Annotated in this window: 89 protein-coding genes and 2 pseudogenes (1 of these 91 running past the window's edge); 37 read left to right on the top strand and 54 right to left on the bottom strand. The window is 67.7% G+C overall.

The features are described 5' to 3' along the window. Positions 1-167: 167 nt before the first annotated feature. Entirely contained in the window at positions 168-1,121 is a 954-nt protein-coding gene (locus ACFVWG_RS27665) for an alpha/beta hydrolase (protein WP_391546333.1), read from the bottom strand. Positions 1,122-1,190: 69 nt separating this feature from the next. After that, on the bottom strand, positions 1,191-2,084 hold the full coding sequence (locus tag ACFVWG_RS27660; protein WP_391546332.1) for an SIS domain-containing protein: 894 nt from the start codon (positions 2,082-2,084) through the stop codon (positions 1,191-1,193). Positions 2,085-2,185: 101 nt separating this feature from the next. Here ACFVWG_RS27660 and ACFVWG_RS27655 point away from each other — a divergent pair, with 101 nt between their 5' ends. Together ACFVWG_RS27655 and ACFVWG_RS27650 are read left to right on the top strand one after the other, a co-directional pair. After that, positions 2,186-2,968: a DeoR/GlpR family DNA-binding transcription regulator gene (locus tag ACFVWG_RS27655; protein ID WP_391546331.1), complete on the top strand. Its 783-nt coding sequence runs from the start codon at positions 2,186-2,188 to the stop codon at positions 2,966-2,968. A 152-nt stretch (positions 2,969-3,120) separates the two neighbouring features. After that, the gene (locus ACFVWG_RS27650; protein ID WP_391546330.1) at positions 3,121-3,810 is read left to right on the top strand and encodes an O-methyltransferase; all 690 of its coding nucleotides are present in this window, start codon (positions 3,121-3,123) and stop codon (positions 3,808-3,810) included. 76 nt (positions 3,811-3,886) lie between these two features. Here the strand turns inward: ACFVWG_RS27650 and ACFVWG_RS27645 are convergent, their stop codons facing one another. From ACFVWG_RS27645 to glgC, 8 genes are read right to left on the bottom strand one after another with little or no spacing between them, the layout of a single operon-like run. Further along, positions 3,887-4,609, bottom strand: a complete 723-nt coding sequence (locus ACFVWG_RS27645) for an alpha/beta hydrolase family protein (protein ID WP_391546329.1) — start codon at positions 4,607-4,609, stop codon at positions 3,887-3,889. Further along, the gene (locus ACFVWG_RS27640; RefSeq protein WP_391546328.1) at positions 4,606-5,601 is read right to left on the bottom strand and encodes an amidohydrolase family protein; all 996 of its coding nucleotides are present in this window, start codon (positions 5,599-5,601) and stop codon (positions 4,606-4,608) included. Before ACFVWG_RS27640 ends, ACFVWG_RS27645 begins: the two co-directional genes overlap by 4 nt. Beyond that, positions 5,602-6,120, bottom strand: a complete 519-nt coding sequence (locus ACFVWG_RS27635) for a 3-hydroxyanthranilate 3,4-dioxygenase (protein WP_391546327.1) — start codon at positions 6,118-6,120, stop codon at positions 5,602-5,604. A 3-nt stretch (positions 6,121-6,123) separates the two neighbouring features. Then, complete coding sequence (locus tag ACFVWG_RS27630; RefSeq protein WP_391546326.1) at positions 6,124-6,549, bottom strand: RidA family protein; 426 nt, start codon at positions 6,547-6,549, stop codon at positions 6,124-6,126. Continuing rightward, a complete protein-coding gene (locus tag ACFVWG_RS27625; protein ID WP_391546325.1) occupies positions 6,546-8,048 on the bottom strand; it encodes a 2-hydroxymuconic semialdehyde dehydrogenase in 1,503 nt (500 codons plus the stop codon). The genes ACFVWG_RS27630 and ACFVWG_RS27625 overlap by 4 nt, the downstream gene beginning before the upstream one ends. Continuing rightward, on the bottom strand, positions 8,045-9,340 hold the full coding sequence (locus ACFVWG_RS27620) for an FAD-dependent oxidoreductase (RefSeq protein ID WP_391546324.1): 1,296 nt from the start codon (positions 9,338-9,340) through the stop codon (positions 8,045-8,047). Before ACFVWG_RS27620 ends, ACFVWG_RS27625 begins: the two co-directional genes overlap by 4 nt. Then, positions 9,337-10,578, bottom strand: a complete 1,242-nt coding sequence (gene kynU, locus ACFVWG_RS27615; RefSeq protein ID WP_391546323.1) for a kynureninase — start codon at positions 10,576-10,578, stop codon at positions 9,337-9,339. The genes ACFVWG_RS27620 and kynU overlap by 4 nt, the downstream gene beginning before the upstream one ends. Next, the gene (gene glgC, locus ACFVWG_RS27610; protein WP_391546322.1) at positions 10,575-11,843 is read right to left on the bottom strand and encodes a glucose-1-phosphate adenylyltransferase; all 1,269 of its coding nucleotides are present in this window, start codon (positions 11,841-11,843) and stop codon (positions 10,575-10,577) included. The genes kynU and glgC overlap by 4 nt, the downstream gene beginning before the upstream one ends. Positions 11,844-11,907: 64 nt before the next feature. Here glgC and ACFVWG_RS27605 point away from each other — a divergent pair, with 64 nt between their 5' ends. The 4 genes from ACFVWG_RS27605 to ACFVWG_RS27590 all read left to right on the top strand — a co-directional run bounded on the left by ACFVWG_RS27605 (position 11,908) and on the right by ACFVWG_RS27590 (position 15,495). Further along, entirely contained in the window at positions 11,908-12,450 is a 543-nt protein-coding gene (locus ACFVWG_RS27605; RefSeq protein ID WP_391546321.1) for a GNAT family N-acetyltransferase, read from the top strand. A gap of 10 nt (positions 12,451-12,460) precedes the next feature. Beyond that, positions 12,461-13,009, top strand: coding sequence for a GNAT family N-acetyltransferase (locus ACFVWG_RS27600; RefSeq protein ID WP_391546320.1), 549 nt, complete (start codon positions 12,461-12,463; stop codon positions 13,007-13,009). A gap of 19 nt (positions 13,010-13,028) precedes the next feature. Further along, a complete protein-coding gene (glgA, locus tag ACFVWG_RS27595) occupies positions 13,029-14,186 on the top strand; it encodes a glycogen synthase (protein ID WP_391546319.1) in 1,158 nt (385 codons plus the stop codon). A gap of 70 nt (positions 14,187-14,256) precedes the next feature. Next, on the top strand, positions 14,257-15,495 hold the full coding sequence (locus ACFVWG_RS27590) for an alpha/beta hydrolase family protein (RefSeq protein ID WP_391546318.1): 1,239 nt from the start codon (positions 14,257-14,259) through the stop codon (positions 15,493-15,495). Between the two features lie 243 nt (positions 15,496-15,738). On the opposite strand, the gene ACFVWG_RS27585 is transcribed toward ACFVWG_RS27590, so the two are convergent. The 3 genes from ACFVWG_RS27585 to ACFVWG_RS27575 form a co-directional block, all read right to left on the bottom strand. Continuing rightward, entirely contained in the window at positions 15,739-16,686 is a 948-nt protein-coding gene (locus ACFVWG_RS27585; RefSeq protein ID WP_391546317.1) for a type IV toxin-antitoxin system AbiEi family antitoxin domain-containing protein, read from the bottom strand. Between the two features lie 233 nt (positions 16,687-16,919). Beyond that, positions 16,920-18,452: a leucyl aminopeptidase family protein gene (locus ACFVWG_RS27580; protein WP_391546316.1), complete on the bottom strand. Its 1,533-nt coding sequence runs from the start codon at positions 18,450-18,452 to the stop codon at positions 16,920-16,922. Between the two features lie 121 nt (positions 18,453-18,573). After that, on the bottom strand, positions 18,574-18,741 hold the full coding sequence (locus tag ACFVWG_RS27575; protein WP_132174389.1) for a DUF3117 domain-containing protein: 168 nt from the start codon (positions 18,739-18,741) through the stop codon (positions 18,574-18,576). 164 nt (positions 18,742-18,905) lie between these two features. On the opposite strand from ACFVWG_RS27575, the gene ACFVWG_RS27570 reads away from it, so the two are divergent. Both ACFVWG_RS27570 and ACFVWG_RS27565 read left to right on the top strand, forming a co-directional pair. Beyond that, complete coding sequence (locus ACFVWG_RS27570) at positions 18,906-19,712, top strand: PaaX family transcriptional regulator C-terminal domain-containing protein (protein WP_391546315.1); 807 nt, start codon at positions 18,906-18,908, stop codon at positions 19,710-19,712. Positions 19,713-19,745: 33 nt separating this feature from the next. Then, a complete protein-coding gene (locus ACFVWG_RS27565) occupies positions 19,746-20,537 on the top strand; it encodes an enoyl-CoA hydratase/isomerase family protein (protein WP_391546314.1) in 792 nt (263 codons plus the stop codon). A 214-nt stretch (positions 20,538-20,751) separates the two neighbouring features. Here the strand turns inward: ACFVWG_RS27565 and ACFVWG_RS27560 are convergent, their stop codons facing one another. The 6 genes from ACFVWG_RS27560 to ACFVWG_RS27535 all read right to left on the bottom strand — a co-directional run bounded on the left by ACFVWG_RS27560 (position 20,752) and on the right by ACFVWG_RS27535 (position 25,680). Further along, entirely contained in the window at positions 20,752-21,312 is a 561-nt protein-coding gene (locus ACFVWG_RS27560; RefSeq protein WP_391546313.1) for a DNA-3-methyladenine glycosylase I, read from the bottom strand. Further along, entirely contained in the window at positions 21,309-21,764 is a 456-nt protein-coding gene (locus ACFVWG_RS27555; RefSeq protein WP_391546312.1) for an SRPBCC family protein, read from the bottom strand. Before ACFVWG_RS27555 ends, ACFVWG_RS27560 begins: the two co-directional genes overlap by 4 nt. After that, entirely contained in the window at positions 21,764-22,969 is a 1,206-nt protein-coding gene (locus ACFVWG_RS27550; RefSeq protein ID WP_391546338.1) for a DivIVA domain-containing protein, read from the bottom strand. The genes ACFVWG_RS27555 and ACFVWG_RS27550 overlap by 1 nt, the downstream gene beginning before the upstream one ends. Positions 22,970-23,035: 66 nt before the next feature. Next, positions 23,036-23,908, bottom strand: coding sequence for a TIGR00730 family Rossman fold protein (locus ACFVWG_RS27545; protein WP_391546311.1), 873 nt, complete (start codon positions 23,906-23,908; stop codon positions 23,036-23,038). Positions 23,909-23,945: 37 nt separating this feature from the next. After that, positions 23,946-25,010, bottom strand: coding sequence for a succinyl-diaminopimelate desuccinylase (gene dapE / locus ACFVWG_RS27540; RefSeq protein ID WP_391546310.1), 1,065 nt, complete (start codon positions 25,008-25,010; stop codon positions 23,946-23,948). A 4-nt stretch (positions 25,011-25,014) separates the two neighbouring features. Beyond that, positions 25,015-25,680: a VOC family protein gene (locus ACFVWG_RS27535; protein WP_391546309.1), complete on the bottom strand. Its 666-nt coding sequence runs from the start codon at positions 25,678-25,680 to the stop codon at positions 25,015-25,017. A gap of 121 nt (positions 25,681-25,801) precedes the next feature. On the opposite strand from ACFVWG_RS27535, the gene ACFVWG_RS27530 reads away from it, so the two are divergent. The 3 genes from ACFVWG_RS27530 to ACFVWG_RS27520 are packed head-to-tail and all read left to right on the top strand — an operon-like array spanning position 25,802 to position 28,790. After that, positions 25,802-26,452, top strand: a complete 651-nt coding sequence (locus tag ACFVWG_RS27530; protein WP_391546308.1) for a pyridoxal 5'-phosphate synthase — start codon at positions 25,802-25,804, stop codon at positions 26,450-26,452. Beyond that, complete coding sequence (locus tag ACFVWG_RS27525) at positions 26,443-27,111, top strand: maleylpyruvate isomerase family mycothiol-dependent enzyme (RefSeq protein WP_391546307.1); 669 nt, start codon at positions 26,443-26,445, stop codon at positions 27,109-27,111. The genes ACFVWG_RS27530 and ACFVWG_RS27525 overlap by 10 nt, the downstream gene beginning before the upstream one ends. A gap of 38 nt (positions 27,112-27,149) precedes the next feature. Further along, entirely contained in the window at positions 27,150-28,790 is a 1,641-nt protein-coding gene (locus ACFVWG_RS27520; protein WP_391546306.1) for a DUF4091 domain-containing protein, read from the top strand. Here ACFVWG_RS27520 and ACFVWG_RS27515 read toward each other — a convergent pair. The 4 genes from ACFVWG_RS27515 to ACFVWG_RS27500 form a co-directional block, all read right to left on the bottom strand. Then, the gene (locus ACFVWG_RS27515; RefSeq protein WP_391546305.1) at positions 28,763-30,778 is read right to left on the bottom strand and encodes a DUF4185 domain-containing protein; all 2,016 of its coding nucleotides are present in this window, start codon (positions 30,776-30,778) and stop codon (positions 28,763-28,765) included. The two genes, ACFVWG_RS27520 and ACFVWG_RS27515, sit on opposite strands and share 28 nt — an antisense overlap. 10 nt (positions 30,779-30,788) lie before the next feature. After that, a complete protein-coding gene (locus tag ACFVWG_RS27510) occupies positions 30,789-31,586 on the bottom strand; it encodes a carbohydrate ABC transporter permease (RefSeq protein WP_391546304.1) in 798 nt (265 codons plus the stop codon). Then, on the bottom strand, positions 31,576-32,463 hold the full coding sequence (locus tag ACFVWG_RS27505; RefSeq protein ID WP_391546303.1) for a carbohydrate ABC transporter permease: 888 nt from the start codon (positions 32,461-32,463) through the stop codon (positions 31,576-31,578). The genes ACFVWG_RS27510 and ACFVWG_RS27505 overlap by 11 nt, the downstream gene beginning before the upstream one ends. A 65-nt stretch (positions 32,464-32,528) precedes the next feature. Further along, the gene (locus ACFVWG_RS27500; protein WP_391546302.1) at positions 32,529-33,872 is read right to left on the bottom strand and encodes an ABC transporter substrate-binding protein; all 1,344 of its coding nucleotides are present in this window, start codon (positions 33,870-33,872) and stop codon (positions 32,529-32,531) included. Between the two features lie 259 nt (positions 33,873-34,131). On the opposite strand from ACFVWG_RS27500, the gene ACFVWG_RS27495 reads away from it, so the two are divergent. The 5 genes from ACFVWG_RS27495 (at position 34,132) to ACFVWG_RS27475 (ending at position 38,496) form a co-directional block, all read left to right on the top strand. Continuing rightward, entirely contained in the window at positions 34,132-34,782 is a 651-nt protein-coding gene (locus ACFVWG_RS27495; protein ID WP_391546301.1) for an SIS domain-containing protein, read from the top strand. Beyond that, a complete protein-coding gene (locus ACFVWG_RS27490; protein ID WP_391546300.1) occupies positions 34,779-35,714 on the top strand; it encodes a ribokinase in 936 nt (311 codons plus the stop codon). The genes ACFVWG_RS27495 and ACFVWG_RS27490 overlap by 4 nt, the downstream gene beginning before the upstream one ends. A gap of 69 nt (positions 35,715-35,783) precedes the next feature. Then, positions 35,784-36,782 carry a LacI family DNA-binding transcriptional regulator gene (locus tag ACFVWG_RS27485; RefSeq protein ID WP_391546299.1) on the top strand — a complete coding sequence of 333 codons (999 nt, stop codon included), beginning with the start codon at positions 35,784-35,786 and terminating at the stop codon, positions 36,780-36,782. A 95-nt stretch (positions 36,783-36,877) separates the two neighbouring features. Next, positions 36,878-37,978, top strand: coding sequence for a helix-turn-helix domain-containing protein (locus tag ACFVWG_RS27480; RefSeq protein WP_391546298.1), 1,101 nt, complete (start codon positions 36,878-36,880; stop codon positions 37,976-37,978). Beyond that, positions 37,975-38,496, top strand: coding sequence for a hypothetical protein (locus ACFVWG_RS27475; protein WP_391546297.1), 522 nt, complete (start codon positions 37,975-37,977; stop codon positions 38,494-38,496). Before ACFVWG_RS27480 ends, ACFVWG_RS27475 begins: the two co-directional genes overlap by 4 nt. 3 nt (positions 38,497-38,499) lie before the next feature. On the opposite strand, the gene map is transcribed toward ACFVWG_RS27475, so the two are convergent. Further along, a complete protein-coding gene (gene map / locus ACFVWG_RS27470) occupies positions 38,500-39,273 on the bottom strand; it encodes a type I methionyl aminopeptidase (protein ID WP_391546296.1) in 774 nt (257 codons plus the stop codon). A 76-nt stretch (positions 39,274-39,349) separates the two neighbouring features. Here map and ACFVWG_RS27465 point away from each other — a divergent pair, with 76 nt between their 5' ends. Further along, complete coding sequence (locus ACFVWG_RS27465; RefSeq protein ID WP_391546295.1) at positions 39,350-39,637, top strand: helix-turn-helix domain-containing protein; 288 nt, start codon at positions 39,350-39,352, stop codon at positions 39,635-39,637. A gap of 236 nt (positions 39,638-39,873) precedes the next feature. Continuing rightward, positions 39,874-40,545, top strand: a complete 672-nt coding sequence (locus ACFVWG_RS27460) for a hypothetical protein (RefSeq protein WP_391546294.1) — start codon at positions 39,874-39,876, stop codon at positions 40,543-40,545. A 97-nt stretch (positions 40,546-40,642) separates the two neighbouring features. Here the strand turns inward: ACFVWG_RS27460 and ACFVWG_RS27455 are convergent, their stop codons facing one another. The 6 genes from ACFVWG_RS27455 to ACFVWG_RS27430 form a co-directional block, all read right to left on the bottom strand. Then, positions 40,643-43,747, bottom strand: coding sequence for a GH92 family glycosyl hydrolase (locus ACFVWG_RS27455; protein WP_391546293.1), 3,105 nt, complete (start codon positions 43,745-43,747; stop codon positions 40,643-40,645). Between the two features lie 20 nt (positions 43,748-43,767). Beyond that, positions 43,768-44,637: an NAD-dependent dehydratase gene (locus ACFVWG_RS27450; protein ID WP_391546292.1), complete on the bottom strand. Its 870-nt coding sequence runs from the start codon at positions 44,635-44,637 to the stop codon at positions 43,768-43,770. Then, the gene (locus tag ACFVWG_RS27445) at positions 44,634-45,461 is read right to left on the bottom strand and encodes a phosphotransferase (protein ID WP_391546291.1); all 828 of its coding nucleotides are present in this window, start codon (positions 45,459-45,461) and stop codon (positions 44,634-44,636) included. The genes ACFVWG_RS27450 and ACFVWG_RS27445 overlap by 4 nt, the downstream gene beginning before the upstream one ends. 41 nt (positions 45,462-45,502) lie before the next feature. Then, positions 45,503-46,279, bottom strand: a complete 777-nt coding sequence (locus tag ACFVWG_RS27440; RefSeq protein WP_391546290.1) for a hypothetical protein — start codon at positions 46,277-46,279, stop codon at positions 45,503-45,505. A gap of 63 nt (positions 46,280-46,342) precedes the next feature. Then, complete coding sequence (locus tag ACFVWG_RS27435; RefSeq protein WP_391546289.1) at positions 46,343-47,365, bottom strand: hypothetical protein; 1,023 nt, start codon at positions 47,363-47,365, stop codon at positions 46,343-46,345. Positions 47,366-47,376: 11 nt separating this feature from the next. Then, entirely contained in the window at positions 47,377-48,354 is a 978-nt protein-coding gene (locus ACFVWG_RS27430) for a LacI family DNA-binding transcriptional regulator (RefSeq protein ID WP_391546288.1), read from the bottom strand. A gap of 628 nt (positions 48,355-48,982) precedes the next feature. Here ACFVWG_RS27430 and dapD point away from each other — a divergent pair. From dapD to ACFVWG_RS27415, 3 genes are all read left to right on the top strand, one after another. Continuing rightward, positions 48,983-49,918 carry a 2,3,4,5-tetrahydropyridine-2,6-dicarboxylate N-succinyltransferase gene (dapD, locus tag ACFVWG_RS27425; RefSeq protein ID WP_391546287.1) on the top strand — a complete coding sequence of 312 codons (936 nt, stop codon included), beginning with the start codon at positions 48,983-48,985 and terminating at the stop codon, positions 49,916-49,918. Between the two features lie 206 nt (positions 49,919-50,124). After that, a complete protein-coding gene (locus tag ACFVWG_RS27420; RefSeq protein ID WP_391546286.1) occupies positions 50,125-51,102 on the top strand; it encodes a hypothetical protein in 978 nt (325 codons plus the stop codon). A 39-nt stretch (positions 51,103-51,141) separates the two neighbouring features. Further along, positions 51,142-51,645, top strand: a complete 504-nt coding sequence (locus ACFVWG_RS27415) for a hypothetical protein (RefSeq protein ID WP_391546285.1) — start codon at positions 51,142-51,144, stop codon at positions 51,643-51,645. Positions 51,646-51,685: 40 nt separating this feature from the next. Here the strand turns inward: ACFVWG_RS27415 and fdxA are convergent, their stop codons facing one another. Next, positions 51,686-52,015 carry a ferredoxin gene (fdxA, locus tag ACFVWG_RS27410; protein ID WP_391546284.1) on the bottom strand — a complete coding sequence of 110 codons (330 nt, stop codon included), beginning with the start codon at positions 52,013-52,015 and terminating at the stop codon, positions 51,686-51,688. A gap of 284 nt (positions 52,016-52,299) precedes the next feature. On the opposite strand from fdxA, the gene ACFVWG_RS27405 reads away from it, so the two are divergent. Then, a complete protein-coding gene (locus ACFVWG_RS27405) occupies positions 52,300-53,232 on the top strand; it encodes a GNAT family N-acetyltransferase (RefSeq protein WP_391546283.1) in 933 nt (310 codons plus the stop codon). A gap of 11 nt (positions 53,233-53,243) precedes the next feature. Continuing rightward, entirely contained in the window at positions 53,244-53,681 is a 438-nt protein-coding gene (locus ACFVWG_RS27400) for a type II toxin-antitoxin system PemK/MazF family toxin (protein WP_391546282.1), read from the top strand. A gap of 10 nt (positions 53,682-53,691) precedes the next feature. Here the strand turns inward: ACFVWG_RS27400 and ACFVWG_RS27395 are convergent, their stop codons facing one another. The 5 genes from ACFVWG_RS27395 to ACFVWG_RS27375 form a co-directional block, all read right to left on the bottom strand. Beyond that, on the bottom strand, positions 53,692-55,461 hold the full coding sequence (locus ACFVWG_RS27395; RefSeq protein WP_391546281.1) for a VanW family protein: 1,770 nt from the start codon (positions 55,459-55,461) through the stop codon (positions 53,692-53,694). Between the two features lie 147 nt (positions 55,462-55,608). Next, a complete protein-coding gene (locus ACFVWG_RS27390; protein WP_391546280.1) occupies positions 55,609-56,127 on the bottom strand; it encodes a flavin reductase family protein in 519 nt (172 codons plus the stop codon). A 56-nt stretch (positions 56,128-56,183) separates the two neighbouring features. Further along, entirely contained in the window at positions 56,184-57,113 is a 930-nt protein-coding gene (gene mshB / locus ACFVWG_RS27385) for an N-acetyl-1-D-myo-inositol-2-amino-2-deoxy-alpha-D-glucopyranoside deacetylase (RefSeq protein ID WP_391546279.1), read from the bottom strand. 107 nt (positions 57,114-57,220) lie between these two features. Further along, positions 57,221-57,517, bottom strand: a complete 297-nt coding sequence (locus tag ACFVWG_RS27380) for a LuxR C-terminal-related transcriptional regulator (RefSeq protein WP_391546278.1) — start codon at positions 57,515-57,517, stop codon at positions 57,221-57,223. 166 nt (positions 57,518-57,683) lie between these two features. Next, on the bottom strand, positions 57,684-58,052 hold the full coding sequence (locus tag ACFVWG_RS27375) for a (deoxy)nucleoside triphosphate pyrophosphohydrolase (RefSeq protein ID WP_391546277.1): 369 nt from the start codon (positions 58,050-58,052) through the stop codon (positions 57,684-57,686). A 62-nt stretch (positions 58,053-58,114) separates the two neighbouring features. Between ACFVWG_RS27375 and ACFVWG_RS27370 the strand changes: the two genes are divergently transcribed. From ACFVWG_RS27370 to ACFVWG_RS27335, 8 genes are all read left to right on the top strand, one after another. Next, the gene (locus ACFVWG_RS27370; protein WP_391546276.1) at positions 58,115-58,741 is read left to right on the top strand and encodes a hypothetical protein; all 627 of its coding nucleotides are present in this window, start codon (positions 58,115-58,117) and stop codon (positions 58,739-58,741) included. Between the two features lie 107 nt (positions 58,742-58,848). Further along, positions 58,849-59,157: a hypothetical protein gene (locus ACFVWG_RS27365; protein ID WP_391546275.1), complete on the top strand. Its 309-nt coding sequence runs from the start codon at positions 58,849-58,851 to the stop codon at positions 59,155-59,157. Continuing rightward, positions 59,157-59,957, top strand: coding sequence for a hypothetical protein (locus tag ACFVWG_RS27360; protein WP_391546274.1), 801 nt, complete (start codon positions 59,157-59,159; stop codon positions 59,955-59,957). Before ACFVWG_RS27365 ends, ACFVWG_RS27360 begins: the two co-directional genes overlap by 1 nt. Before the next feature lie 13 nt (positions 59,958-59,970). Then, positions 59,971-61,854, top strand: a complete 1,884-nt coding sequence (locus tag ACFVWG_RS27355) for a fumarate reductase/succinate dehydrogenase flavoprotein subunit (RefSeq protein WP_391546273.1) — start codon at positions 59,971-59,973, stop codon at positions 61,852-61,854. Positions 61,855-61,923: 69 nt separating this feature from the next. After that, positions 61,924-62,673 (top strand): succinate dehydrogenase/fumarate reductase iron-sulfur subunit, encoded by a 750-nt coding sequence (locus ACFVWG_RS27350; RefSeq protein ID WP_391546272.1) that lies wholly within the window; start codon positions 61,924-61,926, stop codon positions 62,671-62,673. Between the two features lie 753 nt (positions 62,674-63,426). Beyond that, complete coding sequence (locus tag ACFVWG_RS27345) at positions 63,427-65,397, top strand: ABC1 kinase family protein (protein ID WP_391546271.1); 1,971 nt, start codon at positions 63,427-63,429, stop codon at positions 65,395-65,397. A gap of 33 nt (positions 65,398-65,430) precedes the next feature. Continuing rightward, on the top strand, positions 65,431-66,822 hold the full coding sequence (locus ACFVWG_RS27340) for an MFS transporter (protein ID WP_391546270.1): 1,392 nt from the start codon (positions 65,431-65,433) through the stop codon (positions 66,820-66,822). Between the two features lie 5 nt (positions 66,823-66,827). Then, positions 66,828-67,115, top strand: coding sequence for a 4a-hydroxytetrahydrobiopterin dehydratase (locus ACFVWG_RS27335; RefSeq protein WP_132172203.1), 288 nt, complete (start codon positions 66,828-66,830; stop codon positions 67,113-67,115). Positions 67,116-67,118: 3 nt separating this feature from the next. Here the strand turns inward: ACFVWG_RS27335 and ACFVWG_RS27330 are convergent, their stop codons facing one another. Together ACFVWG_RS27330 and ACFVWG_RS27325 are read right to left on the bottom strand one after the other, a co-directional pair. Next, positions 67,119-67,466, bottom strand: a complete 348-nt coding sequence (locus ACFVWG_RS27330) for a VOC family protein (protein WP_391546269.1) — start codon at positions 67,464-67,466, stop codon at positions 67,119-67,121. A gap of 34 nt (positions 67,467-67,500) precedes the next feature. Then, complete coding sequence (locus ACFVWG_RS27325; protein ID WP_391546268.1) at positions 67,501-68,334, bottom strand: helix-turn-helix domain-containing protein; 834 nt, start codon at positions 68,332-68,334, stop codon at positions 67,501-67,503. A 56-nt stretch (positions 68,335-68,390) separates the two neighbouring features. Here ACFVWG_RS27325 and ACFVWG_RS27320 point away from each other — a divergent pair, with 56 nt between their 5' ends. Next, positions 68,391-69,215, top strand: a complete 825-nt coding sequence (locus tag ACFVWG_RS27320; protein ID WP_391546267.1) for an acyltransferase domain-containing protein — start codon at positions 68,391-68,393, stop codon at positions 69,213-69,215. On the opposite strand, the gene ACFVWG_RS27315 is transcribed toward ACFVWG_RS27320, so the two are convergent. The 3 genes from ACFVWG_RS27315 to ACFVWG_RS27305 form a co-directional block, all read right to left on the bottom strand. Then, complete coding sequence (locus tag ACFVWG_RS27315) at positions 69,212-70,399, bottom strand: hypothetical protein (RefSeq protein ID WP_391546266.1); 1,188 nt, start codon at positions 70,397-70,399, stop codon at positions 69,212-69,214. The two genes, ACFVWG_RS27320 and ACFVWG_RS27315, sit on opposite strands and share 4 nt — an antisense overlap. Positions 70,400-70,477: 78 nt before the next feature. Continuing rightward, entirely contained in the window at positions 70,478-71,107 is a 630-nt protein-coding gene (locus ACFVWG_RS27310) for a DedA family protein (RefSeq protein ID WP_391546264.1), read from the bottom strand. Positions 71,108-71,205: 98 nt separating this feature from the next. After that, the gene (locus ACFVWG_RS27305; RefSeq protein ID WP_391546263.1) at positions 71,206-72,387 is read right to left on the bottom strand and encodes a cytochrome P450; all 1,182 of its coding nucleotides are present in this window, start codon (positions 72,385-72,387) and stop codon (positions 71,206-71,208) included. Positions 72,388-72,441: 54 nt separating this feature from the next. Here ACFVWG_RS27305 and ACFVWG_RS27300 point away from each other — a divergent pair, with 54 nt between their 5' ends. The 3 genes and pseudogenes from ACFVWG_RS27300 to ACFVWG_RS27290 all read left to right on the top strand — a co-directional run bounded on the left by ACFVWG_RS27300 (position 72,442) and on the right by ACFVWG_RS27290 (position 74,557). Next, positions 72,442-72,759, top strand: coding sequence for an ArsR/SmtB family transcription factor (locus tag ACFVWG_RS27300; RefSeq protein WP_391546262.1), 318 nt, complete (start codon positions 72,442-72,444; stop codon positions 72,757-72,759). Then, positions 72,749-73,177 carry an SRPBCC domain-containing protein gene (locus tag ACFVWG_RS27295; protein WP_391546261.1) on the top strand — a complete coding sequence of 143 codons (429 nt, stop codon included), beginning with the start codon at positions 72,749-72,751 and terminating at the stop codon, positions 73,175-73,177. The genes ACFVWG_RS27300 and ACFVWG_RS27295 overlap by 11 nt, the downstream gene beginning before the upstream one ends. Before the next feature lie 320 nt (positions 73,178-73,497). Next, positions 73,498-74,557: pseudogene (locus ACFVWG_RS27290) on the top strand (IS110 family transposase). Between the two features lie 131 nt (positions 74,558-74,688). Here the strand turns inward: ACFVWG_RS27290 and ACFVWG_RS27285 are convergent. The 9 genes from ACFVWG_RS27285 to ACFVWG_RS27245 all read right to left on the bottom strand — a co-directional run bounded on the left by ACFVWG_RS27285 (position 74,689) and on the right by ACFVWG_RS27245 (position 81,573). Next, on the bottom strand, positions 74,689-75,486 hold the full coding sequence (locus ACFVWG_RS27285; protein ID WP_391546260.1) for an ABC transporter permease: 798 nt from the start codon (positions 75,484-75,486) through the stop codon (positions 74,689-74,691). Beyond that, positions 75,470-76,285: a 2-aminoethylphosphonate ABC transporter permease subunit gene (locus ACFVWG_RS27280; protein WP_391546259.1), complete on the bottom strand. Its 816-nt coding sequence runs from the start codon at positions 76,283-76,285 to the stop codon at positions 75,470-75,472. The genes ACFVWG_RS27285 and ACFVWG_RS27280 overlap by 17 nt, the downstream gene beginning before the upstream one ends. Continuing rightward, positions 76,285-77,319, bottom strand: coding sequence for an ABC transporter ATP-binding protein (locus ACFVWG_RS27275; protein ID WP_391546258.1), 1,035 nt, complete (start codon positions 77,317-77,319; stop codon positions 76,285-76,287). Before ACFVWG_RS27275 ends, ACFVWG_RS27280 begins: the two co-directional genes overlap by 1 nt. After that, a complete protein-coding gene (locus ACFVWG_RS27270; protein WP_391546257.1) occupies positions 77,316-78,344 on the bottom strand; it encodes a 2-aminoethylphosphonate ABC transporter substrate-binding protein in 1,029 nt (342 codons plus the stop codon). The genes ACFVWG_RS27275 and ACFVWG_RS27270 overlap by 4 nt, the downstream gene beginning before the upstream one ends. 26 nt (positions 78,345-78,370) lie before the next feature. After that, a complete protein-coding gene (locus ACFVWG_RS27265) occupies positions 78,371-79,039 on the bottom strand; it encodes a phosphonatase-like hydrolase (RefSeq protein WP_391546256.1) in 669 nt (222 codons plus the stop codon). Beyond that, positions 79,036-80,139 carry a TIGR03364 family FAD-dependent oxidoreductase gene (locus tag ACFVWG_RS27260; protein ID WP_391546255.1) on the bottom strand — a complete coding sequence of 368 codons (1,104 nt, stop codon included), beginning with the start codon at positions 80,137-80,139 and terminating at the stop codon, positions 79,036-79,038. Before ACFVWG_RS27260 ends, ACFVWG_RS27265 begins: the two co-directional genes overlap by 4 nt. Before the next feature lie 226 nt (positions 80,140-80,365). Beyond that, on the bottom strand, positions 80,366-81,067 hold the full coding sequence (locus ACFVWG_RS27255; protein ID WP_391546254.1) for a GntR family transcriptional regulator: 702 nt from the start codon (positions 81,065-81,067) through the stop codon (positions 80,366-80,368). 81 nt (positions 81,068-81,148) lie between these two features. Continuing rightward, on the bottom strand, positions 81,149-81,325 hold the full coding sequence (locus ACFVWG_RS27250) for a DUF5302 domain-containing protein (protein WP_391546253.1): 177 nt from the start codon (positions 81,323-81,325) through the stop codon (positions 81,149-81,151). Positions 81,326-81,399: 74 nt separating this feature from the next. After that, the gene (locus tag ACFVWG_RS27245) at positions 81,400-81,573 is read right to left on the bottom strand and encodes a hypothetical protein (RefSeq protein WP_391546252.1); all 174 of its coding nucleotides are present in this window, start codon (positions 81,571-81,573) and stop codon (positions 81,400-81,402) included. 88 nt (positions 81,574-81,661) lie between these two features. Here ACFVWG_RS27245 and ACFVWG_RS27240 point away from each other — a divergent pair, with 88 nt between their 5' ends. Then, complete coding sequence (locus ACFVWG_RS27240; protein WP_391546251.1) at positions 81,662-82,312, top strand: LysE family translocator; 651 nt, start codon at positions 81,662-81,664, stop codon at positions 82,310-82,312. Further along, positions 82,312-83,076, top strand: a pseudogene (locus tag ACFVWG_RS27235) (aminoglycoside phosphotransferase family protein); the annotation flags it as partial. The gene ACFVWG_RS27240 and the pseudogene ACFVWG_RS27235, both read left to right, overlap by 1 nt. An 89-nt stretch (positions 83,077-83,165) precedes the next feature. On the opposite strand, the gene ACFVWG_RS27230 reads toward ACFVWG_RS27235, so the two are convergent. The 4 genes in view from ACFVWG_RS27230 to ACFVWG_RS27215 are tightly spaced (at most 22 nt apart) and all read right to left on the bottom strand, a layout consistent with a single transcriptional unit that may run on beyond the window. Next, positions 83,166-83,900, bottom strand: coding sequence for a class I SAM-dependent methyltransferase (locus ACFVWG_RS27230; RefSeq protein WP_391546250.1), 735 nt, complete (start codon positions 83,898-83,900; stop codon positions 83,166-83,168). Positions 83,901-83,922: 22 nt separating this feature from the next. Further along, positions 83,923-84,708: an ABC transporter permease gene (locus tag ACFVWG_RS27225; protein WP_391546249.1), complete on the bottom strand. Its 786-nt coding sequence runs from the start codon at positions 84,706-84,708 to the stop codon at positions 83,923-83,925. Beyond that, on the bottom strand, positions 84,705-85,460 hold the full coding sequence (locus ACFVWG_RS27220) for an ABC-2 family transporter protein (RefSeq protein ID WP_391546248.1): 756 nt from the start codon (positions 85,458-85,460) through the stop codon (positions 84,705-84,707). The genes ACFVWG_RS27225 and ACFVWG_RS27220 overlap by 4 nt, the downstream gene beginning before the upstream one ends. Continuing rightward, positions 85,460-85,567: the 3' end of an ATP-binding cassette domain-containing protein gene (locus ACFVWG_RS27215; RefSeq protein ID WP_391546247.1), read on the bottom strand. The gene runs 813 nt beyond the window's last position; only the last 108 of its 921 coding nucleotides appear in the window; its start codon lies beyond the right edge, outside the window; the stop codon is at positions 85,460-85,462. Before ACFVWG_RS27215 ends, ACFVWG_RS27220 begins: the two co-directional genes overlap by 1 nt.

Raw genomic sequence — 85,567 nt, 5'->3', positions numbered from 1 at the left:
GGCCCTCGCCATCGTCGTAGAGGACTGACCCGAACCGGGGGCGACCGCCCCGCGCCCCCGCCGCGGCAGTAGCGGGGGCCTTGAACAGGTCGTGGGGGGGGTGGAAAGAAAAGACCCCGTTTTCTCCCCCCCCCCCCCTTTTCCCCCCCCCCCCCCCCCGACTCAGCTCAGAACGGGCAGCTCGATCGGTATTCCTCGACAGTTGTGCTCGCACCCGGTCCGGGGCAGATGAACTGCTCGTAGCGGGTGTCGTCGTCGATGAAGCGCTTCAGCCAGGAAATGCTGTACTTCGCGATCGTCGTGTTCGGCGAGGTCGGCGCGGAGTGGGTGGCGTTGTTCAGCTCCAGGTACGCCTTGTCGAGGGTGGCCGGCAGACTGGTGTAGAACGGTTCGGAGTGGCTGCTGACCGGGGCGACGGTGTCGTTCTCGGCGCCCACGACCAGGGTCGGCACGGAGACCTGTGACCAGTTCTTCGTGGTGTTGTAGGCGGTCAGCGGGACGATGGCCTGGAGGGCGGGCCGGTCCTTGGCGGCCTCGAGCGAGCCTCCGCCGCCCATCGAGTGCCCCATCGCACCGAGCCGGCTCACGTCGATCCGCGCCCGGACCGAACTGCTGGTGGTGAGGTAGTCCAGCGCTGCCAGCAGTTGGTCACCACGGCTGGCCGGTGAGTCGTAGCGGGACAGGGTGTCGATCGTGATGATCACGAAGCCCTGCGAGGCCAGCCGCGGCCCGAGCCAGGCAACGCTCGACTGAGTCGCGGTGAAACCGGGTGAGATGGCCACCGCCCCGAAGGTGCCTTCGCTGGTGCTGGTCGGGTAGTAGATGGTGCCGCCACCGAAACCGGGCGCCCCGGAGGCCGGGACGGTCACCGTCGCGGTGGCGAAGGCACCTTGCGGTGCTTCGATACTGGCGTTCGTCGGTGCCGGACCGCGCTCGTACGGATTGGCGGCCACCGAGGTGGCTTGGCCGGTGGCTGGGGTCAGCACGGTGGCGGCGAACAGCGTTGCGAGGACGATCTGCAGCGGACGTCGGCGGAAAGCGCGCACGGCTACTCCTTCGGTGGAACGGGCGGGGCGAACCGTCTGTCCACCACCGGCCTGCTCGGTGGTCCGGCGGTCCACGGCGCCAAGGTAATCACTTGATTACCGAGCGTCAACGCCGAACCAGGAAGCAGGCCGATCCGTGCGGGTTCAGGGCAGGATGACCGAGCGGGTCAGGCTGCGCGGCTGGTCCGGGTTCAGGCCGAGGGCGAGCGCCTTGGCGACGGCGACACGCTGGGCGACGACCAGTGAGGCCAGCGGGTCCAGCTCGGCGTGGTGCACGATCGTGGCGCCGGTGGCGGCGACGTCGTCGAGCAGTCCGACCGGCGGCTCGCCGAAGATCCACACGCCGCGGCCGGGCTGCGCGATCGCGATCGGACCGTGCCGGTAGTCCATGGCCGGGTAGGCCTCGGTCCACGCCGACGCGGCTTCGCGCTGCTTCAGGGCCGCCTCGTGGGCCAGACCGACGGTCCACCGGGTACCGACGTACGTGACCTGCTCCAGCTTGGCGAGCTCGTCCACGTCGATGCTCAAAGCGGTCTGCGCATCCGCGGCCGCCTGCTCGAGATCTTGACCGAGCGATGCGCGCAGGAGCGCCAGCACGGTCGTCGCGAAGCGGGTTTGCACAACGGACTGCTCATCGGCGAAGTCGAGCATGATCGTCTGATCGGCGAGCTCGACGATCGGCGAGCCCGGCGTCGCGGTGATCGCCACGGTCGGTACGTCGGTCGACCGGATCAGGTCGAGCACCTCGGTCGTCGTACCGGACCGGCTGATCACGACGATGACGTCGTACGCGCGGTCCTTGGGGAACTCCGAGCCGGCGAAGGCGTCGGTCTCGCCCTGGCCGAGGTCCTCGCGCAGGGCCGCGTAGGCCATCGCCATGAACCACGAAGTGCCGCATCCGACGGCTGCAACACGCTGGCCGGCGGTGGGCAATGCGTCACCGTACTGCGCGAAACTGCCGCCGACCTGACGCCAGAGTTCCGGCTGGGTGGCGATCTCCGCGGTCACGAATGGGGTCTCATCGGGCGTCTGAGTCATGTCGTCTCCGGACTTCTCATGGTCGAAACTGCTCGAACGTGATCGAATGGTGCCAACCGGCCGCCATCCGGCTGACCGATTGTGTGAAGGAGGAGCCCCGGGTGAAGCGTTATGAACGCCTCAACACCTTGCTCGAGTCGCTCGCCGAGAAGGGCGCCATCGACGTCGACGAACTCGCCGAGCAGTTGCATGTGTCCGCGGCGACGATTCGGCGCGACCTGGATCACCTCGGCAAGCAGCAGCTCCTCACCCGGACCCGGGGTGGCGCCGTCGCCAACGCGGTGTCGTACGACCTGCCGCTGCGCTACAAGACTGCGCGTTTCGCCTCCGAGAAGCAGCGGATCGCGCAAGCCGCAGCCACGCTGGTCCGGCGCGGCATGGTGATCGGGATGAACGGCGGCACCACGATCTCCGAGGTGGCGCGCACGCTGGCGACGCGGCCGGAGCTGTCGGCCGAGCACGGCGAGCCCGCGTTCACGCTCGTCACCAACGCGCTGAACATCGCCAACGAGCTGATCGTCCGGCCGCACGTGAAAATGGTGCTCACCGGCGGGGTGGCGCGGCCGCAGTCCTACGAGATGATCGGGCCGCTGTCGCACCGGATCCTGGCCGACCTGTCGCTGGACATCGCCTTCATCGGTGTCGACGGGATCGACGAGACCGGCGCCACCGCTCATCACGAGGGCGAGGCGAACATCAACCAGCTGATCGTCAGCCGGGCCGCCAAGGTGGTCGTGGTCGCCGACTCCTCGAAACTCGGCCAGCGTGCCTTCGCCCGGATCTGCGAACTGAGCGAGATCGACACCCTCGTCACCGACGCGCAGGCCGAAGAAGGTCAGCTGACCATCTTCAAGGAAGCCGGCATCGACGTCATCCGCGCTTAGCCGCATCTCGCCGTACCTCCTGTCCCTGGGAGAGCTCCGTCCGTGTACGACGATCATATCTGATCGCGGGCTGGTTGTAATGAGCAGGTTTGCGCAATCTCCGCGCGGGAGGCAGGGAAACAAGACTCAGTGCCGCTAGGCTTCTCGGCAGCATGAGCAGCGCAGCCGCAGAGAACCCTGCAGACCTACGGGAGGGCATCATCGCCACCGGCATCGACCCGACCTCCTGGGCGTACGCCGAGGACTACGTCGGTGAGGACGAAGTCGTCACCGGTGCTCGGGCGACCGCCGACGACTTCGGCGTCGCCGCGATCGGGCCCGGCGCGGCCGCCGCGCTCAGCCTGCTGGCCGCCACCGTCGGCGCCAAGGCCGTCGTCGAGATCGGTACCGGCACCGGCGTCTCCGGCCTGGCCCTGCTCCGCGGCATGCGCACCGACGGCACCCTGACCACGGTCGACCTGGACGCCGAGAACCAGCGCCTGGCCCGCAAGACCTACCTGGACGCCGGTGTCACCTCGAACCGCTTCCGCCTGATCGCCGGTGCCGCCCTCGACGTCGTCACCCGTCTCACCGACGGCCACTACGACCTGGTCTTCTGCGACGCCGACCGCCGCGAGAACACGGCGTACCTGCACGAGGCCCTCCGCCTCCTGCGTCCCGGCGGCATCGTCGTCTTCGCCGGCATCCTCACCGGCGCCCGGGTCGCCGACCCGGCCCACCGGGACCCCGACACCACCGCCCTGCGCGATCTCCTCCGCGCGGTCCGCGAGGACGACGACCTCGTCTCAGCCCTCCTCCCCACCTCCGACGGCCTCCTAGCCGCCACCAAACGCCTCAACTAACAAACGCGCCGCCCGGTGGGCGACGGGCCAACTCTTCGAGGCGGCTCGAAGGTGGGCTTCGGGGTGGGCCGAGGAGCTAGGTGGTGAGGCGGGCCAGTTCGGTGGCGAGGTCGTTGAAGGGGTCGGTGAGTGGGTCGATCAGCTCGTAGTGACCACAGTCGGGGACCCGGTGGAGCCGGGCAGTGGGGTGAGCGGCGAAGTAGGATTCGCTGAGCCGGATCGGTACGCGGGTGTCGTTGACGCCGTGCAGAATCGACACCGACGCGATCGGGGCGGGGAGGTGCACAGGGTCCAGGTCGTTGCGGACACCGCTGCCGATGAAGGCTTGTACGGCGCTGTCGTCGAGCATCAGCTGATCAGCGAGCAGGAGGTCGGCGACCGGAGCCAGCGCGACCACGCCGCGGAGGCGCACCGGGTTGAGCGTCGCAGCGGCCCACAGCGCGAGCTGCCCGCCCGCAGAGTGGCCGACCAGCACATACCCGTCCTGTACGTCGACCAGGTCGGGGAGCGCATCGAGCGCCGTACGGATGTCTCCTGTGGTGACGTCTGGTTCACCAGGCACGCGGCGGTACTCAAGCGAGGCAACCGGCCAGCCGAGGTCGGCGAGCGCGGCTCCGAGCGGGCGGGCGTGCACGCGGTCGTACTCCGGGCGCCAGAAGCCACCGTGGACGTAGACGACCAGCGGCCGTGGGTTCTTCGCGTGCCAGTGGTCGATCACGTGGTCCGCGTGCTCGCCGTACCGGAGCTGCTCATCGGGCTCACGCGCCGAGCGGGTCAGTACCGATCGGTCCTCGCTCATTCAGACCTCCCGAGATAGGTCATCGCGTTCGTGGACAACAACTTCTGCTGCTGTTCCGCGGTCAGGAAGCCGGCTTTCCGCACCACCTCCCCGACCGGTCGCTCACCCAGTGGATAGGGATAGTCACTGCCGACCAGTACCCGGTCTTCTCCCAAGGTATCGACAAGTAACCGTAAAGGCGCTGATTCGAACACCACTGTGTCGACGAAGAACCGATCCAGATAGTGCGCGGGTGGATGCTCCGAGCAACCACGCACGATGTCACCCCGCCGGTGCCAGGCGTTCTCCAGCCGCCCGAGCCAGAACGCGAAACTCCCACCACCGTGGGCGAAACAGATCCGCAGCGACTCCGGCAGTACGTCGAACGCTCCGCCGAGGATCATCGCGATGATGGACAGATGGGTCTCGGCCGGCATTCCGGTCAGCCAGCGCGCCATCCAGCGGTCCAGCCGTGGTCCGCCCGGCATGTCCCACGGGTGCACGAGAACCGGCGTACCGGTCTCTGCGCAGTGCTTGAGGAAGGCAACGATCCCGGCGTCGTCGAGATCCTTGTCGCCGACATGGTTGCCGATCTCAACACCCACATGACCGTTGGCCAGGCAACGATCCAGCTCGGCACAGGCCGCATCCGGATCCTGCAGCGGCACCTGGCAGAACGGCACGAACCGCTCGTCGCCGGCCAGCGTCTCGAGCGTGCGGTCGTTGAAGATCTTCGCCAGCTTGACCGCCTGATCAGCCGGCCGGTCGTACCCGAAGAACACCGGCGTCGGCGACACCACCTGCAGATCGATGCCATCGGCATCCATGTCTTCCCGCCGTACGGCGGTGTCCCACGCCTGCGGCCCGACCGGGCGGAACTCGGTCTCGCCGACCATGATCATCGCGGCCCGCTCGGAGTCCACCCGCAACCACGGCCACCCCTCGCCCCCACAGGCGGCCGCGAGATCCGGCCAGCCCTTGGGGACCAGGTGGGTGTGGACGTCTACCGCCACTCAGGCCTTGCCTGGGTGGACGGTGCCGCACTCGGGGCAGGTGCGGGCCTCCTCGCTCTCGTAGAACGCGGCGAAGACCGGCGGCAGGTCGGCGACGATGTCGGTCACCTGGAGCTCGACCTCGTGCACGATCGCGCTGCACTCACCGCAGTACCAGCGGAACTTCTCCAGCGTGCCCGGCTCCCGGACTCGCTCGATCACCAGGCCGATCGAGTCCGGACCGCGCTGCGGCGAGTGCGGCATGTTCCGCGGCAGCACCCACATCTCCCCCGCGTTCACCTCGACGGTGGCCGGCCCGTCCTCGGTCATCACGTTCACCCGGAGCTCACCTTTGATCTGGTAGAAGAACTCCTCGTACGGGTCGACATGGAAGTCGGTGCGCTGATTGGGGCCGCCGACAACCATCGTGATGAAGTCGTCCCCGGTCGGGAACATCTGCTTGTTGCCGACCGGCGGCTTCAGCAGATGTTTGTTCTCCTCGATCCACTCCGGAAAGTTCGTGGACTCCAGGTTCGTCATCATTCACTCCTTGGCAGGGCTGTGTCTTTGAGAGATGGCCGCTACGGCCTGAATCTCTATCAATAGCTGAGGATGCGGTAACTGATGCACGGCAACGGTCGTCCGCGAAGGGCCGTTCTCGTCGAAGAACTCGCCGTAGACCTCGTTGTACCCACCGAAGTCGTTCATCGACACCAGGTACGTCGTCACACTCACCAGGTCGGTCAGGTCCGCGCCGACCGCCTGGAGGATGTCGCGGATGTTGTCCAGTACGGCGCGAGTCTGCTCCCGAATGTCGAGCGTCGTCGTGCCGAGCTCATCGACCGACGCACCCGCGATCGTGTTGTCCGGCCGTCGGCTCGACGTACCGGACACGAACGCAAAGCCGTTGCTGACCTTCACATGGGGAAACCGGCCGCGTGGTTTCGCCTTACCTGGAACGACTGTCACGTGATCTCCACACAGACGTTGGTCGGCTCGGAGTAGAAGTCGAACGAGTGCCGACCGCCTTCACGCCCCACGCCGGACAGTTTCATCCCACCGAACGGCGTGCGCAGATCGCGGACGAACCAGGTGTTGACCCAGACGAGGCCCACGTCGAGAGCAGCGCCGGCGCGGTGCGCCCGACCGACGTCCCGCGTCCAGACCGTTGCCGCGAGCCCGTAATCGCTGTCGTTGGCCAAGGCAAACGCTTCGTCCTCGGTGTCGAACGGCGCGATGTGGCAGATCGGTCCAAACACTTCCTCGCGGTTGGTCCGGGCATCCGCAGGCAACCCCGTCACGACCGTCGGTTGCACATAGCAACCACCGTCGCGGGCATCACCGAACGACGGTACGCCGCCGCCCGCCAGCACCTCGGCACCCTCGGTTCGCGCCAGGTCGTAGTACGAGAGCACCTTGTCGCGGTGCTGTTGGGAGATCAGCGGCATGTTCACCGTCGCCTCGTCGGCGGGCCAGCCGTAGGTGAGTTCGCCGGCCCGGGTCGCCAGTCGGGCGCAGAACTCGTCGTACACGGGACGCTCGACGTACAGGCGTTCGGTGCAGAGGCAGACCTGGCCGCCGTTCGTGAAGGTCGAGCGGACCGAACCCTCGACGGCCGCGTCCAGATCGGCGTCGGCGAAGATCACCCCGGCGTTCTTGCCGCCGAGCTCGAACGAGACCGACTTCACCCGCTCCGCGGCCACCTTGGCGATCGCCGTACCGGTCGCGGACTCACCGGTGAAGGTGATCGCGTCGATGCCCGGGTGGCGGGTCAGGAACTCGCCTGCCGACGACGGGCCGAGGCCGTGCACGAGGTTGAAGACCCCGTCCGGTACGCCGGCCGCAGCCATCACCTCGGCTAGTACGGTCGCCGAGGACGGCGTCTCCTCGGACGGCTTCACGATCACCGCGTTGCCGCAGGCAAGCGCCGGAGCGACCTTCCAGGTCAGCAGGAGCAGCGGGAGGTTCCACGGTACGACGATCGCCACGACACCGACCGGTTTGCGGACCGCGTAGTTGAGCGCCCGGCGGCCGTCCGCGAGCGTGGTCGTGTAGGACTCGGTCGGTGTGGTGGTCGCGAAGTCCGCGAAGGTGCGGAAGTTGGCCGCACCGCGCGGGATGTCTAGTGTGCGCGCCTGGCTGATCGACTTGCCGGTGTCGCCCACCTCAGCCGCCACCAGGTCGTCGAACCGGCGCTCCAGCTCGTCCGCGACCCGCCGTAGAACGTTGGCTCGCTCCTGCTCTCCCATGCGGCCCCACGGACCCTTCAGGGCTGCGCGGGCTGCGGCGACGGCCGCATCCACTGTGGACTCGTCCGCCTCACACACCTCGAAGATCTGCTCCCCCGTCACCGGACTGACCTTGGCGAACCGGCCAGGGCTGTCGACGAAAGTGCCCCCGACGAAGTGCTGCAACAGCCCGACGTCCTTTGGTTGACCCGTGAGCAGCTCCGGCGTCCACAGCGTCATCGGAGTCTCCTCAACAACCTCAGTGCGATCAGTGCGAGGCCGGCCGCCGCGAGACCGACGTACCGGTGTTGGCGTTGAACCCTGCGCTGGACCTCGGCGTACGGGGTGGAGCTGAACGAGACAAGCTCGTAGCGGGAGACATACCGGCCGGGGAGGAAGCGTTCCAGCGCGTGCTCCACCTGCTTGGTCAGACGGAAGACTGGTGACGCCACCTTGTCGCGCATCTCGATGAAGTTGGTCAGCGCCATGTCGGCGATGGCTTCGGTGTTCTCGCGTCGGCGGGCCTCGAAGAGCGGCAGTGCGCGGGCCCACGAACCACCTGTGTCGTCCAGGCACCGGTCCAGCTCTACAACGTCCTCGAACGCGCAGTTGGCGCCCTGGCCGTAGAACGGGACTATGGCGTGCGCAGCGTCGCCAATCAGGGCAGTCCGGCCATGGGCCTGCCAGGGCAGCGTGTGGACGGTGCCAAGCACGCCGACCGGGTTGTGCAGGTAGTCGTCGACCAGATTCGGTGCCAGCGGCAACACGTCCGGATAGTGCGCACTGAAGTACGCCGTGATCGCGTCTGCCGTCGTGAGCGCGTCGAACGATCCAGCAGGCCAGAACAGCGTGCACGTGAACGAGCGGTCCGGATTCGGCAGGGCGATCATCATCGACGTCCCGCGCGGCCAGATGTGCAGTGCGCCCGGGTCGAGCGCGAACTCCCCGTCGACGGCCGGAATCGAGAGCTCCTTGTACCCGTAGTCCAGGAAGTCGACGTCCTCGGCAACGATGCCCTCAGCAAGCAACTGCTCCCGTACGGCGGACCCTGCGCCGTCCGCGCCGAGAATCACATCAGCCGTCGCTGTCGTTCTGCCTGCCGGGGTCTGGAACACCAGCCGGCCGGCTGCTGAGTCCAGCTCGCACAACCGGTGCTCGAACTCCACCGATACGCCCTTGGCGGCCGAGGCCGCTGTGAGCAGTGCATTGTTCAGCGTGCCCCGGCTGATCGAGTTGATCGCCCGGTCGCCTCTGGCCGAGTACTGGTGGAAGTCGAGCGCGCCGGCGACCGGATGGATCATCCGGCCCTTCATCGGCAGCGCATCGGCCATCACCGTCGCGTCCAGCCCGATCCGCCGCAGGGCATCCAGACCGCGCTCGGAGATCGCCAGGTTGATCGACCGGCCCCGGTCCGCCGTACCGACGCGAGGGTCCGGGCGACGCTCGTACAGGGTCACTGTCAGCCCACGCCGGGCGAGGTAACACGCCAGCAGACTGCCGGTCAGCCCGGCTCCGACGATTGCAACCTTCATCCAGCGATCACCTCGGCCAGCGCTGCCGCTGCGCGCCAGCAGTCGTGGTACGTCGAATACAGCGGCACCGGCGCCAGCCGCAGCACATCTGGTTCACGTGCGTCCGCGATCACGCCGTACTCGAACCGTAGCCGCTTGGCGAGCTCACCGGCGGTCAGCGCTCCGCCGATCCGCAGGGAGAGCTGGGCACCCCGCCGTACCGGATCGGTCGGTGTGATCACCTCCACCGGCACCTCTGCCAAGAGCTTCTCCAGGTACGCCGTCAGCCGCAGACTGCGCTCCCGCAGGACGCCGATGCCGATGCGGTCGAAGATCTCGAGTGACGTCCGCACCGGGCTCATCGAGAAGATCGGTGGGTTCGACACCTGCCAGGCATCCGCCGAAGCGGGCGGCCGGGACTCCGCAGCCATCTCGAACCGCGTGGCTGCGTCAGTGCTCCACCAGCCCTCGAACCGCGGCAGCTGACCGCCCAGGTGCCGCTCGTGCACGAAGGCGGCGGCCAACGAGCCCGGTCCGGCGTTGAGGTACTTGTAGGAGCACCAGGCGGCGAAGTCCACGCCCCACTCGTGCAGCTCCAGCGGTACGTTCCCCGCTGCGTGCGCCAGGTCCCAGCCGACCACTGCACCCGCTGCCTGCCCAGCTGTAGTGATCGCGGGGATGTCCATCAGCTCACCGGTCAGGTAGTTCACTCCGCCGAGCAGCACCAGTGCCACGTCGTCCCCGAGCCGGTCGAGCACATCCGCCGTACGGAGGCAGTCCTCGCCCGGTCTGGGCTTCAGACGGACGACAGCGTCGTCGTACCCGTGGAAACGTGCCTGCGACTGGACGGCGTAGCTGTCCGACGGAAAGGCCGAGTCCTCGATGAGGATCCGGTACCGCGAGGCCGTCGGACGGTAGAACGACACCATCAGCAGGTGCAGGTTGACCGTGAGCGAGTTCATCACCACGGTCTCGCTGGGTAGCGCACCGACGAGTCGAGCCGCCGGTCCGGTCAGCAGCTCGTGGTACGGCAGCCAGGGCCGCTCACCCTCGAGATGGCCCTCCACCCCGAGAGCAGCCCAGGAGTCGAGGTCCGCGAGCAACTCGCCCCGGGTCGCCTTCGGGCGCAGTCCGAGCGAGTTCCCGGCGAAGTACGCGACCTCCCGATAGCGACCCTCGGTCGCCGTCGGGATGTCGAACAGCTCGCGGTGGCCCGGGTCGCTGGCGTCCAGTGCGCGTGCCTCCGCCTCCGGGCTCATGCCTCGGCGACCTCCGGCTCCACGACGGCCTTGGCCACCGGCGGCTCCACCACCTGGCCCTTGCCGAGCACCGTGACACCTCCCTTGGACACGGTGAAGCCACGCTGCCGGTCGAAGTCGGGGTCGATCCCGATCTCGGCACCCGGCGGGATGACCACGTTCTTGTCCAGGATGACGTTCTTCAGCACCGCACCGGCGCCGATCGTGCAGTTGTCCATGATCACGGCCCGCTCGACCAGCGCACCGGCGCCGACCTTCACGTTGGAGCCGAGCACCGAGTGGTCGACGGTCGCACCGGACACGATCGAGCCCTGGCAGATGATCGACTCGCTCACCGTGGCGTTGTCGGTGAACTTTGCACCGGGCAACTGCGGGTGGGACGTGAAGATCGGCCAGTCCGAGTTGTAGAGGTTGAACACGGGCTGGATCGAGACCAGGTCCATGTGCGCCTCGTGGTACGAGTCCAGCGAGCCGACGTCGCGCCAGTACGAGCGGTCCCGGTCGAGCGCGCCGGGCACGTCGTTGTCCTTGAAGTCGTAGACGCCGGCCTTGCCCTCGGCAACCAGCATCGGGACGATGTCGCCACCCATGTCGTGCCGGGACGCCGGGTTGGCGGCATCCTTGCGCAGCGCCTCCACCAGGACATCGGCGCTGAACACGTAGTTGCCCATCGACGCGAACGTCTCGTCCGGCGAGTCCGGCAGCCCCGGCGGGTCGGCCGGCTTCTCCAAGAATTCCGCGATCGTGTGGCCGTCGTCCGCGGTCTTGATGACGCCGAACTCCGACGCCTCGGCCCGCGGGACGCGGATGCCGGCCACGGTGACACCGTTGCCCCGGGCGATGTGGTCGGCCACCATCTGGGAGGCATCCATCCGGTACACGTGGTCCGCGCCGAACACCACGATGATGTCGGGTTTGGCGTCGTTGATCAGGTTCATCGACTGGTAGATCGCGTCCGCACTGCCCTGGTACCACTGCGGGCCGAGCCGCTGCTGGGCCGGCACACAGGTGACGTAGTTGCCGAGGAAGGTCGACATCCGCCACGTGATCGTGACGTGCCGGTCCAGGGAGTGCGACTTGTACTGCGTCAGCACACACAGACTGCGGATCCCGGCATTCACCAGGTTGGACAGCACGAAGTCGATCAACCGGTAGCTACCGCCGAAGGGCACAGCCGGTTTGGCCCGGTCCGCCGTCAGCGGCATCAGCCGCTTCCCCTCACCACCGGCCAGGACAATTCCGAGAATCTTGGGCGCCTTTGCCATGTCCGCACCTTAGTCTCCTCAGGTCGGCGGCATAAGCAGTTGCGAGTGTCGCGAGACTGGAAGCATGCCGACGCTCACCACGCCGACCGTTGACGTTCACCAGTCGTTCCTGGCCGCTTGGGACGAGTTCGGCCCGGACAGCCGCTGGATGGGAGCCCGGTCGGTGGTGGCCGGCGTACCGGCGTGGACGCGGGAGCAGGCAGCTGACCCGTCGGAGTTCGCTGCCATGGTGGCGGCGGTCGCGAGCGAGGCTACTCCTGGGACCGCGCTCGGTCCGGAGATGCTGCCGCAGACAGTGCTCTGGTACGTCGACGGTGCGGAGTGGCTCGGTCGCCTCTCGATTCGGCACCAGCTCGGCCCCGCCTTCGCCGAGAGCGCCGGACACATCACGTACGGCGTGCGTCCGTCGTACCGGCGTCGTGGGTACGCAACGGCGATGCTGCGCGAGTCACTGCCGGTCGCTGCGGCGCTCGGCATCGACCCTGCCCGGGTCACCTGCCTGGTGGACAACGTGGGGTCGCGGAAGGCCATTGAGGCGGCTGGTGGCGTGCTGCAGGACGAGTACGAGGGCAAACTGCGCTACTGGGTGGCTACCGGCCGTGCGTAAGACTGGGAGGATGCCAACCCTCGTCGAGCCCACTGTCGCCGTCCACCAGTCCTACCTGGCTGCCTGGGACGAGCTGAAGCCGGAAGAGGAGCGGTGGATGGGCGCCGAGACGTTCGTCGGCGGCGAAGAGGAGAACTGGACCCGCGAGCAGGCGGCCGACCCGGCCGAGTTCTCACGACTCGTCGACGGCATCCGCGGCGCTGCTGACCCCGACGCCGTCCTGATGGAGGGCATCGTGCCCTACACGATCCTCTGGTTCGTCGACGGCGTGGAGTGGCTCGGCCGACTCTCCATCCGGCACGAGCTGAGCCCACAGCTCCTGGAGATCGGCGGGCACATCGGGTACTGCGTCCGGCCCTCGGCCCGCCGCCGGGGCTACGCGACCGAGATGCTCGTCCAGTCCCTGCCCTTCGCCGCCGACCTCGGAATCGACCCGGCACTGGTCACCTGCGACGCGGACAACGTGGCGTCCCGGAAGGTGATCCAGGCGGCCGGTGGCGAGCTGGAGGACGAGCGACACGGGAAGCTACGGTTCTGGGTCGCGACTCACACGTCCTGATGACTTATCGTCGGAGCTTATGAAGGTCGCCATTCTGACGCGTGAGTTTCCTCCGGACGTGTACGGCGGGGCGGGGGTGCATGTCGACTTCCTGGTGCGCGAGTTGCGCCGGTTGCTCGATGTCGATGTGCACTGCATGGGTGAGCCGCGTCTGGGCGCCACTGCCCACTCGGAGGACGACCCGCGGATCCCTGGTGCGAACGCGGCGCTGCGGATCCTCTCCACCGATCTGACCATGACTGCGGCCGTCGGCGACGCACAGCTCGTGCACTCGCACACCTGGTACGCGAACATGGCAGGCCACTGGGCCAAGCTCCTGTACGGCGTTCCGCACGTGGTGACCGCTCACTCGCTGGAACCGCGCCGGCCGTGGAAGGCCGAGCAGCTCGGCGGTGGCTACCGACTGTCGAGCTGGGCCGAGCAAACGTCGTACGAGGCCGCGGACGCGGTGGTCGCAGTCAGCCGCGGGATGCGGGACGACGTACTGGACTGCTACCCGTCGATCGACCCGGCCAAGGTGCACGTCATCTCGAACGGGATCGACGCGGACTTCTACCACCCGGACCCGGCGACCCACGTGCTGGAGCGACTCGGGGTCGACCTGAGCCGGCCGTACGTGACGTTCGTGGGCCGCATCACCCGGCAGAAGGGTGTTCCGCACCTGCTCCGCGCAGGACTGCAGCTGGACCCGTCGGTGCAGCTGGTGCTGCTCGCCGGAGCGGCTGACACGGTCGAGCTCAAGGCCGAGACCGACGCCCTCGTCGACGAGCTTCGCGCATCTCGTGACGGCGTCTTCGTCGTATCGGAGATGCTGCCGCGCGAAGAGGTCCGGCAGGTCCTGACGCACGCGCTGGCGTTCTGCTGTCCGTCGATCTACGAGCCGCTCGGCATCGTCAACCTCGAGGCGATGGCGTGCGAGACAGCCGTCGTCGCGAGCGCGGTCGGCGGCATCCCGGAGGTCGTCGACGACGGCGTCACCGGGACCCTCGTCCGGTACGACGAGAACGACACCGACACGTTCGAGCGCGAACTTGCCGAAGGCATCAACGAGCTCGTCGCCAACCCGGCCAAGGCCGAGGCGATGGGCAAGGCCGGCCGCTTGAGAGCAGTGTCGGAGTTCGGCTGGGACGCGGTCGCCGAGCGCACGGTCCAGCTCTACAACAGCCTTACTGGGTAGGGATAACCCCACCCCTGGTTCGGGGGCGAGCACCAATGTGTCGTGCTCGTCCAACCGGTTTGCTGGACGCATGACATCCCGTGCGTTTCGGATCATCCCCGCCACCATCGCGATCGGCGCACTGGTCGCCGCGCCGCTGTCCGCGTTCGCCGTCACCCAACCCTCGCTGGCCCAGGCCGCCGTAGCCTCGGCCGTGCAGTCCCCGCGCGGCTCGATCGTCTCAGCTGTCCAGATAGCCAAGCTGTCGGCCGCCGACCTGGACACGGCCGCTGCCGACGCCGGCTTCGTCGGCGTGCCGAAGTCCCGGTACGACGTCACGGTGTACCGGCTGATCTACCGAACCATCGATCCCGACGGCCGACCGACAACCGCCAGCGGCATCGTCGTCCTCCCCGACGGCCGCCACGGCGCGCTGACCGTCGCCGAGTACCTGCACGGCACGAGCGCCACCAAGGCGTACGCCGCCTCCGTCTCGGCCGACTCGACCGACCGCCTGGTCACCGCGCTGTTCGCCGGCTCCGGCCTCGCCGCCGTCGCGCCCGACTACCTCGGGCTTGGCCTCGGCCCCGGCAAGCACCCCTACATCGACACCAAGACCGAGACCAGCGCCTCGATCGACTTGTTGCTCGCGGCCCGTACCTTCGCCGCCCGGCACGACGTCACCCTCAACCGCGACGTACTCGTCACCGGCTTCTCCCAAGGCGGCCGCGCCACCCTCGGCGTCGGCCGGGCTCTCACCCGCGGCGAAGCCGGCCCCTTCCGCCTAGGCGACCTCCGTGGCGTAGCCGGCCCCTACGACCTGCTCGGCACCGAGCTCCCCGCCGTCTTCGACGGCCAGGTCGAACCCCACGTAGCCACGATGTACCTCGCCTACTTCACCACGGCGTGGGACCGCACCGTCGGCCTCTACGACAGCCCCCGCGACGCGTTCCGCCCGCCGTACGCCAAAACCGTCGAAGGCCTGGTCGACGGCACCCACACCGAGGAAGAGATCGTCGCCGGCCTCCCCGACTCCCCGGCGAAGCTCTTCACCAACCAGTTCCTGGCCAAGCTCAAGCACCCCACCGGCCGCTTCCGCCAAGCCCTCCGCGAAGCCGACCAGATCTGCCACAACTGGACCCCACCAGTGCCGCTGCACTTCTACAGCGGCACCAAGGACACCGACGTCGTCGCCGCCAACTCAACCTCCTGCGCCACCGCCCTCCGCACCCGCGGCGCCACCGTAACCGTCCACTCCCTCGGCGCAGTCGACCACTTCGGCACCGCCATGACGGCGTACCCAGAAATCATCCGCACCTGGACCCCCTAACCCGCATCCGCGCCCTCCCCCCATCCCCCCCATCCCCCGCCCTCGTCCGTGACCCCACCGCCGCCCAGCGCCAATCGCCGTACCGCCATCTCATGGGTTCCCCCATCAGCTTGTGGGTTCTGCACTCGCATGAGGGTCCAGAACCCGCCATCTCATGGGTCAACCCATCGGCTGCCAGTACGGCGGGCGCGGGCCCGGCGGGGCGCGGGCCCGGCGGGCGCGGGCCCGGCGGGCGTGGGCAGGTCAGGCGCTGGTACGGCGGGCGCGGGCGAACGCGCGTCGGATACTGGCCGCCACCTGCGCAGGGTCATCGAGGTCCGACCAGATGATCCGGACGACCTCGAGGCCAAGGGCGCGCAGGCGGTCCTCGCGGAGCTTCTCCCGGATAAGTGCTTCCCGTGAGCCATCGCCGTACTTCATCAGACCATCGAATTCGACGATCGTGTTGAACTCGGGGAAGAAGAAGTCGACGCGGCCGATGAACCCCTCAGCGTCAGTGAACTCCACCTGGAGCTGCGGTGGCGGCAAGTCCTCGTTGCGCATCACCACCCGCAACCGCGACTCACCGGCGGACTCGGCCAGGCGGTCGGCGAAGGCGAGCGTCCTGCGGATCATCGGGCTCCCGGGCCAGTGCTCGGTGGCCTCCGCCAATCGCCACAGATCCGCGGTACTCATCTCCGGATGCCGCAGGGCCGCGTCGGCGCTGATGACGGCCGCTGCGAAGGTCGCCGTACTCGCGATCTCGACCAGCGCTCGAGCGACCGAGGTCGCCGGCAGATCATCGACCGTTGTCACGTCCTCCGGTGGCAGCCGCGCCTGATGATGCCTGACACCGGCCGTGACGCCGGCCCGCGCATTCGCCCGGGTCAGCTGCACCTCCGTCAGATCCGCCTGCCACACGGGGATGCCGTGCAGGATCAACGCCGAATGATGGCTCACCACCGCCGAGCCAGACTTCATCGAGTTCATCGCGGCGTGGGTCAGGAGTCGATGCCGGTACGCCGGTCGATCCCACCGAGCGAGTCCCGACCCGTCGGTCCGTTCGGCGTACTGGCCGTACCGAAGTCGCTCCCACCTGCCCTGCGCAAGTCGCTCACGCATCTCCGCGGGCGTGTACCCCGCGTCTCTCGCCTGGCGTCGGCTGAACACGCCGCCCTGCCGGCCGGCGACCCGCTTCAACTCCGGATTCATTCCCCAAGCATCAACCGAAACCACCGGCCCGCGCTGCCACTTCTCCTCTCCCTGTGGATAACTCCCGCACCCCGCTCACCGCCATCTCATGGGTTCCCCCATCAGCTTGTGGGTTCTGCACCCGCATGAGGGTCCAGAACCCACAACCTCATGGGTTAACCCATCAGATTGCGGTGGCCGGGGCCGGGATGAGCGGAGCGGTAGGGGAAGGCGAGTGGGGGTGGCCGGGTGGGTCAGGCGATGCCGGCGGTGGGGGTTTCGGAGGTTAGCCAGGTGGTGAGGAGGCGGGCGCCGGCGCCGGTGGCGCCGGCGGAGTATTCGTGGCGGTCGGCGGGGGACTCGGCGATCGAGGAGAGGTCGAGGTGGGCCCAGGGGGTGGTACCGGTGAAGGCTTTGAGGAAGAGGGCGGCGGTGATGGAGCCGGGGCCTTTGGAGGAGTTGACGGCGTCGGCGATGGGGGTGGAGATGAGGTCCTGGTACTGCTCGGCCAGGGGCATCCGCCAGAGCTCTTCGCCGGAGACGCGGCCGGCGTCGGTGAGGTTGTCGGCGAGGGCGTCGTCGGTGGCGAAGAGGCCGCCGTACAGCATGGCGCCGAGGGAGACCTTGATCGCGCCGGTGAGGGTGGAGATGTCGACGACGACGTCGGGCTTCAGGTCCTGGACGGCGTACGCGAGGCCGTCGGCCATCACCAGGCGGCCTTCGGCGTCGGTGTTCTTGACCTCGGTCGTGCGGCCGCCGTAGTGACGGATGACGTCGTCAGGCCGGTATGCCGAACCGGACGGCATGTTCTCGGCCGAGCAGATCAGGCCGGTGACCTTCACCTTCGCGCCCAGCTCGCGCAGGGCCGACATGGTCGCGATCACCGAACCGCCGCCGGTCATGTCGCGCTTCATCGACACCATGCCTTCGCGGGGCTTCAGCGACAGGCCGCCGGTGTCGTAGGTGATGCCCTTGCCGACCAGGACGACGTACGGCGTCTTGTCCGTGGCATCCTCCGGGACGTAGTCCATCCGGATCAGCCGCGGCGGGCGGGTCGATCCCTGGCCGACCGCGAGGATGCCGCCGAAGCCATCGGCGGCGAGCTGCTTCTCGTCCCAGACCGTCACCTCGAGGCCGGTGGACGCGGCCAGCTCGGTGGCGCGGGCGGCCAGCCAGGCCGGGTCCTTCTCGTTCGAGGGCGTGATCGCGAACTGCCGGGCGAGCCAGCCGGTCCGTCCGATCACGATGCCGCGGTCGATCACGGCCTGCCGCTCGGCGGCGGAGCCGTCAGTCACTGTCACGCGACCGGCCACCGGCTTGCCCTTGTCGACCGTCTTCAGGGTGTAGCTGAACGAGCCGAGTACGACGCCCTCGGCAAAGGCCTGCAGCGCCTGGTCGTCGATGCCCTCGGCAACAACGGTGGTGAGCTCGTCCTTGCCGCGACCGAACCGGGCGATCGCCGCGCCGGCGTGGCGCAGCTCCTTCGCCGTCGCGTCACCGGCGCCGACCAGCAGCACCTCGCTGACCTCACCCGACAGCAGCGGGTAGGCCACCGTCGTACCGGCCGACGCGCTGAACCCGGCCTCCTGCTGCACCTCGAGCAGCCGGCCCAGATCAACGCCCAGCCGCTGCCCGGCCTCCTTCGCCGCGGCCGGTAAGCCGCCCGACCCCACGACGATCACCCAGGTGGATGAGCCGTGCACCGGCAACCCGGGCTGCCAGGCCACGGCCGGAATCGTCGGGTACGCGAAGGTGCTGATGCGGCGAGCCACTAGAGGGGTCCTCACTGGTCAAGTGTCAAAGAGAAACTGCTGCCAACCGTAACGACCCCGGTCGGTACCGGAAAAGGCACCCACCGGGGTCGAAGGAATGACAAAGGAGTGCGGAAGAGGCACCCCGGAGAGTCGGTCAGCCGACGACGGCCTTCAGTGCATTACCGAGATCGGTCGCCTCGTCGGCGTTGAGCTCGACCACGAGCCGGCCCCCGCCCTCGAGCGGAACCCGCATCACGATTCCGCGGCCCTCCTTGGTGACCTCGAGCGGACCATCGCCCGTCCGCGGCTTCATCGCCGCCATGCGCGCACCCCTTCCCAGTTCGGTGTTGAGCGACGACACCACGCGGCCGACCGTCGCCGGCGCCGGGTGGTGATGCGCCGTCGGCGCGTATCGCAGTGTGTATCCGGACCCATTATCCCCGATCACAGGCCGAAGGCGCGCACCATACGGCAGACTCGGGTTTTGTGCACGCCCGTTCAGCCCTTTTCGACCTGTACGGCGACCACCTGCGCGCGCGTGGAGCGCGAGCACCGGTGGCCGCCCTCGTACGCCTGCTCGCACCCCTCGGCGTCCATCCACCGGCCGTCCGGACCGCCGTGTCGCGGATGGTCCGGCAGGCCTGGCTGGAGCCGGTCCGGATCGACGGGCAGCCCGGATACGCGTTGTCGGCCCGGGCGCGCCGCCGGCTCGACGACGCGGCCGCCCGGATCTACCGGACCGGGGCCGACGGCACCGATCCGGACGGGGTTCCGGGCTGGGACCGGCACTGGCATCTGGGCATCCTGCACGAGGTCCCGAACGCCCGCCGCCGCGAGCAGCTGGCGAGCCAACTCGCCTTCCTGGGTTGGGCTCCGCTGTCCGACGGCGCCTGGGTCGGGCTGCGCAACGACGCCGAGGTCGACCAGATTCTCGAGGTCGAGGGAATCACCGCGGACCGCTTCCGGGCGCCCGTCGACGACGGCGCGATCGAGTTCGCCCGGCGGGTCTGGAAACTCGACGACCTGGGTGCCTCGTACGACGCCTGGCTGATCGAGGCCAAGGCCCTGGTCGACGCCGCCGGGGACGGGACCACCGACGAGCAGGCGTTCGCCGTCCGCTCCGAACTGGTGCACGAGTGGCGCAAGTTCCTCTTCCTCGATCCCGGGTTGCCGGCCGAACTGCTGCCGTCGGACTGGGCCGGGACGCGGGCCGCCGCATACTTCGATTTCCACGCGGAACGACTGGGCCCCGCGGCCGGGCGTTTCGTCGACGACTGCCTGACACTGCACTGAATTTCCTCACCCACTGTCAAGGAGCTGACCACGATGAGTGACTCCGTCACGTACGACGTGTCCGAAGGTGTCGCCACCATCACCCTGAACCGGCCGGACGCGATGAACGCGCTCGACATCGCCACCAAGGTGCTGCTGCGCGACACGATCCAGGCCGCGGCCGAGGACGACGCCGTACGGGTCGTGGTGCTGACAGGGACCGGGCGCGCGTTCTGCGTCGGTCAGGATCTGAAGGAGCACATCGGACTGCTGCAGGCCAACGACACCGAGGCCCTCTGGAGCACGGTTCCGGATCACTACGCGCCGATCGCGCTGGCATTGGCTGAGATGCCGAAGCCGGTGATCGCCGCGGTGAACGGGGTCGCGGCCGGGGCCGGCGCGTCGATGGCGTTCGCGTGCGACTTCCGGATCCTGTCGGAGACGGCCGGGTTCAACTTCGCGTTCACCGGGATCGCGCTGTCGTGCGACACCGGGATCTCCTGGACACTGCCGCGGCTGATCGGTCAGGCCCGGGCGATCGAGCTGCTGTACTTCCCGCGGACCATCAAGTCGGCCGAGGCACTCGAGCTCGGGCTGGCGTCGTCCGTCGTACCGGCTGAGGGGCTCGAGGCGGCCGTTACGGACCTTGCCGCAAAGCTCGCGGCCGGACCGACGGTCGCCTATGCGTCGGTGCGCCAGTCGGTCGCGTACGCCGCGTCGCACACGTTGGCCGAGTCGCTCGCCTTCGAGGCGTCGAAGATGCAGCTGACCGGCGGTACCGAGGACCACAAGAACGCTGTCGCGTCGTTCGTGGCCAAGGAGAAGCCGACCTTCACCGGGCGGTGAAGGTCGGCTCTCATCACGTTGGTGGACTCCCCGGCCGCTTTCCGGTCGGGCGAGTCACGACCGGACAACCACCTGACAGACGGGGAGTCCGCTGAACACCACATCACGTTCTGTAGGGCTAACACAACTCGTTCAGCCGTTTGTCTTTCAGTCAACGCGAATTGCACGATTTCGTGCGTTATGCACGTGCATCTGACCTCTGCATTCGCCTTGTTCAGCGGGCGATACAGGTCGCGAGATGGTCGTTCACGATGCCCGTGGCCTGCATCAACGCGTAGGCCGTGGTCGGGCCGACGAAGACGAATCCGCTCTTCTTGAGAGCCTTCGACATCGCCACCGATTCCGGGGTCGTCGCCGGGACGTCGCCCAGTGTTTTCGGGGCCTTCTGCTTGCTCGGCTGGAAGCTCCACAGCAGGTCGGTGAGCGCGCCGTCGTCGAGCTCGAGGAGAGCGCGGGCGTTCGAGATCGTGGCGTTGATCTTGAGCCGGTTCCGCACGATGCCGGGATCGGCCATCAGCCGGTCGAAGTCGTCGCTGCCGAACTTCGCGATCACCTCGGGATCGAAGTGCGCGAACGCGGTCCGGAAGTTCTCCCGCTTGCGCAGGATCGTGATCCACGACAGTCCGGACTGAAACGCTTCCAGCGTCAGCCGCTCGAACAGTCCGCGGTCGTCGCGGATCTCCTTGCCCCACTCGTTGTCGTGGTACGCGATGTACTCCGGCGCCGAAGTCGCCCACCCGCAGCGCGGCTGCCCGTCGTCCCCGATGACGGTCACGCGGCAACCTCCTTGACCAGCCGCCGCAACGAAGTCTTCATCATCAGTTCGAACACGGGCCGAACGACGGGCCACGCCAACCGGCCGAGCGGCCCCAGCGGCGGGATCACATCCTCGGACCAGGTGAACACACTGCCGGGCTTCGATCCGGTCGAGGTGACGGCGAACGTGCCGGTGCCCCGGACGATCTTCCCGAGGTGTTTCACGGTGCACTCGTTCGGCGGATCCCAGTTCGTGATGACCATGTCGTCAGTGAACCCGATGCCACCGACAGAAGTTCGCGCCGCGACTCCCCCGCCGACACCGACGCCGTCCTGCTCGGTCGCCCACACCCGCGTGAACAACATCCACCGCGATTGTCCCGACCAATCCACCACCACATCCCACGCGTCCTGCAGGTCCAGCTCCAGTTCGACCGAAGCCTCTGCGTGGCACGTGCCGCTGGAAGTCATCAGCTAGGACGCCGGTACGCCGGCTGCTCGGGCGGCGCGCTGTGCCGTCCCTGAGCCCCAGGATCGCCCGAGGGCGGTTCCCACGCCTCCGGCGGCGCCTCGGCACCCCCATTTGCCTGCTCCGGGGCCACCTGCGGCTGCACCCAATGCGGCACCGGCGCAGGCTGTTGCTGAGGCGCCTGCGCAGGCTGCTGGTACGGCGTGGGCTGGCTCGGGGGCTGCTGGTACGGCGAGGGTTGGGCCGGGGGCTGCTGGTACGGCGAGGGTTGGGCCGGGGACTGCTGTGTCGGCTGCGGGTAGGCAGCGCCGGACTGGTCCTGGCCTTGGAACTGCTGAGGAGCCGGCGGGGCGGGCTGCTCCTGGAACCAGGAGTCGGCCGGTGGCTGGGCCGCCGGGGTGGCTCGCGCGTCGGGGGCCTGCGGAGGCGCGGCCGGGGTGGCTGGCTTGTCCGTGGTGCGGATGGTGGGGAGGCTGCCGGTGGTGGCTTCGAGCAGGGCACGGGCCTCGGCCTGGAGGCGCTCGTACTCGTTCGCGGCCGTAGCAGGCGACGACTCCGCAGTAGGCGCCTGTTCGGCAACCGCCTGGGGCTGCGGTGCGGCTTCAGCGGCGGGCTCGTCTACCGCAGGGGCAGAGTCGGCTGGCGGCTGAGGCTCAGCGGGCGACTGAGCAACCGGGACAGCGACCGCCGGAAGCGCAACTCCCGGCGCCGCAGCGACAGGAGCCGGGGCAGGAGCCGTGGCAGGAGCCGTGGCCGGGGCAGGCGTCAGGGCGGGAGCTGCGGGCGGCTCTTCGATGGCGGTGGGCTGCTCGGCCGGCGGGAAGTCGCCACCGACGAGGATCGGCTCCTGGGAGCCGGTGTCGTCGAAGTCGGCGGCCGTGTACCGGTTGCGGGACGCGAACCCGTCCCCGTCGGGCGAATCAAGAATGGGGGCGACAGCCCGCTCGAGGTCGGCGATCCGGCGGTCGCGTTCGGCGACCTCCCGGGCGACGCGTTCGAGCAGCGTGTCGACCTCGTCCATCCGGTAGCCGCGCAGGCCGACGGCGAACCGGACCGACTCGATCTCGGTCGAGGTCAGCGCCTGCCGCGCGGGGACAGTCATGTCGGGGCGGTCGTCGTACGCGGGGCTCATGGCACCCCAACGTCCCGAGGCCACGACAGCCACAGCCCCGATCAACAGCACCACGATCAACCCGAAGAACCACATCACGGGACCGATCGTGCCATGCCGATCCAGTCACCCGCACAATCGGCGGGTCTTCGAGCCGAAAACCTAGCTCCCGTCGGAGCCCAGGCGGCGGTCTTCGCGACGCTCCCGGGCGGCCGGATTCTCCGTCTGAGCGACCTGTTCGGCAGCGGTCGACGCCGCCTCTTCGGCCGCCGCGTCGGCCAGTTCGGCGGACTTGACGATGTAGCTCACGGCCTCGTCCACGGAGTCGGTGATCGTGAACATGTCGAGGTCGGCCGCCGAGATCTTGCCGTCGACGAGCATCGTCTCGCGCAGCCAGTCGGCCAGCCCGCCCCAGTACGACGTACCGAAGAGCACCACCGGGAACGACGTCACCTTGCGCGTCTGCGCGAGCGTGAGCGCCTCGAACAGCTCGTCCAGCGTGCCGAACCCACCCGGCATCACCACGAACCCCTGCGCGTACTTCACGAACATCGTCTTGCGCGTGAAGAAGTACCGGAAGTTCATCCCGATGTCGACCCATTCGTTCAGGCCGTTCTCGAAGGGCAGCTCGATCCCGAGCCCGACCGAGACCCCACCGGCCTCGGAGGCACCCTTGTTCGCCGCCTCCATCACGCCCGGCCCGCCACCGGTGATCACCGCGTACCCGGCGTCCACCAGCTTCCGCGCGAGCTCCTCGGCAGCGCCGTACATGGGGTCTTCCGGCTTGGTCCGCGCCGACCCGAACACGCTGATCGCCGGGCCCAGCTCGGCGAGCATGCCGAACCCCTCGATGAACTCCGACTGGATCCGCAGCACCCGCCACGGGTCGGTGTGCACCCAGTCGGAGGGCCCGCGGCTGTCCAGCAACCGCTGCTCGGACGTGGACTGCTGCACCTGCTTGCGCCGCATCACGACCGGTCCGCGTTGCTGGTGGCCGACTGGACGGTCGGGGTGGATCGAGGGTTGTTCTGCCATGCCCCCAGGTTAGGACCTATCCCGACACCGCATCGGCTCACGCGGGCGCGGTCAACCAACTCCTCAACCGCTGTTCACACAGCTCGATCTCGGCCTCCGGCACGAATTCATCCTGTTTGTGCGCATACAGGGGGTCGCCGGGCCCGTAGTTCACCGCCGGTACGCCGAGCAGCGTGAACCGTGCCACGTCGGTCCACCCGAACTTCGGCTTGGGCTCACCGCCCACCACCTGCAGGAACGCCGCAGCAGCCGGCCGCTCGAGACCCGGCAGTCCACCCGGTGCAGAGTCCGTCACCTCGATGTCGTAGCCGTCGAAGACCTCGCGCAGGTGCGCCTCGGCCTCCGCCTCGGACCGGCTCGGCGCGAACCGGTAGTTGATCTCCACCGTGCACAGGTCCGGTACGACGTTCCCCGCGACCCCACCGGTGATTCCGAGCGCGTTCAGCCCCTCGCGGTACTCCAGGCCGTCGATCGGCACCCGCCGCGGCTCGTACGCCGCCAGCCGGGCCAGCACGTCTCCGGCCGCGTGAATCGCGTTCCGGCCCATCCACGACCGCGCGGAGTGCGCCCGCTCGCCCCGGGTGGTGACCTCGATCCGCATGGTCCCCTGGCAGCCCGCCTCGACCACAGCGTTCGACGGCTCCATCACGACCGCGAACACGCCCTCGAGCAGCTCCGGGTTCGACTGGGTCAGCTTGAACAGCCCGTTGCGCTCGGACTCGACCTCTTCGCAGTCATAGAAGACGTAGGTGATGTCCCGGTTCGGCTCGGTCAGCGTGGCCGCCAGCCGGAGCCCGACGGCGACCCCGCCCTTCATGTCGCAGGCTCCGAGCCCGTGGATCAGCCCGTCCGCGCGCCGCGCCGGCAGGTTGTCGTTCAGCGGCACCGTGTCCAGGTGCCCGGCAATGACGATCCGCTCCGCACGCCCGAAGTCCGTCCGCGCCACCACGGTGTTCCCGTGCCGGAACACCTTCAGATGCGAGTACGCCGAGAGCGCCGCCTCGACCTGGTCGGCCAGCGGCTCCTCGGTCCCACTGACCGACGAGATGTTGACCAGCGCCTCGGTCAGGTCGGGTCCGGACACAGTCAGGTCTAGGGTCATGGGGTCAATGCTCTAGGAACACACAGAACTCGTTGCCCTCGGGGTCAGCACAGATGTGCCAGCCGATCTGGTCGTCCTTGGCCCGCAGCAGGGTCGCACCGGCGTCCAGCACCGGCTGCAGCGCGGGCGCGGTCACATCCCAGTGCACGCGGTTCTTCACCGTCTTCGGCTCAGGCACCGGCACGAACACCCAGTAGGCGAACGGCAGACCGGGCACGTTCTCCAGCCAGTACCACGGCGTGTCCGACGAGTGCTGGACGCTCCCACCGACCACTCCGGCCCACCACTCGGCCTGAGCCCGCGGGTCGGTGGTATCCACGACGAGCTCCATCAGCCGGTACGCCGGAACCCGCTCCCGCACGAATCCGCAGAACTCCCCGCCCTCCGGATCCGTCAGCACGGTCCAGTGCGAGTGCTCCGCCTGCACGGTCGCCCCGGCCGCGACCAGGTCGTCGATCGACGCGGTGTGCACATCGAGGTGCACCCGGTTCTTCCCCGTCCGCGGATCGCCGACCGTGTTGATCCAGATCGTCTTCTCGGGTGTGTCGCCGAGCAGCACGGTCGGGTTGTCGGCCGGCACGGTCAGCCCGAGCACCCCCGCCCAGAACGCCACCATCGTGGGAGAACCGTTCGCGTCGATACACAAGTCCTTGAACCGGGCCACCGTCATGCGATCAGGCTAACCACGCCATCTCCATTCCTTGCGTCCGAACGAGTGACGTGCGTGGTCGGCGTGTTTTCGGACGCAGCGCGATCTGCGGCGGACCTGGATCTGACTTAGGGTCGAGGGTGTGACTGACCTGCGGACCCGGCTGCGCGCCGTACCGACTTTGACCGGTACTCCGCCGCAGTTCGATCCGGGCAGTGCACCGGAGACACCGCATGAGCTGTTCGTCGACTGGTTGCTGACGGCGGTGGACCAGCAGATCCCGGAGCCGTTGGCCGCGACGCTGTCCACTGTCCGAGCTGACGGCCGACCCAATGCGCGAGTGCTGATCCTGAAGGACGTGACTGCGGAGGGCTGGCAGTTCGCCTCCACGTGGAGCGGTCCCAAGGGCCTCGAGCTGGTCAAGACGCCGTACGCCGCTCTGACGTTCTACTGGATCCCGCTCGGCCGCCAGGTGCGTGTGCTCGGCCGGGTCGAGCCTGCTGCCCCAGAGGAGTCGGCACGCGACTTCCTGGGCCGACCGGTGTCGTCGCGCGCCATGGCGGCGGCAGCGCGCCAGAGCGACGTACTGGACGATCCCGCCGAGGTCGAGGCCGCCGTGGCGGCGCAGACCGAGCGGCTGACCGCCGACCCGGGCCTGGTCGCGGAGAACTGGACGCTGTACACGCTGCAAGCAGATGAGGTGGAGTTCTGGCAGGCGGATCCGGACCGTCGCCATCTCCGCCTGCGGTACCGCCTGACCGACACCTGGACGAAGGAGCGCTTGTGGCCCTGATCGACGTGAAGACCGCCGCGGCTCGGATGAGCTCGCTGGTGGCCGGACTGGACGAAGCCACGGCCCGTGGCGACTCCGAGCTGCCCGGCTGGACGCGCGGACACCTGATCACCCACGTAGCGAACTTCTCCCGAGCCTTCACCCGCCAGGTCGAGTACGCCCTGCGGGGCGAGCTCGTCGAGGTGTACGACGGCGGCCGGCCCGCCAGGGACGCGGTTATCGAGGCCGGCGCCGACCGTCCGGCCGCAGTGCTCGTCGAGGACCTCAACGAGGCGGTCACCGCACTCCTGGCCGCCTGGGACCGGGTCGGACCAGAGGACTGGTCCCGGCCGATCTCGCACCGCAACAGCACTCTCGCGCACGGCATCGACGCCACCTGGCGTGAGCTGGAGATCCACACCAGCGACCTGGGGCTCGGCGCTACCCCAGATGAGTGGCCGGCCAGCTTCTGCGCGCATCTGCTCGACTTCCTCCGCCCGCGCACCCCGAACGGCGTCCACCTGGTCCTGCGACCGTCCGACGGCCCAGTCTGGGAGAACGGCACCGGCGAGGAGCACGTCCTCACCGGCACCCTCACTGCGCTCACTGCCTGGTACGCCGGCCGTCCGCCCACCACCGCTGTCAAGGGACCGACGCCGGAGCTTCTCCCCTACCCCTGACCGTTGCGCATTCCTGCACACATCTGAATGATGTAGGCATGACTGCGCAGTGGACGTTCGTACTCTGTGATGCGCTCGCGAAGGTGCACCCGACCCGGGACCCGCGACCGGCCGCGGCGGAAACCCGCTTCCAAGCGTTCCTCGGGGAACCGGCGTCGTTCCAGCTCGCCTACCGCCCACCGGTCGGCGCAGGCCCGCTCCAGGTGCGGGTCGAGGGCGCGGCCGCTGATCTGGTCGCGGTGTCGAGCGTGGACCTTGTGCCGTGCTCACTGCTGGCCTTCCCCGAGCATGACGACGGCTACGAGTTCGACGAGCCGGGGCAGTATCCGGACGTGCTCCGACCCATTCCGAGCGGCGAGACTTCGGTGCGGCCCGGCGAGTGGTCGGCGCTGTGGTTCGACGTCACCACCACCGACTCGGCCCGAGCCGGCAGCCACGACCTCACCGTCGTACTGAGCTCACCCGACGGCGCTGAGCTGCACCGGCAGCCTGTCACCGTCGAGCTCACCAGAGTCGAGCTACCGCCACTCGACATCGTGTCGAGCCACTGGATGCACCTCGACTCGCTGGCTGACCACTACGGCGTTGACGTGTTCAGCGAGGAGCACTGGACGCTGGTGGACCGCTTCATGGCGTCGGCTGCCGAGATGGGCGCGACGTCGCTGCTCACACCAGTCTGGACACCACCTCTCGACACTGCGGTCGGCTCGTACCGCACCGTCGTACAGCTCGTCGACATCACCGCCACTGACGACGGGTACCGCTTCGGCTTCGACAAGCTGCGTCGCTGGCTCGAGTTGTGTCGCCGCAACGGGATCACCGGTGTGGAGGTCGCGCACCTCTTCACCCAGTGGGGTGCGAAGGCAACGCCGGGCATCGTGGTGGGCGACCAGCGTGTCTTCGGGTGGGACGTCGAGGCAACCGATCCTCAGTACCGGACGCTCATGGAAGCCCTGCTGCCCGCGCTGCAGGCAGTGCTCGACGAGGAGTGGGACCGCGAGCACGTGGTCTTCCACATCTCCGATGAACCGTCTGGCGAGGAGGGACTCGCCAGCTACCTCGCTGCGAAGGCAGTGGTCGCCGATCTGCTGAAGGGCTGGACGCTGGTCGACGCATTGAGCGAGCACTCGTTCTGGACATCAGGTGCTGTCCCACTCCCGGTAGTCGCGACCGATCACGTCGAACCGTTCCTGGCCGAGCGGCCGGAGCGCCTGTGGGTGTACTACTGCGTCAGCCAGAACAAGGACGTCGCCAACCGCTTCATCGGGATGCCCTCGGCGCGTAACCGGGCGATCGGGCACCAGCTCTTCGCCTCTGGCGTAGACGGCTTCCTGCACTGGGGTTTCAACTTCTGGTACACCCAGTACGCCGTCAAGCGCGTGGACCCGTTCACCGAGACTGCAGCCGGTGGCGCGTTCCCATCCGGCGACCCGTTCATCGTCTACCCCGGCACGGACGGTACGCCGTGGCCGTCGCTCCGGCACCGCGTCTTCGCCCAGGCGATGTGGGACCACCGAGCGCTCCAAGCCGTCCGCACCGCCCACGGGGCCGATGTGGCTCTCGACCTCATCGACCCCGACCGGACGCTGCGCTTCAACCGTCCCGTACTCGACCCTGACCACTACTACCAAGCTCGCCAACGCATGGCGGCTCAGCTGACGCTGAAGTCGTCCACCTGAATCCACGTGTCCACGTTGGGCCCGGTGAACCCGGCGTAGACGGTCAGCTCGTGCACACCGGCCGGCACCTTCACCGTGACCTCGTGGTGCACGTAACCGGTCCCTGCGCCAAACACCTCGCTCGCCAGCTCAGCCGTGCCGTTGCGGACCCCGAAGCGACCAGCGCCAGCTGGCAGGTTCGCGGACGCACTGATCCAGGAGCCGAACCGGTACGTCGTTCCTGGCGTCACCGGCACGGTTTGGTAGAGCGCACTCCACCCGGTGCAGGCGCAGCGGATCCACCCGTTGTTCGCACCGGAGTGGGCGAAGCCGAGACCACGGTCCACCCCGTTGGCCGCCGTACCCTCGAACAGCCAAGCCGGCTTACCACCGCCGGTTCCTTCGAAACCACCGTCGGCCAGCTGAGCGACGTACCGGACTGCGAGCTCGGAAACCGTTGTATAGCTGCGGGTGCCGCCGGGTAAGCCGATCACTCGGACGCCGTCTGTCTCCTGGGCTGGGAACGTCAGTGTGTACGTCGTGTTGGCACCGGCGGTGGCATCACCCGGATAGGCCGGTGCGACTGTCTGGGCACCCACCTCGACCCACGCGCCGTCGCGTCGTACCTGAACGCGCGGTCTGCCGGTGAAGTAGCCGCCCTGGGCCGACACCGCACCAGAGGTGAACTCAAGCCGGTTCACTCGCTGCTGCGTCGGCCAGGTGTAGCCCCAGAAGGAGGTGCCCTTCACCTCGTCGTCGAAGTCGGACTCGCTGCCAGTCGTCGCCCCGTCGTTGATCAGCGCGAGGCTGCCGGACTGTGTCGACTTGGAGATCGGCACCGCGCCCACTGCGAGGTTGGCCGGGGCCGGCAGGTTGTCAGCAGGCTTTCCGTTAGCAGGTGTCAGCACCAGCTTGCGCAGGTTGAAGTTGTAGACCGACGTGCCGATTCCGCCCCCACCACACGGGCAGACGTTCGCCTGCAGGTACATGGTCTTCCCGTCCGGCTGCACGAACTTCGAGGGGATCGTGACGCCGTACCCGCCGTACTTGGTGGTGGACCACGGGTACCCGCCGAAGTCCTTGCTGAGGAAGTGCTTCCACGGTCCCCACGGTGTCGGCGAGTCGTAGAACTCGAAGGTGTACTCCGTCCAGGACGTGTAGACATAGCGCTTCTGCTGGGCCAGGTAGGTCACGCCGCCCTGGCTGATCACGCTGAGGTTGGAGGCGTTGGTCCCGTAGGTCTGGGCGTACAGCCGACGCTGGTCCGTCAGTACCGGCTTGCGGTCCTTCACACGAGCTGACCAACCGCTGCCGGTGTAGAACTTCCACGCGCTCCGGTCCTGCACCTTCTGCTTGGGGACGCGGGCCAGGAACACACTCTGCGGGTCCGCGACCGTGTCGTCGAAGGAGTCCCGCCAGTTGCCGTCCAGCCCGTACGCGTAGACATAGCCGTCCGGCGCCAACGCGCCACCGCGGCCGAAGTCCGCGAACCAGATCGTCGTGAAGACGTGGTCGGCGAACATCGGCTTCCGCTGGTCCCACGTCCACGTCTTCCCGTGATCGGTGGACTTCAGGATCGTCGCCGCCGGTACGTCGTTGAAGTCGAGCGCGAGGTCCTGGACCGCCAGATAAAGGGTGTCGCCGACGCAGACCATGCCGGTCGGCTTGCGGTTGTATCCGGCACCACTCCAGACCGGCCCGATCCCCTTCGCAATTGTTGCCCCCGACAACTTCCCCGGTACGCCGTTGATCTCGCTGACCGCGATGTCGGAGAACTCGTGGTCGAGGCTGAACCCCTTACCGTCACCGTTCGCGGCGTACAGGTTGTCGTTGCCGGCCCAGCAGGACGGCCAGAGATCGCCGTCGCTCGGGCTCGGAATGCCCTTCGACTCGACCTCCACGGTGCCAATCGCCGGGACGGTCGGCAGGGCCGCGGGACCGCCCCAGCCGACCACGGACGCCGTACCGAAAAGCAAGGGCAGGACGGCCAGGAGGGCGCCACGTTTCATGTCTGGTCCTTCACTTGAGGCCGGTGGTCTTCATCGCGTCGACCAGGCGGCGCTGGCCGGCGACGAAGACAACGACCGTCGGTACGGCGGCGATCACGGCAGCCGCGAGGATGAGGTTCCAGGCCGAGGCGTACTGCCCCTGCATACCGGAGACGCCGAGCTGGATGACGCGCAGGTCCGGGTTCCGGGTGATGGTGAGCGGCCAGAGGAAGGCGTTCCAGTTGGCCAGGAAGAACAGCACCGACAGGGAGGCGAGCATCGGGCGGCTGAGCGGGAGGATGACGCTCCAGTACCGTCGCCAGTAGCCGCAGCCGTCGAGGTCGGCAGCCTCCTCCAGCTCACGCGGGATGTTCAGGTAGTACTGGCGGAGCAGAAAGATGCCGAAGGCATGGAAAATGCTCGGCACGATCAGCCCAGCGTAACTGTCCAGCAGGCCGAGCTGCTTGGCGACCAGGAACAGCGGCACCAGGATGACCGGCAGCGAGACGAGCAGCGTCGACATGATGCCGGAGAAGACGATCCCGCGGCCGGGGAAGCGCAGCCGGGCCAGCGCGTAGGCCGCCATCGAGTGGAAGAACAGCGCGACCACGGTCACGGTGATCGAGACGATCGCCGAGTTCAGCATGAACCGCGGCATCGGGATCTTCAGCAGCACGTACTGCAGGTTGTCGAGTGTCCAGGTCGACGGCCAGCCGAAGTTGAAAACGTCCTCGGCGGGCTTCAGCGCGCTGATCACGATCCAGAGCAGTGGTAACACCGCAATAATCGCGAGGACGTGCGCCAGGATCGGCAGGAATCTAATCCTCATCGAAACGGCCCCCTCGGGTGACGCCGAACATCAGGCCGGTGCAGACCACCAGGATCGCGACGACCACGGTGGTCAGCGCAGCGGCGTACCCCATGTTGTTGAAGGTGAACGCCTGCTCGTAGATGTAGAGCACGACCGTGCTGGTCGCGCGGGCCGGGCCGCCCTTGGTGAGCACGAAGACCAGGTCGAACGCCTGCAGACCGGTGACCGCGCCGATCGTCGAGTTCACCACGACGAAGAAGCTGGTCGGGCGGAGCAGCGGCCAAATCACATATCTGAACCGTTGCCAGGAGCTGGCACCGTCTATCTGTGCGGCATCTTCCAGCTCCTTGGGCACGTCTTTCAGACCTGCAAGGAAGACAAGCATCTGATAGCCCATCAGGAACCAGACGCTGATCACCACATAGGTGCCGAGGGCAAGGGACGGCGTACCGAGGAACGAGACGTCGCCGAGGCCGAGTGGAGCCAGCAGCTTGGAGAGCGCGCCGCGTTTGTCGACGAGAAGGAACTGCCAGATCAGGCCGACCACCACCAGGCTGACCACGTTCGGCAGGAAGAACGCCGCGCGGACCCAGCCGATGCCCTTGAAGTGATTGCGGACCAGCATGGCCAGCGCGAAGCTGACCACGAACGCGATCGGGACAAAGGTGATCACGTAGGTCCCGGTCACCTTGAGCGACGCGAGCAGTTGGTCGTCTCCGGCCATCAGCTTGTAGTTCGCCAGGCCGACGTACTGGTAGTTGCCGAAGCCGTCGACCTTGAAGAACGCGACGCCGAACGCGAGCACCATCGGGAGCGCGACGAAGACCAGCAGACCGAGGGTGTCCGGCGCGAGGAACGCCCAGGCCGCGAGGGCCTCGCGCCGCTTCCTCGTCATGCCAGGCTTGTGTCGCACCGCCGACCGCACGGAAGGTTTCACAGGTGGAGCTGTCGTGGTCACCATCAGCTGATCGGCGCACCCTGGTAAGTCTTCAGGAAGGTGTCGATCCGCGCCGCCGCGTCGGCCGCCGCCTTGGCGGGATCGGACGCGTTCAGCTGGCAGGCCTGGATGGCGTCGGCGATCGGCTGGTACACCTCAGGCGGGAAGCGCGGCTCGGGCTTGCCGGTCGGCGCGATCTCACTGACGAACTTCTTCAGCGCACCGTCAGCGAACGCACCCTTGGCGTCTGCCGCATCCTGGACAGACTTTCGCGGTGGCACATTCGTTTTCACCACGGTGTTCCATTGCCGCTGCCGCTCGACGCCGGCCGCGTCGGTCGAGCCGAGCGCCCAGGCGATGAACTTGGCCGCCGCTTCGGGGTTCTTGCCCTTGGAGTTGGCCACGAACGCCCAACCGCCGAGGTCCGTCGCCGCCTTCCCACCATTCGGTGTCGGAAGCGGAATCACGCCGTACTTGAAGTTCTTGGCCTTGCCACGCATGTCGGCGACCGCCCAGATCCCGCTCTGCTGCATCGCGGCCGCGCCTGAGCCGAGGTTCGAGACCACGTCACCGCCGCCGTCGCCGAGGGCCTTGCGCGGGGCGACCTTGTTCTGGATGGTGTCCTGCCAGAACTTCAGTGCCTGGACGGCGGCCGGCGAATCGAAGGCGACCTTGCCGTCCTTGATCGGGGCGCCGTCACCCTGCCAGAGGAACGGGTACCAGGTGAAGTTCTGGTAATAGCCGGGCAGCGTCTCGAACATCACGCCGTACCGGTCCTTGCCGGTGAGCTTCTCGGCGACGGCGAGCGTCTGGTCCCAGGTCTTCGGCAGGTCGGCCTCGGACAGACCGGCCTTCTCGAACGCCGTTTCGCTGTAGTACATGGCGAGTGGCTCGATCTCCATCGGCAGTCCGTAGACCTTGCCGTCGACGCTGCGCGCCTCGAGCAACCCCGGCAGGTAGTCGGCCTTGGACTCGGCCGACAGCGCGGAGCCGAGGTCCTGCAGCACGTTGCCGTTGTAGTAGCGCAGGAAGTCGCCCGGGCTGATCAGGAAGATGTCCGGGCCCTGCCCCGACTGGAACGCGGTCTGCAGTGTGGTCCCGTTCAGGTAGTCCTTGCCGGGGATGTACCGCAGCTTGACCTTCACATCGTTGTTCTTGTTCCACTCGTCGACAACGGAGACGAACCACTTGCTCTGCGGACCCTGGTCGTCGGACGGGCCGTAGAAGTTCCAGAACGACATCTCCTTGCCACTGCCGCCGGCGGAACCGCCACAGGCAGACAGCAGCGGTACGGCGGCCGCGCTCGCGGCGAAGGCGCCAAGCAAGGTACGGCGGCTGAGCTGTGCGGGGGAAGGTGTTGCAGCCATCAGATGCTCCAGGGGTGGTCTGGCCGACTGGTCTACCCGGATTGCGCTGTCGGGCTTGTCAGGGCAATCGATTTCTCGCAATCTACGATCGAGGCTGTGGACGGTCAAGAGCGGAGACAGTCTCGATGTGATCAAATCCGCCGGTTTACGCCTGCATGCAAGGGTTTCGACCAGGATTCAGCCGTTGACACTGTTCGGACGCACTGCCTACTGTGCGTCTACTTCTTGGAAATCGATTTCTTCCGTTTGTGAGGTCCGGATGCCAGTTGTGCCCAACCGCGCGGCCGCCCACGAGGTGTCCAGGGACCTGGTCGCCCGCGGGTTGCACGCGGCCCGGGTCGCGATCGAGACCGAGGCCGCGGCCGTGTCGGCGCTGGCCGACCGCCTCGACGGCGTTTTCCTCGACGTACTGATCGCGGTCGCCGCGTGCGAAGGGCATCTGGTGGTGACCGGGCTCGGCAAGTCCGGGCTGGTCGGCCGGAAGATCGCGGCCACACTGGCGAGCACCGGCACACCTGCGACCTTCATTCACTCTGGTGACGCGTTGCACGGTGACTCCGGCGCTGTCACCTCGCGGGATCTCGTCCTGGCGTTGTCGGCTTCCGGTGAGACGGCCGAGGTCTGTGCCTTCGCACGGATGCTGCGGGACCGGGACATCCCGGTGATCGCGATGACCGGGAACGAGGAGTCGACACTGGCCCGGTTGGCGACGTACACGCTGGACACGATGGTGTTGCGCGAGGCGGATCCGCTGAACCTGGCGCCGACCGCGTCCACGACGGCATCGCTCGCGATGGGCGATGCGCTCGCGTGTGCGCTCGTCGTACTGCGGGAATTCAGCCATCACGACTTCGCGCGGTTCCATCCGTCCGGTGCCCTGGGCAAGCGTCTGGCCGGGGAGGACGCATGAGGTACGACGTCTGCGTGCTCGGGTCGTTCATGAAGGATCTCGTCGCGAGCGCGGAGCGGCGGCCGCTCGCCGGGGAGACGCTGCACGGGACCGGATTCGCGGAGTTTCTCGGCGGGAAGGGCGTGAACCAGGCGATCGCGGCCGCGCGGATGGGCGCGCGGACAGCGATCGTCGGGACCATCGGCAGCGACCGGTACGGCGAGGAGTTCGTCGAACTGCTCGAGTCCGACGGGGTCGACACCTCGTGGGTTGTCCGGCATCCATCCCTCGGAACCGGAGTCGGATTGCCACTGGTGCTGCCAGATGGCGGAAACTCGATCATCATCGTGTCGCGCGCCAACGCAGCGATCACGTCCGCGGATGTGGAAGCGGCCGCCGACGTGCTGACCGCCAGCCGGGTGCTCAGCGTTCAACTGGAGTTGCCGGTTGCGGCCAGTCAGACGGCGTTGCGGATCGCGGCAGCGGCCGGGGTGACAACGATTCTCACGCCGGCGCCGGTGGGACCGATCAATCCAGGACTGGCGGCGGACGTCGACATCCTGGTACCGAACGAGGTCGAGGCCGCGGCGCTGACCGGGCTCGACTGCGACGACGAGACCCAGGTACCGGTGATTGCCCGGAAGCTCGCGGACGAGTGGGATCTGCAGGGCTGCGTGGTGACGCTCGGAGCGCGGGGAGCATTCGTCGTCGACCGCTCATCCGGCGCCGAAGTCTGGATCGAACCGCACCTCGTGGCGACCGTCGACACGGTCGGGGCCGGCGACGCCTTCTGCGGTTCACTCGCCGCCTCACTGGCATCCGGAGCAGACCTGATCGCCGCCGTACGGCTGGCCAACGCCGCCGGTGCCCTGTCCACAACCGTGAACGGCGCCGCAGCCTCGGCACCCGTTCGCGAAGCCGCCCTCGCGCTGCTGGACCCCGGCTTGTCATGAGATCGTTTGCGTCGGATCGGGGTTAGAGTGCGATCCAGACGGACAATCGATCTCCAGCAGGGGGCGGGTATGACGACGATCTACGACGTCGCGCGTAGATCCGGGGTGTCCCCCGCGACGGTCTCTCGCGTGCTCAGCGGCCGGCGCAACGTCGACCCCGAGCTCTCCGAGAAGGTCCGCGCCGCAGTCGCCGAGCTCGGCTACCGCCCGAACGGCGTCGCCCGGAACCTGCGCAAGTCCCGGACGAACCTGTGGGCCGTGGTCATCTCCGACATCGAGAACCCGTTCTTCACCTCACTGGTGCGCGGACTCGAGGACGTCGCGCAGACCGAGGGCTACCACGTGGTCCTCTGCAACTCCGACGAGGATCCGGCGAAGGAAGCGGCGTACGCGTCCGCCGTACTGACCGAACAGATGGCCGGAGTCGTGATCTCACCGACCTCCACCGCCGAGGGTGTCCAGCAGCTCGCCGACGCCAAGACCCCGATGGTCCTGATCGACCGCCGCGTCGAAGGCGTCGAGGCCGACACCGTCCTGGTCGACAATGAGCACGGCGCCCACGAAGGCGTCAAACACCTCATCGACGGCGGCTACCGCCGGATCGCCTGCATCACCGGCCCCCGCAAGGTCAGCACCGCCATGGACCGCCTGGCCGGCTACCGCTCCGCCCTCAAGGCTGCCGGCATCCGCTACGACAAGGACCTGGTCCGGTACGCCGACTTCCGCGAAGCCGGCGGCTACGCGGCGATGGAAAGCCTCCTCGCCCTCCCCGAACCCCCCGAAGCCCTCTTCGCCACCAACAACCTGATGACCGTCGGCGCCCTCGAGTACCTGGCCCAAAAAGGCCTCCGCGCCCCCCATGACATCGCCGTCGTCGGCTTCGACGACATCCCCTGGGCGGACCTGGTAGTCCCCAGCCTCACCACCGTCGCCCAACCCACCTACGAACTAGGCCGAACCGCCGGCTCCTTGTTGAAGGACCGCATCGCCTCCCCCGGCCGCCCACCCTCCACCGTCACCCTCCGCACCGAACTCCACATCCGAGCCACCTCAGCCCCCCGCACCTAAAGGACGCCGCTCCGCGGCGACAGTCCTCCCGCACGCCTCCGCCGCACTCCGCGATCTGACTCGCATCGAGGGCTGGAATGTGCGATATTCGCACAGTGACCACCGATGCGATCGAGACTCTGGCCGAGCTCGGACAGCGGATCCGCGAGGCACGGCTGGCTGCCGCTCTCAGCCAGGCGGAGCTTGCCGTGCAGATCGGTCTGGAACGGTCCGCGCTGGTCAAGGTCGAGACCGGCGACCGCAAAGTCTCCGCCCTCGAGCTCCTGCGGATCAGCGACGCCCTCGGTCTGCCACTGTCTCATTTCGTGCACCGGTCGCCACCAGCGATGGTATCCCGCCGCGAGAGCCTTTCCGATGATGCCGAAGCCGTTCAACGGACCAAGTACCGGATCGATGCCCTCCTCGAGGGACATCTTCGCGATGCCGAACAGCTGCGCAGCCTGCAGGAGCTGGCCGACATCGGGTCCGTGCCGCGGGCAACGGTTCGCGACGCAGATTCGGCTCGCGCCTATGCGCGAACCGTTCGCGCTTTCGCAGAGATTCCGATCGGTCCCTTGCCACCGCTCGCTGACGTCGCCGAGCGCGTCGGCCTGTACATCCTCGTCGCCGACTTCGATGTGGACGGATCGTCCTTGTCACCTGCGCCCGGCTTCGGTGTTGCGGTGCTCGGCGGGCACGCTCCGTCCGGTCGTCGCCGCTTCACTGCCGCACACGAGATCGGCCACCACGTCCTCGGCGACGAGTACCAGAGCGACGTCGGGGTCGCCGCGAGCCGCGACGAGCGTGAGAAGCTGATCGACGTCTTCGCCGGCGAGCTCCTGCTGCCGTCCGACGAGCTCCTGGCCGAGTGGTCGCGCCATCCCGGCGAGGACTCATGGACTCGGCTGGTTCGACTGGCGGCGACATATCGGATCTCATGGACCGCCGTCGTACGCGCTGCCTGCCAACGCAAACTGATCGCCAAGGCTGAGACCCAGGCCCTGTACGCCCGCACACCGCAACGTGGGGACTTCATGGCCATCTACGGCGATGTCCCACTCGAGGATCTGTCGGTCGGTGCTGTCGGTCCACGATGGAAGAAGGCCGTCCTGGCGGCCTACCGCAGTTCGCGGATCACGAAGGCCAGAGCCGTCGAGCTACTCCATGGAGCCCTGACAGAGGAAGAACTGCCGACCGTGGATGAGCCCCGACCTTGAACCGAAACGTCGTCTGGGACGCATCGCCATTGATCCACGCCGGCAAGATCGATCGACTGGATGTCTTGGGAGAACTCGCCAAGGGACCCGCCGCGAATCCCTGGAACAACCACACAACCGCTGCGGTCATCGAGGAGCTCGGCGAGCACGGATGTGCGCAGCCGGAGTGGACCAGAGTCGTACACGTCGACCACATCAAAGAACTGACCGCGCTCGGGACCTGGCTCGATCGAGTCGCCACCACAACACACAGCAAAGGCGAGGCCACCGTGTTCGCGTGGGCCGAAGTCCATGAGGCGGTCGCGATTGTCGACGACGCCGAAGCACGCAAGGTGGCGCAGAGCTATGGGCTGGAAGTTCACGGCCTGCTGTGGGTCGTGGCGCTGGCCATCCAGGAGGAGCGGTGGGGCGAGTCATCCGCGAGCGCTTTGGTCGATCAATTGCTCGCATCCGGCGCCCGCTACCCCTTCGAACCGGGCGGTTTCAGCGAGTGGGCACGCAAACGGGACCTCATCTAGCCATCACATCGTCGGGAGGGTGAGGATTTCGGGGCCGGCGTCGGTGATGGCGATGGTGTGTTCGGTGTGGGCTGTGCGGGCGCCGGTGGCGCTGCGGAGGGTCCAGCCGTCGGGGTCGGTGACGAGGTCGGCGGTGTCTTGCATGACCCAGGGTTCGAGGGCGAGGAGGAGGCCGGGGCGGAGTTTGTAGCCGCGGCCGGGGCGGCCGGTGTTGGCTACGTGGGGGTCCTGGTGCATGGTCGAGCCGATGCCGTGGCCGCCGAAGTCGGTGTTGACGGGATAGCCGGCGGCAGTCAGGACGGTGCCGATGGCGTGTGAGATGTCGCCGATGCGGGCGCCGGGGATGGCGGCGGCGATGCCGGCGGTCAGGGCGCGTTGGGTGGCGTCGATGAGGGCGACGCTTTCGGCTGGCTGGGTGTCGCCGACGATGAAGCTGATGGCGGCGTCGGCGGCCACTCCGCCGAGGAGTACGGCGAGGTCGAGCGTCAGCAGGTCACCGTCCGCGAGGGTGTAGTTGGCGGGCTTGCCATGCAGTACGGCGTCGTTGACGGCCGTGCAGATGTAGTGACCGAAGGGGCCGCGGCCGAAGGATGCCTCGTAGTCGACATAGCAGGACTGGGCACCGGCGTCGGCGATCATCGCCTTGGTCCACTGGTCGATGTCGAGCAGGTTGGTACCGACCGCGGTCCGGCCCTTCAGGGTCTGCAGGATGGTGCCGACCAGGGCGCCGGTCTTCCGCGCCTTGGCTACTTCGGTGGGGCTGAGGATCTCGATCATGCGGGCGTCCTTCTCGTCACGACTACACGTACCAATAACTATCCCGGTCAAACTATACCGGTACTATTATCAGATCATGGTCAGGTTGCCGCTCACCCCCACCGAGATCGAGCGCGGTCAGCGTCTCGGCGCCCTGCTGCGCCGGGCCAGAGGTGATCGTTCCATCCTCGACACCGCCCTCGACGCCGGCGTCTCCCCCGAGACGCTGCGCAAGATCGAGTCCGGCCGCGTCGCCACCCCGGCCTTCCCCACCATCGCCGCGATCGCCGACGTCCTCGGCCTGTCCCTCGACGAGGTCTGGACCGAGATCAACCCGCCCGCCGAGCCCACTCCCCGCCGTACCCGCGAACGCCTCGCATCCTGATCCCGGACTGGGTGGGCGCGTGGTGTGGGCGGGAGTTGGGGGCTCGGCCGGCTGAGGTGCTGCTCGCCGCGTCGGTGGTGAGTGAGGTGTGGGGGCTGCGGTTGGAGGATGGGCGCGAGGTTGTGGTGAAGGCGCGGCCGGATGCTGGTGGGCGGGTGGGGACTTGTTTGGCGGTGCAGCGGGCGGTTTTGGAGGCTGGGTTGCCTTGTGCTCGGCCATTGACCGGGGTGAGCTTGGTGGGCGACTTGGCGGTGCACGCCGAGGAGTGGCGACCTGAAGGTGAGGTTGCTGCAGGCAACGATGCCGGTACGGCGGAACGGTCGGCGCGACTGTTTGCCGCGGTCATGGCGGTGACCGGGCGGCTGCGGTTGCCGCCACCGCTGCCGAACCCGGAGTGGGTGCGCTGGGATCACGATGGTCCAGGTGAGTGGCCGCCGAACCCGCTGCACGACGGCCGGCCGGGGGTGGATTCGCTGCCGGCGGATCTGGTCGCGATCGCGGCTAAAACCCGAAGCCGACTGGTCAGAGCCGCCTCGATGCGACACGTCCTCGGTCACGCAGACTGGGAGGCGCAGAACCTCCGGTGGCACAACAACGCGCCGTACCTGATCCACGACTGGGACAGCATCGCGTGGCTGCCCGAGGCCGCACTGGTTGGTGCGGCCGCAGGAGCCTTTGCGAGTAACGAGATCCCAACCCTCGCCCCGCTGGCCAGTTCGCGAGCTTTCCTCGACGCCTACCAGCAGGATCGAGAATTCACGCCGGACGAGCTGGAGGTCGCCTGGGCCGCCAGCCTCTGGCCGGCGCTCCACAACGCCCGCGCGGAAATCCTCTGGAACCAACCACCCGTCGCCCTCACCGCCCTCCGCGCCCAAGCCGAAGCCCGCCTCCACCACGCCGCCGCCTAACCCCGATTTCGCTGGCTAGGCACTGAAATGCGGGGTTCTGCACCCTTATTCAGGGTGCAGAACCCCCAACGCGGCTGCCTAGCCAGGCAAATGGGGATCAGTGGAGGAGTTCTACCTGGGTGAGGGTGGCGGGGGTGGTGAGGGTTAGGCGGTAGTGCTGGGCGGGGGTGGGGGTGGGGATTTGGAAGGGGCGGAGTTGGTGGCGCCAGGGGAAGGTCTCGTCGGTGCGCTCGTCGAGGAGCGACCAGGTGACGCCGTCGGATGACCCTTCCAAACGCCACCCGGAGGGGTCGGCGCCCGGTCCGGCGGCGGAGGTGAGGGTGTAGAAGGCAGCGGTGGCCGGCGACGCCAGCGACCACTCAACGGCCGAATCGACCGCGACCTCGGTGGTCGAGGTGTTGTCGAAGAGCGGGTTGGCGACGTCGAGCGGGATCAGGTCGACCAACGGCGCAGGGGTTTCAGAGGACAGCGACGGCGGGGACTCGAGCGTGCCCCAGTCGGACGGCTCCGCGCCCAGCACGAACTCGACCTGCGAAGCCGTCTGCAGGGCGACATCGGTGATCGATGCCACCGACAACGGTTTGCCGTCGACGCGGAGCTCCTGGACGTACGGGTGCTCCACCCCCGAGGCAGTGATCAGCAACGGCGTACCGCCGATCGGCGACACTGTTACCCGCGGGAACAACGGCGACCCGATCGCATACTCAGGCGCACCAACGCGCAGCGGATAAAGGCCGAGCGCGGCGAAGAGGTACCAGGCCGACATCTCTCCGTTGTCCTCGTCGCCCGGATATCCCTGGCCGATCTGCTCACCGACGTACAGGCGGTCGAGTACCTCGCGGGCGATCGCTTGTGTCTTGTGCGGGGCGCCGGCGTAGTTGTACATCCAGGCGATGTGATGCGCGGGCTGGTTGCTGAAGCCGAACTGGCCCATCCGGACGGCCTGCGCCTCGAGCATCTCGTGGATGACGATGTCGTAGCTGCCCTTCTTCGTGGCCAGTTCGGGCGTCGCGAAGAACTCGTCGAGCTTGGCCTCGAGCCCACCCGGACCGCCGTACAGGCCGGCCAGCCCGCGGGGGTCGTGCGCGACGTGGAAAGCGAAGTTCCAGCCGTCGGTTTCGGTGAAGTCGCCGCCCCACTCACACGGGTCGAAGTCCTCGGGCGTTTGGGCGAACTCCCCATCGGCCCGGCGCCCCTGGAAGAAGTTGATCGCCGGGTCGAAGAGCAGCACGTAGTTCTGCGAACGCCGGTACAGGTACGCCGCTTCCTCGCGCAACCGCTCCCGCCGAACGTCGTCCACGCTGGCGTCATCGGCCAGCCGGCTGGCCATTGCCGCAAGGCCGAAGTCATTCAGATAGGCCTCCAACGACCAGGAAACGCTCTCCTCGGTGTCGTTGCTGACATACCCGTTGAAGAACCCGGTGGTGGCACCCTTCCGCCCGACCTCGGTTGCTTCCGGTACGACGGACGCGTTGCGCAGGCCGGCGTCGTACGTCGCGAGCGGGTCCGGCAACTCGACTCCACGCAGATACGCATCCGCGAACGAGACGTCGGACGAGGTACCGGTCATGCAGTCCGCGTACCCCGGCGAGGACCAGCGCGCGATCCACCCACCGTCGCGGTACTGCTGAACGAATCCGTCCACCAGTTCAGCGGCCAGTGTCGGGTACAGGAATGCGTAGGCGGGCCAGGCGGTCCGATACGTGTCCCAGAAGCCGCTGTTCACATACATCTTGCCCGTCTTCACCACTGCCTTGCCGTCAACGGGCGGAATGACGGGACTGGCATAGACGTACGACGGTTCGGCCGAGGTGCCCGCATTCTCGTACTGCGAGTTCGGGTAGAGGTTGAGCCGGTAGAGGTTGCCGTAGACCGTGCGCAACTGCGGTTCGGTCGCGCCCTCGGGACGAATCACCGCGAGCCGCTCGTTCCAGATCTCGTTGGCAGCCTGCTGAATCTCGTCGAACGACCGTCCCGCCAACTCCAGCGCGAGGTTGTGCTGGGCCTGTTCCACACTGATGAACGACGTCGCGATCCGGACCGTCACCTCATCCGTGGCGAAGGTCGCCGCTCGCGCGTTCGTCCGGCCGCCATCCGCAGGACCGAATGACGGCACGGAGGAGAACTCCCCGTAGCAGAACATCCGGGTTCGCCCGGTCTCCGCGCCGTTCTCGACCCAACCGGTCAGCGCGCCGTCGTCGTACGCGAAAGCGCCGTTCTCGTCGATGGTGTCGAAGATCAGATGCCGTCCGGCCGCGTCCGCGGGGAACGTGAACCGGAAGATCGCTCCGTGATCCGTCGGCGCCAGCTCAGCAGACAGCCCGCTCGTGAAGCGAACCGAGTACAGATCCGGCCGCGCGATCTCGTCGTCGTGGCTGAACGCCGCCGCCCGCGCGACCGGATCACCCAACGGCGAAGCAGCAGCCACCGGCATGATCGTCAGCTGATCGCGGTCGCCCATCCACGGGCTCGGCTGGTGCGAGAACGTCAGTCCCTGCAACTCGGTCAGGTTGTCGGCATTGTTCAGCCGGTGGTACTCATACGCCCACCGGTACGTCGACGCATCCGTGACCGGCGTGATGAAGTTGAACCCGTTCGGCCAGGCCGTGATCGGCAACGTGTTTCCGCGCGAGAACCCGAAGCTCGCGTTGGTCCCCCGGCGCGTGTCCACATATGCGGCGAGATCCGACCCGTCGAGCCGCGGCGGCGCCGGCCCGATCTCCACGTCGTCGATCCACCCCACGAACGAGGTCCCCGACGCCGGCGCGTCCACCGTCAGCACGACGTCCGCAACCGTCTTCCCGGCCGCAACGGCGAGATCTACCTGAACGTCGTTCCACTGGTTGGCATAGAGGACCTTGGCGACACCCTGTCCAAAAGCGTGAAAGGCGTTCCCATACTGGTCGGTCGTCCCCAGCTCGGACAGCCGCGTCCCGTCGGCGAAGATCAGGTCCACGGCCACGTACGTGGCGTCGTACTCGAGCCGGTCGTCCAGCTCCGGATAGACCTTGTAGCGCAGCCGTTCACCGCGCTGGATCACCCCCGCGGTCACGCTCAGCGCCACCTCAGGCAACGAAACGGCTTTCAGCGAGAGCGCCTGCCGCCCACCGGTCGTACCGGCGTAACGCACCGCGTTCACACTGCTGAAGCCCGCCTGCGGGCTGGTCGGGCCGCCAGGCCCTCCACCGGTCTCAAGGATCACGGCCGCAATGTTAGAACATTTCAGTGCGGTGGGTCAGGGGGCAGATTTCCGTCCCGGATCCAGGCCACGAAGTCCCGAGCACTCTCCGCATCCGTCCGCAGCTGTAAACCGGATTCCAGAGCGCGACCGTTGTCCAGCCTGAAGAGCCCGTCATCCTCCAGGTGGAACCGATCCACCGCCGGCTCCCAGTCCACCGGCAAAGCATCCGGTACGACGGACCGCCAGGCCGCGGCCACCTCCGCCATCGTCCGCGACGACCCAACCACGTTGAACGGCCCCGACAAGTCCCGGAGCAGGAACTCGGCCAGATCCCGCGCATCGACGTACTGCACCGGCTGCGTAGGCAGCGCCGCACACTCCATCTGGGTGCCGTGAGCAAGCGCCGTACCCCAGTTCCCGAAGTCCGGGTTGTAAGGACCGACCACGAACCCCGACCGCACACAGGCTGCCCGCGAACCAAAAGTGGCTGCCAGCAACGATTCGCACCGAACTTTCGACGGCCCGTACAGATCCATCGTGAACTCGTTGTCCGGGGCACCGACCGGCCAGGGCACCAGCGGCCCGAACTCGTCCTGACCCGGCGTCGCCTTGTCCGCATACACCGCGATGGAGGACATGAACGTGTACTGCCCAACCCGATCTCTCAGCAGCTCCGCGCTCAACCGCACATCGCGCACCAGGAATCCCGACATGTCGATGACGCGATCCCACGACCCCACGGACAGCGCCGACGGGTCCGCGCGGTCCCCGACCACGTGCTGCACCGAAGGAAACAGTCCGGGATTCGTCAGACCGCGATTGAACAACGTCACCTCATGATCAGCCCGCAACGCCGCCTCGACGACATGCCGGCCAAGGTTCTTCGTGCCACCGAGCACCAGCAGCCTCACGACAACTGCTCCACGAGATCCGCGAGCTCGGCCAGCAGCGGATCGATCCAGCCGGCGGATTCGGGGATGGTGTGCTGACCTTCCTCGACCACGAAGGTCAGTGCGAGCAGGCAGAAGCAGGCCCCGCCGACGAGCAGTTGGCGGTCCACGACAAAGGGATCGGCCGCCGCCGCTTCGACGTACCGGGCGACGATCGGACCGCGATCGTGGCCGAGGGCAACGGCATCACGGATCAGCGTGTACAGGTCGGACAGGTGCGGAGCGGTGTAGGCGAGCGGCCAGTCGACCGCTGTCCAGCGACGGCCGTCCGTGACCAGGTTCTTGGGGACGAAGTCGCCGTGCACGACCCCCAGCGGTTCCTCCTGCTGGAGCCGGGTCAGCGCCTCCACCAGCGGTGACACGTCGAAGGTGATCCGCCCGATCCGATCGGCCAGCTCCTTCACCCGAGCCGGCGGAAAATCGCTCGGCCCGTCGACAACCGCCGTACGGATCGAGGCCAGTAGTCCGGCTGCGGCGACGAAGCCCTCGGCGGTCGGCTCCTGCTCAAGGGTCACTCGCCCCACATCCTCGAGCACGATCACCCCTTCGGCGGCGTACCGGAGTTCCGGCGCGGGCAAGCCGAGCGGCACGACGAAGCGCTGGTACGACGAAGCTTCGCCGGACTGGGTGTCCGTTCCGCGCTTCACGATGACGCTGCGCAGCCCGTACGACAATCGCCAGACCTCGGACGACGCCCACTGCCGGAGCAACTCACCGTGCAGAGCCTCGAACGAAGGCGCCTGCGTGGCGTCAAGAACAGCGAGAGGAAGCCAGGCGGGAAGCACCCGACGAGTAGATCACGGCTCGCCAGGCGCTTCCCAGCCGTTTAGCTCAGACCGCTGGGACGGAAGGACTGGAAGAGAGCGGGCACCACATCAGCCATGGCCTGTTCGATGCAGATCCCCGCGAGGCTCATCCAGACGGCGAGCTGGCGGACCTCGTAGCTGCGTTGGTAGATGTCGGCCATCACCTCGGCCGGGGCCTCCTCCTCGAGTGCACGCAGCAGATCGGGCCGCGACAATCCGCCGAGCGCGTAGCCGAGATAACGCCGCAGCCACGGGTGCATGTCCTCGATCCACTTCAGATCGGGCAGCGTGCAACCCGCAGCCGGACTCCGCGACAGCGGCAGACCCGCGTCGGTGATCCGGCGCAGCGCGTGTGGGTCCGTCGTACCGGAAAGGTGGACCCGGGCGACCTTCTCGTGCAGGATCTCGGGCGCCCGGTTGTACGCGACCGCCACCGAACGGGCCGACCCGAAGGACAGCAGGTGGACCGGTTCCGGGCTGTCCGCGAGAGCGTGCAGGAGCACCTGGATCCCCCGCTGCTGGGCGGGTGGAGCGTCGTACATGCTGTCGCTCGGGTCGCGCATCCAGGCGGACGGGCTCCGGGCGAACGGGACGTTGCGGCCGAAGATCGCGTTCAGCTGGATCATCGCGATCACGCCGGCATCGCGTGCGCCGGGCCGGTGCTCCGTCGACCTGTCGAGGATCACCGCGCGCAGGTCGAGCTCGGGCAGGCCGTAGGGCAGGATCAGGTCGAGGGCACCGCCGGGATGCTCCGGCGGGTCGTACAGGTCAGTGATGCTGATGACGGGGACGGTCATCTTCAGCCTCGCATTTCAGTGGGCTACTGTCTGGAAAGACGTCGCCACGCTCCGGAAAGTTGCTCAGCTCAGCGGAGCAGTCGTCTGCCAGAGGGTGTAGGACCAGAGCGAATCGGGGTCGTAACCGGCCGAGGTGTAGACCACGGTCAGCTCGGACTCGTTCGGCAGGGTGCCGTAGATCGTGCGGAGGAAGCCCGGGTTGTGGGTCCGCGGCGTGCCCGTGCGGGCGCTGGTGATCGTGCTCTCGACCGTCCAGCCCACGCCGGGAGTGCCCCAGAATCCGGCCCCGGAGATACTCGCGATCTGCAGGTGGTCGGAGATGTAGTCGGGCTGCGAGCCGCTCGGGTACGGGTGACCCTCGCGGACCATGTAGAAGCGGTCGCGCGGCGGGGAGTAGACGAGGTCGAAGTTGTTCAGGCCGTTGTCCTCGCCGACCATCGGAAGCACTCGCTCGAACTGGACGATCGGCGGACCGGATCCGAAGCTGACCTGGGCGGCCTTGCCGATGTTCCCGCTCGGCAGACCTTGGGTCCACGCGAGGACGACAGTGCCCTGGTCCGCGTTGATGGTCGTGGCGGTCGGCTGGCCGGCACCCCACTCGGACGTGCTGCTGCCGGGGAACCGGATGACCGGGTTCGGTAGTTTCAGCCACGGCCCGTCGAGGTTGTCGGCGACCGCGACACCGATCGCGTTGTGCGCGGAGGCGTCGACGTCGTTGCCGAGGTAGAACATCGCGTAGCTGTAGGTGTGGCCGTTGAACGGCACATTCACCCGTACGACGCTCGGGTCGCAGTTGTGGAAGTGGTCCCAGCCGGAGCCGGTCCCGGTCAGCACCGAGGTCGACGTACCGCCGACTTTGGTCAGGAAGATGTCGTCGCGGATGGTGTTCGCGGCCCGGCTGTGGCAGGTGTAGAGGCGCGTCGGACTCCCCGCCACGGCGCTCGGTGCGTAGGCATAACCGCGGCCCTGGAGATCACTGGCGGCGTACAGCCTGATGGGCGTGGACCAACCGCCGACCGTCGCGTGGGCGGCGGACAACGGGAGTAGGAGCAGGACGGTCAGTACGGCGGCGATTCGGCGGATCATCGGTGCCTCCTTCAGGAACATCCACAGGACCGGCGGACAACCAGGCCCACCTCGAGAACAGCGTTCAGGGGTTGCGGATCAGGCTCGATCAGTTGCTGTACGGCGAGCGCGGCCATCTCGGCGATCGGTTGCTGGACGGTGGTCAACGACGGCACCGCGTACGCCGAGGCCGCCGAGCCGTCGAACGTGATGACGGCCAGGTCATCGGGTACCGACAGCCCCTCGTCGGCGGCCGCACGGAGCAGCCCGATCGCCTGCCGATCGGACGCCGCGAAGACTGCCTGTGGACGGGCGCCGAGTAGTTGCCGCGCACCGACGTACCCGCCGTCGAACGTGAACGGCTGATGCACGAAGGCAAGGTCGTCGACCGCCCCGAGCGAGGTGATCGCATGCTGCCAACCGGCTCGGCGCGCCTCCGCCACCTCATCCCCCGCTGGACCGCCGATCATCGCGATCCGCTCGAACCCGTGCCCGACCAGATGGATGGTCGCGGCCACCGCCCCGCCGAAGTTGTCGACCCCGATCGACGACTCCCCGGCCGGCGCCGCGCCCAGAAAGACCCGCCGCGTCTCGGCCTGCTCGAGCATCCGGGCCGCCGTGATCGGAGCCTTCGAGATGATCACCACCCCGTCGATCCGCCGCTGCAGAAATGTCTCCAGCAACCCCAGCTCGGTCTGTACGTCCCCATCGGAGTTGGCCAGCAACACAGTCCGCTTGGCCGCGCGAGCCGCGTGCTCCACAGCCCCCGCCAACTCCGCGAAGAACTCGTTGGCGATATCCGGAACGATCAACCCCAGCGTCATGGTCGACCCGCCCACCAAAGCCCGAGCTACCCCATCCGGCCGGTACCCCGTCTGCTCGATAGCCGCCAGCACCCGCTGCCGAGTCTCCTCAGCCACCGGCCGCGGTCCCCGGTTCACCACATAACTGACCACGGCCATCGACGTCCCCGCCGCCCGAGCCACATCGGCCTGCGTAACCCGCGTCATCCCCCACCCCCCCAGATCTATACGTATAGATACCGCCCCGCCCGTCTCCCACCAACCCCTTCGACCACCCCCGAAAGGCCCCACGCGGTGCCGACATCCAGAAACCACAGGATCCGCGGTAGCTGGTCTCGCGCCACCTGTGGTGGCGTGAGACACCTTGTGACTGCTGGAGACCTGTCCGGGCGCGGCACGAAGAACTGCAAGTACCTGGCTTGAGGTAGGGGTTCGGGGTGGATCCACCCCCCGAATCCGTCCCTGATCCTCCCCAAACCGGTTTGGGGAGCGAGGTGTCCTGCCCGGAACCGCCGCCCACCGCGGTACGGACACGGCGTACCGGCAGGGTCTTGGTCGCAGCGCTACCTGCTGCCGCGACGCGGCCGGCAGCACCGTCGGGGGTCGCGGGTGTACAGACGAACTGTCAATACGCAGCCGTGATAGTCGTGCCGCAGCGTGACAGTGGTCCTGGCACGGGCGGCCGGTGAGCGTACTAACAGTCGGTATGTACACGACCGGCAGACCAACCCCAGCCTCCCGCCCGGCCCCCCGGTTTGTGACCACCGGCCGTCGCCGGGCGGGGCACTTCACTCCCCTTTTCTGAGGGCGACCAGGCGTCTGGCAGGGTGGGGGTATGACGAACGTGAACCACGCGTGGGGCTTTGGGCTTGCGACTGTTACTGCCGGCGGGTCGGTGCTGGATGTCTGGTACCCGGGTCCGGAGTTGGGGGAGCGGCCGGACGGGGTCAAGGCGCCGGCTGAGCTGGTGGCGGCTGAGGGGCATGACGAGCTGCGGGCGGTACGACGTGAGGTTGTGAGCACCCAGATCGTGCTGGACGAGGCGCCGGTGGGCACTGCCGATGCTTATCTGCGGCTGCACCTGTTGTCGCATCGACTGGTGAAGCCGCACGGGGTGAATCTGGACGGGATTTTCGGCGCGCTGCCGAACAACGCGTGGACGTCGATCGGGCCGGTGCCGGTCGAGGAGATCGAGCACGTGCGGCTGCGGGCGCGGGCGGCCGGTCAGCACCTGAGCGTGACGAGTGTGGACAAGTTCCCGCGGATGACGGACTACGTCGTACCGAGTGGGGTGCGGATCGGGGACGCGGACCGGGTTCGGCTGGGTGCGCATCTGGCCGAGGGCACGACCGTCATGCACGAGGGGTTCGTGAACTTCAACGCCGGCACGCTCGGTACGTCGATGGTCGAGGGCCGGATCGTCGCGGGTGTCGTGGTCGACGACGGGAGTGACATCGGGGCGGGCGCCTCGATCATGGGCACGTTGTCGGGTGGCGGGAAGCAGGTCATCTCGATCGGCAAGCGCTGCCTGCTCGGCGCGAACGGCGGGACCGGCATCTCGCTCGGCGACGACTGCGTGGTCGAGGCCGGGCTGTACGTGACGGCCGGCACCAAGGTCACGCTGCCGGACGGCACCGTGGTCAAGGCGCGCGACCTGTCCGGTCAGCCGGGGCTGCTGTTCATCCGCAACTCGGTCACCGGTGCGGTCGAGGCGCGGCCGCGCAAGGGCGAGGGCATCACGCTCAACGAGGCCCTGCACGCGAACGCGTGACCATCGGCACTGCACGCGAACGCGTGACCATCGGCACTGCACGCGAACGCGTGATCACTGACACCGCACGCGTGATCACTCACACGGCACGCGTGATCGGCGACACCGCCTGATGCACGCGCCAACCGCTTGGCGGGTTCAAGCGTCAACCACATCGTGACCAACAGTCAGGAACCAGGCCGCCGCTCCCACACGTTGGGAGCGGTATGCCGATGAAACGGGGCGTGCTGATCGCCTTGGGATCCGTAGGGGCGCTCAGCCTGGTCATCGGCGGAGCTGTGGCCTGGATCGGCGGGAAGAGCATCGGGCCGCTGCTGCCACCGCCGGAGCAGTGCACTGCCTCGGTCAACGGCGCCACGGTCGAGCTCGACCTGGAGCAGGCCGAGTCGGCCGCGATCATCGCGGGAGTCGCCGTACGGCGTGGGCTACCCGGCCGGGCGGCGACGATCGCGCTAGCGACGGCGTACCAGGAATCGGGGCTGCGCAACCTCGCGCACGGCGACCGGGACTCGCTGGGCCTGTTCCAGCAGCGTCCGTCGCAGGGCTGGGGTACGGCGAAGCAGGTGCAGGACCCGCATTACGCCGCCGGCAAGTTCTACGACGCGCTGGTGAAGATCAAGAACTACCAAAAGCTCGCGGTCACCGTCGCGGCCGACCGGGTCCAGCGCAGCGCCTTTCCCGAGGCGTACGCCGACCACGAGGCCGACGCGCGGATCCTCGCATCCGCGCTCACCGGCAACTCGAAGGCCGTCTTCAGCTGCACGGTCAACCCGGACGACGTACCGGCTCAGACAGTCGGCAAGAACGGGCTCACCCCGCGGGCAGACGCCGTACGGCGGGATCTCCTGACGACCTTCGGAAAGCTTTCCACCGGTGGTTACGCGCCCGAGGGTGTGACGACCGGACACATGGAGGGATCGGCACACTACGAGGGCCGGGCCGTCGACGTGTTCGTCCGGCCGATCTCAGCCGCGAACACGACCAAGGGCTGGGCGATGGCGCAGTACCTGGTCGCCCGGGCCAAGATGCTGAACATCCAGACGATCATCTTCAGCGACAAGATCTGGTCAGCCGGCGGGCGCTCGGACAGCGGGTGGCGCGACTACACCCCACCGGAACGCGGCGGTGACCCGAAGATCCTCCGCCATCTGGACCACGTTCACGTCGATGTTCTCCAGCAGTGATCTGAAGACTTTCTGAAGGTTGTCGCTCACCCTGAGTACATGACCAATCAGGGGGTGCAACACCGGCCGAACGTCCTGTTCAATCTGGCCGGCCTCGTGCTGATCGTGGTGGGCCTCGGCCTGCTGCTGTACGGCGTCGTGATGGCGTTCGCCGCCATCTCCGGCGTCGGTCCCAGCTCCTCGACCGACGACCTGGTCCCGATCGTGGACAGGTTCCTGATGGCCGTCTGGGGCGGCCTGATCTTCACCTTCGGCCGCTACCTGTGGCGCGGCGCGCGCAGACGCGGATTCCGCGACCGCTTCGGGCGGCTGCTGATCATCGCCGGCTACGGCCTGATCGGGATCGCCCTCACCGTGGGCTTCCACTCGGCGATCGAGCTGTGGTCGAGCGGCGGCAGCGAGGACGCGATCAAGGAGATCATGATCCGCACCGTGCTGATCTTCGCCGTCATCGGGTTCCCCGGTGCCGGACTGTGTGCCATCGGCTTCCGCCTCGCCCGCGAGCAGGCGCTGGCTCAGGTGGAGACCAAGGCGGAGTTCTGAGTCAGGGTGGGGTGCGCTCGGCACCCCACCCTGTCAGCACTCAGTGCTCGTCGTGCACCTGCAGCGGCAGGGCGGCGATGAACTGGTGGTCCTTGTCGATCTTGCCCATCTTGGACGCGCCACCCGGCGAGCCCAGGTCGGTGAAGAAGTCGACGTTCGCGGTGTAGTAGTCCTTCCACTGCTCCGGGGTGTCGTCCTCGTAGTAGATCGCCTCGACCGGACACACCGGCTCGCACGCTCCGCAGTCCACGCATTCGTCCGGGTGGATGTAGAGCATCCGGTTGCCCTCGTAGATGCAGTCGACGGGGCACTCCTCGACGCAAGCGAGGTCCTTCAGGTCAACACACGGCTGCGCGATGACGTAGGTCACTGCTACTCCTCCTAGGGCAGGCAAGCGCAGCGGTGGTCCTCTGGGTTGCTGCGCTGCGGTGGTGCAAGAGTCTCTAGTGTCGTGCAAGTGGTGTAGTTCGAGCGATAGCGGTGTCCAGGTGCGTGCATCGTGGTGCTTGAGCGGCGGCCTCGATGCGGATCCATCGTGGCTGCTGCACAAGTGCCGCGAGGTGCGTGCCTGGGCGCCGGTAGCGCCGAGCTACATCGCTTGCACGACACTAGTATCACGGTAATACGCTGCCCACTCTGCCAGGAGTCCGGATCGTGTCAGGCCTTGATACCCGTGATATCGGACACCGTGTGGTCGTCCGGCATCGAACTAAGGGTGGCCTAACCGACGTCATCGGCGTCCTCGAGGACCGCCGGGAGGACCACCTCGTGGTCCGGCACGCCAACAGCAGCCGGCACCGGATCGCGCTTACGGCGATCACCGCCGCCAAGCCGATCCCCGAGATGCCGCTCAGGCCGGTCGACGTCGAGCAGCTCTTCCTGATCGCGGCACTCGGTCGCCCGGCGGCCGAAACGTCGTACCTGGGCGAGTGGTTGCTGCGGGCGTCCGGCGGCTGGACCAGCCGCGGCAACTCGCTGCTCCCCACCGGCAACCCGGGCATGTCGATCCCCGAGGCCCTCAACCGAGCCGAGGCCTGGTACGTCGAGCGCGGGCTCCCGCCGCAGGCCCACATCCGCCTCGGCAGCCCGGCCGCGACCGACCTCCAGGAGTTCGGCTGGATCGACGCCCACCCTGGCCGCTCGGACGTCCTCGTCATGCACACGACGCTCGACCACGTGAACGGACTCCCGCCGTACGAGGTCCAGCTCGCCGAGCGTCCCGACCAGAGCTGGTACGGCGTTGCCTTCGACGGACCGGTTCCCGCGCCGGCGCCAGTTGTGCTGGAAGGGGCTCCTAAGGCCGTTTTCGCCTCGATCGCGGTCGACGGGCACCTCGTGGCGGTCGGACGGGGGTCGATGACCGGTCACTGGCTCGGAGTCGACACTGTCCGCGTCGCACCGGCTTATCGGGGTCGCGGGCTGGCCGGGGCCGTCGTACAGGCACTGGCGCGCTGGGCAGGGCCTCAGGGCGGCCGCCGGACCTATCTGGAGGTCCTGGAGAGCAATCTGCCGGCGGTGACGGCCTACCGGCGGCTCGGGTACGTCGAGGCGTATCGCTACCGGTATCTGGTCAGTCCGTCCCAGTAGGCTCTGACGGTATGGCGGATCAGGTGGCCGAGCGGCCGGAGTACCCCGGGGATTTCGAAGGCACCGTGCACGTGGAGTACAAGCCGCACCCGGACGACGGGGTGGCTGATCCGGGTGAGGTCGTCTGGACCTGGGTCCCGTTCGAGGAGGACCACCACCGGGGCAAGGACCGGCCGGTGCTCGTCGTCGGTTCGGACGAGCAGTACCTGCTGGCGCTGATCCTGACCAGCAAGGACCACGACCGCGACGCCGCAGACGAGGCGCGCTGGGGCCGGGTCTGGATGGACGTCGGCAAGGGCGACTGGGACCGCGAGGGCCGCAACAGCGAGGTCCGGCTGGACCGGGTGCTACGGATCGAGCCAGCCCTGGTACGGCGAGAGGGTGCGGTGATCAGCGAGGACCTGTTCAACCAGGTCGCGGCTGAGCTCCACACCCTCCATCGCAGCTAGCTAGCCGGCCTCAGCTCGGCTTGCGGGGCGTCTCGGTGCCCTGCGGCTTGCCCGTGCCGGCGGGCGGCGGTGTCGTGGTCCCCGGCTTCGGGCCGCAACGGATGTCGTCGGCCGCATTGTAGTGCGTGGTGAACTGCTCGGTCTTGACCTTGACGCCGTTCTTCGAGAAGTCCCGGAAGATCGTGATGTCGAAGCCGGCGGTCGGCGCCTGCGGACGGCAGCCCGCCTCCTGGCTGTAGACCAGGCCGGGGGCGCGGGGGTTCGACTTGCCGGAGGCGCGGGCGGTGATGTTCCAGACCTTGGTGCCCCAGATCTTCACCGTGAGCTCGCCCTGGTGACTGGAGGTCGAGGCAGTGAAGATGGTCTGGATGTAGATCCCGTGGCCGGAGTCGTTGAGGAACTTCAGGTCCACCGACGGCCACGCCACGGTGGCCTCGCGGCCGATCGGGTAGCGGCTGATGTAGACGCTGTGCGCCTTGTGCTCGACATCCTTGAGCCCGGCGAAGAAGGCCGCGTTGAAGGTCGTCGTGGCCGACTGGGAGACGCCGCCGCCGAGGTCCAGGACGAACTTGCCGCCGCTGATGATGTTGCCCTCGGTGAAGCCGTTCTCCTTGGTCCGCTCGCCGACGATCTTGTTCAGGCTGAACGTCTCGCCCGGCTTCAGCAGCGTGCCGTTGATCTTGCGCGCCGCGGTGCCGATGTTGGTGTTGCGGTAGGCCGCGTCGGGGAAGTTCGTGGTGAACTGCCCCATCACTTCCTTGATCCCGAGCGCCTGGACCTGCTCGGTGGTGACCTTCGCCTTGGTGTTCGCCAGGCCGACCGAGGCGGTGCGCTCGCCGGACGGCTTCGACAGCACCGAGATGATCGCCGGAACGACCTTCGTGCGATCGACGACCATGCCGTCGACGGCCGGGACGACCTTCGGCTTGCCGGCGGCGATCTGGAAGGTCGCGTCCTTGGGCAGCGTCTCCAGGGTCTTGAACCGCTTCTGGAACAAGGGTTCCAGCTGCTTGCCGCTCAGCGTCGGCTTGACCTCGCCGCCGTTCACGGTGAACTTCAGTGCCGGCGCGAACTCGGACGGGCTCAGCGAGACCGACTTGTCGCCGACGGTCAGCTTGATCGGTGCGGCCACGGCCGGCTCGGCGAAGTCGGTGACGGCCTTGCTGATCGCGTCCGACCCGGCCTGCGGCTTGGTCACCTGGACCGGCAGGTCGGCCGCGGAGCCGCCGTACGGGTAGGCCTTGGGGATGACGTCGGTGGCCTTCGCGGTGTCGAGCTCGAGCCCTTCGGCCGGCTTGTGCGTGACCGGCTGGAGGCCGTCGAAGGTGATCGTGCCCTCGGTGGCGGGGCGGTTCACCTGCTTCGCGAGCTTGTCGACCGCGGCCTGCAGCTTCGCCTTGTCCTTGGCGACGACCGGCTCGACCGCGGAACCACCGGTCAGCGCGCGCCAGATCCGGGCGGGGGCCAGGCTGCGGCCGGCCCCGGCCTGCGCGACGGTCGCGTCGACGTCCAGGCTCAGCCCGGCATCGGCCGGGCTCACCGAGTACGCCGTCGCCGAGTCGCCGGCCTTGAACTTGATCGGCTGCTCCAGCCGGTCCTTGAGACCGGCCTCGAGCTTGGTCTTCGCGGCACTCTCCGACAGCCCGCCGAGCGGGATGCCGAGCACGGTGGTGTCACCGGGAATCTTGGCTCCGGCGAACGCGAAGGCGGCGCCGTACCCCACGACGATCACACCCAGTCCCGCCGCGGCGATGATCCCCGCGAGCTGCTTTCTCCCCACCGGACTAAGTCCTCCTGCTCGAGCCGTGGTCAGGCTGCGTCCGCTCGGGACACAAGCGCACATCCTACGGGACGGGGCAGGCCCTCCCGACCTTTGGGGCAGGCTCCACCTGCCCCAAAAGACGCCGGTACGACGTTCTCGCCACGCTCAGCCGCCGGGCAACTCCCGGTAGTGACTGGCGTGATGGATCAACGGGCCCTGGCCGCCGGCCGAGCCGTGCCCCAAACTGAGCACCTCACCGACCACGATCGTGTGGTCGCCGCCGTCGTACGTGGCCCAGGTCCGGCACTCGAGCCAGGACAGCGCACCGCCGATCACCAGGCAACCCGTCTTCGGGCCGGCCTCGGTCTCGACACCGTCGAACTGGCTGTACAGATCCCGCCCCGACTTGGCGAACCGGGCCGCCAACCGCTGCTGGTCCGCGGCCAGCACAGACACCGCCCAATAGCCACAATCCAGTACGGCGTCATGCATCCGCACGCCTTTGTCCACGCAGACGAGCACGAGGGGCGGATCCAGGGACACGGAGCTGAACGCATTCGCGGTCATCGCGTGCGCCACGCCGTCCTGCAGCGTGGTCATGATCAGGATGCCTGCCGCGAACTGGCCCACCGCCGCCCGGAACTCCCCGGGCGGTACGGTCCCACTTGGCTCGGGCGCAGACACTCCTGCAGCCTATGCCCGGCTGATCCTCGATGCCGGGCACAGGCGTGTGGGGACAGTCACTCCAGACCGGCGAACAGGTCGTCCTCGACGCCCTTCAGGCCGGGGGCCGCGGTGCCCTTGACCAGGCGGTAGCCCTCGTCACCGAAGATCGTGTTGCCGTTGTTGTTCGAGAGCGCGAAGAACGGTCCGTCCACGGTGATCTGGGTGGCGTGCGCCTTCATCGCGTTCATCTTGCGATCGAGGAAGTCCGTGCCGTCGATGATCGCGTCGATCAACCGGTCCGGCGTGATGAGCGGCGGCATCGGCCCCTCCGGGTCCATCCCCTCGAAGGTCGTGGTGTCGCCGGCCGCGCGGAGCTGGCGCAGGCTCTCCCGCATCGCCGACTCGATCATCGCGGTCCAGTAGATCTTCGGGATGTCCCAGGCCTCGCCGAGGTCCTCGCGGTAGGACCGGGCCGCGGCCAGGTCGGCGGCGTACATCGCGACGCGGTGCGCCTTGATGTGGTCCGGGTGGCCGTAGTTGCCGTACTCGTCGTAGGTGACCAGGACGTGCGGGCGGATCTCGCGGATCACCGGGACCAGTTCGTTGGCGGCGGCGAGCAGATCGGCCTGCCAGAAGCTGTCCGGGCGGGTGTCCGGCGGGACGTCGGCGTTGCCCTCGTCGTTGTAGATCATCCCGGTGTCGCGGAACTTGCCGGGGCCACCGAGGAAACGGTGGTCGGTGACGCCGAGCTCTGCCATCGCAGCGTCGAGCTCGGTGATCCGGTGCGGGCCGAGCTGGTCGGTCTGGTCGGCGGCCAGGTGGGCCAGGTCGGGGACCAGCACCTCTCCCTCTTCACCGAGGGTGCAGGTGATCAGCGTGACGTGAGCGCCTTCTTGCACGTAGCGCGCCATCGTGGCGCCGTTGTTGATGGTCTCGTCGTCCGGGTGGGCGTGGACCAGCAGCAACCGCCGCTGTGCAGCCTTCGGTGGGGAAAGATCAGCCATGTTCAGAGACTACGTCCGGGCCCGGACAGTTATTCCCGGACAGCAAGCAGCCCGCGCCCCGACCGGAGCCCGAAGTTCCGGTGGGCGCGGGCGCGCAGTAGTGCCGATCAGCCGAAGCGGCGAACCAGCAGACAACCCGCCTGGAAGCGGGACTTCGCGCCGAGACCGACCACGAGCGCACTGACCTCGGCCCGAACGGTACGCAGCGACAGACCGAGCTCACGAGCGATCGCGGCGTCCTTCGTCCCGGTGGACAGCATCCGGCCGATCGCGATCTGGCGGCTGGTCAGCTCCCTGATCTCGGCGGGCGTCTGCCGCCGCGATCCCAGTTCGTAGATCTCACAGACGTCCTCCGACGCGATGTCTTCCCTCCGGACGGAAGGGACGACCTGATACACCGACATTCCTCACTCCTCCCCAGTAGCGTGCAGAAGGATTCTCGCGGGCGGCGTAGACCACTCACCAGGTACAACCCATACAAACAACCCATACAGTTGCGGCCGGGGCCGTTTTCTCAGCGTGATGGATCGTCACAATTCGGCATCCGTGGCGGCAATGTGACTTCCGCCACTACAAGAGGTTGCGCAGGGCCCTGACAAACGGCTGGTCCGGGACCAGCCAGTCCGCCTCGACGAGCTCGGCCGCCGCGAACCACCGCAGTTCGGCGTGCTCACGCCGTACCGGCTCGCCGCTCACGATCGAGGCCCGGTAGACGTGCAGGCGGTACTTGTCGGAGATGTCGACGCCGGGCCCGAGCGACGCGCCGATCTCGACCTCCAGATCCAGCTCCTCCCGGAGCTCGCGGATCGCCGCCTCCGCTTCGGACTCGCCCGGCTCGACCTTGCCGCCCGGGAACTCCCAACCACCTTCGGGGCCTGGCCGATAAGCACCCAGCACCCGATCCCCACGGACGACGGCGACTCCCACCACAATCTGCACGCGACGACTGTGCCACGACCTGCAAGGAAAAACTGTCGGCGGGCTGCGGCACGATGAGCCGTATGCCGTTGCAGAACAGAGTTCTCCCCACTCAGGAGATCGTGGCCGACCCTGGCCGCGGTCTGCTGATGGGCAACCGCGGCTCGCTGCACGGCCCGGATCGCGCCCTCGGCACCACCCGCTGGCGCTCCAAGGCGTGGATCTGCTGCGTCCTTGACTGGAAGGGCGTTCAGCGCGATCCGATGCCACCTGGGCGCTGGACGGCCTTGTTCTTCTTCGACGAAGCCGTCGCGCTCGCGGCCGGCCATCGACCGTGTCATTACTGCCGGCGCAGGGACTTTCTGCGGTACGCCGGCGCTTGGGCGCAGGGCAACGACCTCGCCGAGCGTCCACGCGCACCCGCGATGGACGCCGTACTGCACAGTCAACGCGTCGAACCACGGACGCGGCAGCAACGCACCACCGTGCGACACCTCGACGGACTACCCGACGGCGCCATGATCCGGTACGACGGGCGCCCGGCGCTCGTGCTCGATCGGCACGTGCTGCCGTGGGCCTGGCAGGGTTACGAAAAACCGCGAAGACCCGCCGGCCTGATCGAGGTCGAGGTGCTCACGCCACCGGCGAATCTCGTTGTCCTGAAGGCCGGATTCGCTCCATTACTCCACTCGTCGGCCGTCGGCAACTGAGGTAACCCTAAGTCGAAACACGCCGTACCGAGAGGTCTTCCGTTGCCTGCGTCATCGCGGCAAAGTGTGCCCATACTGACAGCTACAACACCATCACTGGAGTCGGCATGGGTGCTAGTGACACTAAAGGGGCAAACGGCGCCGTCGCGCCTGTAGTCCGCGCACTCGAAGCTCTGCATGCGGCCGTTGGAAAACTCAGTCAGGAGTACGGCGACACCCTCGGCATCCGCCGGTTGGTGTCGGATGTGGCCCGGCTGAGTGACGACCTGGCCGAGCTCGGCCCTCCCGACCCGAAGCACAGACCCGGACCGGTTCCGGAGGACCTCGAGGAGATTCCCGACGTGGAGTATGACGCGTCCATGTGGACAGACGCGGAGCACGAAGGCTTCGGCGCACCTGATCGGCGTGCACCCTGATGGCACATGGAGTTGACTCTCCCGGGCGCGCACAAGTTGGACTGAAGACCGCGAGGACCGATCGCTGGTGGCTGGCGCCGCTGCGGATCGGCGTGATCCTGGCCTTCTTCATCGTCTACGCGACGATCCGGATCTTCATGAACAAGTGGTACTGGGTCGATGCCCACCACTACCTGACTCCGCTGTACTCGCCGTGTATCAACGACGGCTGTGTCCCCGGCTCGAGTCACCTGGGCAGCTGGTTCCCGAAGTTCCCGGTCTTCATCCCGTACAGCATCATCACCTTCGCGGTGCTGGCCGGCTTCCGCGGCACTTGCTACTACTACCGCAAGGCGGGCTGGCGTTCCCTGCTGCTCGCCCCGGGAGCCTGCGCCGTACCGGAGCCGCACAAGAAGTACACCGGTGAGAGCAGGTTCCCGCTGACCGGGCTCAACCTGCACCGCTACTTCTTCTACGGCGCGCTGGTCTTCGGTCTGCTGAACGTCTACGACGGCATCCAGGCCTTCCACGGCAAGGACGGCGGCTTCGGTATCGGTCTGGGCACGTTGATCATCTGGGTCAACCTGGTGATGCTCTGGCTCTACACGCTCTCCTGCCACGCCTGCCGGCACATCGTCGGCGGCCGGCTGAAGAACTTCTCCAAGCACCCGATGCGGTACCGGTACTGGACGTTCGTCTCCAAGCTGAACCCGAAGCACGGCACGTTCGCGATGGCGTCGCTGTTCACCGTGATCCTGACCGACTTCTACATCATGGCGCTGTCGGCCGGCTGGTTCTCCGACCTGCGCTTCCTGAACTGAGGACTCCCGAGTTATGACTGAGCTGGAACGACACACCTACGACGTCGTCGTGATCGGAGCCGGCGGCGCCGGTCTGCGCGCGGCCATCGAAGCCCGGGAGCAGGGCAAGCGGACCGCGATCGTGTGCAAGTCGCTGTTCGGCAAGGCGCACACCGTGATGGCCGAGGGCGGCTGTGCGGCCGCCATGGGCAACGCGAACGCCAACGACAACTGGAAGACCCACTACGTCGACACCATGCGTGGCGGCAAGTTCCTGAACAACTGGCGGATGGCCGAACTGCACGCGCAGGAAGCCCCCGACCGGGTCTGGGAATTGGAGACCTACGGCGCCCTGTTCGACCGGACGCCGGACGGCAAGATCAGCCAGCGCAACTTCGGCGGTCACACCTACCCGCGGCTCGCGCACGTCGGCGACCGGACCGGCCTGGAGCTGATCCGCACCCTGCAGCAGAAGATCGTCTCGCTGCAGCAGGAGGACTTCGAAGCCACCGGCGATTACGAGGCCAACCTCAAGGTCTACGCCGAGTGCACGGTCACCGAGCTGCTGAAGGACGGTGACGCGATCTCCGGCGCCTTCGGGTACTGGCGCGAGTCCGGCCGTTTCATCCTGTTCGACGCCCCGGCCGTCATCCTGGCCACCGGCGGGGTCGGCAAGTCGTTCAAGGTCACCTCGAACTCGTGGGAGTACACCGGTGACGGTCACGCCCTCGCGATGCGGGCCGGCGCGACGCTGATCAACATGGAGTTCATCCAGTTCCACCCGACCGGCATGGTCTGGCCGCCCTCGGTCAAGGGCATCCTGGTCACGGAGTCGGTGCGCGGCGACGGCGGCGTACTGAAGAACTCCGAAGGCAAACGGTTCATGTTCGACTACGTGCCCGACGTCTTCCGCGCGCAGTACGCGGAGACCGAGGAAGAGGCCGACCGCTGGTACAAGGACGCCGACAACAACCGGCGCCCACCGGAGCTGCTGCCCCGCGACGAGGTCGCCCGGGCGATCAACTCCGAGGTCAAGGCCGGCCGCGGTACCCCGCACGGCGGCGTCTTCCTGGACGTCTCCTCGCGGCTGCCCGCCGAGGAGATCCAGCGCCGGCTGCCGTCGATGTACCACCAGTTCAAGGAGCTGGCGGACGTCGACATCACCGCCGAGCCGATGGAGGTCGGCCCGACCTGTCACTACGTGATGGGTGGCGTCGAGGTCGAGCCGGACACCGCGCAGTCCTCGGTCAAGGGCCTGTACGCCGCCGGTGAAGTGGCCGGCGGGATGCACGGTTCCAACCGTCTCGGCGGCAACTCGCTGTCCGACCTGCTCGTCTTCGGCCGCCGTGCCGGAGCCGGAGCAGCGATGTACGTCGAGTCGCTCGGCTCGAACCGGCCTCAAATTTCCGAGGCTGACATCGACGCTGCCGCGGCCGAGGCACTCGCGCCGTTCGAGCTCGAGGGTGGCGAGAACCCGTACACGATCCACCAGGAACTCCAGCAGTCGATGAACGACCTGGTCGGCATCATCCGCAAGGCCGACGAGATCGAGCAGGCGCTGTCGCGGCTGGCCGAGTTCCGCGGCCGGATCGCGAAGATGACGGTCGAGGGTCACCGCCAGTTCAACCCGGGCTGGCACCTGGCACTGGACCTGCGCAACATGCTCACCGTCTCGGAGTGCGTCGCGAAGGCCGCCCTCCTGCGCGAGGAGTCCCGCGGCGGTCACACCCGCGACGACTTCCCCGGCATGAACGCCGAGTGGCGCAAGCTGCTGCTGGTCTGCTCGCTGCAGAGCGACAGCGACGGGGTCACCGTGGTCAAGAAGGACCAGATCCCGATGCGCGAGGACCTGCTGGAACTGTTCGAGCGCGACGAACTGAAGAAGTACCTCACCGAAGAGGAGCTCCCACGTGGCTGAGCGGAGCGAAGTCACCATTCAACACAGCGAGCTCCGCTCATCGGCGCCCGCAGCGAAGCGAGGACGACGATGAGCTATCAAGCCAAGTTCCGCGTGTGGCGGGGCGACGCCGACGGTGGTGAGCTGAAGGACTACGAGGTCGAGGTGAACGAGGGCGAGGTCGTCCTCGACGTCATCCACCGCCTGCAGGCCACGCAGACCCCCGACATGGCGGTCCGCTGGAACTGCAAGGCCGGCAAGTGCGGCTCGTGCAGCGCCGAGATCAACGGCATGCCGAAGCTGATGTGCATGTGCCGGATGAACACCTTCGAGGAAGGGGAGACCGTCACGGTCACCCCGATGCGGACCTTCCCGGTGATCAAGGACCTCGTCACCGACGTCTCCTTCAACTACCAGAAGGCCCGCGAGATCCCCGCCTTCAAGCCCCCGGCAGACCTCAAGCCCGGTGAGTACCGGATGCAGCAGGTCGACGTCGAGCGCTCGCAGGAGTTCCGCAAGTGCATCGAGTGCTTCCTGTGCCAGGACACCTGCCACGTGATCCGTGACCACGAGGAGAACAAGGAGTCCTTCTCCGGTCCCCGCTTCCTGATGCGCATCGCCGAGCTGGACATGCACCCGCTCGACGCCGCCGACCGCCAGAAGGCGGCCCAGGAGGAGCACGGCCTCGGCTTCTGCAACATCACCAAGTGCTGCACCGAGGTCTGCCCCGAACACATCAAGATCACCGACAACGCCCTCATCCCGATGAAGGAACGCGTCGCCGACCGCAAGTACGACCCCATCGTCTGGCTAGGCAACAAAATCCGCCGCCGCGCCTGACCTCTCGACACCTACCCCGCCCCCCCGCCCCCTGCGGTCGGGCCCAGTTCGCTTGTACCCACGCGGCCCCCAACCCGGCCAACGTCCGAAAACACGCCGACCCCGCACTGCACTCCTTCGGACGTTGCGACACCCGCATCAGCCGCCGGCTCGCGCCACCACTAGCGGCAGGAGACAGCAAGTTGGGACTGGAGACCTCAAGCAACAGGTCTCCAGCAACAACAGCCTGTCTCAGGCCACCACTGTGGCGCGAACCACCCACGGAATCCACGGGGCCCCGTGGCGTCCCTGGAGGTGCGGTTGGCGGGCCGGGTGGCTGAGATGTGGGGGTGCTGGGCGGACGTGCCCCGTCCTCGGCAATTTCGACGGATAACCCCTGAAGTGCTCCCTTCTCCCCTGAAAATTCGAGCGGAGAAGGGACCACTTGAACGGATATCCCCGCATATTGCCGCAACGCTCGGCCGGTACGGCGGGGCAGGGGGACGCGGTGTCGGGTAGGGCTGGCCGGTACGGCGGGGCAGGGGGACGCGGTGTCGGGTAGAGCTGGCCGGTACGGCGGGGCAGGGGGACGCGGTGTCGGGTAGGGCTGGCCGGTACGGCGGGGCAGGGGCCGCTGGTATTGGGTGGGGCTGGATGGGGTGGGGTCCCGCGCGGGTGAGCCGTTGGGAGGCGGACGTGAGAGGGGTGGGCCCGGGACCACCTCACCCGTGTGGGTGAACCGGCTGACCGGCTCAACACCCTAGGGTTTCGAGCATGGATGTTGTGATCGCTGGGGTGTTCAGCCTGGTTGTGTTCATGGTGATCTTCATTCCCGTGGCGCAGCGGTTGCTGGGGGTGCGGTTCGGGCTGGGGCGGCTGGCGGTTGCGGCGGCGTTGACGTTGTCGACGTTCAGTCCGATCGCCAACGCACTGGTCGGGCCGCCGCCGTTCACCGGGTCGAACTCGACGGCGGTGGCGTTCGTCGCGTTGACGACGTTGTGCGCGACTCTGGTCGGGCTGGTGTTCCTGGTGCTGGCGGAGGCGCTCGTGCCGACCGGTTCGTTGCCGAGGGCACGGGATTTGCGGCGGGACCTGGCGGGGCGGATCGCGCGGACGCGGCGCTACCTGCAGATCCTGCGGATCGCGATCAAGCACGGACTCGGTCCTTACCTCCGCGGCCGCCGTCGGCCCGGGCGGGAGAACGCCGGCGCCCAAGCGGAGTTGGCGCGGTCACTCCGGCTGGCGCTGGACGAGGCGGGCGTCACGTTCGTGAAGCTGGGCCAGGTGCTGTCCACGCGGAGCGACATCATCCCGCTCTCGGTCGCCACCGAACTCAGCCGCCTGCAGGACCAGGTCACCCCAGCCCCCTGGGCCGAGATCGAGCAGGTCCTGACCGAGGAGCTCGGCGCCGCACCCAACCAGGTGTACGACGACTTTGTCACCGAACCGCTTGCCGCGGCCAGCGTCGCGCAGGTGTACACCGCCAGCCATGAGGGGCAGCGGGTGGTCGTCAAGGTGCAGCGCCCCGGGATCGCGAGCGTCGTCGACCGCGATCTGGACATCGTCCGCCGCCTCGCCAAACTGCTCGAGAAGAACACCGACTGGGGCCGCCCGATGGGCGTCCGGGCACTCGCCGACGGATTCGCCGACGCGATGCGCGAGGAGCTCGACTTCACCGTCGAGGCCGGCAACATGGCAGCGGTCGCGGCCGGTCAATCCGTTGCCGCGAGCAACAACATCGTCGTACCGGAGTTGTATCTCCAGTTGTCCACCGCACGGGTACTCACCATGCAGCGCCTGGACGGGATCGGTCTCGGCAACGCCGCGCCCTCGATCGCCGAGCGCGGCCTGGACGCGGTCCAGCTCGGCCGCACCCTGTTCGACTGCCTGCTCGGCCAGGTCGCGATCGACGGCGTCTTCCACGCCGACCCGCATCCCGGCAACTTCCTGCTGCTCACCGACGGGCGGATCGGGATGCTCGACCTCGGCTCGGTCGGTCGGTTGGATCCGGCGACTCGCGAGGCGCTGCAGCGGTTCCTGCTCGCGATCGACCACGGCGATCCGGTCGGCGCGACCGATGCGTTGCTGGAGATCGTCGACCGGCCGGACGTGATCGACGAGCGTGGTCTCGAACGCGCGGTCGGTCAGTTCATGACGCGGCATCTGACCGGCGCGGTGGCGATCGGGCCGGCGATGTTCAACGACCTGTTCAAGATCATCACCTCGCACGAGCTCGGCGTCCCGCCCGAGGTTGCGGCGGTATTCCGCGCGCTGGCCACGATCGAGGGCACGATCAGCCGGATCTCCCCCGGGTTCGATCTGGTCGCCGCATCCCGTCAGTTCGCGTCGGCGCACGTCACCGACCGGCTGACGCCAGAAGCACTTCGCCGTACGGCGACCGAGGAGCTGGCGTCGATCCTGCCCATGCTCCGCCGTCTCCCCCGGCGCATCGACCGCATCGCCGCCGCGGCCGAGAGCGGTCGGCTCGGGCTGAACGTCCGGCTGCTCGCCGACGAACGCGACCGCCAGCACCTGACCGGCCTGCTGCACCAGGTCCTGCTCGCCGTCCTCGGCGCGACCGCCGGCTTGATGGCTGTGCTCCTGCTCGGCATCGACGGCGGCCCGAGGATCAGCTCGACCATGACGCTGTATCAGCTGTTCGCCTACAACCTGCTGATCATCTGCGCCGTCCTGGTCCTCCGGGTGCTCGTCCTGATCTTCCGCATCCCCGAGAAACGCAGTTGACCTCAAGTGAGCTTGAACTCCCAGGATGACGGGATGACCGAAGCGACCACTACTGCCCCACGCCTGTTCAGCGGCTCCCACCTGCCACTGGCGCTCGGCGTCATCGGCCTCGTCACGCTGAGCGCGATGGAGAACCGAGCAGTCGGTACGGCGTTGCCGACGATGGTGCGCGAGTTCGACGCGCTCGGCAGTTTCGGGCTGGCCAACGCGGCACCGAACGCGAGCTTCGTGTTCGCGCTGGCGGTTGCTGGTCTCTGGTCGGACCGGCACGGACCGCTCCGGACACTGCGGCTCGGTGCGATCACCTTCGGACTGGCCCAGCTGCTGGTCGGGTTCGCGGTGGCGATGCCGATGGTCATCGCCGGCCGCGTGCTGAGCGGGATCGCCGAGGGCCTGCTCGACGTTTCGCTACTCGTCCTGGTCGCCCGCGCCCTCCCCGCCGTACTGCGGCCGCGGATGATGTCGTTGATCTCAGCGATGTGGGTCCTGCCCTCGATCTTCGGCCCGCTCCTGACTGGCATCATCACCGAGCAGTTCGGCTGGCGATGGGTGTTCCTGGGCGCCGTCGTACTGCTGATCCCGACGTGGCTACTCCTGCAGCCCGCGATCCGCCAATCGCAGAACGCGCCGGAACCGGAGCGCACTGCCGAGCATGCCGCCGAACTGGCAGCCTCCCGTACGGCGCTTCCCTGGGCGGCCGCGATCTCGGTCGCGCTGTTCACGTTGACGCTGACTGGCGACCACCTCGCAACGCATCGAGTGCTCGGCGGGACAGTGGTCATCGTCGCTCTCGCCGTACTGGCCGTGGCTGCGGTTCGGGTGATGCCGCGTGGGGTGTTCGTTGCCCGGCGTGGGTTCCCGTCCGTGGTCGCCATCCGCGGGCTCGGCGGCGCCGGGTTCACCGGGGTCAGCGTCTATCTGCCGTTGCTGCTCACCCTGCAACACCATTTCAGCCCGTCGAAAGCCGGCATCAGCTTGTCGGTGACCGGAGTCTTCTGGGCGTTCGGCTCGTGGTTGCAGGGACGCGAGCACCGCTTCCAGCGCGTCAACGTCCTGCGCACTGGTCTCGCCTTGATGACCGTGGGAATCGCAGTCACATCCTTGCTCGCCTGGACGGATGCGTCGGTGTGGTTCGGGCTGTCCGGCTGGGCGATCGCCGGAATCGGTATGGGCCTCAGCGCCTCGAGCCTCTCGGTGCTGATGCTGGACCTCTCGAACGCCGGCAACTCCGGGCGCAATGCCGGTGCGGCCCAGATGGGCTCCGTCATGAGCATCGCGACCGTTGTGGCCGTCACCGGCACGCTGCTGGCCCTGAACGCTGCGAACCCGCAACCGTGGGTCTTCGGCACCATCGTCACGTTCGGCGCCGTCCTCACGGGCCTCGGCCTGCTCGTCGCAGGTCGGGTCCGCCAAGGTCTAGAGTGAGCCGCATGGCTGAGCTGCTCACGGACGACCAGATCGATCTCGCGCTCCGCGACCTGATCCCGCACTGGAAGGCCGTGGACAAGACGCTGGTGCGGACCGTCGAGCGGGACACGTTCCTGGACGGCATTCGGCTGGTCGCCACCGTCGCCCAGCTGGCCGAGGCCACGAATCACCACCCGGACATCGACATCCGCTACACCAAGATCACCTTCCGGGTGACCAGCCACGACGCCGGCGGCATCACCGAGGACGACCTCGTCCTGGCCCACCACATCGATACCGCGGCCGAATAGACCTCAGCCCTGGCGAAGACCGATCAGAACCCCTTCGGTATCGCGGACGTAGCAGAGCCGGCCGACACCCGGCAGCTCCTGCACGTCACCGGCAGCAGACCCACCAGCAGCCTGTACGGCGTTCCGTGTCGCGTCGATGTCGTCGACCTCGATCCACGCGATCGTCGGCTGCTGCTGATAGCGGTCGCTGATGATCGCGCCGTCGATCCCCTCCCCCGGTCCGGTCGCGGCCAGCAGGTAGCCGTCCGGTACCGGCGCGGCGGTCACTCGCCAGCCGAAGACCTCGGCGTAGAAAGCCCCGGCGCGTTCGTGGTCGGCGGCAACAATCTCGACGTGGACGATCCGTCCCATGGTGGTCCCTTCTGCTCGTTCGACGCCCCGATCGTCACGCGTCCGGCGCGCGACTGTCTTGGACGGATCTTCCATGCATCAGCGCCGCGATCCCGTTCTGGACCGCACGGAACGACGTGGCGCTCACGCCCGTGTACCGCTTGAAGTCCCGAGCCGCGTGCGCCTGGTCGTAGTACCCGTGCAGGGCCGCCACGGTCGCCGCCGCATCGGCCGGACCGCCGAGCAGCCCGCCCACGAAGTGGTAGTAGCGCTGAATCTCCGCATACTGCTTCGGCCCGATCCCAACCGTCCGCATGAAGACCCGATACAGCGTGCTGTACGACGCTCCAGTCGCCGCAGCCGTTTCCGTCACTGTCACGCGTCCCTGGTTCTCGTCGATGAACCGGACTGCCCGCTCCACGAGCGTCGACTCGGGGACGTCGACCACTCGATCGCGCAGGAACTCCACGAGCACGCCGGCGCGCGCCGTACCGAATGGTTCTTCCCGAAGGTCCGCGGCCAACGCGGCCGTCGCCTCCGCACCGACCCACTCGTTCAGAGGCAGCACGTCGTCCACGAGCAGCCGCCCGAGTGCTTGCATCGCCCACGGGGTGAGCTCGGCTCCGGCGTAGCTCGACGCACCGGTCTGGGTAAGGACGTGCGGCCGCGTCATGATGCCGAAGAGCGCGGCCTCGTTCGGCCAAGCGGTCTGCGTGATCGGGTCGTGCCGTGTGCCGGGCACGCCCAAGGCGACGGCCAGGCCGGGCCGCCCGTTCGGGATCAGGATCTCGTCGTGCGGCTCGGGGTGCGCACCACCCTCGACCATCCACAGGTGTTCGACCAGACCGGCCAGGTCTTCCGGCGGAGCGATGCGCTGGTAGACCACCATGTGGCCAGCGTAGGCCGTAACTCGGTGGCGGCTGGCGCGTCGGATACGGTTACTACGTGACTTCTGTTGATGCTTACCGGGCGCTGGGTTTCTCCGACGAGGACCGTGAGGACGCCGAGAAGTTCACGCCGGATCCGGTCGCGGTCGAGGGTCTCGTCACGCAGTTACGGGCCGTGGTCGGGCATCAGGGCACCGAGCCGCAGCTGCGGATGCCGGAGGACCCGCGGAACACCGTTGCCGCGTTGCTGATCACGGTCCCGGAGATCCGGAAGTACCACCGTGAGCGGGGGATCCCGGACGACATCAGCTGGGCGACGCTGGCCGATCTCGGTCTGCAGATGCAGGTCAGCCGGCGGACGCACGGCGAGTATGGGTTGGCGACCCACTGGTGGTTGACCATCCACTGGGCTGGACAGATCTACGCACTCGGACGGCTGCAGTACATGCTGTACCAGGTCACCGAGGAGAAGCCCGTTCCAGGCACGGAACCGGGCGAGTGGGTGGTCGGCGTTCACATCCCTGAATCCGGTCCGCTCACGCCGGAACTGGTCGACGCGAGCTTCGCGCAGGCCCGGAAGTTCTTCCCGCGGTACTTCCCGGAGTACCCGATCAAGACCATGACGCTGAACTCGTGGCTGCTCGATCCGTACCTGCTCGACAACCTTCCCCAGGAGTCGAACATGGTCCGCTTCGGTCGCCGGTTCACGCCGTACGGGACGCCGACCGACAGCCAGGACAGCGCGATCTTCTTCACCTTCCGCAGCCACGATCTCGGCAAGCTGGACGAGTTCCCGCAGGACACCACACTGCAGCGCCTCGTCGTCAGCCGGATCAAGCAGGGCGGCACCTGGCAGAACGCCAACGGCTACGCGAAGTTCTAGGTACGGCGGTTCTTCGCCAACCAGGTGGCCAACTCGATGTTGCTGACACACCGAACGTCAGGCTGCTTGCAGGTCTCCAGCACGAACGTCGTCAGCGCGTCGGAGTAGATGCTGTTGTTCCAGCGGTTGAAGTGGTTGCCAAGGAACAACGGCGGGTTGCCCTTGGCCCGCGATCGCGCGAGCGCCTGCCGGTACGTCGCCAGCACCTGCGCGCGGAGTTGCGGCACCTGAGCCACCGGTGCCTTCCGTGCCTTGGTCTGCGCGTACCAGAGGTTGTAATCCATCGTCAGCGTCTTCTTGCTCGTCCCCGCCAGTACGACGTCCTGCAGCGGGAAGTCCCACAGCCCGTCAACCTTCTTCGGCCACTTGATGTACCCCGTGGCCGACGCGTCGTACACCATGCCGCGATAACCCATCGCCCGCCGGTACGCCGCTCTGTTCCCCTCCAGACACGGGGTCCGCATCCCCTTCACGGTCGACGGGTCGAACGGAGCATCAACGGTCTTACCAGCCGCGAGACCAGGGCCGTTGCGAACCATCTGGTCGAACGCATTCAGCTCGGCGGTCCACTGCGCGGAGGTCCACTCCCCCACGCCCTTCGGACCGCAGAAGTGCCCGTTGACGTGGGTGCCGATCTCGTGGCCCTCCGCGATCGCCGCGCGCAGGATCGTCGTACGGGCTTCAACCTCGGACGGAGTGCTCCAGCCGATGTCGGAGGCGCCCGGGTTGTGCAGCGGCGGTTTGTAGTCGGTGCGGTGGGACGCCGGGTACAGGTAGGGGCCGGACAGGAAGAACGTCATCCGGGCGTTGACCTCGTCGGCCACGTCCCGCCAGTGGTGCCAGAGGGCGAGGTCGCCCGCGCCGTCGAACGAGACGACCAGGAACAGCGGCGGCTTCCCGTTGGACAGCTTGGCCGGGAACGACCGCGTCACCGGAGCCGCCGCGACCCCCTTCGGACCTGACGACGGAGGAGTCGGCGTCGGGGCGGGAGTCGGCGTGGGCGTTGGTGTTGGCGTTGGCGTCTGCGAAGGCGTTTGCGTCGGGGTCCGCGACAGCGTCGGCGTGCGGCTCGGCGTACCGGATGGGCTGGCGGACGGCTGCCCGTTGGGGGCGACATCGGCACATCCGACCACCACCGCCGCGACAACAACCGCAGCGGCAAGGAGGTTCACTCCGGGCCTCACCACACCTCTACTGACGCACGGACGGCTTCAGAGGTTGGACCGGGACACGCGACCACCCGGAAACCCGCCCGGGGATCGTTAGGCCGCTGTGATCTTCGCGGCGCGACGCTTGTTGGCGATCCGGCGCGAGGTCTCGACGACCAGGCCGATCACGAACGCGAGGCTCAAGCTGAAGGCGAGTGCCTTGAGCGAGTCGTGCGCGAAGGCGTCACCGCCGAGGTAGCCGAGCAGGGCGACGTACGTGTAGGCGATGGTGACGCCGGCGAACGTGAAGACGACGAACTTCTTGAACGAGTACCGCGTGGCTCCCGCGGTCAGCGTGGCGACCATCCGGGCGCCGGGGATGTAGCGCACCGTCATCAGGATCAGGCCGCCGCGGCTGTGCAGCGCCGCGGAGACCTTGTCGTAGAGCTGTTGCCGGCGCTCCTGCCGCTTCATCCAGCGGTGCAACCGGGGGCCGGAACCGCGGCCCATGAAGTAGCAGGCGGTCTCGCCGATGACCGAGCCGACCATCGCGACCACGATCACCAGCAGCAGGTTCTGGTGGCCGGCCGCGGCCGCCATCCCGGCCGTGACGACCATGCCCTCGCTCGGGATGATCGGGAAGACCGCGTCGACCGCCGCTGCCAGGAAGAGGATCAGCAGCAGCCAGTGCGAAGCCATTGCCACGCCCAGCAGGTGCCGTGCCAGTTCCAGGATGTCGGTCACCCGGCCCAGGATGCCAGGTCGGGGCAAGCGACTCACAATTCCATGGCTGTGATTCGGCGTGGATTCATCCGCTGTTCAACCCCGGCCACTGCCGGTGGTCACAACAGAACAGGCAGTGTCCGGATGCCGTTGAGCAGGAAACCCGGTGGGCGTTCCGGCTCCTCGTCGGGGTCGGCCAGGCGGAGGTTCGGGAAGCGGTCGAACAACATCTCCAGCGCGATCCGACCCTCCAGCCGGGCCAGCGGGGCGCCGAGGCAGTGGTGGATGCCGTGGCCGAAGGCGAGGTGCGCGGAGTCGGGACGAGTGATGTCGAAGTCGTCGGGCCGGTCGACCTTGCGGCCGTCCCGGTTGGCCGGCAACAGCGCGAAGACCAGCACCTCCCCCGGCTCGAGCCGCTCACCAGCGATCTCGATCGGCGCCTGGACGAAGTACGGGACGGAGACCTGCAGCGGGCCGTCGTACCGGAGTGTCTCCTCGACGGCGGCCGGCAGGCGGTCCGGCTCAGCGCGCAGCAGCGCGAGCTGGTCGGGGTGCTCGAGCAGCGCGTAGGTGCCGTTGGTGATCAGGTTGACCGTGGTCTCGTGACCGGCCGACATCAGCAGGAAGATCATCGAGGTCAGCTCTTCCGCGCTCAGCCGGTCGCCGTCCTCCCGGACCGCGACGAGGGCGGAGAGCAGGTCGTCCGCCGGCTCCTCGGTCTTGATCGCGATCTGCTCCTGGATGAGCGCCACGATCTGGCCGCTGGCCTCGATGTACTCGTCCGGCGTGTGCATCGGTGCGTTCACCGCCACCGACGACCACTTCCGGAACGACTCGCGATGCTCGACCGGAATCCCGACCAGCTCGCAGATCACCGTGACCGGCAACGGGTAGCTGAACAACTCGACCAGGTCGGCGCCGTCACCAGCGGCCTCGATCCCGTCCAGCAACTCGGCCGCGATCTCCCGGATCCGCGGCTCCAGTTCGTCGATGCGGCGCCGGGTGAACGCCGCGGTGACGAGCTTGCGCAACCGCGTGTGGTCCGGCGGGTTCATCAGCAGCATGTGCCGGTCGGTCCACCGCACCTGCTCCTCGGTGAGGAAGTCCCGATGCGGACCCTCCATCATCGACCGCACCACATCCGGATGCGCGAGCAGCGCCCGCGCCTCGGCGTACCCAGTCACCAGTACGACGGGAACGTTGGTGAACAAGGTCAGCCGGGTGATCGGTCCGGCCGCCGCGATCTCGGCGAACCCCTGATGGCGGGCAGATCCCTTGGGCAGAAGAAATGGCTGCGTCACGCGCTCCAGCCTACGGTCTTGACGGGACACTTCACCGTTTGGTGAAATGACCGGGTGCTGACGACGACGTTCGGAGCGCTGGCGGATCCCACCCGGCTGGCGATCGTGGGCCGGCTGAGCCGCGGCGAGGCGACCATGGGCGAGCTGGCCGCGCCGCACCGGATCACGCCGCCGGCGATGACGAAGCACGTCGGGGTGCTCGTCGACGCGGGCCTGGTGAGCCGCCGCCGGGTCGGGCGAACGATCGTGTGCACCTTGCGGAAGGAGACGTTCGCCGAGGTCGAGCAGTGGCTAGACGACCTCACGACGTACTGGAACAGCACTGTCGACCGGCTGGAAGAACTCTTGCGAGGGGACCACGATGGAGACTGAGATCCGGATCGAAAGGGTGCTCTCGGCAACGATCGGGAGAGTGTACGACGCCTGGACCCGGGCCGAGCTGTTGATGCAGTGGTACTGCCCGAATCCCCAGCTGGAGCTGAAGGTGCAGGCCGACGTCCGGGTCGGTGGCGATTACGTCGTCGAGATGGGACCACACGTGGTGCGCGGCAACTACCTCGAGGTGGAGCCACCGCATCGGCTCGTCTTCAGCTGGGCATGGGACGGCGCCGCGGACTCGCCGACCCGAGTACAGGTCGACCTGTCCGAGGTCGCCGACGGAACCCTCATGGTCCTCACCCACACCGGCTTCGCCACCGCCGAGGACGCAGCCAACCACCAACTCGGCTGGGACCCCGAACTCGACAGACTCATCGCGCTCCTGCACACCCCCACAACCGATCAAGGGTGACGGGCACCCACCAACCATTTCCGCGGCACCCGCGTGGTTGAACCGTGCTCAAGGTGCCCACCGACGCTGACCTTGAGCACCCACCAACAGTGATGATGTGGGTGTGGCTCCGCAGTGGCCGTCCTGACTCACCCTTCAACTGACTTCGGGTCTTCGCGTGGATCTGTCGGTCGGCCTGCTGCGGAGCCACTGCACTCACCGGACCAGAGGACTCGTGACTTCATAGGAGCCTGTGCCAGCAGGCACCCATCACTGTTCTGTCCGCTTGCCTCGGCTGGTGCGTGCCGCCCTAGCCCTAGCAAAGGACGGCAATAACCACCATGACACGCGACAACACCCAGCTCCAGTCCACTGTCACCGGCGGTGTCGACACCCACCGAGACACCCACACCGCCGCCGTGATCGACAATGTCGGACGGCTGCTCGGCCACCAGGTGTTTCCCACGACAACACTGGGATACCGCCAGTTGCTGGCCTGGCTGCGCAGCTTCGGAACCGTGCTGACAGTGGGCGTGGAAGGAACCGGCGCCTACGGCCACGGCCTGACCAGATACCTCACCAGCCAGCATCTCAACGTGATCGAGGTCGACCGGCCCGACCGCAAAACCCGCCGATCCGCCGGAAAGTCCGACCCCCTCGACGCCGAAGCAGCCGCCCGGTCCGCCCTGTCCGGGACCCGCACCGGAACACCGAAAATCCGCACCGGCCACATCGAAGCACTCCGCCAACCTGCGAGTCGCCCGCCGCAGCGCGATCAGCCAGCGCGCCGACGCCGTCCGCCGCATGAAATCACTCATCATCACCGCACCCGACCAGCTCCGCGACCAACTCCGGGCCCTGACGGTCGTGCAACTGATCAAGACCTGCACCGCGCTGCGCCCCGACACCAACCAGGCCGCCGACCCCGCCCAAGCCGCCAAAATCGCACTCCGCAGCCTCGCCCGCCGCTACCGCAACCTCAGCGACGAGATCGCCGACCTCGACACCCTCATCACCCCACTGACCCACGCCAGCAACCCCGACCTGCTCAAACTCCACAGCGTCGGCCCAGACAGCGCCGGCCAACTCCTCATCACAGCCGGCCAAAACACCGACCGCCTCCACTCCGAAGCCGCCTTCGCCATGCTCTGCGGCACCGCACCCATCCCCGCATCATCCGGCCAAACACACCGCCACCGCCTCAACCGCGGCGGCGACCGCCAAGCCAACGCAGCCATCCACCGCATCGTCATCTGCCGACTCCGCTGGGACCCACGCACCCGCGCCTACCTCGAACGCCGCACCGCCGAAGGCCTCTCCAAAAGAGACACCATCCGCTGCCTCAAACGAATCGTCACCCGCGAGATCTACTACGTCCTCACCACACCACAGCCCGCTTGACATCTATAGGAGCATCCACTCCCAGCGGGACCACGTGGTTGAACGGTGCTCAAGGTGCGCACGGGCGATGACCTTGAGCACGCATCAACCATTTCTGCGGGGCTCGCGTGGTTGAACGGTGCTCAAGGTGGTTAGTGCTCTACTGCGCGACCTCGGAGGCGGTCGAGGGTGAAGACGACCAGGACGGTGGCGACCAGGAGGACCAGGGCTTCGGCGGCGGCGGTGAAGGTCTGGCCGCGGTCGGAGAGGGCGAAGATGCTGACGGGGACGGTTCGCCAGGAGGCTGGGTAGACCATGATCGTGGCGCCGACCTCGCCCATCGAGAGGGCGACCGAGAGGCCGGCGGCTGAGGCGATGGCTGGGCGGAGCATCGGGAGGCGGACCTGCCATAACACCCTGGCCGGCGACGCCCCCAGGGAAGCGGCGACGTCGGCGTACGAGGGGTCGACGCGTTGCAGCGCGGCAGCAACCGTGCCGTAGCTGAAGGCAACCATCAGGACGAGGTGCGCGATCACCACGATCCACTTGGTGCCGTTGAGCAGGATCGGCTGCCGGGAGAACGCGACGAGCAGACCGAGACCGACGACAACGGACGGTACGGCGATCGGCAGGTGATGCAGTGCGTCAGCGACTCGCGCCCACGGACCGGGTGCACCGTGCGCAGCGAGCGCTCCCCAGGTGCCGACGACGACCGCGAGCAGTCCACCGAGGAAGGCGGTCTGCAGACTGACGGACAACGACGCCAGCTCGTCACCCGACAACGCTTCCTGCAGGTGTCCGACAGTCGGGTTGGACGGCAGTACGCCGTTCCACGTACCGGCGAATGCGGCCGCGATCACCACCACGAATGGCGCCAGCACGAGGACACCGAACACAACCGCGAACGCGATCCACGTGAGTGCCTTGCCAGGCCTAGTCCAGACGAGCACGACGACCTCCAAGAGCCCTGCGCAGTACTGCATACAAGCCCAGTGACAGAACGATCTGTACGACGGCGATCGCGCACGCGGCCGGGTAGTCGAACATCACGATGCCCTTGGTGTGGACGAGCATCGGCAACGTGGTCGTGCCTTTCGCACCGAGGAACAGCACGATGCCGAACTCGTTCAGCGTGAGCAGCAACGTCAGGCTGCCACCGGCGATCATCGCCGGGCGAACCTCGGGCAGCACAACCTGTCGCAGCACGCGCCAGGGACCGGCACCGAGACTCGCGGCAACATCCAACTGAGCCCGCGGCAACCGACTCATTGCTGCTAGCAACGGCCGCATCACGAACGGCGTGTAGAAGGTGATCTCGGCCAGTACGACGGCCCACGGGGTGGTGAGGAATCCACCGGTGCGCAGGATTCCCGCCGTACCGTAGATGAAGGTGAAGGACAGCGCGACCAGGAACGACGGCAGCGCCAGCATCGTGTCCACCAGGCTGGCGACCAACCGCGCGCCCGGGAACGGGACGAAGCTGATCACCACCGCGAGAAACGTTCCGACCAGTAGGCAGCCGATCGTGGAGGAGACCGCGACCTGCACGGTCCTCACCAGCGCATCGCGGAACTCGACCGACGCGAGGACGTCGCCCCAGGCCGGCGCCGACTCGACGGTAACCAGCACCAAGGGGTAGACGACCAGGACTGCGATCAGGAGTACCGGCGGCACCAGCCACAGCCACCGGCGATCACCCCGTGGTTGATTGCTGATGGCAACCGTCGCACTGAGGGCTTCGACGGCCATCAGCGGCGCTCCGCGGGGACCAGGCTGCAGGCCTCGGCCGGCAGCAGCATCGACACCTGCGCACCGAGCGCGGGAACCTGACGGTCAGCCGGCAGATCGATCCGCACGGGCACGTCCGGCAACCCGTCGACGGTGCACGTCAGCTGGTTGGACGACCCACGCCATTGTGTCGCGATGACACGGACCGGAACACCTTCATCACCGAGGCGGATCGCATGGGGGCGAATGCAGAGCAGATCCTTGCCCGGTGTCGACCGCACGCCCGGCAACACATGGCCGGCAACCTTCACATCCTCGCCGACCGTCTCCACTGGCAGCAGGTTTGCACCACCGAGGAACGAGGCCGTGAACGCCGACGGCGGGGTGGAGTAGAGCTCAGCCGCCGGCGCGATGTCGACCAGGCGCGCGTCGCGCATCACCGCGATCCGGTCCGCAAGCGCGAGCGCCTCGGACTGGTCGTGCGTGACGTAGACGATCGCCACGTCCGGTACCTCACGACGGAGCTTCTGCAGCTCCCCCAGCATGTCGGCACGCAGTTGCGCATCCAGCGCGGCCAACGGCTCGTCGAGCAGGAGCACCTTCGGCTGGATCGCCAGCGCCCGCGCGATCGCGACCCGCTGCTGCTGGCCGCCGGACAGCTCCCGCGGAAACCGCTTCGCGAACGATGTCATCCCGACCATCTCGAGCATCTCCGCGACCCGCTGCGTCACCTCGCTCTTCGGCTTGCGGGCAGCCCGCAAGCCGAAGGCCACGTTGTCGGACACCTTCAGGTGCGGAAACAATGCGTACTGCTGGACGACGACCCCGATCCCCCGCTTGGCCGGCGGCAGATCGGTGACGTCCTGTCCGGCGAGCCGGATCCGCCCACTGCTCGGCCGGACGAAACCAGCCACCGCCTTCAGTGCGGTCGACTTCCCCGAGCCCGAGGGCCCGAGCAGAGCGACCGTCTCCCCGGCCGCCACCGTCAGGCTGAGCCCTTCCAGCGCAAGCGTCCGGCCGAAGTGCACCGAGACGTCGTCCAGCTGGACAGTCATCCCTGAACAGCCTTCGTGTATGCGGCAACATCCGCATCCAGGTCAGCCAGTACGGCGGTCCAGTCCGGCGTCCACGGGGTGACACCGTTCATGGCCTCTTGCACCTTGGCGAAGTTCGCGTCGGTCGGCTTCACGTCGTCGCGGGCCGGAATGCCATACGCATCGCTGGACACCGTCTGCTGCGCCTCGGGGGTCAACAGGTACTCCATCAACTGCTTGCCACCGTCACCATTCGGCGCACCAGTCGCCAGACCCATCACGTAGGGCAGCGCGATCGTGGTCTTCTTGCCGTCCGCAGCAGCCGGGAAGAAGACGCTGAATGCAGATTTGTCGACAGAGATCGAGGACAGGTTCATCTGAACGTCGCCGTTGGCAACCAAAAGCTCGCCCTTGCTCACCTTCGGCTGCAGCTTGCCGGTCGACGCCGACGGGCCGACGTTGTTCGCCTCCAGCTTGTGCAGGTAGTCGAGCGCACCCTGCTTGCCCAGCAGGTGCTGGAGCAGCAGCAGTACGGCGGTTCCGTCGCCGGCCTGACCGGGAGTCGAGTACTGCAGCTTGCCCTTGAACTTCGCGTCCAGCAGCTCGTCGAACGACTTCGGCGTACCGGCCTGCTGGTTCGCGATGAAGCACAGGTAGTTGTTGGCCACGGCGACGTAGTCGTCACCCTTGACGCTCGTCACGTGCTCACTACCCGGTACGACGTTCTTCTGCAGCAGGCCGTCCTTGGACGCCTTCTGGATGAACGGCGGCAGGGTAACGACGACATCGGCCTGCGGGTTCGACTTCTCCTTCTGCAGGCGGGAGACGACCTCACCGGATCCGGCCTCGACGGTCTGAACCTTGATCCCGGTCTTCGCGGTGAACGCGTCGAACCGGGTCTTGTACCAATCGGCCAGCCCATCGGCGGTGTAGACGGTGACGGTCTTCGCGCCGCCACCACCCCCGGTGGACGCTGCGCCGGTGCCACCGCACCCGGCGGCAACAGCAGTGAGGAGAGCGGAGACGAGCAGTGTCTTGAGCTTCACTGTTCCTGCCTTCAAAGATGAAACTGTCAGCTGAGGAGAAGATCCGGGAACTCCCGGACCGACGAGAGAACGTGCGTCGCACCCGCGGCCTGGAACTGGTCCTTGCCATGGGCACCGGTGAGGACGCCGGCGACGATCCCGGCACCGGCCGCGATCCCCGTCGTCATGTCGTAAACGGTGTCTCCGACCACGGCGACATTCGCCACCGCGTCGCCTTTCAGATCCAGGACGGCTTTCAGAACCATGTCCGGATACGGTCGGCCGCGGCCCGCCTGGGCCGGGCACAGGGTGAGGTCGGCCAGCTCGCGCCAGCCGAGGGCGGACAGGATGCGGTGCTGTGTGGTCTGGGCGAACCCAGTGGTCAGACAGACCTTGATCCCCGCGTCCTTCAGTTGCCGGATCGCGTCTTCGGCACCGTCGATCGGCGCGCAGTACCCCTCGTCGACGAGTTCGCCGTACGCGGTCTCGAAGGCCTTGTTGGCCTGCTGGGCCGCCTCTTCGGCGTTCAGCAGCGCGCGGAAGACGGTGATCTTGGACTCGCCCATGGTGGCGCGGACGTGGGCGAGCATCTTGTCGTACTCCGGGCTGCCGGATTCGATGCCCTGGGCACCGATCGCGGCCGTGAAGGCACGCTCCACGAGTCCGTCGTCGGCGACCGTCGTACCGGCCATGTCGAGTACTGCCAGCTGAATCATCGGTCGATCTCCTCGAAGCTCATCTCGGCGATCGCCGGAGACATGGTCATGCCACGGCCGCCCGGCCCCGTGACCAGGTGGACGCCGGACGCGACCTCACGCCGTACGACGAGACCGTCGCCGCTCGTGTCGGTCGCCTGGGAGTAGACGCCGGCCCAGCGCCGGGTGATCTTCGGCATCGGCCGGCCGAGGATGGACTCGACGGTCGCCGTCAGGTACTCGTACGGGTCGGACTGCACGTCGAAGTTGAACGGCTCGGCGTATTCATGGGTGTCGCCGATGGTCAGCCCGCCATGCGTGCGCTGGACCATCAGGAGCTGCATCGCGTGCTGCTTCGCGATCGCGGTCTGCGGGTCGAGGGCCTCGACCGACGGACCGGCGTACGCAGGGTAGTAGCGGAAGCTGTCCGCATCCGCGACAGCCGTCGTCAGTTGGACGTCGAGCGGCTCGGTCTGCATCATCTGCAGCCGCACGCGCCGTACCGGCAGGTCCTCGGTGAGCTCGCGGATCAGGCCGCTGTGCCAGGCACCGGTGCAGAGGAACACCAGGTCGGCGCTGTGCGTCTCGTGGTGGTCGTCGGTGATCTCGCCGGTGTCCACGGTCCGCACCTCCCGCCCACCGAGGAACTGGTAGCGACCGGACTTCTCCAGTTCTTGGCGCAGCGCGGGGAGCACCTCACGGGGCTCGACGATGGCATCGCGTTCACACCACAGCGCACCTTGCAGATCGCCACGCAATGCTGGATTGCGTTCACGTGTCTGCTCCGCATCCAGGACCTGAAAGCCACGCTGTACGGCGTCCGGCCGGGCCGCGGCCTCCTTGGCGACAGCCAGCTCAGCCTCGGTCCGGCAGACCGTCAGCGAGCCGTGCGGCCGGAAGCTGATCCCTGGCACCTCGGCCCACAGGTCGCGAGCCCGCTGAGCGCACTTGATCTCCGCGCCGTCGGACCGGCCGCTGACCCAGACGAGGCCGAAGTTCCGCACACTCGCGCCGCGCGCCTCGGCCTCACGCTCGATCTGGAGGACGTCGTGCCCCCGCCGTACCGCCTCGCGGGCGTGCATGGTCCCCAGCACTCCGCCACCCACCACAACCACTCGCACCAGCGTCTCCCGTCATCTCGACCGGAACCCAGATTGGTCCGGACCAATGACGAGAGCGTACGTCGGAGACGACCAGCCGGTGAACCGCTGGCAAACAATTCCCCGGCCCCAGCCACCACTGATGGCCGGAGACAGGATGTGGTCGCCGGAGACCTCGCGCCACAGGTCTCCGGCCGCGACTACCTGAGCCCGGGCACAACTGGTGGCCGGGGCGCCTTAGGAAAGGTCAGGGGCGCAGGATGGCGCGGAAGCCGACGCGGTCGCCGCGGTAGAGGGAGCGGACGACCTCGATCGTGCGGCCCTCGACGTCGCGGGTCTGGCGGTGCAGGAGCAGCATCGGGAGCTGCTGGGTCGCCTTGAGCAGCTCGGCCTCGCGCGGGGAAGCGATCACCGTCTCGACCAGCTCCTCCCCCTCACCGAACTCGACGCCCAGCTGGCCGGTCAGGCAGCGGTACAGCGAACCGGTCGGGTCCAGCACCTCGCGCAGGGTGGGGAAACGTGCCACAGACAGGTACGTCGTCTCGAGACCGATCGGCTGCTCATCCGCGAACAGCACCCGCTCCAGCTCGAACACCGGATCACCGAGCGCGAGCGCCAACCGCTCAGCCAGCTCCTCGTCCGCCGGGATCTCGTCGAACTTGACCACCTCACGCGCCGGCGTGTGCCCCTGCGCCCGCAGCGCCTCGGTGTAGCTCACCAGCGCCAGCGGCTGCACGATCTTCGGCGTCGCGACGAACGTCCCCTGCCCCTGCCTGGCCCGCAGCCGCCCGTCCGCGATCAGCTCCCGGATCGCCTGCCGCATGGTCCACCGGGACACCCCGAAGTCCTTGGCGAGCACCCGCTCCGGCGGCAACGCCGTACCCTCCCCCAACTGCTCGACCAACTCGACCAACCGGGTCTTGACCACATAATGCAGCGGGACACTCACCGCTCGAGAATACCGGCGAAAAGAGTCGAGCCCCGGGCGGCAACCCGGGGCTCCAGCGGATGGATGGACAGTTGGCGGATCTCAGCTGCCGGACTTGCGCCGGAACTGGCGCTTCTGCTTGTCGTTGTGGGCCTCGCCGACGCCCTCCTTGCGGTTCCCCGAGCCGGGGTGGGCCGCATGGTTGGCGTTCTTCTTCTCCAGCGCTTCCCGGAACTTCTTCTGCAGATCGTCCGCCGGCTTGCTGGTGTTGTCGCTCATAACCGTCTCCTTCAAACCGTAGGCGTACGAGCTCACGCTATCCGACTGTGACCACCCGGAGCGACCGAATACCATCAGGCGGCTGCCGGACAGCCCGGCTGACCGCAATCCGCGTCCTCGGCCACCACGCCGTTCAGGTCGTGCTCGTACGCGAAGTGGAAGCAGTCCCAGTGCATGCGCTCGAAGGTCTCGTAGTCCTCGCGGGTCTCCTCGACCGGCTTCCCGCACCGCATGCACTCCTGCTCCATCCCTGCAAGGTATCCCAGCCCGCGAAAATCCCCGGCGTCCCGGTCCGTCGCGCTGTTAGGTTCTCGATGTCTTGAGAGAGGAGCGGAGATGCCGGTCAGTGGTGAGGCGTTGCTGGGGATCGCGCTGGTGGAGCTCGGGCTGGTGGTGATCCCCGGTCCGAACATGATCTATCTGATCTCGCGTTCGATCGCCCAGGGCCGCCGCGCCGGCCTGACCTCGCTCGCCGGGGTCGGCGTCGGCTTCCTCGTGTACTTGCTGGCGGCAAGCGCCGGGCTGGCCACACTGTTCGCGCTGGTCCCGCAGATCTACCTGGTGCTGAAGTTCGCCGGCGCCGCCTACCTGCTCTGGCTCGCCTGGAACGCCCTCCGCCCGGGCGCCAGCTCCGTCTTCGCCACCCAGGAGCTCGAACCGGACAGCCCCCGCAAGCTCTTCGGCATGGGTCTGCTCACCTGCCTGCTGAACCCGAAGATCGCGATCCTCTACATCTCGCTGCTCCCGCAGTTCCTGGATCCGGCCCGCGGTCATCTCGGCGTCCAGAGCCTGGTCCTGGGGCTGACCCAGCTTGTCGTCGGCGTCGCGATGAACGCGGTCTTCATCGTCACGGCTGGTTCGGTCGCCGTCTTCCTGACCCGGCGACCGACCTGGATGCGGATCCACCGCTACCTGACCGGTACGGCGCTCGCCGTCTTCGCCATCCGCCTCGCGACCGAGCGCGCTCGCCCCCTGGCCACCCACTGATGCACGCGGGCCAACTGGAGATCACCGTCCCGCTCGTGCAGGAACTGGTCAGGACACAGTTCCCTTCGTGGGGCGACTTGGAGGTCCGCGCGGTCTCGTCGCACGGGACGGTCAACGCGCTGTTCCGGATCGGCGACGAGTTCGTCGCGCGGTTTCCGCTGCAGCCCGGCCAGGTGGCGCGGGTTCGCCGTGAACTCGAAGACGAGGCGGCCGCGGCACGCCGGTTGCACGCCATCTCGCCGTACCCGACTCCGCTGCCGATCACCCTCGGCGAGCCGGGCGCGGGCTATCCGCTGCCCTGGGCGGTCTACACCTGGCTCGACGGCACGACCGCGTACGACGCCGATGTCGCTGGCTCGACCGCCTTCGCCGAGGACCTCGCCCGCTTCGTGCTCGCGCTCCGCGCGGAACCGACCGAGGGGCGGGTGTTCACCGGGTCGTGGCGGGGCGGCGTACTGACTTCACAGGACGAGTACGTCGCCGACGGGCTGGCGCGTAGTCGGGATCTGATCGATGTCGATGCCCTCGCACGGTTGTGGGCTGTGTTGCGTGAAACTCCGCGGACCTCGGCTGATGTGTGGACGCATCGCGATCTGATGCCGGGCAACCTCCTGGCCGCCGACGGCAGGCTCGCCGGAGTGATCGACGTCGGAACCTTCACCGTCTCCGACCCGGCGATGGACCTCCAGCCGGCCTGGAACCTGCTCGATCCGACCGCTCGCGAAGCATTCCGTACGGCGCTCGGCAGCGACGAACCGGAGTGGCGGCGCGGGATGGGCTGGGCGTTCGCGCAGGCGATCGGCTGTCTCTGGTACTACGTCGAGACGAACCCGGTCATGTCCCGCACCGCCCATCACACGTTGTCGGCGCTCCTGGTGACGAACACGAACTCCCTCCCGGGCCGATCTGGCGCATCCCGCACTTCGTCGACCACAAAGCCGTCCAGCGAAACCTCGTCCCGCTCCCGGAACCACAGCGTCGACTCCGACGTGAGCTCGACGCCGTCTGAGCTGAACACATAGGTGCCGCGGAAACTGACATACGGCAGGTCGACCTGGGTCAGCTCACCCCAGTTCGCCACCGTCTCCCCGCTGGGCAGCTGCACCTCCCGGTAGGTGCTCTCGCGCGTCCATTCCGCCCACTGCTCCCAGGCCCGGTACGCCGGATCGCGGGTCTCGAAGACGAACCGCCCGCCTGGTTTCAACGCCGCGCGGATGCCGGCGACCGTCGCTGACCACTCCTCGTCGGTCAGGAAGACCTGCGCCACGTTCCCCGTCATGACGGCCAGGTCGACCTGCAGCGGCGGCAACGTCGTCGCGTCCCCGTGCACCCATTGCACCCGGTCGGCGAACTCCTTGCCCTTGGCAACCTCCAGCGAGGCCGCCGCCGGGTCGACGCCGATCACCTCGACGCCGCGCCCGGCCAGCAGACACGCCAGCTCTCCGGTACCGCAGCCGACGTCCAGGATGCGTTCGGCGCCGAACTCGGTCACCATCGCCGCGTAGGGCTCCAGGTCATCGCGTTCCGCCGGTTCCAAGGCGTCGTACACCGGTGCCAGTCGCGGGTCCGCAAACAAGTCGTCAACCATGCGTCGGACGCTATCTGCTGACCTACGACGTCGCACCTGTATATCGCCGGAGTCCGGCTCGCCAGGCGAACCCGGCCAGCGCCGCTGCGACCGCTGCCGCCGACAAGCCGGCTGCCAGCCCGCTGGCGCGCGCACCATTCAGCAAGGCCGACGACGGTACGGCGGCAATCAACGCCATGGGGAACACATACGTCAATGCGAATCGGATCGGCCTGGTGAACGCGTCCGTCGGGTAGCGGCCGAGTTGCCAGGCGGAATGGTAGAAGACATCGAGTTGCAGCTTCGGCGCCCAGAACGCCAGACAGGCCAGCAGCACACTCAACGCCCAGGTCACCATGAGGGCGACCACGAGCAGGAGGATCCAGCTCAGCACGCCGTCCGCACTCGGCCGCTCAGGTGCGGCGGCGATCCCCCAGCCGAGGACGCCGACCCCGAGCACACACTCGATCAGCGCCAGCGGAGCGGCGAGCGACAGGCTCGCGAGGAACAAGCTCGGCGCGGGCTGCAACAGATACGCGTCCAGCTTGCCGTTTCTGATGCCGTTGTCCGGAAACCAGGACAGATTCGGGTCTATGAATGCCGACCGCAGACCGGTGATCAATTCATAAGTGCCGATCAGGACCAGGAACTCGGCCTTCGACCACCCACCGACGGTATCCGTCCTGGTGAATACGATCACGACGGCGGCGATCGTCGTACCGAGACCGGTGAACGCGAGGATCACGTCGAAGACCAGGTTGATCCGGAACGCGACGCTCCGGCGCAAGGACATCGAGAAGCCCGCTCCGAGCAGGCGCAGCAGCTTCACGAACCCACCGCCGTGTACCGCCGGACGCCTGCTCGCCAGACTGCCGACACCGCCACCACCAGGACCACCACCCAACCGAGTTGATAAGCGAGCGAACCGTCGTACCGACTGCCGGCGGCGATCTCCGCCGGCAGCCCGTGCATGCCGTAGAAGGGCAGCGCCTCCGCGATCCGGGCCCAGCCATCGGGCAGCAGCGCGATCGGGGCCGCGGTACCACCGAGCAGGAAGCCGAGTTGGCTGCCGAAGGCAACGACCGAGTGCACGCGATCGGTCCAGAACGCGGTCAGCGAAAGCAGGAACGTGAAGAGGAAGATCAGTACGGCGGCCAACGCGATCCCGGGCACGGCCAGCAGCACCGATCGCCACCCGAACGTGGTCTGCAGGGCGAACGCGGTCACCAGCACGATCGGTGCCCCGAGCAACGTCAGCCACCCCCGGATCGCAAGGTTCTCGCCGATGATGCCGAGGACAACGGGTTGTGGACGCAGCAGTTCATGGCTGAGTGTTCCGTCGTACACGCGGTTGGAGAACGTGTGCTGCTCGAACGACTCGGTCATCAGCGTGACGAGGATGATCGCGACGTAGTACCGCTTGATGGAGGGATCATCCGGGTAGACCGCGGACCAGATGAACAGGCCGATCAGCGGCGCGATCACCGCCTGGACGACAAGCGTCAGCAGGAACCACCAGGCGCCGGACCACTCGAGCACCTGTTGGCGGATCCGAAACGCCAGCAGGGTAAGGGTTCTCATCACACGCCTTCCCGATAGGCCTGGTCGATGACCTTCTCCAGCGGTGGTTCCTCAACGGCCAGGTCGATCACGTCTCCCGCCTGCAGAAGCTCAGCCGTCGTCTGCGC

The sequence above is a fragment of the Kribbella sp. NPDC058245 genome (assembly GCF_042882005.1).
Classification (GTDB): Bacteria; Actinomycetota; Actinomycetes; order Propionibacteriales; family Kribbellaceae; genus Kribbella.
This window is presented reverse-complemented; position numbering and strand designations above follow the sequence as displayed.

Excerpts from the sequence above, each read along its gene's own strand:
- ACFVWG_RS27660 (WP_391546332.1), bottom strand. The coding sequence starts at position 2,084 with ATGACTCAGACGCCCGATGAGACCCCATTCGTGACCGCGGAGATCGCC.
- ACFVWG_RS27495 (WP_391546301.1), top strand. The coding sequence starts at position 34,132 with ATGCCAGTTGTGCCCAACCGCGCGGCCGCCCACGAGGTGTCCAGGGAC.
- ACFVWG_RS27265 (WP_391546256.1), bottom strand. The coding sequence starts at position 79,039 with ATGATTCAGCTGGCAGTACTCGACATGGCCGGTACGACGGTCGCCGAC.
- ACFVWG_RS27490 (WP_391546300.1), top strand. The coding sequence starts at position 34,779 with ATGAGGTACGACGTCTGCGTGCTCGGGTCGTTCATGAAGGATCTCGTC.
- ACFVWG_RS27545 (WP_391546311.1), bottom strand. The coding sequence starts at position 23,908 with ATGGCAGAACAACCCTCGATCCACCCCGACCGTCCAGTCGGCCACCAG.
- ACFVWG_RS27575 (WP_132174389.1), bottom strand. The coding sequence starts at position 18,741 with ATGGCGGCGATGAAGCCGCGGACGGGCGATGGTCCGCTCGAGGTCACC.
- glgC (WP_391546322.1), bottom strand. The coding sequence starts at position 11,843 with ATGGCAAAGGCGCCCAAGATTCTCGGAATTGTCCTGGCCGGTGGTGAG.
- ACFVWG_RS27345 (WP_391546271.1), top strand. The coding sequence starts at position 63,427 with ATGGATGTTGTGATCGCTGGGGTGTTCAGCCTGGTTGTGTTCATGGTG.
- ACFVWG_RS27340 (WP_391546270.1), top strand. The coding sequence starts at position 65,431 with ATGACCGAAGCGACCACTACTGCCCCACGCCTGTTCAGCGGCTCCCAC.
- ACFVWG_RS27220 (WP_391546248.1), bottom strand. The coding sequence starts at position 85,460 with ATGAGAACCCTTACCCTGCTGGCGTTTCGGATCCGCCAACAGGTGCTC.
- ACFVWG_RS27360 (WP_391546274.1), top strand. The coding sequence starts at position 59,157 with ATGGCACATGGAGTTGACTCTCCCGGGCGCGCACAAGTTGGACTGAAG.
- ACFVWG_RS27245 (WP_391546252.1), bottom strand. The coding sequence starts at position 81,573 with ATGGAGCAGGAGTGCATGCGGTGCGGGAAGCCGGTCGAGGAGACCCGC.
- ACFVWG_RS27485 (WP_391546299.1), top strand. The coding sequence starts at position 35,784 with ATGACGACGATCTACGACGTCGCGCGTAGATCCGGGGTGTCCCCCGCG.
- ACFVWG_RS27430 (WP_391546288.1), bottom strand. The coding sequence starts at position 48,354 with ATGACGCGGGTTACGCAGGCCGATGTGGCTCGGGCGGCGGGGACGTCG.
- ACFVWG_RS27440 (WP_391546290.1), bottom strand. The coding sequence starts at position 46,279 with ATGACCGTCCCCGTCATCAGCATCACTGACCTGTACGACCCGCCGGAG.
- ACFVWG_RS27250 (WP_391546253.1), bottom strand. The coding sequence starts at position 81,325 with ATGAGCGACAACACCAGCAAGCCGGCGGACGATCTGCAGAAGAAGTTC.
- ACFVWG_RS27370 (WP_391546276.1), top strand. The coding sequence starts at position 58,115 with ATGCCGTTGCAGAACAGAGTTCTCCCCACTCAGGAGATCGTGGCCGAC.
- ACFVWG_RS27355 (WP_391546273.1), top strand. The coding sequence starts at position 59,971 with ATGACTGAGCTGGAACGACACACCTACGACGTCGTCGTGATCGGAGCC.
- ACFVWG_RS27295 (WP_391546261.1), top strand. The coding sequence starts at position 72,749 with ATGGAGACTGAGATCCGGATCGAAAGGGTGCTCTCGGCAACGATCGGG.
- ACFVWG_RS27520 (WP_391546306.1), top strand. The coding sequence starts at position 27,150 with ATGACTGCGCAGTGGACGTTCGTACTCTGTGATGCGCTCGCGAAGGTG.
- ACFVWG_RS27565 (WP_391546314.1), top strand. The coding sequence starts at position 19,746 with ATGAGTGACTCCGTCACGTACGACGTGTCCGAAGGTGTCGCCACCATC.
- ACFVWG_RS27275 (WP_391546258.1), bottom strand. The coding sequence starts at position 77,319 with ATGACTGTCCAGCTGGACGACGTCTCGGTGCACTTCGGCCGGACGCTT.
- ACFVWG_RS27435 (WP_391546289.1), bottom strand. The coding sequence starts at position 47,365 with ATGATCCGCCGAATCGCCGCCGTACTGACCGTCCTGCTCCTACTCCCG.
- map (WP_391546296.1), bottom strand. The coding sequence starts at position 39,273 with ATGATCGAGATCCTCAGCCCCACCGAAGTAGCCAAGGCGCGGAAGACC.
- kynU (WP_391546323.1), bottom strand. The coding sequence starts at position 10,578 with ATGAGCCCGGAGGCGGAGGCACGCGCACTGGACGCCAGCGACCCGGGC.
- ACFVWG_RS27535 (WP_391546309.1), bottom strand. The coding sequence starts at position 25,680 with ATGACGGTGGCCCGGTTCAAGGACTTGTGTATCGACGCGAACGGTTCT.
- ACFVWG_RS27400 (WP_391546282.1), top strand. The coding sequence starts at position 53,244 with ATGGCGGATCAGGTGGCCGAGCGGCCGGAGTACCCCGGGGATTTCGAA.
- ACFVWG_RS27605 (WP_391546321.1), top strand. The coding sequence starts at position 11,908 with ATGCCGACGCTCACCACGCCGACCGTTGACGTTCACCAGTCGTTCCTG.
- ACFVWG_RS27550 (WP_391546338.1), bottom strand. The coding sequence starts at position 22,969 with ATGTGGTTCTTCGGGTTGATCGTGGTGCTGTTGATCGGGGCTGTGGCT.
- ACFVWG_RS27380 (WP_391546278.1), bottom strand. The coding sequence starts at position 57,517 with ATGTCGGTGTATCAGGTCGTCCCTTCCGTCCGGAGGGAAGACATCGCG.
- ACFVWG_RS27335 (WP_132172203.1), top strand. The coding sequence starts at position 66,828 with ATGGCTGAGCTGCTCACGGACGACCAGATCGATCTCGCGCTCCGCGAC.
- ACFVWG_RS27515 (WP_391546305.1), bottom strand. The coding sequence starts at position 30,778 with ATGAAACGTGGCGCCCTCCTGGCCGTCCTGCCCTTGCTTTTCGGTACG.
- ACFVWG_RS27230 (WP_391546250.1), bottom strand. The coding sequence starts at position 83,900 with ATGGTTGACGACTTGTTTGCGGACCCGCGACTGGCACCGGTGTACGAC.
- mshB (WP_391546279.1), bottom strand. The coding sequence starts at position 57,113 with ATGGCTGATCTTTCCCCACCGAAGGCTGCACAGCGGCGGTTGCTGCTG.
- ACFVWG_RS27555 (WP_391546312.1), bottom strand. The coding sequence starts at position 21,764 with ATGACTTCCAGCGGCACGTGCCACGCAGAGGCTTCGGTCGAACTGGAG.
- ACFVWG_RS27420 (WP_391546286.1), top strand. The coding sequence starts at position 50,125 with ATGCCGATGAAACGGGGCGTGCTGATCGCCTTGGGATCCGTAGGGGCG.
- ACFVWG_RS27645 (WP_391546329.1), bottom strand. The coding sequence starts at position 4,609 with ATGAGCGAGGACCGATCGGTACTGACCCGCTCGGCGCGTGAGCCCGAT.
- ACFVWG_RS27510 (WP_391546304.1), bottom strand. The coding sequence starts at position 31,586 with ATGAGGATTAGATTCCTGCCGATCCTGGCGCACGTCCTCGCGATTATT.
- dapD (WP_391546287.1), top strand. The coding sequence starts at position 48,983 with ATGACGAACGTGAACCACGCGTGGGGCTTTGGGCTTGCGACTGTTACT.
- ACFVWG_RS27650 (WP_391546330.1), top strand. The coding sequence starts at position 3,121 with ATGAGCAGCGCAGCCGCAGAGAACCCTGCAGACCTACGGGAGGGCATC.
- ACFVWG_RS27240 (WP_391546251.1), top strand. The coding sequence starts at position 81,662 with ATGCCGGTCAGTGGTGAGGCGTTGCTGGGGATCGCGCTGGTGGAGCTC.
- ACFVWG_RS27585 (WP_391546317.1), bottom strand. The coding sequence starts at position 16,686 with ATGAATCCGGAGTTGAAGCGGGTCGCCGGCCGGCAGGGCGGCGTGTTC.
- ACFVWG_RS27500 (WP_391546302.1), bottom strand. The coding sequence starts at position 33,872 with ATGGCTGCAACACCTTCCCCCGCACAGCTCAGCCGCCGTACCTTGCTT.
- ACFVWG_RS27365 (WP_391546275.1), top strand. The coding sequence starts at position 58,849 with ATGGGTGCTAGTGACACTAAAGGGGCAAACGGCGCCGTCGCGCCTGTA.
- ACFVWG_RS27620 (WP_391546324.1), bottom strand. The coding sequence starts at position 9,340 with ATGAAGGTTGCAATCGTCGGAGCCGGGCTGACCGGCAGTCTGCTGGCG.
- dapE (WP_391546310.1), bottom strand. The coding sequence starts at position 25,010 with ATGACCCTAGACCTGACTGTGTCCGGACCCGACCTGACCGAGGCGCTG.
- ACFVWG_RS27330 (WP_391546269.1), bottom strand. The coding sequence starts at position 67,466 with ATGGGACGGATCGTCCACGTCGAGATTGTTGCCGCCGACCACGAACGC.
- ACFVWG_RS27505 (WP_391546303.1), bottom strand. The coding sequence starts at position 32,463 with ATGACGAGGAAGCGGCGCGAGGCCCTCGCGGCCTGGGCGTTCCTCGCG.
- ACFVWG_RS27600 (WP_391546320.1), top strand. The coding sequence starts at position 12,461 with ATGCCAACCCTCGTCGAGCCCACTGTCGCCGTCCACCAGTCCTACCTG.
- ACFVWG_RS27280 (WP_391546259.1), bottom strand. The coding sequence starts at position 76,285 with ATGGCCGTCGAAGCCCTCAGTGCGACGGTTGCCATCAGCAATCAACCA.
- glgA (WP_391546319.1), top strand. The coding sequence starts at position 13,029 with ATGAAGGTCGCCATTCTGACGCGTGAGTTTCCTCCGGACGTGTACGGC.
- ACFVWG_RS27415 (WP_391546285.1), top strand. The coding sequence starts at position 51,142 with ATGACCAATCAGGGGGTGCAACACCGGCCGAACGTCCTGTTCAATCTG.
- ACFVWG_RS27625 (WP_391546325.1), bottom strand. The coding sequence starts at position 8,048 with ATGACGCTGTGGACGCCGGAGCTGCTCACGGGTCAACCAAAGGACGTC.
- ACFVWG_RS27590 (WP_391546318.1), top strand. The coding sequence starts at position 14,257 with ATGACATCCCGTGCGTTTCGGATCATCCCCGCCACCATCGCGATCGGC.
- ACFVWG_RS27350 (WP_391546272.1), top strand. The coding sequence starts at position 61,924 with ATGAGCTATCAAGCCAAGTTCCGCGTGTGGCGGGGCGACGCCGACGGT.
- ACFVWG_RS27325 (WP_391546268.1), bottom strand. The coding sequence starts at position 68,334 with ATGGTGGTCTACCAGCGCATCGCTCCGCCGGAAGACCTGGCCGGTCTG.
- ACFVWG_RS27635 (WP_391546327.1), bottom strand. The coding sequence starts at position 6,120 with ATGACGAACCTGGAGTCCACGAACTTTCCGGAGTGGATCGAGGAGAAC.
- ACFVWG_RS27465 (WP_391546295.1), top strand. The coding sequence starts at position 39,350 with ATGGTCAGGTTGCCGCTCACCCCCACCGAGATCGAGCGCGGTCAGCGT.